Source organism: Streptomyces sp. enrichment culture (assembly GCF_964273255.1).
In the GTDB taxonomy this organism is placed as follows: Bacteria; Actinomycetota; Actinomycetes; order Streptomycetales; family Streptomycetaceae; genus Streptomyces.
Genome location: NZ_OZ186835.1, coordinates 6,026,288 through 6,120,000, shown reverse-complemented (window position 1 = coordinate 6,120,000; position 93,713 = coordinate 6,026,288). Strand labels below are relative to the sequence as shown.

The following is a 93,713-nucleotide window of genomic DNA, read 5'->3' as shown; positions in this document are numbered from 1 at the left end:
CGCTGTTGAGTTCTCAAGGAACGGACGCTTCCTTCGTACTCACCCTTTCGGGCTTTCCTCCGGGCGCTTCCCTTCGGTGTTTCCGACTCTATCAGTGTTCTTCCGACCCTTTGACCATCACCTGCAGGCATGCAGAAGACGATCCCAGGAGTAGGATCTGACGAGTTGGTTTGCCTGCTGGGCAGGACGCTCGTTCGCGTCACTCATTCCCAAGCAGGAGTCACGACTGTACACGGGGTCGCGGACCGCGTGCAAATCCATTAGGGTATGTGGTCTAGACCTCTGGTTCGGATCTTCCGCCCGAACCGGCACGTCCCATGACATACGCTGCTGGACAGTGCGCGGTCCGGAACAGGTTGTGACCGCCACCCCTACAGATCTCCACCTGGGAGGCTTCCCATGACCACCGTGACCGCCCCGCTCGAAGGACGGGCCATCGGACTGGCAGCCGTGCCCGATCCTGTCTTCTCCGGGGCCATGGTCGGCCCGGGTACCGCGATCGACCCCGTACGGGAGCCCTCCACGGCCGTCTCCCCCGTCGACGGCGTCATCGTCTCGCTGCACCCGCACGCCTTCGTCGTCGTCGACGGCAGCGGGCACGGCGTCCTGACCCACCTCGGCATCGACACGGTCCAGCTCAACGGCGAGGGCTTCGAACTCCTGGTCAACAAGGGCGACACGGTCACCCGGGGCCAGAGCATCGTGCGGTGGGACCCCGCCGCCGTCGAGGCGGCGGGCAAGTCCCCGGTGTGCCCGGTCGTGGCGCTGGAGGCCACCGCGGACGCGCTCTCCGAGCTGCGGGAGAGTGACGACGTCAAGGCCGGTGACACCCTCTTCCTCTGGAAGTGACCACCGTGCCGGTGCCGTCGCTCCTGGCGTGACCGGCGAGAAGGACAAGCAACGCAGCGGCGGGGCGCGCCGCACTATCGGAGACGGGTGAGATGGAGACAACGCTGCAGGGCGTGGGCGTGAGCCACGGGGTGGCGATCGGCGAGGTGCGGCACATGGGCACGGCCGTGCTCGAACCGCCGGCCAGGCAGATCGCCGCGGACGAGGCGGAGCGCGAGCAGGGAAGGGCCCGCAAGGCCGTGGAGGCCGTCGCCGCCGACCTGACGGCGCGCGGCAACCTGGCGGGCGGCGAGGCCCAGGCCGTGCTCGAGGCGCAGGCGATGATGGCGCAGGACCCCGAGCTGATGACGGACGTGGAGCGGCGCATCACGTCCGGGAGCACGGCGGAGCGGGCGGTGTACGACGCGTTCGCGGCGTACCGGGAGCTGCTGGCCGGCGCCGGTGAGTACATGGCGGGCCGGGTCGCCGACCTCGACGACGTGCGGAACCGCATCGTGGCGCGGCTGCTGGGCGTGCCGATGCCGGGCGTTCCCGACAGCGACGAGCCGTATGTCCTGGTGGCCCGTGACCTGGCGCCGGCGGACACCGCGCTGCTCGATCCCACGCTGGTGCTCGGCTTCGTCACCGAGGAGGGCGGGCCCACCAGCCACAGTGCCATCCTGGCCCGGGCGCTCGGTGTCCCCGCCGTGGTCGCGCTGCCCGGCGCCGGTGAGCTCGCCGAGGGCACGGTGATCGCCGTGGACGGCAGCTCCGGTGAGATCTTCGTGAATCCGGGCGAGGAGAGGAAGGCCCGGCTGGAGGCGGCGGCCGCCGAGCGCAGGGCGGCACTGGCCTCGGCGACGGGGCCCGGTGCGACCGCCGACGGGCACAAGGTGCCGTTGCTGGCCAACATCGGCGGTCCGGCCGACGTGGAGGCCGCCGTGGCGGCGGGCGCCGAGGGTGTCGGTCTGTTCCGTACCGAGTTCCTGTTCCTGGACGACAGCAAGAACGCTCCGTCGCAGGAGAAGCAGGTCGCGGCCTACCGTCAGGTGCTGGAAGCGTTCCCCGAGGGCCGGGTCGTCGTGCGTGTGCTGGACGCTGGTGCGGACAAGCCGCTGGACTTCCTGACCCCGGCCGACGAGCCGAACCCCGCTCTGGGTGTGCGGGGCCTGCGGTCGCTGCTCGACCACCCGGAGGTGCTGCGGACGCAGCTGTCCGCGCTGGCCGAGGCGGCCGAAGGGCTGTCGGTCTACCTGGAGGTCATGGCCCCGATGGTGGCCGACCGCGCCGACGCCCGGGCGTTCGCCGAGGCGTGCCGGGAGGCCGGGCTGCGGGCGAAGGTCGGGGCGATGGTCGAGATCCCGTCGGCGGCCCTGCGGGCGCGTTCGGTGCTGCAGGAGGTGGAGTTCCTGTCGCTGGGGACGAACGACCTCGCCCAGTACACGTTCGCCGCCGACCGTCAGGTGGGTGCGGTGTCCCGGCTGCAGGATCCGTGGCAGCCCGCGCTGCTCGACCTGGTGGCGCTGTCCGCGGAGGCGGCGCGGGCCGAGGGCAAGAGCTGCGGTGTCTGCGGCGAGGCGGCGTCCGACCCGCTGCTGGCCTGTGTGCTGACCGGTCTGGGGGTCACCTCTCTGTCCATGGGGGCGGCGTCCATTCCGTATGTGCGGGCGACGCTGGCGCAGTACACGCTGGCGCAGTGCGAGCGGGCCGCGTCCGCGGCGCGCGCCGCGGACAGCGCCGAGGAGGCGCGTGACGCGGCCCGGTCGGTGCTGTCGGGCGAGTAGTCGGGCCCGTACCCGGGAGACGGCGGGCCGCTCGTGCGGCCCGGTGCAGGGGCACCTCCGTGTGGGGGTGCCCCTGCACCGTCCGTGGGTGCGCTCGCTCCGGTGCCGGTGCTCAGTGCCCGTGGAGCGGTCCCGGATCCGGGTCCCCGAGGTCAGGGGGTGCGCAGTAGTCGACGTTGGACTCGGGCGGGATGGGTTCCCCGGAGGCCGCGTCGGTGCAGTAGGCGTCGAAGACCTCGCCAGCGGTGAGCGGGACGAGGCCGTAGCCGCGCAGCCGCCAGCCGTGGACGCGGTCGGGGGCGCCGGGGGCGGTGACGCGGACGACGAGTCCGCCGGGGCTGTGGGTGGCGAGGCCGACCGCCAGGACGGCGGTGAACTCCAGTGCCTCCGCCTCGTCCGGGCCCGGAGTGCCGCTGGTGGGGCCGGCGTGTTCGGCGGGGTCGGTGTGGAGGACGGCGACGAGTGTCTCGTCCGGTCCGGCGACGCTGCACACCAGGTGCCGGCGGCCGGGCGGGGAGGTGTCCAGGATGCGGGTGAGGAGTCGGGAGGCGCGGGCGAAGGCCGCACGCCCGAGGTCCTCGCCGCAGGTGGCGCAGGCGCCGAGGCGGGCGAGGAGGGAGGCCGCGTAGTCCCAGGTGGCCCGGCGGACGGCTTCGTCGACGAGGGCGGGCACGAGGTCGGTGAGGGGTTCGCCGTCGTAGGGGACGGTCGGTCCGGTGGCAGCGATGTCGGCGGTGAACCGGGTGCGGCTGGCGGGGCTGTCGGGATCGAGGCCGCCGCGGGAGCAGTAGTCGGCGTACTCCTCGGGGTCGAAGAGGGCCAGGGTGGTGAAGCCGCCCTGCAGGGCCCGGGACCTGAGGAGGGCTTCCACGTGGTGCAGGTAGGTGGCGTGGTCCTGGAAGGCGAAGGTGCGGTAGCGCCGCATGGTGCGGAAGTCGTGCTCGTCGGTGAGCAGGCCGATGGTGCCCGCGATCTCACGGCGCAGGACGCGTCGCAGGGTGCGGTGGTCGGTGGCGGTCATGGGTCCCCCTGTGCTGCAGGTCGATCAATGCTCACTCACCGTAATCGGCGGCACTGACAATGGGTCCCTCGAGGAGGCGGCGGCCCCGGACCTCGCCGGTGTGCCGGCGGGTCCCTGGCGGGCGGTCCGCCCGGGCGCTCAGGCGCGCTTGCGGGCCAGGTCCTCGTAGAAGGCGAGGAGGCCGAGGTCGTCGATGGAGCCCGGGTTGACGGCCTTCTCCAGCGGGGTGCCCTGGAGGAGTCGTTTGACCGGGACCTCGATGCGCTTGCCGGTGAGGGTGTGCGGGACGCCGGGCACCTCGATGACCTCGTCGGGGACGTGGCGCGGTGACAGTTCGCGGCGGATGGTGGCCCTGATGCGGTCCAGCAGGGCGTCGTCGAGCACGGCGCCAGGGGCGAGGTGGACGAACAGCGGCATCCAGTAGCCGCCGTCGGGCTGCTCGATGCCGACGACGAGGGATTCCCTGATCTCGGGGAGCCGTTCGACGGCTTCGTAGATGTCGGCGGAGCCCATGCGCACGCCCTGGCGGTTGAGCGTGGAGTCCGACCGGCCGTGGATGATCACCGAGCCGCGGGAGGTGACGGTGATCCAGTCGCCGTGCCGCCACACGCCGGGGTACACGTCGAAGTAGCTGTCGTGGTAGCGGCTGCCGTCCGGGTCGTTCCAGAAGTGGACCGGCATCGACGGCATGGGGTTGGTGACCACGAGTTCGCCGACCTCGTCGGTCAGCGGACGGCCGCTGGGGTCCCAGGACTGGAGGTCGGTGCCCAGGCAGGGGGCCTGCAGCTCACCGATGTGGACGGGCAGGGTCGGGACGGCTCCGGCGAAGCAGGAGCAGACGTCCGTGCCGCCGCTGACGGAGGCGATCCACAAGTCGTCGCGGACCTCGTCGTGCAGCCACCTGAAGCCGTCGGGCGGGAGCGGTGAGCCGGTGGTGGCCACGCACTGTACGGCGGACAGGTCGAAGTCGCGCGAGGGGTGCACGCCGGCCTTGCGGCAGGCCATCACGTAGGCGGCGGAGGTGCCGTACAGGGTGGCGCCGGTGCGTTCGGCGATCCGCCACTGGGCGGCGGTGTCCGGGAAGCCGGGGCTGCCGTCGTACAGGACGAGCGTCGTGCCGGTGAGGAGGCCGGAGACGAGGAAGTTCCACATCATCCAGCCGGTCGACGTGTACCAGAAGAACCGGTCGTCCGGGCCGAGGTCACAGTGCAGGCCCAGTTGCTTGAGGTGTTCCAGCAGGATGCCGCCCTGGGACTGGACGATCGCCTTGGGCAGGCCGGTGGTGCCGGAGGAGTAGAGCACCCACAACGGGTGGTCGAAGGGCACGGGGTCGAAGACGGGTGCGGTGTCCGCGGAGGTCAGGGCCGCCCACTCCAGCGCGCCGTCCGGGGCGTCGGTGCCGAGCAGCGGGATGTGCACGACGGCGCGCAGGGTGGGCAGTTCGCGGCGCAGTTCGGCGACGACGTCCCGGCGGTCGTGCTCCTTGCCGCCGTAGCGGTAGCCGTCGACGGTGAACAGGACGACCGGCTCGACCTGCTGGAAGCGGTCGAGGACGCTGCGGGCGCCGAAGTCGGGCGCGCAGGAGGTCCATACGCCGCCGAGGGCGGCCGTGGCGAGGAGGGCGACGACGGCCTGCGGGATGTTGGGCAGGTAGCCGCTGACGCGGTCGCCGGGGCGCACGCCCAGGGCGCGCAGTTCGGCGGCCAGGGAGCCGACCTGGCGGTTGAGTTCGGACCAGGTGACGGGGCGTGGCTCGTGCGTCTCGTCGACGTGCAGCAGGGCGGGGGCGTCGGGGCGGTCCGCGGCTGCGCGCAGGGCGTGCTCGGCGTAGTTGAGCGTGGCTCCGGGGAACCACTGGGCGCCCGGCATGGAGCGGTCGGCGAGGACGCGCGTGGGAGGCGTCGTGAAGCGGACGTCGAACCATTGGGCGACGGCCGTCCAGAACGTCTCGAGCTCGTCCACGGACCAGCGGTGCAGGGCCGCGTAGCCGCCCTCGGCGGGGGCATCGTGGTGCTGGGCGGCCCACGCCTGGAACCGGGTGATCCGCGCGCGGGCGATTCGTTCCGGATCGGGCTGCCAGAGGGGCTGGTCGTTCGCGGTCGGCATTGCGGCTCCCGGACTGTGCGCATGGTGTGCGTCCCGCGCGCACGGGCTGGGGTGTGCGCGTGACGCGGCTGACAGGGACGATGCCATGTGATCGACTTCCGCACCAGGGTGCCCCGCGTGATCCGTGGCGTGCGGGTGTGCTCCCTTCGTGGGTGAACGGCAGTTGAACGGCACGTCTGCGGGGAGCGGCGAGTGGCAGGGTGAACAGCATGGACGGTCGTGACCTGGTGCGTTCGGTGCGGTCGGTCGGCTCGTCGGGGGCGGCTCGGGGGGTGCGGACCGTGCGGGCGGCGTGGCGCCGGTGGCGCGCGGACGCCGCGGGGCTGCCCGCCCGCGGTCGTGAACGGGCGCGGACGCCGGGCGTGGTCCGGGAGGTGGTGCCGGGGCCGGGCGGGGGCGTGGTGCGGTTCACCCGTTCCGAGGTGCGCGTACTGGTCGCGGTGAACGGGGCGGTCTTCTGGGGCTGGGACGGGGCGGCTGCCGAACCGTCGTACGCGCTGGCCGGGGCGTGTCCGGAGCCGGATCCGCGGGCGGTGCTCGAACCGGACACGGACGGCGGCTGGCGGGTGGTGGCCGAGCGGGTGACCGTGGCCGTGTCCCGGGAGGGTGCGGTGGCGGTGCTCACCCCGGGTGGTGTGCTGCTGCGCCGGGAGTCTCCGCCCCGCTGGTGGGAGCCCGAGGGCGGGGGCCCGGCCCGTTGGATGCTGCGTGCGGAGGTGCCGGCCGACGCCCGTTTCTTCGGGCTGGGCGGGCAGGCATCGGGGCCCCGGCTGCGCTCGGGCCGGTACCGGCTGTGGAACGCCGGCCCCGGGGGTGCCGCGGGGACCGGTGAGGCGTCCGCGCACGTCACGATGCCGCTCCAGATGGTGGTGGCCGACGCGGGCACGCATCTGGTCTTCCACGACACCACGTGGGACGGCACGGTGACGCTGCGGGAGGGTGAGGAGGGCAACGGCTCGGGGCACGACCGGGCCGGGACGAGTGAGCTGCGGGTGGACGGGGGGCCGCTGCGCTGCTGGGTGCTGGTGGGGACGCCGGCGCGGGTGCTGCTGGCGTGGGCCTCGCTGAGCGGTGCGCCCGCGGTGCCGCCCGCGTGGGCGTTCGGCCACCATCACGTGGTGGCCGGGGCCGTCGACGAGGCGGAGGTCCGCGAGATCGTGGCCGCGCACCGCGAGCGGGGGCTGCCGCTGGACGCCGTGCACCTCGGTGCGTCCCACCTGGACCGGCACCGGGCGTTCACCGTGGACCGGCACCGGTTCCCCGGTCTGGCGGACCTGGCGGAGGCGTTGCGGCAGGACGGTGTGCGGCTGGTGTCGGCCGTCGCCCCGGCGGTGGGGGTGGGACGTGCCGACGAGGTCCACGCGGCGGGCGCGGCCGCGGACGTGTTCGTGCGGGACGCGTCGGGCGCGGTGGTGCGGGGCGTGGGCGAGGCGGGGGACGTCGTCTTCCCGGACTTCACCGATTCGCGGGTGCGGGGCTGGTGGGGCGGCCTGTACGGGGACGGCGTGGCGCAGGGGTTCGCGGGCTTCTGGCACGAGGCGGACGAGCCGGCGTCGTGCGCGGCCTTCGGCGGGGCGGGCCTGCCCCGGTCGGCGCGCCATGCCCTGGACGGCGCGGGCGGGGACCATCGCGAGGCCCACAACGTGTACGCGCTGTGCATGGCCCGGGCCGCGTACGAGGGGCTGCGGCGGTCGTCGCCCGACGAGCGGCCGTGGATCGTCTCGCGGTCGGGGTGGGCGGGGCAGCAGCGGTACGCGGGGGTGCGGCCGGGGGCGGTGCCGGCGGACTGGGCGGGGCTGCGGGCGTCGTTGGCGCTGGTGGTGGGGCTCGGTCTGTGCGGCGTCCCCTTCTCGGGTGCGGACGTCGGCGGGGCCGGTGCCGAGGTGTCCGGGGAACTGTACGTGCGGTGGCTGCAGTTGGGGGCGTATCTGCCGCTGCTGCGCACCCGTGGGGAGCCGCCGGCCGGGGGTGCGCACGGGGGCGGGCCGGGCGTCGGCGTGGCGTCCGCGGTCCGGGCGGCGCTGCTGGAGCGGCGGCGTCTGCTGCCGTACGTGACGACGCTGGCCCGGCTGGCCCGGCGCACGGGGGCGCCGGTGGTGCGGCCGGTGTGGTGGTCGGCGCCGGAGGACCGTGTGCTGCGCGACTGCGAGGACGCCTTCCTGCTGGGGGACGCCCTGCTGGTGGCGCCGGTGCTGGAGCCCGGTGCCACCGGCAGGGTCGTGCCGCTGCCGCGCGGGCGCTGGTACGACACGGCGACGGGGCGGGCGTACGAGGGTCCGGCCCGGGTGACGGCCGGGGCGCCGCCGGAGCGGATACCGGTGTTCGCCCGGGCCGGGGCGGTGCTGCCGGTGCGGGGTGCGCACGGCGGGCTGGAACTCGAGGTCTGGGCACCCGCCCGGGGCCGCACGGGCGGCGGCACGGTGGTGCCGGACGCCGGTGACGGGTGGAAGGAGCCGGAGCCGGAGCGGTACAGCGTGCGGTGGGCGGGGCACCGGCTCGTCGTCGAGCGCGAGGGCGGCCTGGGCGGGGCGGAGCCGCCCCACCCGGTGCGGCTGCGCGGTGACGGGCCGCGCTGACGTGGGCGGTCGCGGGGCGGGGCGGCAGGTGCGCCCGGGTCAGATGTAGCGGCCCTCGAACCAGGCGCGGGCGGCGAGGGTGTGCAGCGGGAAGGCCAGTTCCTCCGGGCGGCGGAGCAGGCGGCGGCCGTCGGTCTCGTCGGTGGCGGCGAAGGGCGGCAGGACGTCGGCGGAGCGTTCCGGGAGGAGCCCGAACAGGAGCAGGTGGCCGTCCGGGGAGCTCATGGCGTCCGCGAGCCGCACGTCGCGCGGGGCCGCGTCGATGCCGGTCTCCTCCAGGAGTTCGCGCACCACGGCCTGCCGCCAGTCCTCCCGGTCGTCGACGAAGCCGCCGGGCAGCGCCACCTGGCCGCGCGCGGGGGGCACGGTACGGGTGATGACGACCAGGCCGGTGCCCTGGGTGTCGTACACGGGCTGGAGGGCCACCGCGACGGGCAGCGGGTTGCGGTAGGCCGTGGTGCCGCAGGCCGGACAGGTGCGCGGCCAGCCGGAGACGCCCTCTCCGTAGGGCGTGCCGCAGCTCGAACAGTGGGAGCCCGGCGCGGGCCCGGGGGCGGGTGGGTGAGTTGTGGACACGCGCGGACTGTATCCGATCATCGGACCGTCGGTTCGGTGCCGGGCGCGTCGCGCCGCCGAGGGGGCGGCAACCGGTGCGGTCGGCGACCTTGACGCCCCCCGGGCGCCGGTGAACACTTCCCGTGTCGGTCGGCACCGCCGCTCGTCCCGGCGCTTCTCCAGCACGCCGCAGCGGGGCCCCACGGGCCGGGGCCCGCTCCCCACGGGCGGTGCCAGGACCACGGCACGCTCGTCACGGAGGCCGGGCGGGGCACGGGAGGTCCCCGTCCTCGGCCGACGCCGCCATGGGAAACGCATCCTGCACGTGAGGTCCGGGACGAGGCGCTCCCGGGCCGGGCCGAGGAGCCGCCATGAGCAATGGAGACGTATTCGTCGGGGAGATCATCGGTACCGCGATCCTCATCCTCTTCGGTGCGGGGGTCGTCGCGGCGGTCGTCCTCAATCATTCGAAGGCGAAGGACGCCGGCTGGGTCGTCATCGCCCTGGGCTGGGGTTTCGGTGTGATGGCGGGGGCCTACACCGCCGCGCCGCTGTCCGGCGGGCACCTCAACCCGGCGGTCACCCTGGGCATCGCCATCGACACCGGCACCTGGGACCAGGTCCACGTGTACGTGGCCGGGCAGTTGGTGGGCGCGATGCTCGGCGCGGTGCTGTGCTGGCTGGTCTACTACGCGCAGTTCCGGGCCAACGCGGACGAGGACCTGGCCCAGCCGACGCTCGGTGTCTTCGCCACGACGCCGGCGATCCGCCATCCCCTCGCCAACCTCGTCACCGAGATCATCGCGACCGTGGGTCTGGTGCTGCCGGTGCTGGCCTTCGGTCTGACCGAGGGGCTCGGCGAGTCCGGTACGTCGATCCTGATCGTGTCGTTCCTGGTGGTCGGCATCGGCCTCTCGCTCGGCGGTCCGACCGGGTACGCCATCAATCCCGCCCGCGACCTGGGGCCGCGCGTGGTGCACGCGCTGCTGCCGATCCCCAACAAGGGCACCTCGGACTGGGGTTACGCCTGGGTTCCCGTGGTGGGGCCCCTGATCGGGGCGGCCCTGTCCGGGGTCGTCTTCAACGCAGCCTTCTGAACGAACCGACGAAGGGGACGTCATGACGGACAAGTTCGTCGCCGCGATCGATCAGGGCACCACCTCCAGTCGTTGCATCGTCTTCGACCAGCACGGCGCGATCGTCGCCGTGGACCAGCGGGAGCACCGCCAGATCTTCCCGAAGCCCGGCTGGGTGGAGCACGACGCCACCGAGATCTGGTCCAAGGTGCAGGCGGTGGTGGCCGGGGCGCTCGCGAAGGCCGGTCTGCGGGCCGACGAGCTGAGCGCGCTGGGCATCACCAACCAGCGGGAGACCACGGTGCTGTGGGACCGCAGCACGGGCAAGCCGGTGCACAACGCGATCGTGTGGCAGGACACGCGGACGGCCGCGCTCTGTCACCGACTGGGCGGCACCGACGGGCAGGACCGTTTCCGCGAGGCGACGGGGCTGCCGCTGGCCAGCTACTTCTCCGGGCCCAAGGCGGCCTGGCTGCTGGACAACGTGCCGGGGCTGAGGGCCCGGGCGGTCAACGGCGAGATCGCGTTCGGCACCATCGACTCCTGGCTGATCTGGAACCTGACGGGCGGCACGGACGGCGGCCGGCACGTCACGGACGTGACCAACGCGGGCCGGACGATGCTGATGAACCTGCACACGCTCCAGTGGGACCCGGCGATCCTGGCGGCGATGGACGTGCCCGAGGCGGTCCTGCCGGAGATCCGCTCCTCGGCGGAGGTCTACGGCACCGCCGTGGGCCGACTCGCGGGCGTGCCGGTGGCGTCGGCGCTCGGGGACCAGCAGGCCGCGGTGTTCGGCCAGGCCTGCTACGAGGTGGGCACGGCGAAGAACACCTACGGCACCGGCAGCTTCCTGCTGCTGAACACGGGGGACCGGCCGGTGCCGTCCAAGAGCGGGCTGCTGACCACGATGGGCTACAAGATCGGTGACGAGGCGCCCGTCTACTGCCTGGAGGGGTCGATCGCCATCACGGGGGCGCTGGTCCAGTGGTTCCGCGACCAGCTCGGCATCATCCGCAGCGCGGACGAGATCGAGCCGCTGGCGGCGAGCGTGGAGGACAACGGTGGCTCGTACGTGGTCCCCGCGTTCTCCGGCCTGTTCGCGCCCTACTGGCGTTCGGACGCGCGGGGCGTGGTGACCGGGCTGACCCGCTACGTCACCAAGGCGCACCTCGCGCGGGCGGTGCTGGAGGCGACGAGCTGGCAGACCCGGGAGGTGGTGGACGCCATGTACCAGGACTCCGGGGTCCGGATCAGCACCCTGAAGGTCGACGGCGGCATGACGCGGAACAACCTGCTGATGCAGCATCAGGCCGACGTGCTCGGCGTGCCGGTGATCCGGCCCAGGGTGTCCGAGACGACCTGCCTGGGGGCCGCGTACGCCGCCGGGCTCGCCACGGGGGTGTGGAACGGGCTCGACGAGCTCACGTCCCACTGGCAGAGGGACGCCGAGTGGGAGCCGTCCATGGCGGCCGCGGTGCGCGAGCGCGAGTACCGCAACTGGCGCCGGGCCGTGGAGCGGAGCTTCGGCTGGATCGAGGAGGGCGACGACTGACCGGCGTCCCCGCGTGGGGCCGTCCCGCGTGGTCCTGCCGCCGCGGCGCGGCGGGACCACGGGCGGCGGCTCCGGTGACGGCCGCCGGGGCGCGTCAGGTGGTGACCGCGGGGCGGCTGCGCGCGGCCTGGGTCATGGCGTGCCGGACCACGCCGACCAGGACCTCCTTGACCGACTCGCGGGCCCGGGCGTCGCACATCAGCAGGGGGACGTGGTCGTCCAGGTCGAGCGCCTGCCGGACGTCCTCGGCGGGGTGACGGTCCGCTCCCTCGAAGCAGTTGACGCCGACGACGAAGGGGATGGCGCGGCGTTCGAAGTAGTCGACGGCGGCGAAGCAGTCCTCCAGCCGCCGGGTGTCGGCGAGGACGACGGCGCCGAGGGCGCCCTCGGACAGTTCGTCCCACATGAACCAGAACCGTTCCTGGCCGGGGGTGCCGAACAGGTACAGCACGAGGTCCTCGCGCAGGGTGATGCGGCCGAAGTCCATGGCCACGGTGGTGGTGTTCTTCGCCTCCACCCCGCGGACGTCGTCGACCGGGCGCCCGGCCTCGGTGAGCAGCTCCTCGGTGCGCAGCGGCCGGATCTCGCTGACCGCGCCGACGAGGGTGGTCTTGCCCACGCCGAAGCCGCCGGCCACGAGGATCTTGAGCGTGACGGGCTCGACCGGGGGCTTGCCGCGCTCGGAACGGCCGAAGATCATCGGTCTTCTCTCCTGCTCGACGGGGCGGCCGGCGGGCCGTAGCCGCCGCCGCCGGGGGTTTCGATGACGAGGACGTCCCCGGGCCGGACCTCGGCCGAGTCGCTCCCGGCGAGGGGGAGGACGCTGCCGTCCGCCCGTTCGATCCGGTTGGCTCCGGGCGCCCCGGGCTCGCCGCCGGCCATGCCGTAGGGCGGGACCCGGCGGTGCTGGGACAGGGTGGAGACGGTCATGGGCTCCAGGAAGCGGAGGCGGCGCACCGCGCCGTCCCCGCCGCGCCACCGTCCGGCGCCGCCACTGCCCCGGCGGACGGCGAACTCCTCGAGCCGGACCGGCAGCCGCCATTCGAGCACCTCGGGGTCGGTGAGCCGCGAGTTGGTCATGTGGGTCTGCACGACACTGGCACCGGGGAAGCCGTCGCCGGCACCGGATCCGGAGGCGAGGGTCTCGTAGTACTGGTGGCGGTCGTTGCCGAAGGTGACGTTGTTCATGGTGCCGGACCCCTCCGCCTGGACGCCGAGCGCGGCGTAGAGGGCGCCGGTGATGGCCTGCGAGGTCTCGACGTTGCCCGCGACGACGGCCGCCGGCGGCTCGGGCGCCAGCATGGACCCGGGCGGCACGACGATCGTCAGGGGGCGCAGACAGCCGTCGTTGAGGGGGATGTCGTCGGCGACGAGGGTGCGGAAGACGTACAGCACGGCCGCGTTGACGACGGCGAACGGGGCGTTGAAGTTGGTGGGCAGCTGCGCGGACGTCCCGGTGAAGTCGACGGTCGCCGAGCGCCGGGCGCGGTCCACGGCCACGCGCACGCGGATGACGGCGCCCGAGTCGGTCTCGTAGGTGTACGCGCCGTCGTCGAGGGTGTCGATGACGCGCCGGACCGCCTCCTCGGCGTTGTCCTGGACGTGCCGCATGTACGCCTGGACGACGTCGAGGCCGAAGACGTCGATCATGCGGCGGACCTCGTCGACGCCCTTCTGGTTGGCGGCGATCTGGGCCCGCAGGTCGGCGAGGTTGGTCGCCGGGTTGCGGGAGGGGTGGGGTGCCCCGGTCAGCAGGCGGAGGGTCTCCTCCTCCCGGAGGCGACCGTCCTCGGCGAGCAGCCAGGTGTCGAAGAGGACGCCCTCCTCCTCGATGGTGCGGCTGCCGGCGGGCATGGAGCCGGGGGCGATGCCGCCGATCTCGGCGTGGTGGCCGCGTGAGGCGACGTGGAACAGCACCTCGGGCGCCTCGTCCGTGCCGCCGTCCGCCGCGGTGGCGTCGGGGCGGGCGGGGCGGGTGCCGAAGACGGGGGTGATCACGGTGACGTCGGGCAGGTGGGTGCCGCCGTGGTACGGGTCGTTGACGGCGTAGGTGTCGCCGGGGCGCATGCGGGGGCCGCGCCGCCGGATGACCCCCTTGACGCTGGTGCCCATGGAGCCCAGGTGGACGGGGATGTGGGGCGCGTTGGCGACGAGGTTGCCGTCCGGGTCGAACAGGGCGCAGGAGAAGTCCAGGCGCTCCTTGATGTTGACGGACTGGGCGGTCGACTCCAGGCGGGCGCCCATCTGTTCGGCGATCGACATGAAGAGGTTGTTGAAGACCTCCAGGAGCACCGGGTCCGCCCGTGTGACGGCGTCGGAACTCTGTGTGACCGTCACGCGTTCCATGACCAGGTGCCCGTCGTCCGTGGCGGCGGCGCGCCAGCCGTCGTCGACGACGGTGGTCGAGCCGGCCTCGGTGATGATCGCGGGTCCGGTGACGGTCCCGCCGGGAGGGAGTTCCTCCCGGTGGTACAGGGGGACGTCGCGCCACGCGCCGCCGGTGTGGAGCCGGACGGTCCGCGGTGGCCCGGCGGCCCGGGTGCGAGGGGCGAGCGACGAGAGATCGGGGGGTTCGGTGCGGCCGGTGGCTTCGACGGAGAGGGCTTCGACCACGAGGGGGCGGTCGAGGGTGAAGGAGTACGTGGCGCGGTGACGGTCCTCGAAGGCGCGACGCATCGCCCCGGGAGGGACCAGTTCCACGGTCAGCGTGGTGTCGGTGCCGTCGTAGCGGAGCTGGGCGCGGCGGGTGACCTCGATCCGGTCGTCCGGGACGTCCTCGGCGCGCAGTTCGGCGCGGGCGGCGGCCTCCAGGTCGTCGGCGGTCCGCTCGACGCCCGGCATCGAGGCAGGTTCCAGCGGTGCCTCGACGGACTGCTCGCGCATGGCCGTGGTGTCGGCGAGCCCGATGCCGAGGGCGGAGAGGACGCCCGCGGCGGGCGGCACGAGGACGGTGCGGATGCCGAGCGATTCGGCCACCTTGCAGGCGTGCTGGCCGCCGGCGCCCCCGAAGGTCGTCAGGGCGTAGCGGGTGACGTCGTGGCCCTTCTGCACGGAGATCCGCTTGACCGCGGCCGCGATGTTGGCGACGGCGATCCGCAGATAGCCCTCGGCGACCTGTTCCGGGGTGCGGTCGTCCCCGGTCCGCTCACGGATCTCGCGGGCGAGGGCGGTGAAGCGGTCCCGCACGAGCGCGGTGTCGAGCGGCTGGTCGCGGTCCGGGCCGAAGACGGCCGGGAAGTGCGCCGCCTGGATGCGGCCGAGCATCACGTTGGCGTCGGTGACGGCGAGCGGCCCGCCGCCCCGGTAGCAGGCCGGCCCCGGGTCGGCGCCCGCCGAGTCGGGGCCGACCCGGTAGCGGGAGCCGTCGAAGTGCAGGACGGAACCGCCGCCGGCGGCGACGGTGTGGATGTCCAGCATGGGCGCGCGCAGCCGGACGCCGGCGATCAGGGTGGTGAAGACGCGTTCGTACTCGCCCGCGAAGTGCGAGACGTCGGTGGAGGTGCCGCCCATGTCGAAGCCGATGACGCGGTCGAATCCGGCGAGCTGCGACATGCGTGCCATCCCGACGATGCCGCCGGCCGGTCCGGAGAGGATGGCGTCCTTGCCGCGGAACTGCCCGGCCTCGGTGAGCCCTCCGTTGGACTGCATGAACATCAGGCGCGCCCCGCCGAGGGCGTCGGCGACGCGCCGGACGTGACGGCGCAGCCCGGGCGAGAGGTAGGCGTCGACGACGGCGGTGTCTCCCCGGGGCACCAGTTTCATCAGCGGGCTGACCTCGCTGGACAGGGAGATCTGCGGGAAGCCGATGCGGGCGGCGAGGTCCCCCACGGCCCGTTCGTGGGCGGGGTGGAGGTGGCTGTGCAGGCAGACCACGGCCACGGCCCGGATGCCGTCGTCGTACGCCTGCCGCAGCGGTCCGGCCAGGGCGTCGAGGTCGGGCGGCCGCAGCACGGTGCCGTCGGCGGCGATCCGTTCGTCGACCTCGACGACCCGTTCGTGCAGCATCTCGGGCAGGTCGATGCGGCGGGCGAAGATGTGCGGGCGGTTCTGGTAGGCGATGCGCAGGGCGTCGCCGAAGCCCCGGGTGATGACGAGCAGGGTGCGTTCGCCGGTGTGTTCCAGGAGCGCGTTGGTGGCGACGGTCGTCCCCATGCGGACGGCCTCGACCGGCTCCCCCGAGTCCCCGAGGAGCTGCCGGATGCCCGCGACCGCCGCGTCGGCGGGCGCCGCGGCACCCGGGGAGGCGGCGGCCGGGGTGTCGGAGAGCACCTTGCGGGTGAACAGCCGGCCGTCGGGCCGGCGCGCGACGATGTCGGTGAACGTGCCGCCCCGGTCGACCCAGAACTGCCAGCCGGTCATGTCAGTACCCCGCTTCCGCGCCGCTCACAGCGCCCGGAGGCCGTCGATCACGTCGCGCAGAATACTCTCGTCCGGCAGTTCGGCAGGCGGAATCGGACGGTTGACGTGGACGAACCCGGTGTCGACGAGATCGCCGACCAGCACGCGGACCACGCCGACCGGCAGGTCCAGCCCGGCGGCCAGTTCGGCGACCGTCTGGGGCGTGTCCCGGCACAGGCCGACGATGTCCACGTGTTCCGGGGCGAGCGTCGGGTCGGTTTCCGGGTCGTCGGCGTGGCGTTCGGTGACGACCACCGCGATCAGGTCGAGGCGGTGCTGGGCCGTGCTCGTGGTACGGCCGCGGGTCATGGCGTAGGGGCGGACCACCGGTCCGGCCTCGTCGTCGAACCAGTGGCTGCTTCCCTGCCCGTCGAAGCTCATGTCATCCCACTACCCGCCGGAGGGCAGATCGGTGCGCGGTGCGGCGGCCAGATGTGCGCCGACCCGCTTGACCAGGAGCGTCATCTCGTAGGCGACCTGGCCGACGTCGGAGTCGGCGTCGGCGAGGACGGCCAGGCAGCTGCCGTCGCCGGCCGCCGTGACGAACAGGAACGCCTCGTCGAGTTCCACCACGGTCTGGCGGACGCTGCCCGCCTCGAAGTGCCGGCCCACGCCCTTGGCGAGGCTGTGGAAGCCGGAGGCGACGGCGGCCAGGTGCTCGCTGTCCTCCCGGGTGAGGTCCCGGGACGCCCCGGTGGCCAGGCCGTCGCCGGAGAGGACGACGGCCTTGCGGATGCTGGCGACGCGGTCCACGAGGTCGTCGAGGAGCCAGTTCAGCTGCCCCTTGTCGGTCGCGTCGTGGCCGGTCGTGTGCGGTGCGGTCATCGACCGTCCCCCTCAGTCGTCGCGTCTGGTGCTGGTCCGCCGTGGTCCTGGTCGTCGGCGGCGTTCTCGGCGCGGCCGCGCTGCCAGCCCCGCTGGAGCGAGGCCATGCGGCTGCGTACTTCGTCCGCGTCCCGCTCGGCGGGTGGTGCGGTGTTCCCGGCGGGCCGTTCCGCGTCGCGTCGAAGCTGCGGGGCGAGACTGGCCTGCCGGACGCGGCGGGGCAGCGCTCCGCCGCGTCCTTCGGGTGCTCGGGGTGATGCGGTCCCGGGGGTGCCTGCGGGGCCCTCGGGTCCTCCGGATCCTCCGGGTGGGTCGGGTGCGTCGGGTCCGGTGGGGGCCGTGGGGGTCTCGCCGCCCGGCTGCGGGCGGGCCGCCGGCGTGCCGCCCTGCGCCTTCCCCGGCCGGGCGGTGGCGCCGCGGGCGCGCCGGGGAAGACCGGAGAGCGTCCGGGCGCCGTCGTCGCGGTCCGGCGGTGTGCGGGGCGGTTCGTCGTCCGTCCGGGCGCCCCGCTCCCGGCCCGACTCGCCGGCGGCGCGGCGGGAGCCGCCCCGGCGCCGGGCGGGCAGGGCCGGCAGCGGGGACCGCTCGGCGTCGCCCGGCCCGGTGTCGCCGCGTCCGGACTCCCTCGGTCCTTCCGCCGGTCCTTCCGCCCGCGTGCCGATGGCGGGACGCGGGGTGCGGCGCCGGCTGGGCAGCGGGGTGGCGGGCTCCGGGTACGGCCGGCCGGAGGCGGGCCCGGCCGCGTCGTCGTCGCGCCGCCGCTCCGCGAGAGAGGGGAGCCCGTCCCGCTCGGGGCGGGAGGCGGGGGCGGGGCCGCCGCGGCCCGCCCGTTCCCGGCGGGCGCGCTGGTCACCGACCGGCCGGCCGTGCGAACTCACCAGCTTGGGGCTGGTCCGGCGCATCAGCGGGACGGGGGCGCTCACCCGGTCGTCCTCGGTGTCCTCCGGGCCGGGGACCACCGAACGCTCCTGGCGCTCCTGGCGTTCCGGCTGCGGCTCGCGCCGGCCGTCGGCACGCTCGTCCCCGCTGCGGCCCGGGGACCGGCGCGGGCGGAACAGCCCGCCGTGCTCGCCGTCCTCGTCCAGTGCCCCGGGGAAGCCGTCGAGGGGGTCCAGCGTTCCGGCGGCCTCCAGGCCGACGGGCGCCTCCAGTTCGACCGGGCCGTCGAGCAGGCCCGCGGGCAGTCCGGGCAGGGCCACGGGCCTCTGCGACAGGGCGGCGCGACGGCTCCTCGCGTCCTCGTCGTCCCGGCCGTCCCGCGGGTCCTTGGCGCGCTGCGGGCGGTCGAGCCGGAAGCCGACGCCGTTGGTGTCGGGGACGTCGTCCGTGAGCAGCGCGTCCGGGATGAACACGACGGCGGTGGTGCCGCCGTACGGGGAGGGCTGCAGCGACACCCGGACGTTCTGCCGCTGGGCGAGGCGGCTGACCACGAACAGGCCGAGCCGGTCGGTGTCGGAGAGTTCGAACTCGGGGGTCTCGGCGAGCCGGAGGTTGGCGTCCAGCAGCGCCTCGGCCGCCATCCCGAGGCCGCGGTCGTGGATCTCCAGCGTGAAGCCGTTGGCGACGCGCTCGCCGAGGACCTGCACCGCGGTGTGCGGCGGCGAGAACACCGTGGCGTTCTCCATGAGTTCGGCCACGAGGTGGGTGAGGTCGGTGACGGCGGGGCCGGTGACGGCCACGCGCGGCAGCCGGCGCACCTCGATGCGTTCGTAGTCCTCCACCTCGGCGACGGCGGCCCGCACGATGTCCATGAGCTGGACCGGCTTGCGCCACTGCCTGGAGGGCGCCGCACCGGAGAGGATCACCAGTCCCTCGGCGTGGCGGCGCATCCGGGTGGTGAGGTGGTCCAGGCGGAACAGGTCGGCCAGTTCGTCGGTGTCCTCGGTCCTGCGCTCCATGGTGTCCAGCAGGGTGAGCTGCTTGTGCAGCAGGACCTGGCTGCGCCGGGCGAGGTTGACGAAGACCTCGGAGACACCGGCGCGCAGTTCGGCCTGCTTCACGGCGGCCTCGACGGCGGCCCGGTGGAGGGTGTTGAGCGCCTGGCCGACCTCGCCGATCTCGTTCCTGTCGTACTCCAGGCGCGGCACCTCGGTCTCGACGTCGACCTGTTCGCCGGCGGAGAGGCGGCGCATCACACCGGGCAGCCGCACCCCGGACGCCTCGTGGGCCTCCAGCCGGAGTTGCCGCAGGTCGCGGATGAGGCCGCGGCCGACGCGCACGGAGAGGAAGAGGGACAGCAACAGGGCCAGCAGACCCAGCACGCCGGCGACGACGGCCTGGGTGATGACCTCCATCGCGACGGGCCGGACGCGGTCCTGGTAGCGGTCGGTGGCCTGGTCGTTGAGGGAGCCGAGCTCCTCCAGCACGGTGCCCGCCGCGGTGTCCCAGCTCTTGGCGGTGATTCCGCGGGGCGGGCCGGTGCCGGAGGCGACGGCGGCCTCCTCCCCGACGCGCAGCGGGGCGGACGAGGCGTTCTTCCAGAAGCTCTCGTAGCGGTCGCGCTCGGCGGTCGGCAGCTGCGGCAGGCTCGCCTCGTACAGCAGCGTGCGCTGGGCGACGAGGTCGGAGACGTCGCGCACTTCGGCGCGGGAGAGCCGGCCCACGACGAGGGCGGACCCGAGCAGGGCGTCCTCCCGGGAGAGCAGTTCACGGGCCCGGGCCAGGTTCACCAGGGCCCGGTACTGCTTGTCCAGGTTCACGTCCTCGACCACGTGGAGGTTGGCGAGCAGGACGTAGCAGGGGTCGACGAGCCGGTTGTACAGGTCGAGCGCCTGGGCGCGGTCGACGGTACCGTCCTCCACGCTGCGCCGCAGCGACTCAAGGCCGTCGAAGGCGTCGAGGACCGCGCTGAGGTTCCCGCCGTCCTCCCCCATCGCCTCGCGCACCTCGTCCTTCGCCGCGTTGGCGCGCACGCTGCTGACGGCCCGGTCGGTGGCCGCCCGGCTCCTGCGCAGGGCGGCGAGTCCGTCGGAGGCGCGGGGGTCGGCGAGGTGGACGAGTGTCTGGCGGCGCTCCTGTTGCAGGACGCGAACGGTGTCCTCCACGGGGTAGCCGACTTCCTCCATCACCGAGGAGACGTCGAAGAGGCGGCTCGCCTCCCGCCCCGTGAGCACCGTGGCGAAGGCCCAGATGGTGGTCAGGGACAACAGCGGCACGAGGAGCAGCGCCACGATCTTCCGGCGGATGGACTTCCCGCGAAAGCGCATGGCCTCCCCCAGCTCGGCCCCCGTCCGGACCGGGGGCGCACAGGTGCGTCAACAAACGGCGCGAGCCTACTACCGAGGCGCGGCCAACTCGAAGACCCGTCCGGTGGCCGAACGTCCGAAGTGTCGCTGCGCGACGGGGAGGTGTCCGGGCATTGCGGGCGTTTGCCGCCCCGGACTCCCGGGTGGGTGCGGGCGGTGGCCGCCGGACGCTCCGGGGTGCGTACGGGCGGCGGCCGCCCGGCCGTTCCGGCGCGTGCGGGGGCGGTGGCCGCCCGGCCGTGCGGGTGTGCCGCCCCGCGGGCGCGCGCGGTCCTGGCCAGTGCCGCGGGTGGGTCATCCCGGCCCGATCGCCCAGGTGTTGGCTGAATTCCGCCTCGCCGGGAATCTTTGTGACGTTCCGTTCGTCCTCCTCAGTGGGACATGGGGGCGGAAGCGGCCACAGGAGCCGCGTCCCGCACCTGGGGGCGTAAAACAGCGCAAGCCGGGCAGTCACGGGAAGTACGGGTCCGCGGATCCGGCAGCGGACTGGCGGCGGTGGGGAGTGACGACGGTGATGGGCACGGCGGAGCGGCGCGAGGCGCCGGAGGAGGGCGGGGCGGTCCAGGTGATGACCCGTACGGAGGCGGACGCGCCCGAGGAGGGTGCGCACGGCCGCGAGCGGGTCCCGGCCGGCGGAAGCGGCCGTCCGGGGGCTGCCCGCGAGGAGCCGGTGCCGCCGGTGCGGACCGCACGGCCGGACCGGGTCCGCGAGCCGGACGGGGACGCGGCGGCGGAGCACGGCCCCGCACCGGCGGAGCCCGAACCGGCCAGGTTCTCCCGGCCCCTGTGGGTCGAGGAGCCCGCACGCCGGCGCCGGCTGCCCGATCCGGTCCGGACGGCGGCCGTTCGGGCGGTGCTGGTCATCGCGGTGACGCTGATCCAGGCCATGGTGGCCTTCCTGTGCACCCTGGCCGGCTCGTGGCTGGCGTTCCCGATGGTGATCAGCAGCGTGGTCAGCACGATCCTGGCCACCTGGGGGGTGCTCGACGTCTGGGTCACCCGACAGGTCTGGAACCAGCGTCACGGCGTGGTGTCCGTGCCCAGCAGCACCGCCCGGGCGCTGCGCCGGGAGCGCCGCCGGGCCCGGCGCGAGGCACGGTCCGCGCAGCGGGCCCAGGCGCGCATACGCCGCCGGGGCGGCACCGGGCAGCTGTCCCACCCCTGAGCGTCCGCATGGGGGCGGGCCCGCGGGGCCGGGTCTGCGGACCCGACCGCTCGCCCGCCCCTCTGCGCTACACCGGGGACATCCCGCCACTACTCCTCCGATAATCTGCTGGTTCGCATCGCGCGCCTTCCGTGCGCCGTGCGCAACGACAACCCGGTGGAATGGGGGCGGGACAGGGATTCCGCGCCGTGCGGCCGCCCTCGCCGGGCCGCCCGGCGGCAGGAGTTTTTCAGCCATGATCCCGACGCGTGAGCAGGTCCGTCGCGACGAGGCCCACAGGCACGGCACCGGTCCGATGGCGCAGACCCCGGACGCCGCGACCCTCTCCGGCGGTCCGACGGAGCCGACCGGTCCGACGGGTTCGACCGCCTCGGCCGGTGCGGCGGATACGGCGGATGAGGCGGATGCGGCCGCGTCGGCCCGGGCGGGCGGCTCGGCGAGTGCGGTGCAGTCGGTGGACCGCGCGGTGACCGTGCTGGAGATCCTCGCGCGGCACGGTGAGGCGGGCGTGACCGAGATCGCCGCCGAGGTCGGTGTGCACAAGTCGACGGCGTCCCGGCTGATCGGTGTCCTGGAGAACCGCGGCCTGGTGAGCCAGAGTCACGGCCGGGGCAAGTACCGCCTGGGGGCCGGCGTGCTGCGCCTCGCGGGCGCGGCGGCCGTCCGGATGGACATCTCGCAGGAGGGCGTCCCGGTGTGCCGGGAACTGGCCGACGAGCTGTGCGAGACCGTGAACCTGGCGGTGCTGGACGACGACGCCGCCGTCAACATCATGCAGGCCCGCGGCACGGCGGCCGTGACCGCGCAGAACTGGCTCGGCCGGCGCACCCCGCTGCACGCCACGTCCAGCGGCAAGGTACTGCTCGCCCACCTTCCGGCCACCCTGCGGGAGGGGCTGCTGGCCCGTCCGATGCAACGGTTCACCGAGCGCACGGTCACCGGGGCCGCCGCACTGCGGCGCGAGGTGGACGCGGTGGTGGAGGAGGGCTACGCGTCCACTCTCGAGGAGCTCGAACTCGGTCTCGCGGCCGTGGCCGCGCCGGTCCGGTCGCACGAGGGCAAGGTCATCGCCGCACTGAGCGTCTCCGGACCGGTCTACCGGCTGACCCCCGAGCGCCTGCCCACGCTGGGACGGCGGACGGCCGACGCGGCGGACGGCCTGTCCCGGCGGATGGGCTACGGCTTCTGACGTCGCGTCAGGTCTCATGTCGTCAGGCCTGCGGCGGGCACCGGGTGGGGCGCACCTCAGCGGCGAGGCGGGCGACGGGGGCGCGCTGGGTGCGCTGAGCCCCACCGCACCGCGGCCAGCCCGGCGGCCCCACGGTTCGGGCATGACGGCCCGCTGGCACGGCGGTCCGCACATGACGGCCCGCTGGTACGCGAGGCGCGGACGGCGCGGCCCGACGGTTCGGGCGTGGCCGGTCCGGCGTGACCGTGCCGACGGGGCCGGCCCGGCGGTCGGGCGCACGTGACCGTGCCGGGCTACCGGTGGGACGCGCAGCAGTGACGGTGCCGGCGCAACCGGTAAGGCTGTACGAGCGTGACGGTGCCGGTGTGACCGGCAGGGCCCACCGACCGTCCGCCCGGGCACGCCTGCCGACCGTCCGCCCGGGCGCCCGGCACCCGTTCGGTGTCACGCCCCGGCCTCCGCCGACGGGTCAGCCCTCGGTGCGGACCGCGGCCGCGGCAGGAGCCGGGCCCTGCCGCTGCTCCCGCACCACAGCGTTCCGGTCCGGCACCTCTCCCCCGCCGGCTGTCCCCCGGTCCTGTTCCTCTTCCTCCTCCTGCCCCCGCCCGGGCCCCTGGCCGTGGTCGTCGTCCCGGCCCGGTGCCGCCGTCGGGCGCTTGAACATGCGGGTCGCCGTGATCTCGCTGTGCACCGCCTCCTGCCCCGGGTCCTGCTGGGGGAGGCCGGGCCGCAGGTGCTCCTCGACGCTGATGTACTTCAGGCCGGCCCGCAGGTCGGCGTCGTTGCGCAGTCGGATGACCAGCGGGAACTCGGCGAGCGCCGTGGTGTCGAACAGGCCGGTGGTGTAGAGGAGCTGCACGCCCAGCGCGTCCGCGACGGCCCGCTGGAGTTCGAGCAGGTAGGTGGCGTTGGCCCGGCCGATGGGGTTGTCCAGGAACAGGGTGCCCGCGTGCCGGTGCCGGTCCCGGCCCCGGTCGTTGGAGCGCAGGGCGGCCATCGTGCAGTACAGGGCGATGGCCGCGGTGAGCAGCTGACCGCCGGAGAACACGTCGCCCATCTGTCCCACGGGGACACGCTCGGCGCGCAGCACGGCGTCCGGCTTGAGGATCTCGACGGAGACGCCCTTCGGCCGGAGCGCGGCCGCGACACCGCGCAGCAGCAGGGACATGCCGTCGCGCCGCAGGTCGGAGTTCTTGCGCACGGCGGCGCGGGTGGCCTCGTCGACGACCTCGCCCAGCCGTTCGGTGAGGGTGGCCTGGTCCGGCTCCTCGAAGCGGATGCGGAGGAACTCCTGTCCCGACCACTCACCGAGCCCCTCGGGCAGCCGGGAGAGCCGCTGCGCCGACCGCAGGGTGGCGAGGGCCGACTCGACCAGCCCGCGCAGCCGGTCCACGATCGAGTCGCGGTTGCGCTCCAGCTGTTCGAGCTCGTCGGTGAGCACGCGCAGCCGGGGGGCGAAGGCGTCCGCCCACTTCTGGGCGTGCTCGGGCAGCGCGGAGGCGGGCAGTTCGCGGATCTGCTGCCGTGCGGGGGTGCGAACCTGCTCGTAACGGGTGGAGTTGGCGTGCCGGACGAGGACGTCGCTCGCCTCACGCACGGCCGCCTCCGCGGCGGTCAGGTCGGCGGCGCAGCCGCGCAGGGAGCGGCGCGCCTCGGCGGCGGCCTGCCGCGCCTCCTCGGGGGTGCCCGGGTAGGGCTCGGGCTCGTCGGCTTCCTCGTCGGGGGTGTGCTCCCGCAGCAGGTCGCGGAGCAGGGCGGCGATCTCGTCGAAGCCGCCGGCCGCGTCCTCGGCGGCGCGGTGGGCGTCGAGGAGTTCGGCGTGGGCCTCCCGAGCCTGGTCCAACGCCTCGGTGCGCGAGGCGAGTTCGGCGGTGGCGGTGCGCAGCAGGGCCTGGGCGTGCTCGGCGTCGCCGGGGGTCAGGTCCTCGGGGAGCGCGGTGTGTTCCCCGCCGTCGTCGGGGGCGAGCCGCTCGGCCTCGCCGCGCAGACGGCCGAGCTGCTCGCTCGCCGCCGACATACGGGTCTCCAGCAGCTGCACGAGTTCCTCGGCACGGGCGGCGGCGGCCTGCCGGCTGGGGCCGTCGGAGCCGTCGGGCGACTGGAGCAGTTGCCCGGCCCGGTTGCGGACCTTGTTGCTGAGGCGGTCGAGTTCCGCTCGGGCAGCGCTCTCGTCGCTCTCCGCCCGTGCCTGTTCGGCGCGCAGGTCGGCGCCGACGCCGACCTTCTCGTACACCTGGGAGGCGGCCCGGTAGGCCTCGCGCAGCGCCGGCAGGGACGCCTGCGGCGGCGTGTCCCGGGGGCTCCGCGGGGCCCGGTCGTCCTGTGCGGGGTCGGCGGAGGGTCCGTCGGCGCCGTCCGCCGTCCCGTCGGGCAGCTCGTCGGACACGTCGTCGGATGCCCCGGCGATCTCGGCGCGTTCGGCGCGCAGGGCGCGCGCGGTGCGGCGGGCGTCGTCCGCGGCCCGCTGTGCCGCGCGCCGGTCCTCGTCGGCGGCCCGGGCGCGCTCCAGGCAGGTGTGGGCGCGGGCCTCGGCCTCGGCGGCGTCGTCGGCCAGTTCCCGGAGCTTCGCCTGCCAGCCGGCCCGTTCGCGCAGCCGGAAGGCGAGGCCGGCCAGGGCGTCGGCGGCGCGGCGGGCCTTCTGGGCGGCCTCCTGCCGTTCGTCACGCACCCGGGCGGCCTCGGTGGCGGCCTCCTCGGCCTCCGCGCGCACGGTACGGGCCTCGGTGAGCTCCGCCTCGGCCTCCGCGGCGAACGTCCGGGCCTCGTCGGCCGCCCGGGCGAGTTCGGCGAGCCGGCCGGCCGGGCAGCCGCTGCGCCAGGAGGCGAGGCGTGCCGCGAGCTCGCGGTCCTTGGCGAGCCGTGCGGCGAGGGCCCGGATCTCCTCGTCGCGTTCGGCGGCCCGGGCGCGCAGCGCCTGCCGTTCCTCGTCGGCGGCGTGCTCGTCGTGCATGGCCGGGTTGGGCGGCACGAGGAAGACGTCCCCGGTGTCCGTGCCGGGCGCCGGGGCCGGGGCGAGCAGGGCGGCCGCCGTGCCGACGGCGACGGCGGAGCGGGGCAGCAGGGCGGCGTCGCCGAGGACTTCGCGGGCGCGGGCGTGCGAGCCGGGGTCGGTGATGACGACGCCGTCCACCAGCTCGGGCCGGGCGGCCAGGACCCGCGCGTGGTCGGTGGGGTCGACGGCCTGGGCGAGGTAGCGCCAGCCGGGCAGGGCGGGGATGCCGTGTTCGCCGAGGAACTCCACGGTGGCCAGGACGTCCGGGCCGGGTGGCAGCAGGCCACCGTCGCCGAGGGCGCCGAGGATGCGGGCGTCGTCGGCGGCGGCGGTCCGCAGCTCGAACAGCTGCCGCTCGGCGGAGGAGACGGTGTCGTCGAGGAGAGCGCGCAGCTCGTCGGCGAAGCGGTCCAGCTCCTCGGCGGTGAGGGTGCCCTCGGCCGGGGCGGCGTGGGCGGTGGTGTCGGCGTCGGTGTCGTGCCGCGGGCGCGGGACCGGGGGCCGGGCGGTGCCGCCGGTGAGGCCCAGCAGTTCGGCGGCCCGTTCCTCGGCGGCCAGGGCGGCGGCGGTGCGGCGTTCGGCCTCGTGGGCCCGCTCGGCCGCGGTGGCGGCGTCGGCCGCACGGGCCGCGGTGAGTTCGGCGCGGGCCTCGGCGGCCGCGGCCTCGCGGGCGTGCTCGCCGGCCCGGCGGGCCGCCTCGCGGGCGGTGTCCCATGCCTCGACGGCGGTCTTCTCGGCGTCGCTGGCCGCGAGGGCGGCGCGGGCGGGGTCGGCGTCGGGTGCGCTGTCGTCGAGCCAGCCCGCCCGGACGGCCTCGGCGGTCTCCTGCTCGACCTCGGCCAGGCGCTGCTTGAGGTGCCCGAGTTCGCTGCGGGCGCGCTGTGCCTCGGTGGCGGCGGCGGTGGAGTCGCGGTGGGCGGTGTCGCCGGCCTCCTGGAGCGCGGCGGACCGCTCGTCGCCCTCGTTGGCGAGCTGCTCGGCGTCGCGCGCGGCCGCGTGCAGGGCGCGGACGAGGTCCACGGCGGCCCGGGTGCGGGCGGCGAGGGCCGGGGCCGCGTCCCGCTCGGCCTCCTGGATCGCGGCGGACACCCTGGCCACCCGGTCGGCGGCGGCGCGGTGCCTGAGCACCGCCTCGGCGGCCTGCCAGGCGGCGTGCAGGGTGCGGGCGTCGGCGAGTTCGCGCTTCTGCGCGGCGGCCGACTTCTCGGCGGCGGCGAGGGCCAGGGAGGCGTGCCGGTAGGCGAGTTCGGCGGCGATCAGCGCACTGTGCTCCCGGGCCGTTCCCGCTTCGGTGACGGTGTGGGCGGCGGCGGTGACCCGGTGGGCCAGGTCGGCGGCCCGCAGGCGTTCGCGGGCGCCGCGGGCGGAGAGGCGGCGGGCGAGGGTGCGGGTGCGGCGCTCGGCGGCGGTGTGGATCTCGCGGGCGCGGGCGCGGGCGTCGGCGGCCTCGACGATCCGGCCGAGCAGGTCGACGGACCCCGCCGTGAAGTCCCGTTCGGCGATGAGTTCGGCGCGCCGGCCGAGCTTGTTGCCGAATCCGCCGACGAGGTCGGCGAGTCCGTCGGTGTCCCGGGTGTCGGTGACGGCGCGCAGCAGCAGGTCGGTGAAGTCGGAGTCCTTCTTGACCGCGAAGAGTCCGGCGGCCTCGCCCTCGTCGGCGTTCATCTCCCGCTGGTAGCGGAAGAGTTCGGGGTCGAGACCGAGGTCGCCGAGGTGTTCGGTCCAGCGCTCGTGGATCTCCTCCCAGTGCACCTCCAGGTGCGGGTAGGTCTTTCCGGCCTCGGTGAGGGCGTCCCGGAAGCCCTTCATGGTGCGGCGCCGGCCGCGCGCGCCCGACTGCCCCTCCACGGGCGGCCGTACGGCGGTGGCTTCGGCGACGGGGAGGTTGTCGAGGCTCAGCCCGGGGCCGGGCCGGAAGGAGTACCAGGCTTCGGCGAACTTGCGCGGGTCGTTGGAGACCTGGCGGCCGCGCCATTCGCTGACCTTGCCGACGACGACGCATTCACCGGTCTGCACGTGCTGCCACTCCAGGGCCACGTGACCGCAGTCGTCGGCGAGCAGGAACTTGCGCAGCACGCCGGAGCTGGCGCCGCCGAGGGTGTTGCGGTGGCCGGGGAGCATCACCGAGAAGATCAGCTTGAGCAGGACGGACTTGCCGCCGCCGTTCTCCAGGAAGAGCACTCCGGCGGGCGCGGGCCGGCGGGGCGGGCCGACGGGCTCCTCCTCGAAGAACTCCGCCTGCGTGGGGGCGGGGCGGGGCACGGTGCCGCCGACGCCGCGCAGGTCAAGCACGGTGTCGGCGTAGCGCGCACCGGCGGGTCCGATGGAGTAGAGGCGGACCCGGGACAGCTCGTACATGGCGGACTCTCGTGAGGCGTCGTGAGTGGGGGGCGGTCGGTCAGGCGGTCGGGCGGTCAGGCGGTCAGGCGGAGTGGAACGGCAGGCCCGCGTCGGCCACGGGGTCCAGGTCGTCGCCGTCCTCGGCGGGCAGCAGGGTGGGGGTGCCGTCGGTGACCGGGACGACGCCCAGCTCCAGCAGTTCGGCGAGGGCGGCGCTGCCGGCCATGTCGCGCACCTGGAGCTGGTAGCGGGCCGTGGTGCGGTACGTGCCGCCGCCGTCGTCGCCGGTGCGCTGCAGGAAGCCGGAGTCGGTGAGGAAGGTGACGGCCTTGGCGACGATGCCGGTGGTGGAGCCGGCCAGCCGGCGGGCGTCCTTGGTGGCGCCGGTCGCGCTGCGCCGGGCCCACACCCGCCAGGCGGCCTCCAGGCCGGGCGCGTCGCTGGCGGGGTCGGTGATCTCGCCCTGCTCGGCGGCCCGTTCCTCGAGCCGGCGGCAGGCCTGGCGGACGAAGGCGTCCACGCCGTTGACCGTGACCCGCCCGATGTAGCCGTCGTCGGCGAGGTCCTCGGGGCGGGGGAAGGCGAGGGCCGCGACGGCGAGGTGGGCCAGTCCGTGCAGGAACCGGTCGCCGCCGTCGGCGGAGGTGCGTCGCGCGTAGTCGCCCATGCGGACGGCGAACACCGAGTCCTCGGCCGCGGTCACCGCCATGCCCGCGCGGGGCGACACCTCCAGCACGACCAGGCCGAGGCCGGTGGCCACGGCATCGGCGAGCCGCGCGAACGGCGGGTCCTCGCGGTAGCGGCGCAGCAGGTCCGCGTACTCCTGGTCGCGGGCGGGCTGCAGCTTGGGCTGGAGGCCGAAGGCGACGAGCCGCGCCGCGTCGGCGGCGTCGGCGGGCGTGACGGCGCCGCCGGCGGCCACCGCACCGGTCTCGGTGTCGCTCCACTCGGCATGCTCGGTCACGGTCGGGGCTCCTCGGTGTGGATGTGGGGGTCGCTGCGGTGGGGGGAGCCGGCGCGGCCGGGGCGCCCGACGGGGGCGCGGCCGGTCCGCGACGGCCCGCGGGACGACGGCAGGAGGCGGGGCGGCCTCGGGGACGGCGGCAGGAGGCGGGGCCGCCCGGAAGCCGGCAGCGGGTGGCGGTCCGGCCCCGCGGGCGGCGGCTGGGACCGGGTCCGCCCTGGAGGTGCCGGCCGGAGCCGGGCCGGCGGGGTGCGGTTCACGCGGCCTCCGTCCGGTCCGCCGCCATGCCCGCCGCGTCCAGCAGCGCGGTCCCGACGATGAGGTCGGCGCCGCCGAACTCGGGGTCGTCGAGTTCGGTGCCGTCGTCGACGGCGAACAGCAGGGTCCGCTCGCCCTGCCGGTAGGCGGTGCCGACCGGCGGGCTGGCGGCGTGGACGGCCAGCAGGGCGACCAGATAGGGCAGTTCGGGGTCCTGGCGGCGGGCGTCGGCGAGCAGTCCGGAGAGTCTGCGGGGTGCGTCGGCGGGCAGGTCCAGCAGCGCGGTCGCGGCGGCCAGCTGTTCCTCGCTGAAGCGGCTGTCGTCCGGGGTGGCGATCAGGTCGGGCTCCGGCATCTCGGCGCCCAGGTGTTCCCGCTCCACGGGCGGTGTCAGCAGGATGTCCACGAGGTCGACGAGGCGGACCGACACGGGAGTGCGCAGTCCGGTCCCGTGGGAGAAGAAGGCGTCGGTGACCCGGGCCGCCCGCTCCACGGGCAGCGGGAGCAGCGGGGACAGCAGGTGTCCGTACAGGTCGGTGCCCGAGGTGGCGGTGGGCGTGGCGAAGGCCTGCCGGTCCTGTTCGGCACGGAACAGGGGGCCGGCCTCCAGCAGCCGGGACTGCAGCTGCGTGTGGCGCCGGATGCAGTCCTTGACGATGTCGACCAGTTCGGCGGCGCGCCGCTTGTGCTCGGGGTCCTCCGACTCGTCGCGGGCCTTGCGGATGTTGGTGAGGATGGCGTTCTCGTGGCGGTACCGGTCCGCCACGTGGTCCAGGGCCTCCGCGATCATGTCCGGCACGGCGCTCAGCCAGTCGACCGCGCGGACGTTGCGCCGGGTGGCGTCCAGGGCCCTGCGCAGCGTCTCGCTGTACTGCACGGTCCGGTAACGGGCCTGCTCGGCGGCCAGTTGGGCGTCGGCGAGCCGGCCCCTGCTGATCAGTACCTCCAGTTTGACCTCGGCGGCGATCTGGGCGCTGGTGACGTCGGTGTCCAGGGCGCCGACGAGGACGTTCACCGCCTCGTCCGTGGTCCGCAGGTAGACGGTGCCGCCCGGGCCGGGGACCTCCTCGATCAGCTTGAAGTCGTAGTCCCGGCGGACGTAGGTGCCGTCCGCGCCGAACACCCCGTACACCGCGCGGAAGCCGCGGTCGACGCTGCCGACGTTGATCAGGTTCTCCAGGACCCAGCCCGCCACCCGCTCGTGTTCCGCGGCGGGCCGCTGCGGGGCCTGGGCGGCGATGCGCGGGATCAGCCGGGCCACTATCTGGTCGTGGTCGGCGCCCGTGTCGAAGTCCATGTTCAGGGTGACCAGGTCGATGGCGGCGAGGGCGATCTCCGCCATCCCGTACACCGAGTACTCGCCGGCCAGGTTGGCCTTGCGGGCGTCGAGGTCGTGCAGCGGGGCGGTGCACGCGAGCGCGCGCAGCCGCCGCGCCAGCCCTTCGTCGGCGGCCGGGCCCGGTGCGGGCCGCGGCCCCGCGCTGAGCTGGGGCGGAACGCTGTCCGTCGATGCTGGCGAAGTCACGGTGCACAGACTAGATCCTCGGTCTGACAAGGACCCAAACGAGGCAGATGCGCCCCGGCGTCACGGTTGTCGTGCCACCCGTGCCCCCACCCCGGTCTCCCCCTCCGGGCCGCACGCGGCGCGCCGCGCGGCACAGCCGTTCCGCGCCACCCCGGACGGCCGTCGCGCGTCCTCCGGGGTCCCGGCCCGCCGGCCCCGCGAGCCCGCAGTCCCGTCCGCGGCCCACAGTCCCGTCCGCCCGGCCACCCGTCCGCCCCGCCCCGCAGCGGGCCACCGGCCGACGCGGCCCGCTCCGCCCGCGGCCCCGCTCCACCCGGCTCGGCCGGCCAGGTCCGGTGACCCGGCTCGGCCGGCCGGGATCAGGCGGCCGGTTCAGTCCGCCCGGACGTCCTCCCCGACGCGCCGCCGGTAGACCTCCACCACGCGTTCGAGCGAGTCGTCGAGGTACCCGGCGAGCAACTCCTCGGCGCGTCGGGTCTCCCCCGCGCGCAACGCCTGCAGTATCGCGACATTGCGCGCGATGTACGGTTCGTGCAGTCGCCGCGGCTCGTCCACCACGTGGAAGGCCAGCCGGAGTTCGGCGAAGACGCTGCGCATCAGCTCGTCGGTGCGCTCGCTGCCGGCCAGGGCCACCAGTTCGCTGTGGAAGTGGATATTGGCCGTACCCACTGCTTTCCAGTCACCTTCGCGGGCCGCCGTACGCCCCTCCTGCACCGCCGCGGCGAGCGCGTCGAGCGGGTGGGGAGGGTCGCCGAGCCCGCGCACGACGGCGCACTCGACGAGCCGCCGGGTGCGGTAGATGTCCTCGACGTCCTCGACGGCCAGCACGCGCACGAACACGCCCCGGTTCAACTCGTGGACGAGCAGCCTCTCGTGCGTGAGCAGCCGGAACGCCTCGCGCAGTGTGTTGCGGGACACACCGAGCGCACCGCCGATGCTGTCCTCCGACAGCCGCGTCCCGGGCGGGAAGTAGCCGTCGGCGATCCGGCTCCGGAGGATGTCCGACACCCGCTCCGCGGTACTGGTGCGGCCCAGCAGGGCACGGTCGCCGGCCAGTCCGCTCAGCTGCTCTGCCATGCCCGGAATTCAATCGTATGAGGGAAGGCGAAACAACAGGGGTATTGAAGGATCGTTCAACGATCCTCTACGTTGCTCGGCACGGCGTCGCCCCACGCGTCGCCCCACGCGGCGTCCTGCACCAAGCGGGCGCGTACGACGTCGTCCTCACGGCGTCGTCCCGCACCGGGGCGGCGCGCACGGATGCCGCACGCTTCCGCCCGACCGGCTCATCACCGCCCTCCGCACGCCCTCCTCACCCTGCGAGGTGCTCATGAGCACGACCCCCAAGCCCCGCACCCTGACCGGAAAGCCGCACCCCCTTCCGGCCGAACGCACCCCCGACGACGGGCCGTTCGGCTGGCTGCGCGCCCTGGGACCGCGCGGCCGGCGCGCCTTCGGCGGCGCGTTCGGCGGCTACGCCCTCGACTCCTACGACTACTTCACGCTGCCGCTCACCATGGTCGCGCTGTCGGCCTACTTCGGCCTGAACAGCTCCGAGACCGGGCTGCTCACCACCGTGACCCTCGTGGTCTCCGCCGTGGGCGGCGCCCTCGCCGGCGTCCTGGCGGACCGGATCGGCCGGGTCAAGGCCCTCCTGCTGACGGTGATCACCTACGCGGTCTTCACCGTCGCCTGCGGATTCGCCCCCAACTACGAGACGCTGCTGGTCTTCCGCGCGCTCCAGGGCCTGGGCTTCGGCGGCGAGTGGGCGGTCGGCGCGATCCTGGTCGCCGAGTACGCGAGCGCGAGGCACCGGGGCCGCACGCTGGGCGCGATCCAGAGCTCCTGGGCCGTCGGCTGGGCCCTGGCCGTGGTGGTGTACACGGTCATCTTCTCGCTGCTCGACCCCGACCTGGCCTGGCGGGTCATGTTCTGGACCGGCGCCCTGCCCGCCCTGCTCGTGGTGTGGGTCCGGCGCAGCGTGCAGGACGCGCCCGAGGCGGCCGCCGCGCGGGAACGGAGCCCGCAAAAGGGCTCGTTCGCGGCGATCCTGCGTCCCGGCCGGCCGGGGGCACCGGGGCTGCTGCGCACCACCGTCTTCGCCGTGCTGCTCTCCACGGGCGTCCAGGGCGGGTACTACACCCTGGCCACCTGGGTGCCGACGTACCTGAAGACCGAGCGGGACCTGTCGGTCGTCGGTACCGGCGGCTACCTGACGTTCCTGATCTCGGGCGCGTTCCTCGGGTACCTCACCGGTGGTTACCTGACCGACCGGCTCGGACGGCGGCGCAACATATGGCTGTTCGCCCTGCTGTCGGCCGTCTGCATCCTGGCGTACGCCAACCTGCCGAGCGGCGCGGACACCCTCGTCCTGGTGCTCGGCTTCCCCCTCGGCTTCTGCATGTCGGCGATCTTCAGCGGTTTCGGCTCGTACCTCAGCGAGCTGTACCCCACGGCGGTGCGCGGCACCGGGCAGGGCTTCACCTACAACACCGGGCGCGCGGTGGGCGCGGTCTTCCCGACGACGGTCGGCTTCCTCGCCGACAGCTGGGGCGTGGGCGGCGCGCTGGTCTTCGGCGCCATCGGCTACGGCGTGGCCGCGCTGGCGCTGCTGGGCCTGCCGGAGACGCGCGGGAAGGAGCTGGTGTGAACCGCACCGAGAAGCGGCCGGGCGCGGCGGCCGTCACCCGTCCCGCCGGGCGGCCGGACGCCGGCAGCCCGGCGGGCCGCCGGGGGGACCGCCCGGCGAGCGCCGCGGACGACCGTCCGCTGGTCCTGGCCGACGAACACGCGCGTGACTGGAGCCCCGCGACGGCGCGCGCCCGGGTGCGGGCCGGGCTGTCGGGCCCGACCGCCGGGGTCGCCGCGGGTCACACACAGGCGAACCTGATCGCGGTGCCGGCGGACTGGGCGTACGACATGCTGCTGTTCTGCCAGCGCAACCCCAAGCCGTGTCCGGTGCTGGACGTGACCGACGCGGGGGCCGTCACCACCGTCCTCGCGGACGGCGCGGACCTGCGGACCGACCTGCCCCGGTACCGGGTGTGGGAGCACGGCGAACTCGTCGACGAGCCGGCCGACGTGCGCGCGCACTGGCGCGGCGACCTGGTCTCGTTCCTCATCGGGTGCAGCTTCACCTTCGAGTGGGCCCTCTCGGCGGCCGGTGTGCCCGTCCGGCACGTGGAGCAGGGGCGCAACGTGCCCATGTACGTGACCGACCGGCAGTGCCGTCCGGCCGGCCGGCTGCGCGGCCCGCTGGTGGTCTCCATGCGGCCGGTCCCGCCCCGGCACCTCGCGGCGGCCATCCGGGAGAGCAGCCTGCTGCCGGCGGCGCACGGCGGTCCCGTGCACTGCGGTGACCCCGCCGGTCTGGGCATCGGCGACCTGGCCCGTCCCGACTTCGGCGAGGCGGTGGACGCCGAGGCCGACGACATCCCGGTGTTCTGGGCCTGCGGGGTGACCCCGCAGGCCGCGCTGACGGCCTCGCGCCCGCCGTTCGCCATCACGCACGCGCCGGGCCGCATGTTCGTCACCGACGCCCGCGACGACCGGTACCGGGTGATATGACCCGCCGTCCGGCCGGCCTGCGCTCCCCGCCCCTCCATCCCGGCCCTCTCCCGTCCCCCGCGACCCGCGACCCGCGACCATCGCCCGTCATCCGTCACCCATCGCCCATCGCCCATCGCCCGACGCATCGCCCCGAAGGAGAACCGAAGGACCCATGACCGCGATCGATCTCAACGCCGACCTCGGCGAAGGCTTCGGCCGCTGGACCCTCACCGACGACGACCGGCTGCTGTCGGTGGTCACCAGCGCCAACGTCGCCTGCGGCTTCCACGCCGGGGACCCCGCCACCATGCGCCGGGTGTGCGACCTCGCCGCCGAGCGCGGGGTGCGGATCGGCGCCCAGGTCGCCTACCGCGACCTGGCCGGCTTCGGGCGGCGCGCGATGGACGTGCCGCCCGCCGAACTGGCGGCCGAAGTCGCCTACCAGATCGGCGCCCTGGAGGTCTTCGCCCGCGCGGCCGGCAGCCGGGTGTCCTACGTCAAGCCGCACGGCGCGCTCTACAACCGGGTCGTGCACGACGAGGACCAGGCCGGTGCCGTCGTCGACGGCGTCCTGCTGGCGGACGCCACGCTGCCCGTGCTCGGCCTGCCCGGCTCCCGGCTGCTGGAACTGGCGGCGAAGGCGGGCCTGCCCACGGTCCCGGAGGCGTTCGCCGACCGCGCGTACACCGACGAGGGCACACTGGTCCCGCGCGGGGTGAGCGGCGCCCTGGTCACCGATCCGGCGGCCGTGGTGGCCCGTTCCGTGGAACTCGCCCGCTCGGGGCGGGTGGAGGCGCTGTCGGGGCGGCGGATCGAGGTGCGGGCGCGCTCCCTGTGCCTGCACGGTGACACGGCCGGGGCGGTGGGCCTGGCGCGTCTGGTGCGGGAGCGGCTGGAGGCGGCCGGGGTGCGGCTGGAGGGGTTCGCGTGAACGTGCTGCCGGTCGGTACGGACGCCCTGCTCGTCGAGGTCTCCACGGGTGAGGAGGCCCAGGCGCTGCACGCCGAGCTGCTGCGCCGCCGGGCGGACGGCACGCTGACGGTCCGTGAGATCGTGCCGGCCGCCCGCACGGTCCTGCTGGACGGCCTGGCCGACCCCGCCCGGCTGGCCGCCGAACTGGCCGGCGCCCGGCCCTCCCCCGTGGCTCCCCCGGCGCGGCGGACGGTCGAGGTCCCGGTGCGCTACGACGGTCCCGATCTGGCCGAGGTCGCCGCCCACTGGGGAGTGCCGCCCCGGGAGGCGGCCCGGATCCACGCGGGCTGCACGTTCCGGGTCGCCTTCTGCGGCTTCGCGCCCGGCTTCGGCTATCTCACGGGGCTGCCGGAGCGCTACGGCACCCCGCGCCGGGCGACACCGCGCACGGCGGTCCCGGCGGGTGCGGTGGCGCTGGCCGGTCCGTACACGGGCGTGTATCCGAGGACGTCACCGGGCGGCTGGCAGCTGATCGGCACGACGGACCTGGTGCTGTGGGACCCGGAGCGTGAGCCCGCGGCGCTGCTGACGCCGGGCACGCGGGTGCGTTTCGTCCCGGTCGGCCCGGACGAGGCCCCCGTGCCGGAGCACCCGGCGGGGCACGGGGAGGCGCCGGGCGCGGCGGGCACGCCCACCGCCGCGCGTACGGCGGACCCGGCAGGTGCGGCATGACGGACCGTGCGCTCGCCGTGGTGCGGGCCGGGGCGCTCACCACGGTGCAGGACCGCGGCCGCCCCGGCCACGCCCACCTCGGCGTCCCGCGCTCCGGGGCTCTGGACGCGCCCGCCGCGGCGCTCGTCAACCGGCTGGTCGGCAACCGCGGGGACGCGGCCGTGCTGGAGACCACCGTCGACGGCTGCGCGCTGCGCCCCCGGTCGGCCGTGACCGTGGCGGTGGCCGGCGCGCCCTGCCCGGTCACCGTCGGCGGCCGTCCGGCCGCGTGGGGGGCGCCGGTCCGGGTGCGGGCCGGAGAGGTGCTGGAGGTGGGTTCCGCCCGTGCCGGTGTGCGCTCCTACGTGGGCGTCAGCGGCGGGATCGCCGTCGATCCGGTGCTCGGCAGCCGTTCGGCGGACCTGCTCTCCGGGCTCGGCCCGGCGCCCCTGTCGGACGGTGCGGTGCTGCCGCTGGGCTCCCCGGCGGCGCCCGCCGCACGCGTGGACGTCGCCCCGCTGCCCGCGCCCCCCGCCGAGCTGGTGCTGCGCGTGATGCCCGGCCCCCGGGACGACTGGTTCACCCCGGGGGCGGTACGGACCTTCACGTCCCGGACGTACCGCGTCTCCTCCGCGAGCAACCGGATCGGGCTGCGCACGACCGGGCCGGCGCTCGAGCGGGCCCGGACGGAGGAGCTGCCGAGCGAGGGCATGGTGCTGGGCGCGGTCCAGGTGCCGCCCGACGGGACGCCGGTGGTGTTCCTGGCCGATCATCCGACGACCGGGGGCTATCCGGTGATCGCGGTGGTGCACCCGGCCGACCTCCCGGCCGCCGCCCAGGCGGCACCCGGGACGCCGGTCCGGTTCGTGGCGGTGCGCCGCCGGCCCTGACCCCGCCGGGGCCGCGGGGACGGCCCCGTCACACGGCGGGCTCCTCCGGGCCGATGCGGCTGCGGACCGCGGTCTGCACCTCGGCCTCCTCGGCCGGGTCGGCCGCCAGCCGGCGCAGGCGCTCGACGACGCGGGTGTCACCGGTCCCGGCGTGGCGGGCGGCGATCTCGCGGGTGGACTCCTCGCAGTCCCAGAGGCACTCGACGGCGAGGCCCGCGGCGAAGGAGGGGTCGGTCGCGGCCAGGGCCCGGGCGGTCCGGCCGCGCAGGTGGGACGAGGCGGTCTCGCGGTAGACGTGGCGCAGGACGGGGGCCGCGCAGGTGATGCCGAGGCGTCCGGCGCCGTCGACGAGGGTGAGCAGGGAGGTGGCGTCGGGACCCTCGCCCCGGACGGCTTCGCGGAGCGCGGCCAGGACCTGTTCGCGGTCGTGGACGCCGCCCCGGCAGGCGAGGACGCGTCCGGCGGCGGCGCCGAGCCGGTCGGGCCGGCCGGCCCAGCGGCGGGCCCGGTCGACGGCCGCGAGGCTCCGCATGCGTTCGAAGGCGTCGACCGCCGCGTCGGCGACGGCTGCCGAGCCGGTGACGACGGCGCGCTCGATCAGGGTGAGGGCGTCGGGATCGTGGTGGTCGGCGAGGTACCTCAGGGCGGCGCACCGGGCCCCGTCGGCGCCGTCGTCGGCGGCCCGGAGGATCTCGGGCCGGTCGTCGGGGCCCGCGACGGCGGCCAGGCAGCGGGCGGCGGGTACGTGGAGGGCGGCACCGCGCTCCAGGCCCTGTTCGGCCCAGTCGAGCACCGCCCGGACGCTCCAGCCGGGGCGCGGCCCGGTGGGCCGCAGCTGCCGCTGCCAGCGGTCGAAGCACCCCGCCTCCTGGGCGGCGCGGACGCGGGCGGAGACGGCGGGGCGGGGATCGTCGGCCCACAGGCGCCAGGGCCGGGGTTCGAACGCGTCCCGGACGGTGGCGGCGAGTTCCGCCTCCCCGTCGGGGTCGGTGCCGAACCGGTCGAGCACGGGCTGGGCGAGGGCGCGCAGCCCCGCGTCGTCGTCGCGCAGCGCGAGTTCGTCCAGCGCCCAGGCCCAGTTGGAGCCGTGGGCCGCGTACCTGCGCAACAGGTGGAGGGCGTCCGGCCTGCCGTAGGAGGCGAGGTGGCCGAGGACGGCGAGGGCGAGCCCGGTGCGGGACTCGTCGGTGTCCAGGACGTCCTCGGGACCGAAGAGGTGGGCCTCGACGGCGTCCAGGTCGGCACGCAGATCGAGGCAGAGGCGGGCGTAGTAGAGGGAGCGGTTCTCGACCTGCCAGTCGTGGCGCGGGTCGTTGAGCACGCAGTGGTTGAGGGCCGCGAGCGCTTCCGGGCGCGGCGCGGTGAGCGCGTGGAGCGTGCCGTCGCCGCGACCTCGCTGGAGCAGGCCGAGCAGCGTACCGCTGGGCGCTATGTCCGGATCGAACATGGGAAACAGCCTCACATCAAGCGTCGACGCAACCGGGGACGTGCATTACCTGGCCGCGTGACAACACGTCGGGGCGCCCGCCGTTTCCTGCTTGCTGTAGACCATGTTCCTCTGCCTCTCGTCGGTGGCCCATACGGGCCGCGTCACGGCCCGCGCGGTGCGGCAACACCTGCCCGGCCATCGCGTCCGTGAATCACGTCGTCATGATGACCCGGCGGTCACTTCCGCCGCGACCGAAATACCGGCGGCCCCGTACCGCCTCCCCCGTCGTCCTCGTGCGTCCCGTCCGGCGCGCCCGTCTCAGCGCGCTTCGAACCGCTCCAGCAGTTCCGTCCGTTCGAACATCCGGGCCGTGTCCACGGCCGACGGCGTGCCGAGCGCGGGATCGGCGCCGGCCTGGAGGAGGGCGTCGATCACTTCGGTCTCCCCCTTGAAGACCGCTCCGGCGAGGGGCGTCTGGCCCCGGTCGTTGACGCGGTCGGGGTCGGCGCCGCGCTCCAGGAGCACGCGCACCGCCTCGGGGTGGCCGTGGTAGGCGGCGAGCATCACGAGCGAGTCGCCCCGGTCGTTGGTGAGGTTGGCCGGAACGCCGGCGTCCACGTAGGCCGCGAGTTCGTCGGCCCGGCCTCGCCGGGCGAGCTGGAAGATCTTGGTCGCCAGCTCCACGACCCCTGGGTCGAAGGCTTCGGTCATCGGCCGGACCGCCTCTCACTGCGGATCACGTCGTACGGGTGGGGACAGGTCGTACGGCTGCGAGCGGTGCGGTCGTACGGGTGAATCGCCAGGGTACTGGCTCGCGCGGCACATGAGCCGGGGTGCCCGAGGTAAAGATCACCCAGGTTCCGTCCGCGGACACCCGCCCGCGCGCGGGCGCCTCCCGGACACTCGGCCTGATGGGCGAAAACCCCCACAAATCACCCACTTGCACCTTTAATAGCATAGATACATTCTGTGAGCCTGGAAGTACTCATGGTGACTGTCCCCGCAAACCAGGAGAACTCACATGATCCTCTCGATCTCCGGCGTCGTCCTGCTCGGCATCGTCCTGTTCATCTTCTGCCGCAAGGACGGCCTGAAGCCGCTGCACGCCATCGTGGCGATGCTCTTCGGCTTCTACCTGGCCAGTACGGCCATCGCGCCGAGCATCAAGGCCGGCGGCGAGAGCCTGGCCAGCCTGCTCGGCGGCATCAAGTTCTGATCCGCCCCACCCCCGCCCCGCCCGTACGCACCCCCTGGAGACAGCAGTGGCCCGGCGCCCCCTCCCCCGCATCCTGAGCAACGGCAGCGCACAGCTCGCCCGGAGCCGGGAGCTGGCCCGGACGGCGGCCGACAGCGCCACCGACGTCCTCCACCCGCTGATCACGATCACGCGCGGTCTGCGCCGGCTGGCCTCCGCCGGACGGCGCAGATGGGCCGACACCCCCAAGGACAAGCGCGGCGCGCTGCTCTTCCTGGTGGCGTCGGTGATCCTGGTCGTGGCACTGGTGCCGTACGGCCCGCTCCTCGCGGGCATCACCCTGATGGCGGCGGCGGCCTGGCAGGGCCGGGACCGCACCCCGCGAACACCCGAGGGCCCCGACCCGTCGCAGGTCCAGCGGCTGAAGTCCCTCTACGAGGCCCTCGTGCCCTGCTTCTCGGCCGCCGACGACCCGGAACCGCTCTACCTCCACGGCGGGCCGTGGGAGAGCGCCTTCCCGGAGTACGAGTTCGACGGCACCGGCCGGATCTCCCACCTGGTGATCGCCTACCCCGCCTACTTCCCCGACGGCGAACCGCAGGCGCGGGCCCGCATCGAGCACCTGCTCGCCGCCAAGTCGGGGCGCTGCCGCGAGTACCACTTCGACTGGGACGAGGAGGGCAACCGCCTCACGGTGCGCGTCCTGGACCCGCTGCCCGCCGGTGTGACCGCCCAGCGTTTCGTCACGGCGCCGGGCGAGACGGTGCTGGGCCTGACCGACCCCAGCCGGGTCCGGCGGACGCTGCCGCTGGCCCACGGCACCGAGCAGCGCGACGTGCCCCCCGTCGTGTGGCGCACCGGCATCCGGTCCACCGAGCCGCACCTGCTGGCGGCCGGCCAGCCCGGCAGCGGCACCTCCACGCTGCTGCGCTCCATCGCCCTGCAGGCCCTCCGGCACGGCGACGTGATGATCATCGACGGCGGCGGCACCGGCGAGTACGCCTGCCTGACGGGCCGGGACGGCGTGCTGGCCGTCGAGTGCGCCCCCGCCGGCGCGCTCACCTCGCTGGAGTGGGCGACGCGGGAGACCGAGCGCCGGCTGATCGCCGCGAACCGGGCGCACCAGGCGGGCGACCCGCCGCCCGAGGACACCCGCCGGCCCCTGTGGCTGCTGCTCGACCGCCCCAGCACGTTCACGCACCTGGCCGCGGCCGACGGCGCGCCGGACCCGCAGTCCCTGCTCCAGGTCCCGCTGCGGCACGGCCGGCCGGCGAACGTCACCGTGGTGGTCGCCGAACAGCTCGACTGCCTGCACCACCTCAGCGACGCGGTACGGCAGCACACCCGCGCGCGCGTCGTCCTCGGCCCCGCGACGGCGGAGCAGCTGACGGCCGCGCTCGGCGCGCCCCCGCCCACCAGCACCGTCGACGAGGTCCCGCCGGGCCGCGGCTACGCCCGGCTGGGCACGGGCCCGGTGCTGCGGCTGCAGGTGCCGGCCACGCCCAACCCGTACGACGACGCGGCCGCCGAGTCCCACCGGCGGGCGGTCCTCGATCTGCTGCCGCCCCGTTCGGTGCCCGCCGACGCGGAGCCGCGGCCGCGGGAGGCGGGGGCGGCGGACCACGAACCGCCGGACCCGGCCCCGACCGCGGTGGGCGAGGAGCTGAAGATCTCCATGGAGAAGCCGTCCCCGCACGAGCCGCGCCCCCCTGCCGCCGCGGCCGGGCCGGCAGCGGAGCCGGCCGGACCGGACGACGCGTCCGCCCGGAAGGTGCCCGCGGACGCCGTGGCCGCGGAGGCGGGCCTCGCCGAGTCCTCCTGAACCGGAGACACCGGGGGCGCCGGGACTTCCCGGACCGCAGACACCGGGGGCGCCGTGCCCGTTCGCTACGCCACGAACGAGCGCGGCGCCTCCGCGCCGGTCGTACCGCCGCTCTCCACGAGCCGGGCCGCCGCGGCGAGCCGGGCCGCGGCCTCCTCCGCCACCGCGCCGCCCACCGTGAACGGCAGCCGCACATACCCCTCGAACGCGCCGTCGACCCCGAAGCGCGGCCCGGACGGCACCCGGACCCCGACCCGCTCCCCCGCCTCGGCGATCCGCGAGCCGGACAGCCCGGCGGTGCGCACCCACAGCGTGAGGCCACCGCCCGGCACCTCGAACTCCCAGTCGGGCAGCTCGCGCCGCACCGCCTCCACCAGGGCGTCGCGGTTGTCGCGGGCCTGGGCCCGGCGCAGCTCCACGGCCTGCTCCCAGCCGCCGGTGCCGAACAGCCAGTTCACCGCCAGCTGCTCCAGCACGGGCGTTCCCATGTCGGCGTAGGCCCGGGCCGCGACCAGGCTGCGGATCACGTCGGGGGCCGCCCGCACCCAGCCGATGCGCATGCCCGCCCAGAAGGCCTTGCTGGCGGAGCCGACCGTGACCACCGTGGACCCGGCCGGGTCGAAGGCGCAGACCGGGCGCGGCATGTCGACGTCGGCGTCCAGCCACAGCTCGCTCATGGTCTCGTCGGCGACCACCACCGTGCCCGCCGACCGGGCCGCGTCCACCAGACGGCGGCGCTGGTCCTCGTCGGCGAGCGCCCCGGTGGGGTTGTGGAAGTCGGCGACGACGTAGGCGATCCGGGGCGACGCCTCGCGCAGCACCTGGCGCCAGCGGTCCACGTCCCAGCCGTCCAGTCCCCGCGCCATGGCCACGGGCACGAGCCGGGCGCCGGCCTCCCGCATCAGCTGGAGGATGTTGGCGTAGGACGGGGACTCGACGGCGATGCGCTCGCCGCGGCCGCCGAAGAGGTGGCAGATGGCGTCGATGGCTCCCATGGCGCCGGTGGTCACCATGATCTGCTCGGGCATGGTGGGGATGCCCCGGGCGGTGTAGCGGTCGGCGATCATCGAGCGCAGCGCGGGCAGTCCGGCGGGGTAGTCGCCGTGGGTGTGCGCGTACGGCGGCAGTTCCTCCAGGGCGCCCTGGACGGCGCGGGTCAGCCAGGGTTCGGGGGCGGGCAGCGCGGCGCAGCCGAGGTCGATCATCGCGCCGAGGGCCTCGGGCGGCAGCGGTTCGAGACCGCGCGCCGGCACGGGGTTGCCCGCCGGGGCCGAGGTCCAGCTGCCGGCGCCGCGCCGGGACTCCAGGAAGCCCTCGCCGCGCAGCGCCTCGTACGCGGCGGCCACGGTCGTGCGGCTGACGGACAGAGACAGGGCCAGTTCGCGCTCGGCGGGCAGCCGCGCGGCCACCGGCACGCGGCCCTCCAGGACGAGCAGCCGGATGCCGTCGGCCAGCGCGCGGTAGGCCGGCGGACGCCGGGTGCCCGGGCCCGCCGGACGGTCCTGCTGGGACTTCAGCAGCCGGGACAGTTGCGCGGCTCCCACCGCCGAGGTCCACTGTGCCATCGAAATCAGTCCACCTTCCGCGGATTGGCCATGGATGAGGTGTCCATCCACGCCACAGGGTGTCATGCGTCGGTCCACTTCCACCACAGGGGGCATCCTTGTCCAGCCACCCGTCCCGCTCCGGACAGCTCGCACGGCGGCTGTTCCAGCTGTACGCGGGCCTCGCCCTGTACGGCGCCAGCTCCGCGCTGCTCGTCCGCTCCGGGCTGGGCATGGAACCGTGGAACGTGCTGCACCAGGGCCTCGCCGAGCGGACCGGGCTGTCGATCGGGGTAGTGCTGATCATCGTGGGCGCGATCGTGCTCCTGCTGTGGATCCCGCTGCGCCAGCGGCCGGGGCTGGGCACCGTCTCCAACGTGCTGGTGATCGGCATCGCGATGGACGCCACCCTGGCACTGGTGCCGGACGCGCACGCCCTGGTCGTGCGGGTGCCGCTGATGGTGGCGGGGGTCGTGCTGAACGGGGCGGCGACGGGGCTGTACATCGCCGCCCGTTTCGGTCCGGGCCCGCGGGACGGCCTGATGACCGGGCTGCACCAGCGCACCGGGGTGTCGGTCCGGGTGGTGCGCACGGCGCTGGAGATCACCGTGGTCGCCACCGGCTTCGTCCTCGGCGGCACCGTGGGCGTCGCCACCCTGCTGTACGCGCTGACCATCGGCCCGCTCGCGCAGCTGTTCCTCCGGCTGTTCGCCGTCCCCGTGTCACCGGCCGCAGGCCGGGCCGTTGCCGGCGGCCGGCCGGGGCGCGCGATACTGCGACGGTGACCCCGCCGATACGCCACCCCTACCTCGACCATCCCGGCCCGCTCGCGTTCGCCCACCGGGGCGGCGCGGCCGACGGCCTGGAGAACACCGTCCGGCAGTTCCGGGCCGCCGTCGGGGCGGGCTACCGGTACCTGGAGACCGACGTCCACGCCACCCGCGACGGACGGCTGGTCGCCTTCCACGACGCCACGCTGGACCGGGTGACGGACGGGGCGGGGCGGATCGCCGACCTGCCCTGGCGGGAGGTGGCGCAGGCGCGGGTGGGGGGCGCGGAGCCGGTGCCGCTGTTCGAGGAACTGCTCCAGACGTTCCCCGAGGCGCGGTGGAACGTCGACGTCAAGGCCGAGCCGGCGCTGGTGCCCTTCCTGGAACTGGTCGAGCGCGCGAACGCCTGGGACCGGGTCTGTCTCGGCTCGTTCTCCGAGGCACGGGTGGTGCGGGCGCAGCGGCTGGCCGGCCCGCGCCTGGCGACGTCGTACGGCACGCGGGGGGTGCTGGGCCTGCGGCTGCGCTCCTGGGGGCTGCCCGCCGCGGTCCGCCGGTCGGCGGTGGCGGCCCAGGTGCCCGAGGCGCAGTCGGGCGTCCCGGTCGTGGACCGCCGCTTCGTGCGGACCGCCCACGCGCTCGGGCTCCAGGTGCACGTCTGGACGGTCAACGAACCCGAGCGGATGCACCGGCTCCTGGACCTGGGGGTGGATGGCATCATGACCGATCACATCGACACACTGCGCAAGGTTCTGGAGGACCGCGGCCTCTGGGTCTGAGTCCCCTCCCCCGGCCCTGGCGCGATCACGGGGAAGCGAGGGGCGCGGGTGGGCACCGACACCGTGCGATCACCGGCACCGGACGACGCGGCCGGCCGACGGCGCGAGCAGCACGGCTGGTACGTCTACGACTGGGCCTGCTCGGTCTACTCCACCAGCGTGGTCACGGTGTTCCTGGGTCCGTACCTGACGTCGGTCGCCGAGGCCGCGGCGGACGCCGACGGGTTCGTGCACCCGCTGGGGATCCCGGTGCGCGCCGGTTCCTTCTTCGCGTACGCGGTGTCCCTGTCGGTGATCCTGGCGGTCGTGCTGATGCCGCTGGCGGGCGCCGCCGCCGACCGGACGGGCCGGAAGAAGCCGCTGCTGGCGGCCGCCGCGTACACCGGGGCGGCCGCCACCGCCGGGATGTTCTTCCTCGGCGGCGAGCGGTACCTGCTCGGCGGGCTGCTGCTCGTGGTCGCGAACGCGGCCCAGTCGGTGGCGATGATGCTCTACAACTCCTACCTGCCGCAGATCGCCACGCCCGAGGAACGCGACGCCGTGTCGTCGCGGGGCTGGGCGTTCGGCTACGCCGCCGGGGCCCTGGTGCTGGTGGCCAACCTGGTCCTCTACTCCGCGCACGACTCCTTCGGGCTGTCGGAGGGCATGGCCGTGCGCATCTGCCTGGCGTCGGCCGGGCTGTGGTGGGGCGCCTTCACTCTGGTGCCGCTGCGCCGGCTGCGCGACCGCCGGGCCCCGGCAGTGGCGGCGGGCGGCCCCCGGTCGGGGTTCCGGCAGCTCGCGGCAACGCTCCGCGACATGCGCCGCCACCCGCTGACGCTCGCGTTCCTGCTGGCCTACCTGGTCTACAACGACGGCATCCAGACGGTGATCACCCAGGCGTCCCTGTACGGCTCGAAGGAGCTCGGGCTCGGGCAGTCGACGCTCATCACGGCGGTCCTGCTGGTCCAGGTGCTGGCGGTGGCGGGCGCCCTCGCACTGGGCAGGCTGGCCCGGACCTACGGCGCCAAGCGCACCGTCCTCGGTTCCCTGGTCGCGTGGACGCTCACTCTGGCGGCCGGGTACTTCCTGCCCGCGAACGCGCCGGTGTGGTTCTTCGTGCTGGCCGCGGGCATCGGGCTGGTGCTGGGCGGCAGCCAGGCCCTGTCCCGCTCGCTGTTCTCCCACATGGTCCCGCCCGGCAAGGAGGCGGAGTACTTCGCCGCGTACGAGCTGAGCGACCGCGGGATGAGCTGGCTCGGCCCGCTGCTGTTCGGCCTCACCTACCAGCTGACCGGGAGCTACCGTGACGCGATCATCTCGCTGGTGGGCTTCTTCGTCCTCGGGTTCGTGCTGCTCGCGCGGGTCCCGGTGCGGCGGGCGATCGCCGACGCGGGCAACCCGGTTCCCGAGCGGATTTAGCGCCGCGCACGAAAGGGCGGTAGTGTACGCGTTTGGCCTGCCAGGCGTACCGTTACTGCGCGTCAAAGAAGCCGAAACGCTGGGTCACATCCAGCGCCAGAGGTGACAAACCGGACGTCGGGGGGTACTGCACTGGTTGACAAAGGCTGCGGCTACGACGGCGACGCATGACCCGGATCGGATCTCGGAACGGGGAATCTTTACCGCCGCCCGGACGTTGACCGGATGACGACGACAGCGACACCTGTCCTGTGGGCGACCAGCCCGGGAGGCACGATTCATGAGTGAGCGAGCTCTTCGCGGCACGCGCCTCGTGGTGACCAGCTACGAGACGGACCGCGGCATCGACCTGGCCCCGCGCCAGGCCGTGGAGTACGCATGCGAGAAGGGGCACCGCTTCGAGATGCCCTTCTCGGTCGAGGCGGAGATCCCGCCGGAGTGGGAGTGCAAGGTCTGCGGTGCCCAGGCACTCCTGGTGGACGGCGACGGCCCCGAGGAGAAGAAGGCCAAGCCCGCGCGTACGCACTGGGACATGCTGATGGAGCGGCGGACCCGAGAGGAACTCGAAGAGGTCCTCGAGGAGCGTCTGGCCGTTCTGCGTTCCGGTGCGATGAACATCGCGGTTCATCCGCGGGACAGCCGGAAGTCGGCCTGATCCCAGCGCGGCTCGGACGATCCGCACCCCGCACGTGAGTACGTGAGTACAGGACCGCGGGCGCCCCACCTGAAGGTGGAGCGCCCGCGGTCCTGTGTGCGTTCGCCCGGACATTCGTCCCGGCATCGGCACCCCGGCCGTTCCGCCGGCGCCCGCACCGGCCGGTGACCGGCGCCTCTCCGGCCCCTACCGGCGGGCACGGCTCCGGCCCCCGTGGGGGCACGGTGCGTCAGCGGGTGAGCGGAGGCCGCGGTTCCTGCGACGACCCGCCGGTGCCGGACCCGGGCTCGTCCCGGATCACCTCGCCCTGCACCACCTTGCCGTCGGGCCGGTGGATGCGCGCCTGCTGGAAGGCGCCGCCCAGGGAGCCCCGCGCGGCTTCGCGGAGCTTGCGTTCGACGGTGCGCTCGGCGGCCCGGCCGACGGCCTTCTGGACCGGGGGGACCAGCAGGAGCAGGCCCAGCGCGTCCGAAGCCAGGCCGGGCAGGATCAGCAGCAGGCCGCCCAGCATGAGCAGGCCGTTGCCCTCGCTGTTCGGCCGGGGCCCGGAGACGGCACCGCTCTGCTGCTGTTGCAGGGTCTCGGTGAGGTTCCTCAGGGCCCGTCGGCCCGCCCGCTTGACAACCATCGAGCCGAGGACCAGGCCGGCCACCAGCACCAGCAGCACCACCAGGCCGTTCGTCGCGCCGGCGAGCAGGGTCAGCAGCCAGATCTCCAGCACGAGCCAAGCGGCGACGGCCAACGGCAGCACGGTGCGGAGCCGGGAGCGCCGGGGCCGGGCGGGATGCGGGGTCGGAGCGCCTGTCGTCATGCTTCCAGTGTGCCTGGGCCCGTCTCAGTGCGGGATAAGGGGCTGATCAGGTGTCCTGCGGCGCCGCGTCCCGCCGGCCGCTCCCGCCGGCCCCGGTGCCGTCTTCGCCGGGCCGGGGGTCCGCGGTCGCGGGGGGCCGGTCCCCCGTGGGCGCCCCGGTGCCCGGCCCGCTCGCGGCGGCCTCGTCGGCGGCGGATCCGCTGCCGGCGGACCTGCCGTCCGCGGGCTTCCGGTCCCCGGGCTCCCCGGCATCCCCGACCCTCTGGTTCCCGGTCCTGCCGTCCGTGCGCCCGAGGACCTTGCCCACCCGCTCGCCCACGCCCCAGGCGGTGACCCGCCACAGCGCCTCGACGAGGATGTCGCGGCTCATCTTGGAGTCGCCCAGTTCGCGCTCGACGAAGGTGATGGGCACCTCGACCACGTGATAGCCCGCCTTCACCGCGCGGCGCGCCAGGTCGACCTGGAAGCAGTAGCCCTGGGAGGCGACCTCGTCGAGACCGAGACCCCGGAGGGTCTCGGTGCGGAAGGCCCGGAAGCCGCCGGTGATGTCCCGCAGGGGCAGGTCGAGCGCGACGCGGGAGTAGAGGCTCCCGCCGCGCGAGATGATCTCGCGGGACTTGGGCCAGTTGACCACCCGGCCGCCGGGCACCCAGCGCGAGCCGAGCACGAGGTCCGCGCCCTTCAGGGCGGTGAGGAGGCGCGGCAGTTCCTCGGGCTGGTGGGAGCCGTCGGCGTCCATCTCGATCAGGACGCCGTAGCCGTGCTCCATGCCCCAGCGGAACCCCGCGAGGTAGGCGGCGCCCAGCCCTTCCTTGCCGGTGCGGTGCAGGACCTTCACCAGGTCGTCGTCGGCCGCCAGTTCGTCGGCCAGCTTGCCGGTGCCGTCGGGGCTGTTGTCGTCGGCCACCAGGACGTGGGCCTCGGGAACGGCCGCGCGCACCCGCCGCACGATCGCCTTGATGTTCTCCGCCTCGTTGTAGGTCGGGATGATCACCAAGGCCGTGCCGAGCGGGCCGAAAGTCCTCGCCTGGGCTCCTGCCGCGAGGATCCCGTCGCCGTCGTTCACTGCTGCCCCTTCATCTCCTGTGCGCAGGGTCCCACCATAATGGCCGCGGCCTGCGCCGACGTGACAGGACGTGCGCAACGCGGTGTCACTTTCCGATGATCGGGTAGGAGAGCCCCTCGGCCCCCGGCCCTTCGGTCCCCGGCCCCCGGCGGCACCCCGCTCTCGCGGGGCGGGGTGCGGGCGGGGTGCGGGGCGTCCGAGGCGGTACCCGCCGGGGCGCGGAGCGGAGGCGGGGCACGGCGGACGCGGCGGGACGGCGGGATGCGGCGGGACGACGGGATGCGGCGGATGGGGGCCCGGCGCTCTTCGGGCCGGCCCGGGACCCGCCGGCTGCGGATCGACCTGAGCCGTTGTCTACTGAGCGCCCGGCCCCACCCGGGTCGCACCTCCCCGACCGCCGGAACGTTCCCCCCGGGCTGCGCGGGCGCTGTGCCTGGCTCCCAGCGACGGTGTTCCGGTGCAGCACACCGTCCCTGACCCAGCGGCGCCGCCACGAGTGGCCGGAAGTTCCCCGGTCGGGCGTCCGGTGGTGGACCCGGCCGAACCTACCGGTCGCCGACGGCTGCCTGTCAACAGCCCTCCGACCTGGGCCTCTCCCGCGAAACCCCTGGTCAGCGGGGAGGATGCGCAGGTCGGGCGACCCTGCCGCGGGACATGATCGTCACCGCTCCGGCCGTGCGGATCACTCGCCCGGCCGTACGTGGACGGTGCGCCCGCCGACCACGGTGCGCAGGCAGACCGGCAGGTCACGGCCCGGGGAGAGGTCGGGCAGGCCCGGGGTGCCGGAGCGCGGGTCGGTGGACCAGCGCGCCACCCGGTCGTCGGGGGCCTGGACGATCAGCTCGCCGGTGCGCCACACCGCGTAGTCCGCTGGCGCGCCGGGCACCAGGACGCCCGCGTCGTCCCGTCCGACCGCCCGCCAGCCGCCCCGGGTGTGGGCGGTGAACGCGGCGCGCACCGAGACGCGGTGCTCCGGGGTGCGGTGGAAGGCGGCGGCCCGGACGGTGCCCCACGGGTCGAGGGGCGTGACCGGACTGTCGGAGCCGAAGGCGAGGGGCACCCCGGCGCGCAGCAGGGCCGCGTACGGGTTCAGGGTGCGGGCCCGCTCCGCTCCCAGGCGCCGGGCGTACATGCCGTCCTCGCCGCCCCACAGGGCGTCGAAGGCCGGCTGGACGGACGCGGTGAGCCCGAGCTCGGCGAACGCGGCGACGGTGTCGGGCGTGAGCATCTCGGCGTGCTCGACGCGGTGCCGCGCGGCCCGGATCCGGGCGAGGCCCAGCTTGTCGGCGGCGGCCCGCATCCCGTCGGTCACGGCGCCGATCGCGGCGTCACCGATGGCGTGGAAGCCGGCCTGGAGCCCCGCCTCCGTGCAGTCGACGACGTGGGCGGCGACGGCCGCGGCGTCCAGGTGGGCGGTGCCGGTGTGGGCGGCGTCGGCGTACGGCTCGTGCAGGCAGGCGGTGTGCGAGCCGAGGGCGCCGTCGGCGAACAGGTCCCCGGCCGCGCCCAGGGCGCCCAGCTCGCGTGCCTTGGCGACGTCGCGCTCGGCCCAGTACCCGACCACGCGCGGCACGTCCTCCTCGGCGGCGAGGCGGAGCAGGCCGGTGAAGTCGTCCTCGTCGGAGATCTCCGGGCCGCCGCACTCGTGGACGGTGCCGATGCCCAGCGAGGCGGCGTGGGTGAGGGCGGCGCGCTGGGCCTCGGTGCGCTGTGCGGGGGTGACGGCGCCGAGGGCGGTGGCGCGCACCGCGTGGTGGTCGTCGCCGGTGAGCGGGGCGTCCTGCCGGGCGACCGGGCCGGGGACGAGGTCGAGCAGGGCGGTGGTGACGACCGCGGAGTGCACGTCGATGCGGCTCAGGTAGAGGGGGCGCCCGCCGGTGGCGGCGTCGAGTTCGGCCCGGGTCGGCGGCCGGCCGCCGGGCCAGCGGGCGGCGTCCCAGCCGTGGCCGAGCAGCACCCGGTCGTGGGGGCGGGCCGCGGCGAAGTCCCGCACGCGCGCCAGCGCGGCCTCCAGCGAGGGGGCGTCGGACAGGTCGAGGCCGGTGAGCGCGAGGCCGGTGGCGGTGGTGTGCACGTGCGCGTCGGTGAAGGCGGGGGTGACCAGGGCGCCGTCGAGGTCGACCACCTCGTCCACCCCGTCGGCGAAGGCGTCGGCGGCCCCCTCCGAGCCGACCCACGCCACCTGGCCGCGCTCGACGACCATCGCGGTGGCGAACGGGTCGGCGGGGCTGTGGACCTCTCCGCGGCGGAGCAGGACGGTACGGCTCGGGACGGTGCGTTCGCTCATGTCCACAGTCTCGCCCCTCGGACGGGCCGGCCCGCAGCCAGGTCCGGTCCGGCCCGCCGCCGGACGGCGGACCGGGTGCGGCGGTGCCGTCAGATGCGCGGCGGGCGGGCCTCGTAGGGGGTGGAGAGGACCACCGTGGTGCGGGTCGAGACGCCGGCCAGCGTGCGCACCCGGGCGAGCAGTTCCTCCAGTTCGTGCGGTGTGGCCACGCGCACCTTGAGGATGTAGTTCTCGTCGCCCGCGACGCTGTGGCAGGCCTCGATCTCGGGCACGTGGGAGAGGCGGTCCGCGATGTCGTCGGGGGCGCTGGGGTCGAAGGGTTTGACCGAGATGAAGGCGGTGATGGGCAGACCGACGGCCTCCGGGTCGACGACCGCGGCGTATCCGCGGAGCACGCCCCGCTGTTCCAGCCGGCGCACCCGCTGGTGCACGGCCGAGGTGGACAGGCCCGTGGCCCTGCCCAGGTCGGTGTAGCTCATCCGCCCGTCCTTGACGAGCAGCTGCACGATCTGTCGGTCCAGCTCCTCCATGGCGGAGAACCTACAGTGCGGGTGATCTCTCCGGATACCTGAGCGGCCCGGGTCATGGCCGGTGCGTTCCGCGCCGGGCGCAGGGCGCGGGCCGCACCGGGGGACAAAGACCCGCGCAGGGGGCACCTGCGACCGGCATGTGACGAACGCCACACCGTTCGAACGCTCTCCGTGATGTTCTCGTGATTACCCCCCAGGGGGGACGGGAAGTGCTTGCTGTGGTCGAGGCCGCAGTGCCGTCACGGCCCAGCCCGAGGGGGAGAACCCATGCAGAGTGTGAAGCGCCGTACCGCGTCCAAGCGGCAGCAGCCGGTCGTGGAGCTGTACCCGGAGGGCGTCGAACCGGACGCCCTGGACGACGAGTCGGACACCTACGACACCTTCGAGATGTACCGGGTGGTCTGCCCGGACTGCGCGCAGCCCATCGCGTTGCTGGCGGACGAGGAGGTGCTGCCGGAGCACGCGCTGTGCGCCTCGCCGTGGAACCCGTTCGGGCTCACGGTCTGCTCCGGGACCGGACGCCGGGCCACCGACGCGCTTCCCGCGGACGCCTCCGTGACGCCGCAGGAGCAGGACACCGCCCTGCTGCTCACGCTGCCGCAGGGGCTCGACTGGCGGACGCAGCCGTTCTCGCACGTCGGCGGGCCGGGCTCGCGCCCGATCAGGGTTCCCGCCATGCGCCGCAGCGCCGCCTGAGGGCGGTTCCGGCGGAGGGCGGCGGACCGGCGCCCCGCCCTCACCCGTAAGCGTGAACGTGCCGGACACCGCAGGACGGCACCGGGGCGCCGCGCGAGGCGTCCGCGCCCCGCGGGACTCCGCAACGGCGCCGCCGGGGACGGCACTTGGCCCCCGGCGCCCGGCTCACGGCCGGGCTCCGCACCGCGTGGCGGACAGGGGCGAACGCACGGCCTATTCCGTCCCCGGGTGACGTGCCCGGTCGCTCCCGCGTTGCCCGGGTATGACGACCCCCACGTACTCGACGACCGGGCGTCAGCGCCGTCTCTACGTCCCGCCGCCCGCCCCGGCACCTCCGCGGCTGCCCGATCCGCCGATCTACCGCGATCTGCTGCGCGCCTGGGCCGACCGCGGCCGGACCCTGCCGGGGCAGCACGACCCGGAGTGGGCCCGGCTGGCGGCGCCCTTCCGGGGGCTGGGTCAGTTCAGCGGGTCTCCGGACCCGCGAGATGACGTGCGATGACCATGCGCTGGATCTGGTTGGTGCCCTCGACGATCTGCAGCACCTTGGCCTCGCGCATGTAGCGCTCGGCCGGGAAGTCCGCGGTGTAGCCGTAGCCGCCGAGGATCTGCACGGCGTCGGTGGTGACCCGCATCGCCGTGTCGGTGCAGTGCAGCTTCGCCATGGCCGCCTGCTTGGCGAAGGGGCGTCCGGCGTCCCGCAGCCGGGCCGCCGCGAGGTACAGGGCGCGGCCGGCCTCGATCTGGGTCGCCATGTCGGCGAGCATGAACCGCAGCCCCTGGAAGTCCGCGATCGGCCGGCCGAACTGCCGCCGCTCCGCCGCGTACCGCAGGGCCTCGTCGAGCGCCGCCTGGGCCAGGCCGACGGCGCAGGCCGCGATGCCGAGCCGCCCGCCGTCCAGCGCGGACAGGGCGATGGCGAAGCCCTGGCCCTCCTCGCCGATGCGCCGGTCGTCGCCGACCCGGACGCCGTCGAGGTGGACCTGGGCGGTGGGCGAGCCCCGCATGCCCATCTTCTTCTCGGGCGCCGCCCCGCTCAGCCCCTCGGCGTCGCCGGGCACCAGGAAGGCGGAGATGCCGCGCGGGCCGTCCTCGCCGGTGCGCGCCATGACCGTGTAGAAGTCGGCGATGCCGCCGTGGGTGATCCACGCCTTGGTGCCGGTGATCACCCAGTCGTCGCCGTCGCGCACCGCCCGGGTCCGCAGGGAGGCGGCGTCGGAGCCCGAGGCGGGCTCGGAGAGGCAGTAGCCGCCCAGCAGGCCGCCGCCGAGCAGGGCGGGCAGGTGTTCGGCCTGCTGCTCCTTGGTCCCGTAGGCGGCCAGGGCGTAGGAGGCCAGGGTGTGCACGCTGACGCCGAGGCCGACGGTGAGGCGGGCGGCCGCGAGTTCCTCGAGGACCTGCAGGTAGACCTCGTACGGCTGGTCGCCGCCGCCGTACTCGGAGTCGTAGGGGAGGCCGAGGAGCCCGGACTCGGACAGGAGGGTGAACAGCTCGCGCGGGAAGCGGCCGGCGTCCTCCTCCTCGGCCGCCCGGGGCGCGATCTCGCGCTGTGCGATGTCCCGGACGAGGGCGAGCAGGTCCCGGGCCTCGTCCGTGGGCAGTTGCCGGTCCACCGGCTGCGGGGCGTGGTCGGGCATGGCGACGCTCTCCTCCCTGTCGGGCACATCGGCGGACGTGCGCCTTGGGTGGGGCGGCTCCGCCGGGTCATTGCGGTGCGTTGCCGATGCTCGCGCTCCCGGGTCTCGGAAGCTGCTGATCAGCGGCTTGCGCTGTGAGTATGCCCGATCGGCGGCGACGCGTCACCAGTTAACGACCGCTTACTCGGGGAAACCCGCGGTGGCCGCGAATGGTCCGCACCATTGACCGGAGTGGTCTAGTCCTCCTAGTGTTTCGCTTCCCACCGGGTCATCGCGTTCATGCCAAACGACCCGGGCTCCCCTCCCCCACGAGGAGACACCGGATGCCATCCCCCCACCGCCCCCGCACCCTGCGGGCGCTCCTGTCCACCGCCTGTGCCGCCGTCCTCGGCGCCGGACTGCTGGCCGGCGCGGGCACCCCGGCCGCGACCGCGGCGACCTCGGCTCAGGAGGCCGCCGCCGGATCGAAGGTCATCGGCTACTTCACCGAATGGGGCACCTACGACCGCGGCTATCTCGTCAAGAACATCGACACCTCGGGCTCCGCGGAGAAGCTCACCCACATCAACTACGCCTTCGGCAACGTGACCGGCGGCCGGTGCGCCATGGGCGACGCCTACGCGGCCACCGAACGCGCCTACACCGCCGAGCAGTCCGTCGACGGCGTCGCCGACACCTGGGACCAGCCGCTGCGCGGCACCTTCAACCAGCTGCGCGAACTCAAGGCGAAGCACCCGGGCCTCAAGGTCCTGTGGTCCTTCGGCGGCTGGACCTGGTCCGGCGGGTTCGGCGAGGCGGCGAAGGATCCGGAGGCGTTCGCCCGGTCCTGCCACGACCTGGTCGAGGACCCCCGCTGGGCCGACGTCTTCGACGGCATCGACATCGACTGGGAGTACCCGAACGCCTGCGGGGCCACCTGCGACACCAGCGGCCGGGAGGCGTTCGGCGACCTGATGGCGGCGCTGCGCGGCAGGTTCGGTCCCGACGGCCTGGTCACCGCCGCGATCCCGGCCGACGCCACACCGGGCGGCAAGATCGACGCGGCCGACTACGCGGGTGCCGCCCAGTACGTCGACTGGTACAACCCGATGACGTACGACTTCTTCGGCGCCTGGGACGCCACCGGCCCCACCGCCCCGCACTCACCGCTGACGTCGTACGACGGCATCCCGGAGGCGGACTTCCACAGCGCCGCCACCATCGCCAAGCTCAAGGGCCTCGGCATCCCGTCGTCCAAGCTGCTGCTCGGGATCGGCTTCTACGGGCGCGGCTGGACCGGCGTCACCGCGTCGGCGCCCGGCGGTACGGCCACCGGGCCGGCCCCCGGCACCTATGAGCCCGGCATCGACGACTACAAGGTGCTCAAGGAGAAGTGCCCGGCCACCGGCACCGTCGGCGGCACCGCCTACGCCAAGTGCGGCGAGCAGTGGTGGAGTTACGACACCCCGGCGACCATCGCGGACAAGATGGACTACAAGGACCGCGAGGGCCTGGCCGGGACGTTCTTCTGGGAGCTGAGCGGCGACACCGCCGACGGCGAACTGATCCGGGCGATCCGCTAGGGCCGCGCGCCCGGACCACGCCGGGCGCGCGGGACACCGGGGGCGGGGGTTTCCACGGGGGGACCTCCGCCCCGTCCGCGTCCCCGGACGGCCCGCGGCCGGTGCGCCGGGGCGTCGCGGCGGACCGGGGTCACGTGTCCCGGCGGGCGGGCTCCGGCGCCGGACGGGCGGGATCCAGTTCCTCGATGGCCCGCAGCGCGCCGCCGAGCGTCTTGACCAGCAGTTCGGCCATGACGTCGCGGGGCAGCTCGGGCCGGTCGATCCAGGCCAGGGTGGCTCCCTCGACGCTGCACACCCAGGACAGCAGTCCCATCCGGGCGACCGGGCCGATCGCGTCGACGGGGCCGTAGGCGCCCTCGGCGATCGTGGCCACGATCGCCTCGCGCACCCGGTCGCGGACGGCCTGCACCTCGGTGTCGAACCCGACACCGCCGCTGACGATCGTGCGGTAGGCGGCCTGGTTGTGCTCGGCGTAGCGCAGGTAGCCGTCGATGGTGCGGTGCACCCGGTCCACCGGCGGCCGGTCCGTCCCGCTCGCCGCGAAGGTCACCAGGTCGGCGACGGAGTCCTCGATGATCGCCAGGTAGTAGCCCCGCTTGGAGTGGAAGTAGTAGTAGATCAGCCCCTTCGCGACGTTCGCCTGACGGGCGATGTCGTCCATGGAGAGCGCGTCGTACGACGTGTCGGCGAACAGACGCCGCCCGATGGCGATGAGCTCTGCCCGGCGCGTCAGGGAGCGCTCGGTACCGCGCACGCGGGGCCGCGGGGCCGGTTGTCGGCTGACACTCAAGGTGACCCTGGTCTTCTGCGGGGGGGGGCGGGACCCCCGCAGTATGGCAGGTCGGTCCGCGACGGGGTCAGAGCAGTCCGAGCCGGGTGACGAGCATGGCCAGGACGACGACGAGCGTCCACCCCATGACGTGCTCGAGGATCTTCGGGCCGTCCTCCTGGGGACCCCCGGTGCGGACGCGGGTGGCGGTGACGGTGGCTGCGCTGGCGGTCATGGCATCTCACTGGTGTCGGTGGTGCGGTGGATCCCCCGTGCGGAGTTGTCCACTTTGCCACCGGAAACGGCGGGTGCGGCCGAGACGTTGGTCACACCGGCGACTGGTCCCCGTGTTCCGGGGTACCGCCCGCCCGGTCCGTCCGGCCCGCGCCCGCCGCTCCGCACGCCGGGTCAGCGCACGCCCACCGCCGCCAGCGCCCTGCGCTGGCGCGCCGATGGGCGGGCCGGGAAGTACAGGTAGCAGATCCCGCCCGTGCCGGAGACGACCTTGCCGGAGGCGTTGTACCGCTTGGTCCGCAGCCAGATGTTCTCCCACTCGCGCCGCCGGTAGACGCGCCGCACGGCCTCGTCGCTCGGCGAGGCCGGGTCGTTGGCGATCACGTCGCCGTCGGCGGTGAAGCCGATGACGGTCATCAGGTGGCCGGCGGTGCCGTACCCGGCGCCGGTGAGCTCCTCCTCCAGGAAGGACTGGGAGGTGATCGCCGGGATGCCCGCCGCGATCAGGGTCTCCAGGTCGGTCAGGGAGGAGAGCCGGGTGACCACGCCCCGGATGCCCTCGAAGGAGGCCGCGTAGGCCGCGTTGAAGGGCCAGTTGCCGCAGCCGGCGTAGGCGTGGTCGTAGGTGTGGCGGGCCGCGTGGCACACCTGCGGGTCGTCGTACGACGGGTCGACCCAGGCGAGGTCCTCCTCGGTGAGCCGCCCGCCCCAGTACTCGACGATCATCTGCGAGGAGGTGGGGCTGCACCACGCCTCGCCCCCGTTGTCGTACTCCGGGTACCGGCCCCGGTGGATCTCCTGGGAGTAGCGCGGGACGTCGAGCTCCCGGGCCACGCGGGGCGTGGAGGCGGGGACGGTGAAGCGGTCGGGGACGTCGGAGCCCATCACGCCGAGCCGCCACACGGTGGGGGTGAGCCGGGTGCCGGGGCGGCGGTACAGGGTGAGCCGCAGCCGGAGGGCGGTCAGGCGCTGCCCCGAGGCCGGGTCGTCGACGGCCAGGGTGTCGGTCCACACGGTGCTCCGGCCGTCGCCCTGGTCGTCCACCGAGGTCCGCCGGATGTCCTGGTCGCCGGACGCCCAGCGGCCCATGACGTACCAGGGGGTGCGGGTGCCGTCGTCGTAGGTGCCGCGCAGCTCGATGCCCAGCCAGGTGCCCTCGGGGGTGTGCGCGTTCCAGGAGGCGATCGCCTCGGTCGCGGGGACGGCGAGCCGGTGGTCCGGGGAGGTCCAGGTCGCGTACTCCCAGGACTCGGTGCGGCCGGTGTGGGGGTCGGTGTACGCGGTGGTCCCGGCGGGGCGGGCGAGCACCAGTCCGGGGCGGGTGCCGGCGACGGGCCGGGTGCCCCGCGCGGTTCCCCCGCGCCAGTCGGCGTAGGAGGTCCAGGCCCGGTTGTCGACGTGGCGCCCGGGGGCGCGGCCGTCGACGGCACCGGCGCCGGGCGGGCCCGCGGCGGCGGACGCCGAGGTCGCGCCGCCGGCGACGGTGACGGCGACGGCGGCCGTCAACAGGGTTCTGCGGGACGGCTGTTCGGCTCTGCTCATGGGTGGATGCCCCCAGGGGTCCGAGTCGGTTCAGGTCCGGTGCGCGGCCGGTCGGACCGCGTGCGTCCACCGGCGGGCGCGGCTGTGCGCCCACTATGGACGCAGCCGCGCCGGTCCGGCCAGCACCCGGGGCCGTGCCGCGCCGGGCAACAAGGGACTGGACCTCTGACGGACCCAGGCGCGCGGCACCGCACCGTCGCGCCCCGCTGGGGGTGGCACGGGGGCACGAACGGGCCGTCCGCCCCGCGGACCGCCTACAGTGCTGACGTCATGTCCACCGCACCCCCGCCCCGGGAACCCGACGTCCCGGACCTCGCCCCCCGCATCCGCCGGCTCCCGCCCTCCTGCGGCCCGGTCCGGCTCGTCGGCGTCGACGGGCACGCGGGCTCCGGGAAGTCCACGTTCGCCGACCGGCTGGCGGCGGCCCTCGGCGGCGCCCCGGTGCTGCGGCTCGACGACATCGCCAGCCACGAGGAGCTGTTCGGCTGGACCGGGCGGCTGTTCGCCCAGGTCGTCGAACCCCTCGGCCGCGGCGTCACGGCGCACTACCGCCCCTACGACTGGCGCGCCCGGCGCTTCGGGCCGCCCCGGCCCCTGCCCCCCGCGCCGGTGATCCTCGTGGAGGGCGTCGGAGCGGGGCGCCGGTCCCTGCGCCCGCACCTGGCGCTGCTGGCGTGGATGGACCTGCCCGCTCCGCGGTCCTGGGCGCGGGGCCGGGCCCGGGACGGCGCGGAGCAGCGCGCGTTCTGGGACGGGTGGGTGCCGGCGGAACGCCGGCATTTCGCCGAGGACCCGTCGCGGCCGTTCGCGCACGTTCTGGTGCGGCAGCGCGAGGAGGGGCACGAGGGGTACGAGGTGCGTCCGGGACCTGCCGTGACCGGTGGAACGGCCCCTCCGTTCACGCTCGGTGACGGACCGCCAGCAGTGTGGTGAACCTGTGAAAACGCCTCGTCGGACAAGTTGCCGCAGGACCCCAACTCGGCTTGACCCGCGGGCCGTACAGGTCTTACGTTCTCCGTGTGCGGCCCTTCGGAGCCGCTCGCGGACGCGAAGCCCCCGGTTGTTCCCCCGTGATCGGGGGCTTCGTTCTGCCCGCTCCGGCCTCTCCGGGCCGTCGAGCACTCCGGATGATCACCCTGCGTCACCGCACGACGGCCCCGCGTACCGCTCCCCCCGCACGTCCACGGCCCGGCGGCGCTCTGTGGAGGGGGCGCCGGCGCGGGTACGATGCACCTCGGTGCGATCCGGGGACGCTGCTTCGCGCACCTGCAACTCCGGTCCGCGGCACAGCGGTTCGACCTTCGGGGGCCGACGGACGAGGACCGGCCGGCACACGACGGGGGCACGGTTCGTGGGGGACGCGATGGACTTCGGCACGCAGGGCCCGCAGGCCCCGGCCGACCTGGCCTGGCTGCGGGGTGTCGACGCCTACACCATGGGCGCGTACCCGCAGGCGGAGGAGGAGTTCCGCAACGCGGTGCGCATCGACCCCGGGATGGCCGACGGCTGGCTCGGGCTGCACGCCCTGCGGGTCGACACGACGACCGCGCTGCTGCGCATGTTCCGGCACCGGGACCGGTTCGGCGAGCAGCGCACCCGGCACCGGCGCCCGCTCAACTCCTGGTACTGGCTGGGGTGGTGGGTGCAGCCGGTGTTGGAGAGCCCGCGGGACCTGCTGCTCGCGCACGCCTCGCACTGGCTCGACGGCCGGCACGTCCCCGAACTGGACCGGGCCCTCGCCGGCCTGCCGCCCGTGGACACCGAACCCCAGGTCCGCTTCCTGCACGCCTGCCGGGCCTACCTGGTCAAGGACTGGGAGCAGTTGGTCCGGCACACCGATCCGCTGCTCGGCGACCCGGTGCTCGGCATCGAGGCGGGCCTGTTCGGCGGCATGGCGCGGGTCCGGCTGGAGATGTACGGACAGGCCGAACCCCTGCTGTCCGCGGCCCTGATGCGCTGCCGCAGCGAGCAGCCGCAGCGCAAGGAGCTGCGCTACTGGCTGGCCCGGGCGCACGAGGGGACCGGCCGCAGCGCCGCCGCGCTCCCCCTGTACCGGGCGGTGCACCGGGTGGACCCGGCGTTCATGGACACCTCGGCACGGCTCGCGGCGATCTCCGAGGGGGACGGCTACGACGACGCGGGCCTGGCCGCCGTCACCCTCGCCGGCGCGGGTCAGGACGCGATGGACCTGCCCGACACCCTGGACCCGCTGTTCGGCGCGGAGGGCCGGGATCTGCGGCTGTCCGACCCGGAGCCGCCGCCCGCCCCGCTGCCCCCGCTGTCCGGCGCCCCCGTGCGGGAGCGGGCCGGGGCGCCGCCCGTGCCCCTGCCGACGGGGCCCACCGATCCGGCGTTACTGGAGGAAGCCCTCGCCGAACTGGAGCGCATGGTCGGCCTGGAGCCGGTGAAGCGCCAGGTCAAGGCGCTGTCGGCGCAGTTGAACATGGCGCGGCTGCGGGCCGGGCAGGGGTTGCCGGTGCAGCCGCCCAAACGGCACTTCGTCTTCTCCGGCCCGTCGGGCACCGGTAAGACCACGGTGGCCCGCATCCTGGGCCGGGTCTTCTACGCCCTGGGGCTGCTCGGCGGCGACCACCTCGTGGAGGCACAGCGCGCCGACCTGGTCGGCGAGTACCTCGGGCAGACGGCGGTGAAGGCCAACGAGCTGATCGACTCCGCGCTCGGCGGCGTCCTGTTCGTCGACGAGGCGTACGCGCTGTCCAACTCCGGGTACGGCAAGGGCGACGCGTACGGCGACGAGGCCCTCCAGGTGCTGCTCAAGCGCGCCGAGGACAACCGCGACCACCTGGTGGTGATCCTGGCCGGCTACCCGGAGGGCATGGACCGGCTGCTGACCGCCAACCCGGGGCTGTCCTCGCGCTTCACCACCCGGGTCGACTTCCCGTCGTACCGGCCGCTGGAGCTCACCGAGATCGGCAAGGTGCTCGCCGCCGACAACGGGGACGTGTGGGACGAGGAGGCACTGGAGGAGCTGCGCTCCATCGCCGGTCACGTGGTGGACCAGCAGTGGATCGACGAGCTGGGCAACGGGCGTTTCCTGCGCACCCTGTACGAGAAGAGCTGCGCGTACCGCGACCTGCGGCTGTCCACCGTGCCGGGCACGCTGACCCGCGACGACCTGGCGACGCTGCGGCTGCCGGACCTGATGCAGGCGTACGGGGAGGTCCTGTCGGGCCGGAGCCCGCAGGATCCCCCGGCCGGGTGACGTTCCCCGGCGACGGCACCTCCTCGGCCCGTCCCCGACGCCGGGGCGCGGCGGCGGGGGACGCCGGTGGTCCGGCCGGCCCCCGCGGCACGCCTCCTACGTCGCCAGGGCCTGTTCCGGTGCGCCGCCGGCGCGCGGCTCGGTCAGCCGCACCTCGGGAAGCCGCCGGTGGGCGGGGTCGTGGACCTCTCCGACCAGCACCTCCAGGACGTCCTCCAGCGCGACCAGGCCGAGGATCCGGCCGGAGGCGTCGGCGACCTGGGCCAGGTGGGTGGCGGCGCGGCGCATCACCGTGAGCGCGTCGTCCAGCGGCATGTCGGAGCGCAGGGTGGTCATGGGCCGCCACAGCCGGCGCGGCACCGGGCGCTCGTCGTCCTCCACGTCGAGGACGTCCTTGACGTGCAGGTAGCCCAGGAAGGCCCTGCCGTCGTCCGTGGTGACGGGGAAGCGGGAGTAGCCGGTGCGGGCGGTGAGTTCCACGACGCGGGCCGGGGTGGCCGCCGGGGGGACGGTCACCAGCGAGGCCGGCTCCAGCAGGACGTCCGTCACCGGGCGGGAGCCCAGCCGCAGGGCGTCCTCCAGGCGTTCGGCCGCCTCCGGGTCGAGCAGGCCGGCCCGGCCGGAGTGCTCCACCAGCCGGTTGAGCTGCTCGCTGGTGAAGACGGCCTCGACCTCGTCCTTCGGCTCGACCCGGAACAGCCGCAGGACGGCCGCCGAGCAGGTGCCGAGCGCGGCCGTGACCGGGCGGCACAGGCGGGCGAACCAGACCAGGCCCGGGCTGAGCCACAGCGCGGCCTTCTCGGGGGCCGCCAGGGCGAGGTTCTTCGGCAGCATCTCCCCGATGACGAGGTGGAAGAAGACCACCGCGGCGAGCGCGATGACGTAGCCGAGGGGGTGGACCAGGCCGGCCGGCAGCTGGATCCAGGTGAAGAAGGGCTCCAGCAGGCGGGCCACGGTGGGTTCGGCGACCGCGCCGAGGGTCAGGGAGCAGACGGTGATGCCGAACTGGGCCGCCGCCATCATCTGCGGCAGGTGTTCCAGCCCGTGCAGGACCTGGCGGGCGCGGGCGGTGCCGAGCGGTTCGATCTGGCTGCGGCGCACGGAGACGAGGGCGAACTCGGCGCCGACGAAGAAGCCGTTGGCGAGCACCAGCAGGGCGGCGAACGAGAGGTGGAGGACGCTCATCCCGCCGCCTCCACCAGGGGCAGGGGCGCGGTTCTGACCAGGCGGACGCAGTCGGCACGGTAGTGGCCGACCCGGCGCACCGACAGCCGCCAGCCGGGCAGGTCCACGTGGTCGCCGACGACGGGGATGCGGCCGAGCCGGTCGGCCACCAGCCCGGCGACGGTCTCGTAGGGGCCGTCGGGCGTCTCCAGGCCGATGCGCCGCAGCAGGTCGACGCGGACGCCGCCGTCGACGTCCCACGCGGGGTTGCCGTCCTGCGGCGGCGCCGCGGTGAGCTGGGGGGCGTCCGGGTCGTCGTGCTCGTCGCGGACCTCGCCGACGATCTCCTCGACGATGTCCTCCAGGGTGACGACCCCGGCGGTGCCGCCGTACTCGTCGACGACCACGGCGATGGGCTGCTCGCTGCGCAGCCGGGCCAGCAGGGCCGGCACGCGCAGGGTCTCGGGCACGAGCAGCGGGGGCCGGGCGATGGCCTCGACGGGCGTGCGGAGCCGCTCGCGGGCGGGCACGGCCAGCGCGTCCTTGAGGTGGACCAGGCCGGTCACCTCGTCGATCCGCTCCCGGTAGACGGGGAAGCGGGACAGGCCGGTGGCCCGCGTGAGGTTGACGACGTCCTGGGCGGTGGCCGAGGACTGCAGGGCGCTCACCTTCACGCGCGGCGTCATCACGTGCTGCGCGGCCAGCTCCGCCAGGGACAGGGTGCGCACGAAGAGGTCGGCCGTGTCCTGCTCCAGGGCTCCGGCCCGGGCGGAATGCCGGGCCAGGGAGACCAGTTCGCCCGGGGAGCGGGCGGAGGCGAGTTCCTGGGCGGGTTCGATGCCGAACAGGCGCACCAGGCGGTTGGCCACGGCGTTCAGTGCGGCGATGACCGGCCGGAACAGCCGGGCGAAGAGGTGCTGGGGGCCGGCGACGAAGCGGGCGACCTGCAGCGGGCGGGAGACGGCCCAGTTCTTGGGCACGAGTTCACCGATCACCATCTGCACGGCCGAGGCCAGCAGGACGCCGACGATCACGCAGATGCCGGAGACCGCGCCGCCGGGGACGCCGAGAGAGGTGACCGGGCCGTGCAGCAGCCGGGCGAGGGCCGGTTCGGCGAGCATGCCGACGACCAGGGAGGTGAGGGTGATGCCGAGCTGGGTGCCGGAGAGCTGGAAGGACAGCTCCTTCAGCGAGGCGACGACCCGGCGGGCGCGCCGGTCGCCGGTCGCGGCGGCCCGTTCGGCGTCGGGTCGCTCGACGGTGACGAGGCCGAACTCGGCGGCCACGAAGAAGCCGTTGGCGAGAATCAGCAGGAGGGCGGCTGCCAGGAGCAGCAGGGGGGTGGTCATGGTGCCACCGCCTCCCGTGGGACGCGGACCGGGCGGAGCCGGCCGGCGCTATGTCGGGAGGGGGCGGCGCAGGTACTGCAGGACGATCCGTCCATCGCCGGAGGGAGTCACTCCTCGGGTCGCAGGAAGCCCCTGGCGCGCCGGGCGGGCGGCAGGGGCGCGGGCGTGGTCGTCGCGCCCGCGCCCACCAGATTAATCGGGACCCGTGCCCCTGCGGCAGGGCGAGGGACCCGGACGGGTCCCGCCGCGCACCACGGCCCGTCCCCGCGGGGTGCCGGGACGGGCCGTGGTGTGCGGTGCGGTGGGCGGCGGGAGGGGCCCGCGCCGGCGTGGGTGCGGTGGCCGGCCCGGGTCAGCCGCGGGGCGTGTCGGGGCCGGCCGTGGAGCGGGCCGCGGCCAGGGCGCGCAGGGCGCGGGCGTCGGCGATGGCGTGCTGCTTGGCGATGCCCGGCTGGATGCCGAGCGCGGGCATGCTGGTGCCGTCGCTGAGGTCGAGGAAGACCCAGGGGTCGCCGGGCCGGAGGTGCACCTGGATGATCTCCGGCCACTCCAGGCGGCGGCTGGTGACGATGTTGACGACGGTGACGCCCGTCTCGTCGCACTCGACCCGGGGGCGGGCCAGGAGGTAGAGGACTCCGCCCAGCAGGGCGCCGGTGAACACGAAGCTGAGGCGTTCGCCCGGACCCAGCCGGGTGAGGAGGACGCCGATCAGGCTGACGACGAGGAAGATCGCGACGCCCATCGTGAGCAGCACCGCGCGGGTGCGGCTCGGGCGGAAGGTGACGGGCAGGGCGGGCAGCCCGGACGGGGTGGCATCCGACATGGTCTCGCTCCCGGCCCGGTCAGAGGCGGCAGGCGTGGATGGCGGTGGTGAGGATGGCCCGCGCCCCGATGTCGTAGAGGTCGTCCATGATGCGCTGGGCCTCCTTGGAGGGGACCATGGCGCGGACGGCGACCCAGCCCTCGTTGTGCAGCGGCGACACCGTCGGGGACTCCAGTCCCGGGGTCAGGGCGACGGCCTTCTCCAGCTGTTCGACCCGGCAGTCGTAGTCCATCATCACGTAGGTGCGGGCCACCAGGACGCCCTGGAGGCGCCGCAGGAACTGCTGCACCTTGGGCTCGACGGTGTCGTCCGGCTCGTCCGCCGCTCCGGAACGGCGGATGACGACCGCCTCGGACGTCATGATGGGCTCGCCGATGACCTGCAGGCCCGCGTTGCGCAGCGAGGTGCCGGTCTCGACGACGTCGGCGATGACCTCGGCGACGCCGAGTTCGATGGCGGTCTCCACTGCGCCGTCGAGGTGGACGACGGAGGCGTCGATGCCCTTCTCCTCCAGGTGCCGGGCGACGATGCCCTCGTAGGAGGTGGCGATGGTCATGCCGGTCAGGTCGGTGACGCCGTTCGCCGTGCCGGGGCGGGTGGCGAAGCGGAACGTGGAGCGGGCGAAGCCCAGCGGCAGGATCTCCTCGGCGCGGGCCCCGGAGTCGACGAGCAGGTCCCGTCCGGTGATGCCGATGTCGAGGCGGCCGGAGGAGACGTAGATGGCGATGTCGCGCGGGCGGAGGTAGAAGAACTCGACCTCGTTGGTCGGGTCGACGACCCGCAGTTCCTTGGACTCCCGGCGCTGCTGGTAGCCGGCCTCATGCAGCATCTCCGCCGCAGGGCCGGACAGTGAACCCTTGTTGGGGAGGGCGATGCGCAGCATGAGGTCGGCTTCCTTCGCGGTGTCGGGGTGGTGGGGGCGTGCGGAACGGTCAGAGGTGGGCGTAGACGTCGTCGAGGGAGATGCCGCGGGCGACCATCATCACCTGGACGTGGTACAGCAGCTGGGAGATCTCCTCGGCGGCCGCTTCCTTGCCCTCGTACTCGGCGGCCATCCAGACCTCGGCGGCCTCTTCGACGACCTTCTTGCCGATGGCATGGACGCCCTTGTCCACCAGTTCGGCCGTGCGGGAGGTGGCGGGGTCGCCGTGGGCGGCCTTGTGCTGGAGCTCGGTGAAGAGCTCCTCGAACGTCTTCTTGGACATGGTGGTCCTTACCCTACGCGCTGACGGGCCCTGCTCACCGCCAGGGTTCGGATACTGAACGCAGGCAGGCGGCGGTCGCCACGGCGGCGGTGACGGCCTCGTGCCCCTTGTCCTCGCTGGAACCGGGCAGTCCGGCACGGTCCAGGGCCTGCTCCTCGGTGTCGCAGGTGAGGACGCCGAAACCGACGGGCACACCGGTGTCGACCGAGACCTGGGTGAGGCCCTGGGTGACGCCCTGGCACACGTAGTCGAAGTGGGGGGTGCCGCCCCGGATGACGACGCCGAGGGCGACGACCGCGTCGTAGCCGCGTCCGGCGAGGACCTTGGCGACGACCGGGAGTTCCCAGCTGCCGGGGACCCGGAGCAGGGTCGGCTCGTCGATGCCGAGGTCGTGCAGGGCGCGCAGGGCGCCGTCGACCAGTCCGTCCATCACCTTCTCGTGCCACTGCGCGGCGATGACGGCGACCCGCAGGTCGCCCACGTCGCGTACGGACAGTTCCGGTGCACCCTTGCCGCTCACGTCTCTCCTCGGTTCGTCGCTTACTGGTTGCCGCAGGCCGGCACCGTCGGTGCGTCCAGCCAGGGCAGGTCGTGGCCCATCCGGTCCCGCTTGGTGCGCAGGTAGCGGAGGTTGTGCTCGCTCGCGGTGACGGGCATCGGCTCGCGGGCGGTGACGGCGATGCCGTGGCGGACGAGCGCGTCGGCCTTGTCGGGGTTGTTGGTCATCAGCCGCACCCCGCGCACGCCGAGGTCGGCGAGGATCTGCGCGCCGGCGCCGTAGTCGCGGGCGTCGGCGGGCAGGCCGAGTTCGAGGTTGGCGTCGAGGGTGTCCCGGCCGCGCTCCTGGAGTTCGTAGGCGCGCAGCTTGGACATCAGGCCGATGCCGCGCCCCTCGTGTCCGCGCAGGTAGACCACCACGCCGCGGCCCTCGGCCCGGATGCGGGCCAGGGAGGCGTCCAGCTGGGGGCCGCAGTCGCAGCGCTGGGAGCCGAAGACGTCGCCGGTGAGGCATTCGGAGTGGACGCGCACGAGGACGTCCTCGCCGTCGCCGACGTCGCCGTGGACCAGGGCGACGTGCTCGACGCCGTCGACGGTGGAGCGGTAGCCGTGCGCGGTGAAGGTGCCGTGCGCGGTGGGCAGGCGGACCTCGGCCTCCCGGCGCACGGTGGGCTCACTGCTGCGGCGGTAGGCGATGAGGTCCTCGATGGAGATGATCGTCAGGCCGTGCTTGCGGGCGAACGGGACGAGTTCGGGCAGCCGCAGCATGCTGCCGTCCTCGCCGGCGATCTCGACGATGGCGCCGGCCGGACGCAGTCCGGCGAGGCGGGCGAGGTCGACGGCGGCCTCGGTGTGGCCGTTGCGCACCAGGACGCCGCCGGGGCGGGCGCGCAGGGGGAAGACGTGTCCGGGGCGGACCAGGTCGGAGGGTTCGGCGGTGCCGCCCGCCAGGAGGCGGAGGGTGGTGGCGCGGTCGGCGGCGGAGATGCCGGTGGTGACGCCGTGGGCGGCGGAGGCGTCGACGGAGACGGTGAAGGCGGTCTTCATCGACTCGGTGTTGTCGTCGACCATCTGCGGCAGCCGCAGGCGGTCCAGTTCGTCGCCCTCCATGGGGGCGCAGATCAGGCCGCGGCACTCGCTCATCATGAAGGCGACGATCTCGGGGGTGGCCATCTCGGCGGCGATGACGAGGTCGCCCTCGTTCTCGCGGTCCTCGTCGTCGACGACGACGACCGGGCGGCCGGCCGCGATGTCGGCGACGGCCTGCTCGACCGGGTCGAGGGCGAGGTCCTCTGCGTCGTCGAGGCCGTGCGGGACCGGCGGCACGGCGGGGCGGGCGGCCGTCGGGGTCCGCTGCGGCGGGGCGGCCTCGCCGAGGGCGGTGACGGGGGACGGACTGGCGCTCATGCCGGCGCTCCTTCCAGGGCGGGCCGCACGTCCTCGCGGGAGCGCAGCCACCAGTCGCGCAGGCCCCACAGGACCAGTGCGCCGTAGATGACGTAGACGAAACCGGAGAAGGCGAAGCCGTTGGCGAAGTTCAGCGGGACGCCGACGAGGTCGACCAGCAGCCAGGCGAACCAGAACTCGACCATGCCGCGGGCCTGCGCGTACATGGCGACGATGGTGCCGACGAAGATGTAGGCGTCGGGCCAGGGGTCCCAGGACAGGGACGGGTAGAGCGTGAACAGTCCGCCGACGGCCAGGGTGCCGGCGGCCGCGGCGCCCGCCAGGAGGAGGCGTTCACGGCCGGTGGCGAAGCGGACGGCGATGGAGCCGTCCTGGGCCTGCTGCCGGCCGCGGTTCCACTGCGCGAACCCCCAGGCGGCGACGAGCATGACGACGATCTGCTTGCCGGCGCTGCCGGAGAGGTGGGCGGTGGCGAAGGCGGCGAAGAGGATCAGGCCGGAGAGGAACTGGGCGGGCCAGGTCCACAGGGAGCGCCGCCAGCCGAGGGCGAGGGCCAGCAGGCCGATCACGTTGCCGATCATGTCGGACCACTTGATGTGCTGGCCGAGGACGGTGAACGCCTCCGCGTTGAGCCAGTTCACCGCGCGTCCTCCCCGCCGAGGGCCCGGTCGCCGATCATGCGCTCGACGTACTTGGCGATGACGTCCACCTCGAGGTTGACCGGGTCGCCGGGCTGCTTGAGGCCGAGCGTGGTCAGGTCGAGGGTGGTGGGGATGAGGCTGACGGTGAAGAAGTCGGGTCCGGCGTCGACGACGGTGAGGCTGATGCCGTCGACGGTGATGGAGCCCTTCTCGACGACGTAGCGGGAGAGGCCGGCGGGCAGCGAGATCCGGACCAGTTCCCAGTGCTCGGAGGGCTTGCGGTCGAGGATCTCGCCGGTGCCGTCGACGTGGCCCTGGACGATGTGGCCGCCGAGGCGGGCGCCGAGGGCCATGGGGCGTTCGAGGTTGACGCGGGAGCCGACGCCGAGGGCGCCGAGGCTGGAGCGGTTCAGGGTCTCGGCCATCACGTCGGCGGTGAACTCGTCGCCCTCGTGCTCGACCACGGTGAGGCAGACGCCGTTGACGGCGATGGAGTCCCCGTGCTTCGCGTCCTGGGTGACGACGGGGCCGCGCAGCCGGAAGCGACAGGCGTCGTCGAGGGTCTCGACGGCGGTGACCTCGCCCAGCTCTTCGACGATTCCGGTGAACACTTCCCGGGTCCTCCTGCCTCTTCGGGCACGGACTCCGGGGCTGTCGATGACGACAGATCGTACGGGCGAGGACACCGGGGGCGACGCCGGACGGAGCCCGCCGCGAGGACGGACCGGTACGGCGGCGCGCATGGATGCCCGCCCGCCGCGCACTGCCTCCCATCCGGACTTTAACCGTCGGTCCAGGAATTTCACCTGGTCAACCGGTCGCTGGAGGCGACCGGGTCGCGGACTGTAACCGCCGGTTCGGACTTTCACCGACCCCGGAGTGCGCTGCTACTGGTACAGGGCCAGTCTGCCATGACCGTCCACGGTCCAGACAGGCGGCCGCTGTGGAGTGGCTCACAGGCCGAGGGGTCCCGGCGCACCGGACGGGACGGGACCCTCGCCGTGACCTGCGGACCGCACCCGTCGCGGAGCCCGCGGGAAGGTGAACTCCGCCCCGGGGCGTGCGCCCTGACGCTCCGTCGAATTGGTCCATACCTATTGACGCTGTGGTCTAGTCCTCTTAGATTCTGCGCCACCTTCAGTGGAGAGGAACCGACTGTGCCGTCCCCCTCACGCACCGGGGCGAGACCTGCCCTGCTCGCCTCCGCCGCCGCCGTCGCGGGGCTGCTGCTCACCGCCCTTCCCGCCACCGTCTCCCACGCCGCCGACCAGGAGTCCTGTCGCCCCGACGGGCTGTACCGGACACCGGGGGTCGAGGTCCCCTACTGCTCGGTCTACGACGCGGACGGGCGCGAGAAGATGGGCGCCGACCACCAGCGCCGGGTGATCGGCTACTTCACCGGCTGGCGCACCGGCAAGGACGGGAAGCCCGCCTACCTGGCCTCCGACATCCCGTGGGAGAAGATCACCCACATCAACTACGCGTTCGCCCACGTCGACAAGGGCAACAAGCTCTCCGTCGGCCCGGACGGCGCCACCAACCCGGCGACCGGGATGACCTGGCCGGGAGTGTCCGGCGCGGAGATGGACCCGGCGCTGCCCTACAAGGGCCACTTCAACCTGCTGACGAAGTTCAAGAAGCAGCACCCCGATGTCAAAACGCTGATCTCGGTGGGCGGTTGGGCCGAGACCGGCGGCTACTTCGACGCCGACGGCGACCGGGTGGACTCCGGCGGCTTCTACTCCATGGCCACCAACGCCGACGGTTCGGTCAACCACGCCGGCATCGACACCTTCGCCGACTCGGCGGTCGACTTCCTGCGCACGTACGGCTTCAACGGCCTCGACATCGACTACGAGTACCCGACCACCATGAAGGACGCGGGCAACCCGCTCGACTGGTCCTTCGCCAACGCCCGCCGGGCCGGCCTGGTCAAGGGATACGCGGAGCTGATGAAGACCCTGCGCGAGAAGCTGGACCGCGCGGGCGAGGAGGACGGCAGGCACTACCTGCTGACGGTGGCGGCCCCCTCCTCCGGCTACCTGCTGCGCGGCATGGAGACCTTCCAGGTCCAGAAGTACCTGGACTACGTCAACATCATGTCCTACGACCTGCACGGCGCCTGGAACGAGTACGTCGGCCCCAACGCCTCGCTCTTCGACGACGGCAAGGACGCCGAACTGGCCGCGTCGGGCGTCTACACGACGTCCCAGTACGGCGGGATCGGCTACCTCAACACCGACTGGGCCTACCACTACTTCCGGGGCTCGATGCCGGCCGGCCGCATCAACATCGGCCTGCCGTACTACACCCGCGGCTTCAAGAACGTCACCGGCGGCACCGACGGCCTGTGGGGCAAGGCCCCCTCGACGGACTGCCCCGCCGGATCCGGGCTCACCAAGTGCGGCGACGGCGCCACCGGCATCGACAACCTCTGGCACGACCTGGACGACAACGGCGAGGAGTCACCCGCCGGCTCCAACCCGATGTGGCACGCCAAGAACCTGGAGAAGGGCGTCGTCGGGGACTACCTCACCGACTACGGCTTCCCCGCCGACACGCAGCTGACCGGCACCTACACCCGCAAGTACGACTCCACCCTGGTCGCGCCCTGGCTGTGGAACGCGGAGAAGAAGGTCTTCCTGTCCACCGAGGACGAGCAGTCGGTGAAGGCCAAGGCCGACTACGTCGTCGACCGCGGCATCGGCGGCACGATGGTGTGGGAGCTGGCCGGCGACTACGACTGGAACGCGGCCACCGGCCAGTACGAGCCGGGCTCGACGCTGACCACCGCGATGTACGAGAAGTTCCGGTCCGCCGCCCCCTACGGGGCGACCCGGGCCACCACCGACATGCCGTCGCAGGCCCTGGACGTCGACGTCGAGTTCGGCCAGTTCCCGCTCGGCGACTCCAACTACCCGATCAGCCCCAAGCTGAAGATCACCAACAACACCTCCACGGCCCTGCCCGGCGGCACGGAGTTCCAGTTCGACTACGCCACCTCCGCGCCCGGCAACGCCAAGGACCAGTCCGGCTGGGGCACCACGGTGATCCGCTCGGACCACACCGGGGACAACGTGGGCGGCCTGAAGGGCGACCACCACCGGGTGTCGCTGAAGCTGCCGGCCTGGCAGTCGCTGGCTCCCGGGACCTCGGTGGAACTGGACTTCGTCTACTACCTGCCGGTGTCCACGCCGTCGAACTGGACGGTGACGTTCGGCGGGAAGACCTACGCCCTGGCGGGTGACCTGGCGCGCGGCACCACCGTCGTGGAACCGGGCGGCGGCACCCCCACCGACCCGCCCACCACACCGCCCGGTGAGCCCGGCGACTGCACGGACCCGGCGTGGAACGCCTCGACCGCGTACGGCGGGGGCAGTGTGGTCTCGCACGAGGGACACGTCTGGAAGTCCCAGTGGTGGACGCAGGGCGAGGAGCCCGGCAGCACCGGCGAATGGGGCGCCTGGCGGGACCAGGGAGCCTGCTGACGCCCACCGGACCGGCCCGGCGGCGGTGACGACGGCCCTTGCCCGCCGCCGGGCCTCACCACGGCGCGCCCGCCGCTCGGCGCCGCCGCACCCCGCCGCGCGGCGCACCCCATGGTGCCGCGCGGCGGCCGTGCCCCGGCCGGCCGCGCGTGCGGCGCAGCAGCCCTTCGGACAAGCTGGACGTGGTGCACCGTGCGCCGTCACCATCGATGGCGCCCGCTCGTCCTCCCCGGTGAGGGGTGCCCGCCCGGTGCCCCCGGTCTCCGAAGGGATTGCACATGACCACGACGTTGGTGACCGGAGGGACCGGCGCGCTCGGCCGGCCCGTGACCGAGCGGCTGCGCGCGCAGGGGCACGACGTGCGGGTGCTCAGCCGGCGCGCCGTGCCCTACTCCGTCGACCTGCGCCAGGGCGGCGGTGCCCTGGACGCGGCTGTCACGGGCGTGGACACGGTCGTCCACTGCGCCACCTCCCCGCGCGGCGGGGACGAGCAGGCCGCCCGGAACCTGATCACGGCGGCCCGGCGGGCCGGCGTGGGGCACCTCGTCTACATCTCGATCGTGGGCGTGGACCGGGTGCCGTTCGGCTACTACCGGTCCAAGCTGGCGGTGGAACGGCTCGTCGAGGACTCCGGTATCGGCTGGACGGTGCTGCGGGCCACCCAGTTCCACGACCTGCTGCTGACGGTGTTCCAGGGGATGTCGCGGCTGCCGGTCGTGCCGCTGCCGGCCCGGGTGAAGGACCAGCCGGTCGAGGTCACCGAGGTCGCGGACCGGCTGTGCGAGCTGGCCCGGGAGGCACCGGCGGGGCGGGTGGCCGACATGGGCGGGCCGGAGATCCGGACGATGGACTCGCTCCTGCGCTCCTACCTGCAGGCCACGGGCCGCCGCCGCGCGGTGGTGAAGGTGCCGCTCAGGGGAGCCGCCTACCGGGCGTTCCGCGCGGGCGGGCACCTGGCGCCGGACCACGCGGTGGGCACGCGCACCTTCGAGGAGTTCCTGGCCCGGCGGCGGGAGGCAGCGGCCGCGCGGGCGCACGGCTGAGGGGCGGGCCCTCACCCCCCGCGCGGGCGCACGGGTGAGCGGCGGACTCTCGGCCCCCGCGCGGAGCGGGCTGCTCGGCGGACCGCGGCTCCGGGTGCGCGCCGCCGCCCCGGAGCGCGCACGTCGGGACCGGCGGAGCCACCGCAGCACCGGAGCCGCCCGAGGCCGCCGGTGACGTCCGCGGTCCCCGGTCCGCGGTCCGCGGACCGCGCCCGGATCGGCCGCCGTCGACGTCCGCGGTCCGCCGTCCGCGGACCACGCCCGAATCCGCCGCCACCGACGTCCGCAGATCTGCTGCCGGGGCGGCGTCGGAACCGTCCAGCGGGCCCCGGCGGGCCCGGCCTCGCTCCCCCGCTGCCCGTCCCTATCCCCGCTGCGCGCCGAAGAGTTCGTCCTGGGCCTGGTCGCGCGCGGTGAGCAGGGCCCCCTGCAGCACGGCCCGGCCGCCCAGCGTGCCGGGGCGCACCTCCGTCGGCAGCGGTGACATCCGGGCCAGGCGGTCCCGCACCCGGGCGGCCAGCGGCTCGCCGCCCGCCTGCCCGATCTCGCCGCCCAGGACCACGCAGCCGGGGTCCAGCACCGCCACCGCGGACGCCACGCCCACCACGACACGGCCGGCCAGGGCGTCCAGGAAGTGGTGGGCCCCCGACGCGGCGGCCCGGGCGGGGTTTCCGGCGTCCTCCAGGGCCCGCACGGCCGCCCGTACGGCTCCGGCGGCGACGGGTTCGGCTCCCGGATCCGCGGCCACGCCGTGCTCCGCGGCGAGGGCCGCGACCGCCGGTGCCCCGGCCAGGGAGTGGAAGCCGCCCGCGCAGTCGGTCGCCGAGGGGAGGCCGTCGGTGCCCGGGACCGGCAGGAAGCCGATCTCACCGGTGCCGCCGGAGGCGCCCCGGCGCAGTACGCCGTCGAGGACCACGGCGGCGCCGGTGCCGTGCCCGAGCCACAGCAGGACGAAGGTGTCCCGGTCCCGGGCGGCGCCCTCGCGCTGTTCGGCCAGTGCGGCGAGGTTGGTCTCGTTGCCGACGCTGACCCGGGTCCCGGGGTGGCGCTCCTGGAGCGCGGCCACCAGCCGGCGGTGCCATGCGGGCAGGCCGGTGCTGTCCCGCAGTTCGCCCGTCGCCGGGTCGATGAGGCCGGGGGCGCCGATGCCGACGGTGTGCAGCCGGTCGGCGCCGGCCTCCTTCACGGTCCGCTCGACCAGCGTGACCGCCTGCTCCACGGCCGGTCCGGTCGCGGTGTCGCCGGTGATCGGGGCGGCGGACCGGGCCAGGACCCGGCCGACGAGGTCGGAGACGACCACGGCGACGCCCTCGGTGCGCACGTCGAGGGCGGCCAGGTGCGCCCGGTCGGCGACGATGCCGTAGAGCTTGGCCTTCGGTCCGCGCCGCTGTTCGCCGGCCTCCCCGGCGACCGTGATCAGTCCGGCGGCGGTGAGGCGCTCGACGAGGTCGGCGACGGTCGGGCGGGACAGCCCGGTGAGTTCCTTCAGCCGGCCCGCGGTCAGCGGGCCCTCGCGTTGGAGCAGGCGCAGGGCGAGCCGGTCGTTGATGGCGCGAGCGGTGCTCGGGGATGCGGCCATGCCGGGATCCTCCCAGATCGGCGGGGGCGGTCCGACCACGGGCGGGCAGCCGCTCCGGAAACCCACTTATCCATCAGGCAGGGTTCCTGATAATTTACCCCGGCGCAGACGGCGCAGGACGGCCGGAGGGGGCACGACATGGGTCCAGGGGTGCACGGACAGCGGGAGCGGCACGGACGGCACAGGGGGCAGGAGCTGAGGAGGGCCCGGTACGCCGTGGCCGCGGTGTTCGCGGTGCACGGGGCGGTCACGGGCTCGTTCGCCACCCGCGTGCCGTGGATCCAGGACCACGCCGGGGTGAGCGCCGGGCAGTTGGGACTGGCGCTGGCCTTCCCCGCCCTCGGCGCGTCGCTCGCGATGCCCCTCGCCGGGCGCGTCAGCCACCGCTTCGGCGCCCGTGCCGCGCTGCGCGGGCTGCTCGCCCTGTGGACCGCCTCGCTGGTGCTGCCCTCCCTCGCCCCGGGCATGCTCACGCTCTGCCTGGCGCTGTTCGCCTACGGCGCCACGGCCGGCATGTCCGACGTGGCGATGAACGCCCTCGGCGTGGAGGTGGAGAACCGGCTGGACCGCTCGATCATGTCGGGGCTGCACGGGATGTGGAGCGCCGGCGCTCTCACCGGCTCGGCGGCCGGCGCGCTCGCCGCCCACCTCGGCGCGGACGCACGGCTGCACCACCTGCTGGCCGCCGCCGTCCTGACGGCGCTGGGCGTCGCCGCCTGCCGCTGGGTGCTCGACCTGCAGCCGGCCGAGGACGAGGACCCGCCCCCGCGGTTCGCGCTGCCGCCCCGTTCCGCGCTGCTGATCGGCGCGATCGGCTTCTGCGCGGTGTTCGCGGAGGGGGCGAGCCTGGACTGGTCGGCGGTCTACCTGCGCGACCGGATGGACGCCTCGGCGGGCCTGGCCGCCGCCTGCACCACGGGGTTCACGCTCACCATGGCGATCGCGCGGATCGCCGGGGACCGGGTGGTGGACCGCTTCGGCGCGGTGCGCACGGTCCGGGCGAGCGGAGCCCTCGCGGTCCTCGGCGGCCTGATGATCGTCCTGGCGGACGGCCCCGCGACGGCCATGGCGGGCTTCGCGCTGACCGGTCTGGGCATCGCCGTCGTGGTCCCGCTGTGCTTCGCCGCCGCGGGCCGCAGCGGCAGCAACCCGAGCCTGGCCATCGCGGGCGTCGCGACCATCACCTACACCTCGGGCCTGGTCGCCCCGAGCGCGATCGGCCTGGTGGCCCAGGCGACCAGTCTGATGGTGTCGTTCGCGGTGGTCACGGTCCTGTCGTGCGGTGTCGCGGGGCTCGCCGGCGTGCTGCGGGCGGGCGACCGTACGAAGGTCACGCGTCCGGCGGCAGCAGCTCCCGGGCCGCGGCCCTGAAGTCCCCGGTCCAGGGCGTCGGGCGCAGCGTCGCCGCGTCCAGCCGGACCAGCACGCGGCTGCCCCGCGCGTAGGTGACCGTGCCGTCCGGCGAGCAGACCCGGAAGCCGTACGTGAGCCCGGTCCGGCCCAGCCGCTCCAGCCACAGGTGGACGGCGTAGGTGCCGGCCCGGGCCACCGGCGCCTCGTAGGTGATGCGCAGCTCCTTGACCGCGTTGCAGGCGTCGCCGGCCGCCGTCCAGTCCCCGGCGAAGCGGATGCCGTGCCGCTCCCAGTAGGCCGACCAGGCCCGCTCGACCAGCAGCGGGTAGCGGGAGTTGTGCATCAGGCCCAGCGCGTCGAGGTCGTCGAAGTGGACGGTGGCGGGCATCAGCAGCCCGTAGGGGACGGCGGTGGGGGCGGGCGGGGCTTCGACGGTCACAGTGGTGCTCCTGGGGCGTGCGGGATCAATGCCGCATACAGCGACGTGCGGCACGAGCCCATCCTAAGCAGATGCTCAGCCAGGGTGAGGGAACCCCGCCGCGCCGTCCTGAGCACTCCTTTTCAGCCCCGACAATGGTCCGGACACGCTGCACGTACGAACGAAAGCGACTCCCCATGGATCTCGGCGTCCGCTGGAGACTGCACGGTGACGGGCGCACCCCCGCACCCGGTGCGGTGGTCCGCCCCGACGAACGGCTCTCCTGGCCCCGCACCGCGGGACTCGGTGCCCAGCACGTCGTCGCGATGTTCGGTGCGTCGTTCGTCGCACCGGTCCTGATGGGGCTGGACCCGAACCTGGCCATCATGATGTCCGGGGTCGCGACGATGGTCTTCCTGCTGGCGACCCGCGGCCGGGTGCCCAGCTATCTGGGGTGCTCCCTGTCGTTCGTCGGCGTCGCCGCGGTGATCCGGGCGCAGGGCGGCTCCAGCGCCACCGTCACGGGCGCCGTCTTCGTCGTGGGTGCCGCGCTGTTCCTGGTCGGGCTCGCCGTGCAGCGCTTCGGGGCGCGGATCATCCACGCCACGATGCCGCCGGTCGTCACGGGCGCGGTGGTGATGCTGATCGGCTTCAACCTGGCGCCGGTCACCGCGTCCACCTACTGGCCGCAGGACCAGTGGACCGCCCTGTTCGTCATGCTGTTCACCGGGCTCGCGGTGGTGTGCCTGCGCGGCTTCTGGTCCCGGATCGCGATCTTCCTCGGCCTGGTCTTCGGCTACGTCCTGTCCTGGGCGCTGGACCGCGTCTTCGGGAAGATCCACTCCGCCGACGGGAGCGGCCAGGTCACCGACCACTGGCGGCTGGACCTGTCCGGGGTCGGTCAGGCCGACTGGATCGGGCTGCCCACGCTGCACGCCCCGTCCTTCGAGTGGTCCGCGATCCTGGTCGCGCTGCCGGTGGTGATCGCCCTGATCGCGGAGAACGCCGGGCACGTCAAGGCGGTCGGCGAGATGACCGGCGACGACCTCGACGACAAGCTGGGCACCGCCATCTCCGCCGACGGCGTCGGCTCGATGCTGTCCACCGCCGCCGGCGGCCCGCCGACCACCACCTACTCCGAGAACATCGGCGTCATGGCCGCGACGCGCGTCTACTCGACCGCCGCCTACTGGGCCGCCGCCCTCTTCGCCCTGCTGTTCGGGCTCTGCCCGAAGTTCGGCGCGGTCGTGGCGGCGATCCCCGGCGGGGTGCTGGGCGGCATCACCGTCATCCTGTACGGCATGATCGGCCTGCTCGGGGCGCAGATCTGGATCAACGCCAAGGTGGACCTGCGCAATCCGCTGAACCTCGTCCCGGCCGCGGCGGGCATCATCATCGGCGTCGGCAACGTGACGATGGAGTTCACCGACACCTTCTCGCTGAGCGGCATCGCCCTGGGCACGATCGTGGTCATCACCGGCTACCACGCCCTGCGCGCCTTCGCCCCGGCGCACCTGAAGACGCAGGAGCCGCTGCTCGACGAGGGCACCTCCTCCTACACGGAGACCGCCGACGGCGGGCCCGGGGACGACCCGGACGCCGGGGGCGCTCAGCGCGCCAGGTCGTAGGCGTACGACGCCGTGAACGTGCCCGGCGCCCCCTTGCACCCGTCGGACTCCCCCGGCAGCTTCACCCAGAGGTAGGCGTCGATCCCGGCCTCGCCGGTGTCGAGGGTGGGGGCCCGGCCGAGCTTGCGCCCGGCCGGGTCGCACCACTCGCCGCCGGCCGGGGCACCGGCGCCGTTGCGGCTGGTGTCGATGACCGCGCCGAGCCCCGAGCCGCCGAGGGCGTCCAGCACCCGGCGGTCGTACGCGATCTCGTCGGCGGTGCTGTGGAAGTTGGAGACGTTGCTGAAGATGCCGTCGGAGGAGGCGGCCGAGGCGGCACCGGCCTGCCGCAGCCAGGCGGCCTGCCGGGCGGGCGGGTTCCAGCCGGAGTGTCCCGCGTCGAAGTAGACCCGGGCGCGGGGGTTGGCCTGCTTCATCACGCGTCCCGCCCGCGCCAGCGAGGCGAAGCGGTCGGCCCGGTCCCCCGCCGACAGGCACGCGGCCTGCGCCACGGAGTCGGGCTCCAGCACGACGACGACCTCGCCGCCGCCCAGCCCGGCCGCGAACCGGTCGATCCACCGGTCGTAGGCGTCCAGGCCGGGCGCGCCGCCCTGCGAGTGCCCGCCGCAGTCCCGGTCCGGTATCGCGTACGGCACCAGCACGGGCACCCGTCCCCGGGCGGCGCCGCCCGAGGTGACCGCCCGCACCCGTGCGGTGACGGTGTCCGGGGAGTAGTCGGCGAACCACACCGCCGCCGGCTGCTCGGCGATCCGGGACTCGATGACCGCGCGCCGAGGGTCGCCCGGGTTGGCCCGCACCCAGTCCAGCACCCGCGACTCCGGGTGGCGGTACAGCCGGGCGGACACCGGCGCCGCCCGCCGCTTCCCGGCCGTGGGCGTGGGCGACGCCTTCGCCTCCGGCGTCCTGGACGGCGTGGCGGAGGGCGGGGCGGACGTGGGCGAGGGGGACGCCGACGGCACGGCGGGCAGCGGGTGCACCAGGACGGTGCCGGTCGCCTCCGGCCCCGCCTCGTCGGAGCCGGGGCCGTCGCCGGCCGCGGAGAGCAGGCCGGCCGCGGTGCCGACGGCGACGACGACGGACGCGGCCGCGACCATGGCGCCGCGCCGGACGGCACGCCGGCGCGCGGCCCGCCGGCCGGCCAGGCGCTGGGCACGTGAGCCTGACACCGTGGTGGTCCCCCTCCCCCGCGGCGGGCGCGTTCCCCCGTTCCGGGGAAGCGCCGGGCCCGCCGCCACTGGGCTCACCCTAAACGTGCGACTCTGCGCCCATGCCGCAGTGCGAACAAGTCCTGACGCCGGTGGACACGGTCATCGCCCGGATGCGCGCCGTCGACGCCGCCCTGCCCCCGGGGGACGGGGTGGGTGTCTTCAACCGTGTCTACCTCGCCGTCACCGAGTCGGTGGACCGGCACCTCGACGCGGGCCGGTTCGCCGACGCGCCGGCCGCGACGACCCTGGACGTGCGGTTCGCGGAGCGCTACCTGGCGGCGCTCGACGCGGTGTTCGAGGACCGCCGTCCGCCGGCCTGCTGGCGCCCGCTGTTCCAGTTCCGCCGTCATCCCGGGGTACGCCCGCTGCAGTTCGCGCTGGCGGGCATCAACGCGCACATCGGCCACGACCTGGCGCTCGCCGTGGTGGACACCTGCCGTACGCTCGAGTGCGAACCGGCGCGCCTGGAGGACGACTTCGACCGCGTGGGCGACCTCCTCGTCTCGCTGGAGGAGCAGATCCGCGAGGAGCTGATGCCGGGTCCCGACCTGCTGGAGCTCGCGGACCCGCTGACCCATCTGCTGGGCGCCTGGAGCCTGGAGCGGGCCCGTGACGCGGCGTGGACCGCGGCCCGCGCGCTGTGGGCGCTGCGCGGGCTGCCGGAGGTCGCCGCCGATCTCACCGCCCGGCTGGACACGGCGGTGGGCTTCGCGGGCCGCATGCTGCTCACGCCGCTGCCCGGCCGGCCGGAGGGGAAGGCCGTCCGGCCGGGCAGGGGGGTTCAGTCCTCCGGGAGTTCCACCGGCGCGATCTCGTCGTAGACGTCGCCGGGGCCGGGGTTGGTGGGGTCGGTCTCCCCGCCGAGGTGGTGCATGACGCCCCAGACGGCGTTCAGGGCGGTCTGCACGGCGCCCTCCGCCCAGCCGGCCGTCCAGGAGATGTCGTCGCCGGCGAGGAAGATGCCCCGCTTGTCCTCGGGCAGCCGGTCCTGCATGAAGTGGGTGAACAGCCGCCGCTGGTAGCGGTAGTGGCCGGGCAGGTTGGCCTTGAACGCGCCCATGAAGTAGGGCTCGTTCTCCCAGGAGACGGTGACCGGGTTGCCGATGATGTGCTTGCGGATGTCCACCTTCGGGTAGATCTCGCCGAGCGACTTCAGCATCACCTCCATCCGCTCGTTCGCGGACAGCGGCAGCCACTTCAGGCTGTCGTCGCACCAGGTGTAGGACAGGCAGATGACAGCGGGCCGGTCCGGGCCGTCGTCCAGCAGGTAGGTGCCGCGGGTCATCCGGTCGGTGAGCGTCATCGACATGACGTCCCGGCCCGTCTCCTCGTCCTTGTCCAGCCAGAAGGGCCGGTCGACGGGCACGAACAGCTTGGAGCTCTCCATGTAGTGGGTGCGCTCGATCGCGGTCCAGTGGTCGATCGGGAACAGCGCGTCGTCGCAGGCCACCTTGGACAGCAGCATCCAGGACTGGGCGGTGAAGATCGCGGCCCGGTAGGTGCGGATGTCGCCGTCCGCGTCGGTCACCGTGATGCGGTTGCCCGCGGTGCGGTGCAGCCGGGTGACCGCGGGGCGGGGCTCGCCGTCCACGTGCAGGGACTTCAGCGAGGTGCCGTACGGCCAGTGGACGATCTTCTCCGGCTCGCGCTCCCACAGCCGCAGCGGCAGCTGCTGGGAGCCGCCGACGATGCCGCGGTGGTGGTCGTCGGCCTCGGTGTAGACGACGCGCAGGATCTCCAGGATGGAGTTGGGGAAGTCGGTGTCCCAGCCGCCGGTGCCGAAGCCGACCTGGCCGAAGATCTCGCGGTGCCGGAAGGACCTGAAGGCCTCGGACTCGCAGAGGAAGCCGTAGAAGGTCTGGTGGTCGAGCTTCTCCACCAGCCGCGACCAGATCTCCCGGATGCGCGGGACGTCCCGCTCGCGCAGCGCGCGGTTCATGTCGGAGAAGTCGGCGCCCTCCTCCAGGCAGCGGGCCCAGGCGTCGGCCACGTCCCGGTAGACCTGCGGCAGGTCGTCGATCGTCTCGGCGTAGTGGGACTCGCCCTTGAGGTCGACGACGGTCGACGGCGTGGCCTCCGCGAGCGGGTTGGGGAACGGGCGGGTCTCCAGTCCCACGAGGTCGATGTAGTGCTGGAGCGCCGTGGAGGAGGGCGGGAAGCGCATCGCGCCCATCTCCGCGGTCAGGGAGGGGTCGCACCCGTCGAAGCCGACGGTGCGCAGCCGTCCGCCGATCCGGTCGGCCTCGTAGACGACCGGCTTGAGGCCCATCTTCATCAGCTCGTACGCGGCGACGATGCCCGACAGGCCGCCGCCGATGACGGCGACCTCGGTGCCGTGCTCGGTCGCGGGCACCTGCCCGAGACCGGCCGGGTGGGCGAGGAAGTCGTCGTAGGCGTACGGGAAGTCCGGGCCGAACATGGTGATCGGCGGCTGCTGCTCGTCGGCGTGCTCGACGGCGTTGGGCACCGTGGACGTCATGGGGTGCGGACTCCTTGCACGGGTGGGACCGGGGTACGGCGGGTGGGGGACGGCCGGGGTGCGGCCGGGAGGGGGGGGCTGCGGCGGCTCAGGCGGCCGGCGGCCCGTAGAGCTCCGGACGGCGGTCGCTCAGGTACGGGTTGGCCTCGCGGGAGGCGGCCAGGAACTCCGGGTCGGCGTCGGCGCAGACCAGTTCCTCGCCGCGGCCCGCCCGGGCGCGGGCGACTCCGTCGGGACCGGCGAGCACGGACAGGCCGGCGAACTCGAACTCGCCTTCCGTGCCGACCCGGTTGGCGTAGGCGATGTACATCTGGTTCTCGAAGGCGCGCACCGGCACGACCGACTCGGCGACGAACTGGTACGGGTGCATCACCGCGGTGGGCACCAGCAGCAGGTCGGTGCCGGCCAGGGCGTGGGCCCGCACGTACTCCGGGAACTCCACGTCGTAGCAGATCACCAGGCCGACGGTGAGGCCGTCGAGTTCGGCCTGCACGACGGGACGGTCGCCCGGGGTGAAGTGCTCCCGCTCGAAGCTGCCGTAGAGGTGCGTCTTGCGGTAGTTCGCCATCCGGGTTCCGTCGGCGCGGATGAGCTGCACGGAGTTGTGCACCACGTCGCCGGCGCGCTCGGGGTAGGAGTAGGCGATGGCCAGGCCGTGCCGCACGGCGGTCTCCGCGACGGCGTCGGCGGCGTCCCCGTCGGCGGGCTCGGCGAGCCGGGCGATGTCGTCGCCGATGGCGTAGCCGGTGAGGAACATCTCCGAGGTCACGAGCAGCCCGGCTCCCGCGGCGGCGGCACGGCCGGCGGCCTCGTCGAGGACCTTGAGGTTCCCGGCGACGGATCCGGGCCGTCCGGAGCTCTGGAGCAGGGCGGTGCGCATGCGTGTTCCTCACCGGTACGCGGGCTTCTGGGGGTCAGCTAGACCGTACGGTCGGCCCGCTCACCCGGACAAGACGGACCCGTTGCGCGCCGGTGAGCGGTTCGTTGCGTGTCGGGGCCGGTCCGCGGTGATTCGTTGCGCGGGCCCCGCCGCGGCGTCCGGAGGGACGGAAACGCAGGTCAGGGCGGGGATGGGGGGCGTGCCCGGCGAGGTTCCGCCCGCGCTCGGGCCAGCGGTCCGGGCGCGGGCGGGTCCGCTCAGCGGTCGGCGTCCCCCGGGGCCTTCACGGCCTCGGTCCCGTCGCCGGCGGCCGTCCCCGGCGATGCCTCCTCGCTGAGGCCGGGGCGGGCCCGGCGCGGCCGGGCGAGGACGAGGCACAGCGCCGTCGCCAGGTACGGCACCGCGAGGACCGCGAAGACGGTGCCGTGCGGGGCGTGGGAGGCGAGCAGGGCGTAGCCGCCGAAGACGGCGACCGTCGCCAGTTCGGTGCCCAGGCCCGCCACCGAGGTCAGGGTGGCCCGGCCCGCGCTGCCGATGCGGCGCTGGAGCCGGGCGTCGGCCAGGACGGTGGCCGCCTGGAAGCCGCCGAAGGCGACGGCCACCAGCAGCAGGGCGGCCGGGGTGCCGGCGGCGGAGCCGGCGGCCAGGGCGAGTCCGCCGCCCGCCAGCAGCAGGGCGAGGCCGGCGGTGCCGAACCGTTCGCCCTCCCCCGCCAGCAGGCTCCCGGCGGTGGCTCCGGCCCAGATCAGCAGCAGCAGGAGGGGCACGGTGCCGTCGGCCACGCCGGTGTCGCGGACCAACAGGGGGGTGTACTCGTCGAGGGCGCCCCAGACCGCGCCGACCGCCGGGACCAGGAACAGGGCGCCCCGCACCGACCGGTCCGCCCGCGCCTCGGCGAGCCCGGTGCGCAGGGTCGCGGCCCAGCCTGTGCGGCCGGCCGCCGGGGTGCGGTGCTCGGGGAACCGGGTGGCCGTGGCCGACGCCAGCAGGCACGCCAGGACGCTGGCGGCGCCGACGGCACCGTGGCCGCCCCAGGTGAGGACGGGGCCGGCCAGCAGCATCGCCGCCATCACGGCGGCCAGCCCGGCCGCGCGGGCCCGGCCCATGACGCGGGCGTAGCTCCCAGCGGCGCCGAGCCGGTCCAGTTCGTCGTGGACCAGCGCCTCCAGCGCGCCGGAGACGAGCGCCCCGCCGACGCCCCACAGCACGAAGCCGGCCGCGAAGGCCCCGTAGGAGGGCAGGAGGATCCACAGGGCGAACCCGGCGGCGGTGAACAGCGGGCCGGTCCACAGCAGCAGGCGGCGGGAGACGGTGTCGGCCCAGGCGCCGGACGGGATCTCCAGCAGGATGCCGGTGATCGACCAGAGGGCGAACAGGGACGAGATCTGGGGGACGGAGAGGCCGGTGTCGCTGAACAGCAGGGCGTACACCGGGTAGAGCAGGACGCATTCCTCGAGGAACGCGTAGCCGTACAGCGTGCGGGTCAGCCGGCGGACGGGGCCGCGGGGCGCACGCGTGGACGTGGAGGTCATGGGGCCTTCCCGTAGGGGCGGTGCGGACACCGGACGTGGAGGACGTACGGCGCCCGGGGCGGCCCTCGGGAGGCGTGGGCGGTGGATCAATGTCGCCAGGTCATGACACCGATGGTAGTCCGGCGGGCCCGGTCGTGTCCCGGCCTTTGCGGACGGCCGGGACCGGGTGGCGGCGGGACCGGGTGGCGGCGGGCCCCGGCGGTGCCGGGGACCGGGCGGTGCCGGGGACCGGCCCGCGGAGGGCCGGACCCTAGGTGGGCGACCCGGAGGAGAAGCGGCGCAGCAGCGGGGAGAGCACCAGCACGGACTTGGTCCGCTCGACGAAGGGCTCTCCGGCGATGCGTTCCAGCACCCGTTCGAAGTGGCGCATGTCGGAGGCGAAGACCTGCGCGACCGCGTCCGCCTCCCCGGTGACGGTGGAGGCGGACACCACCTCCTGGTAGCGCTCCAGCCCGCGCTGGATGGTCTCCGGGGAGGTGTTGCCGCGGCAGTAGATCTCGACGAACCCCTCGGTCTGCCAGCCGAGGGCCGCCGGGTCGACCCGGACGGTGAAGCCGGTGATGGCCCCGGTGGCGCGCAGCCGGTCCACCCGCCGCTTCACGGCGGGCGCGGACAGGCCGACGAGCTGGCCGATGTCCGCGTAGGACCGGCGGGCGTCCTCGGCGAGAGCGTGCACGATGCGTTCGTCGAGATCGTTCAGCACTGCGGGTCGTTCACTTTGCTTCCGAGGGGTCCGATGCGGCGAGCCGGGAGTGGCGGTGGCCGTACCCGAAGTAGAACACGAGACCGGCGGCCATCCAGACGCCGAAGACCGCCCAGGTGACGGCGGACAGGCTGCCCATCATCCACAGGCAGAAGCCGAGCCCGACGGCGGGCAGCACCGGCGACAGCGGCACCCGGAAGGTGCGCGGCATGTCGGGGCGGGTCCGGCGCAGCACCACGACGGCCACGTTGACCAGGGCGAACGCGAACAGGGTGCCGATGCTGGTGGCGTCGGCGAGCTGGCCGAGCGGGATGGCGGCGGCGAGCACTCCGCAGAACAGGGAGACGATCAGGGTGTTGCGGCGGGGCGTGCCGGTCTTCCGGCTGACCTTGCCGAACACCTTGGGCACGAGCCCGTCGCGGGACATCGCGAACAGGATGCGGGTCTGGCCGTAGAGCACGGTCAGCACGACGCTGGCGATGGCGATGACGGCGCAGAACGCCAGCAGGGTGCCCCAGAAGGCCTGGCCGGTGACCTCGCTCATGATCTGGGCGAGGTCGGCCTCCGACTCGGTGAAGTCCTGCCAGGGCTTGGCGCCCACGGCGACGGCGGCGACCAGCACGTACAGGGCGGTGATGATGGCGAGCGACAGCAGGATGGCGCGGGGCAGGTCGCGCTGGGCGTTCCTGGCCTCCTCGCCGGCGGTGGAGGCGGCGTCGAAGCCGATGTAGGAGAAGAACAGGGTCGCTCCGGCGGCGCTGACGCCGGCCATGCCGAGCGGCATGAAGTTGTCGTAGTTGCCGGACCGGAAGCCCTGGACGCCGATGGCGCAGAACAGGACGAGGGCGCCGACCTTCACCACGACCATGATCGTGTTGGCCCGGGCGGACTCGCGGGCGCCGCCCATCAGGAACGCCATGGCGAGCAGGACGACGATCAGCGCCGGCAGATTGAAGACGCCGCCGTCGCCGGGGGGCGCGGACAGCGCGGCGGGGATGGTGACGCCGATGGTGCCGTCGAGCAGTTCGTTGAGGTACTCGCCCCAGCCGACGGCGACGGCGGCGACCGAGACGCCGTACTCCAGCATCAGGCACCAGCCGCAGACCCAGGCGACGAGTTCGCCCATCGTTGCGTACGCGTACGAGTAGGAGGACCCGGAGACGGGGATGGTGCCCGCCAGTTCCGCGTAGGACAGGGCGGAGAACAGGGCGGTGAACCCCGCGATGACGAAGGACAGGGTGACGGCGGGGCCGGCCTTGGGAACGGCCTCGCCCAGCACCACGAAGATGCCGGTGCCCAGGGTGGCGCCGATGCTGATCATGGTGAGCTGCCACAGCCCCAGGGAGCGGCGCAGCGACCCGCCCTCCCCCTGACCGCCCTCCGCGACCAGGCGTTCCACCGGCTTGCGGCGCATCAGGCGCGCGCCGACGCCCCGGCCGGGCGGGGTCGGGGAAGGCGGGTTGAGCGGGGGTGCGCCTTGGTCGAGCACGCGCTGACTCCTTCGTCACTGCCGGTCTGCCGCGCCAGGGACCGACGGCTCCGGCGGCATGCCGGGGACCCGTCGAGCGGGTCCCTGCCGCACCACGTACAGCGCGTAACCCTACGAGTTCGCGCGTTGCCTTTGAAATGCAGCAACCTTGCGCACCTCCGCAAGATCATTGCGTTCACCGGGGCGGGACGGATGTTCGTTGCGCATCGCCACCCGCCGGCCGGTTCCGGGCGCGCGCGACGGGACTCCTGCGGCCGGTTCCGGGCGCGGGAAGGGGGCTCCTCCGGCCCGTGGGACGGGACGGAGGAGCCGAAGAGGGGGTGGGCCGGTCAGGTCCAGCTGGCGTGCAGCGGCTTGCCCTCGGCGTAGCCGGCGGCGCTCTGGACGCCGACGACGGCCCGCTCGGCGAACTCCTCCAGCGAGCCGGCGCCGGCGTAGGTGCAGGAGGAGCGGACGCCCGCGATGATCGAGTCGATGAGGTCCTCGACGCCGGGGCGGTCCGGGTCCAGGAACATCCGGGAGGTGGAGATGCCCTCCTCGAACAGCGCCTTGCGGGCGCGGTCGTAGGCGGACTCCTCCGAGGTGCGGTTGCGCACGGCGCGCGCGGAGGCCATGCCGAAGGACTCCTTGTAGGGGCGGCCGTTCGCGTCGTGCTGGAGGTCGCCGGGGGACTCGTAGGTCCCGGCGAACCAGGAGCCGACCATCACGTTGGACGCGCCGGCCGCGAGGGCCATCGCCACGTCGCGCGGGTGGCGGATGCCGCCGTCGGCCCAGACGTGCTTGCCGTGCCTCGCCGCCTCCGCGGCGCACTCCAGCACGGCGGAGAACTGCGGCCGCCCGACGCCGGTCATCATGCGGGTGGTGCACATGGCGCCGGGGCCGACCCCGACCTTGACGATGTCCGCGCCGGCCTCGATCAGGTCGCGCACGCCGTCCGCGGCGACGACGTTGCCCGCGGCGACGGGGACCTGCGGGTCGAGGTCGCGCACCAGCTTCAGCGCGTTGATCATCGACTCCTGGTGGCCGTGCGCGGTGTCGATGACGAGGGTGTCGACGCCCGCCTCCAGCAGCTGCCGGGCCCTGCCCGCGACGTCGCCGTTGATGCCGACGGCGGCGGCGATGCGCAGCCGTCCCCGGGCGTCGGTGGCCGGCGTGTACAGCGTGGCGCGCAGGGCTCCCTTGCGGGTCAGGATGCCCGCCAGGCGCCCGCCGGAGTCGACGGCCGGGGCGTAGCGGCGGTTGGCGCCGTCGAGGGTGTTGAAGGCCTCGCGGGGGTCCATGGCGGCGTCGATGAGCAGCAGGTCCCGGGACATGACCTCGGCGAGCTGGGTGAAGCGGTCGACGCCGGACAGGTCCTGGTCGGTGACGACGCCGACCGGGCGCCCCTCGTCGTCCACCACGACGCCGGCGTTGTGCGCCCGCTTGGGCAGCAGGGCCAGGGCGTCGGCCACGGTCTGGTGCGGGGCGAGCACGATCGGGGTGTCGAGGACCAGGTGGCGGCTCTTGACCCAGGCCACGACCTCGGTGACGACCTCGATCGGGATGTCCTGCGGGATGACCACCAGGCCGCCGCGGCGGGCCACGGTCTCGGCCATGCGGCGCCCGGCGATGGCGGTCATGTTGGCGACGACGAGCGGGATGGTGGTGCCCGTGCCGTCCGGGGAGCTGAGGTCCACGCCCTGCCGCGAGCCGACCGCGGAGCGGCTCGGCACCATGAAGACGTCGTCGTACGTCAGGTCGTACGGGGGCTGGATGTCGTTGAGGAAACGCACGTGCTGCACATCCCAGTCGATCAGAGGTGGCCCCCGGACAGGTCTGCCAGGGGGAAAGAGCACGTACTTCATTCTCTCACGCCGGGCGCCCGCTCCCACCTGGTCGCATCGTCCAGCCCGCCCGGCACCGCTTTGGAGGAACCGCCGACCGGGCACCGGGCCGCCCGCCCGCGGCGGGTCCGGCCCGGACCCGCCGCTCAGGGATGACGGGGTGTCAGATGCCGTCGGGGTCCGTCCGGTTGAGGGCCGGCTTCGGTGCCGGGCCGGCCGCCAGCAGGTGGTCGGCGGCCGAGGTGTCGGTCACCAGGCTGGTGACGAGGCCGGAGCGCAGCACCGCGTCGATCGCCGGGCCCTTGCGCTGCCCGCCCGCGATGGCGACCACCTCGGGGATGCGGCGGAGCTGGTCGGCCTTGACGGTGATGCACCGCTCCCCCAGGTCGCGCCCGACCCGGCGCCCCGCGGAGTCGAAGAGGTGGGCGGACATCTCGGCGGCGACCCCGAGGGAGGCGTAGTGGGCCCGCTCCTCGTCACTGAGCATGTCGTGCACCGTGGAGATCCCCGGCTCCCAGGAGCCGATGGACACGCACGCCACGGTGACCTTGTCGAAGTACTCGAAGGCCCGCGCGATGCCGGTCTGGTGCCGCAGCGCCTGGGCGGTGGCCGCGTCCGGGAGCAGCATCGGCGCGTAGATGGGGTGGGCGTCCCCGCCCGACACCTGGGCGGCCCGGCGCACGGCCTCCACCGAGCCGCGTTCGGCGGTCCCGGCGTCGTACACGCCCGTCAGCTGCACGACGGTGCACGGGGGCAGCCGGTCCAGGGCCGCGGCCATGTGGATGGTGGACCGGCCCCAGGCCAGGCCCAGCACGTCCCCCTCGTCGACCAGCTCGCCGAGCAGGTCGGCGGCCACCTCTCCCAGGTTCTCGGGGTCGGGCGTCTCCTCGGCGTCGGCCGGGGACTCGACCACCACGGCGTGCCGCAGGCCGTAGCGGGCCCTCAGCGCGTCCGAGCGGTCCGCGTCCAGTTCGGCCGGCACCCGGATCTCGATGCGCACCAGATCCCGTTCGAGGGCGGTCTCCAGGACCCGGGCCACCTTGAAGCGGCTGACGCCGAACTCCTCGGCGATCTGGATCTTGGACTTCCCCTCGAGGTAGAAGCGGCGGGCCATGGCCGCCGCCTGCACCAGCTCAGCGGGTCCCATCCGCATGGCTGACCGGCCCGCCGACATACCCGACACGGCGATCTCCTCACTGCTTGTTCACACTCTGGGTTCGCCGTTCATCCTTGCAGATGCGGCGCTGTCGATCAGCCCTGCCGGGCGCCGTTCACGTTCCGTACGCTCAGTGGTCGCACGCCCAGGACGCCTTGGCCGTGGCGGCCTCCGCCCGGCTGCGCAGGGCGCGGACCGCCTCGGCCGGGTCCTCGGCCCCGTACACGGCGGAGCCGGCCACGAAGACGTCGGCGCCCGCGTCCGCGCACTGCTCGATGGTGGACGCCGAGACCCCGCCGTCGACCTGCAGCCACAGCTCCAGACCGTGCTTGCGGATCAGCTCCCGCGTCCGGCGGATCTTCGGCAGCATGATGTCGAGGAACGCCTGCCCGCCGAAGCCCGGCTCAACCGTCATGATCAGCAGCATGTCGAGCTCGGGGAGCAGGTCCTCGTACGGCTCGACCGGCGTCGCCGGCTTGAGCGCCATCGAGGCCCGGGCGCCCTTGGCCCGGATCTCGCGGGCGAGTCGCACGGGGGCGGCTGCGGCCTCCACGTGGAAGGTGACGGATCCGGCGCCGGCCTCCACGTACTGGGGCGCCCACCGGTCGGGGGCCTCGATCATCAGGTGGCAGTCCAGCGGGGTGTCCGTGGCGCGGGCGAGCGACTCCACGACCGGCACGCCGAGCGTGAGGTTCGGGACGAAGTGGTTGTCCATGACGTCGACGTGGAGCCAGTCGGCTCCCTCGACCGCCCTCGCCTCGTCCGCGAGGCGGGCGAAATCGGCGGACAGGATGCTGGGGTTGATCTGCGCGGCCATGCACCAAGCCTGCCATGCCCGGCGCCGCCGCCCCGCGCCGGTCCAGACCACTGCCGCCGCTTCGTGACCTCCGGCCGCCCGCGGCGGGCCACCACGGGCGGAGCCGGGGGGTCAGCCGGTGCGGCGGATCAGCGCCAGGTACATGGCGTCCGTCCCGTGCAGGTGCGGCCAGAGCTGGACGTCGGGGCCCTCACCCAGGTGGGGCACGTCCGCCAGCAGCGGCCGGGCGTCGATCAGCTCGGTGTCCGGGAACTGCTTGAGCAGGTCGGCCACCACGGCCCGGGTCTCGGCGAGGTGCGGGGAGCAGGTGGCGTAGCCGACCACTCCGCCGACCCGTACGGATTCCAGGGCGCTGCGCAGCAGGCCGCGCTGGAGGGGCGCGAAGCCGTCCAGGTCGTCCGGGCGGCGCCGCCAGCGCGCCTCGGGGCGGCGGCGCAGGGCCCCGAGCCCGGTGCACGGCACGTCGACCAGCACCCGGTCGAAGCTGCCCGGCCGCCACGGCGGGCGGGTGCCGTCGGCGGCGATCACCTGGTACGGGCCGGGGTTCCCGGACAGCGCCCGGGCGACCAGCCCGGCCCGGTGCGGCTGCTTCTCGGAGGCGAGCAGCACGGCACCGCGTTCGGCGGCGAGCGCGCCGAGCAGTGCGGCCTTGCCGCCGGGGCCCGCGCAGCCGTCCAGCCAGAACCGGTCGGGGCCGTCCAGGGGAGCGGCGGCGAGCGCGAGGGCCACCAGCTGGCTGCCCTCGTCCTGCACGCCGGCCCGGCCCTCCGCGACGGCCGGCACGGCGCCGGGTTCGCCGCCCTCGGACAGGCGCACGGCGTACGGGGACCAGCGCCCCGGCACGGCGGCCTGCTCCTCGAGCAGCTCGGCGGGGGTGGCCCGGCCCGGCCGGGCCACCAGGGTCACCTCGGGACGCTCGTTGTCGGCGCGCAGCAGGTCCTCGATGCCGTCCCGGCCGCCGCCGAGGGAGTCCCACAGCGCCGAGACGACCCAGCGCGGGTGCGCGTGGACGACGGCGAGGTGGTCCTCGGGGTCCTCGTCGTAGGGCGGGGCGATCTGCTCCAGCCAGGTGTCGAGGTCCTGCCGGGCGACCTTGCGCAGCACGGCGTTGACGAACGTGGCCCGTCCGTCGCCGAGCACCACACGGGCCAGCTCGACGGAGGCGGACACGGCGGCATGCGCCGGGATCCGGGTGCCGAGCAGCTGGTGGACGCCGAGCGTCAGCACGTCCAGCACCGGCGGGTCGACCTCGCGCAGCGGCCGGTCGACGCAGGCCGCGACGACGGCGTCGTAGGTGCCCTGGCGGCGCAGCGTGCCGTACACCAGCTCGGTGGCGAGCGCCGCGTCCCGGGCGTCCAGTTCGCCCTTCTCGCGCGCCGCGCGCAGCAGCGGCGGCAGCACCAGGTTGGCGTAGGCGTCCCGCTCGTCCACGGCCCGCAGGGCCTCGAAGGCGAGGATGCGGACGGGGTCCTTCTGGGGCCGACGGTACGGCTTGCCGGGCCTGCGGGGCCGACGGGGCTGGTCGCTCACGAAAAGGTGCTCCGGGTGTGGGATGACGTGCGCGTTCCAGCCTACGTCGTCGTGGTCCGCGGCCGGTCCGTGCGGTCAGGCGCCGACGGTCTCCCCCGGCCCGATCCGCACGCCGCGCGCCCAGTCCGCCGCCCGCATCGGCTTCTTGCCCTGGGCCTGCACCCACAGCAGCTCCACGGCGTGCGAACCGGTGCCGACGTGCACGTCGTTCTTGCCCGCGGACAGCTCGCCGGGCGCCAGGCCGGTGCGGCCGGGCGCGGGGGCGACCTGGACCAGCTTCAGCCGCTCGCCCCGGAAGGTGGTCCAGGCGCCGGGGGCGGGCGTGCAGCCGCGCACCACCCGGTCGACGCGCAGCGCCGGGGCGCGCCAGTCGACGCGGGCGTCCTCGACGGTCACCTTGGGGGCGTGGGTGACGCCCTCGGCGGGCTGCGGCACGGCCTGCAGGGTGCCGTCCTCGATGCCGTCCATGGTGGCGGCGAGGAGCCCGGCGCCGGCGAACGCGAGCCGGGTGAGCAGGTCCCCGCTGGTGTCGGTGGGGCGGATCTCCTCGGTGACCGTGCCGTACACCGGCCCGGAGTCGAGGCCCTCCTCGATGAGGAAGGTGGACGCGCCGGTGATCTCGTCCCCCGCCATCAGGGCGTGCTGCACGGGCGCGGCGCCGCGCCAGGCGGGCAGCAGCGAGAAGTGCAGGTTGACCCAGCCCCGGGCGGGGATGTCGAGCGCGACGCGGGGCAGCAGGGCGCCGTAGGCGACGACGGGGCAGCAGTCCGGCGCGATCCGCGCGAGCCGCTCCAGGAACTCCGGGTCCTTCGGCCTGGCGGGCTTCAGCACCTCGATCCCCGCGTCGGCGGCCCGTTCGGCGACGGGTGAGGCGACGAGCCTGCGCCCGCGCCCCGCCGGGGCGTCGGGCCGGGTGACGACGGCGGCCACCTCGTGCCGTCCGGAGGCAAGGAGGGCGTCCAGGGCGGGAACGGCGACCTCGGGGGTGCCGGCGAAGACCAGCTTCATGGGGTGGTTCGGGCCTCTCGGGCGGGGACGGTGCGGGCAGCGCACCAGTCTATGGCGGGCGCGGTCCGCGCCCCTCACCGAGACGGGTGAACCGGACCGGGAGAAACCCCGGCAGACGGGTGCGCCCCACCGTCCCGGCGCCCGGTGGGCGGGACGCCGGCGCGGCGCGAGCGGCGAAAATTTCCTGGGCCGAAGGCCGGGCTCCCCGTGACCCGCGGACCGGACGGGCGTTGGTCAAGAAAGAGTTGACCACACCGGGCCCGAGGCGGGCCCCTCCCTTTCAACGCCGGTTCGAGAGGCTTGTTCATGGCCGACCACGCAACCCACGACGCCCAGGCTCGGGCCAGCCTGCACTTGCTGGTGCGGGACATCGAGCGGGTCCGCCGGCAGGTGGACGCACTGCGCACCCTCACCGCCCAGCTGGGCAACGTCTACCGCCCGCGCCGCCCCGGCCCCTCCACGGGCTTCGTCGTCTACGGACGCGCGCCCGCCCCCACGGTCCGGCTCGCCCAGGAACTGCGGGACAGCGTCGAGACGCTGGTGACGGCGGCCGTGGACTTCGACCGCTCCCTGGGCTTCTCGTGGGACGCGGTCGGCTCCGCCCTCGGCGTCACCAAGCAGGCGGTGCACCGCCGTTACGGCGCCCGCAGGCCCCCGGCACAACCCCCGGCCGCGGAACCCGCCGAGCGCGGCGCGGAGCCGTCCGGCACCCGCACGGTCAACGTGGGCGCCGCGGTCCCGTCCGTGCCCGCCGCGCGCTCCATGCCGACCCAGCCCACGGCAGGCAGCCCGTCACTGCGCGACGAGCCCCGCCCGACCGCCTTCCCCGGCCCCCGCAACGGCTGACGCCGCCTCCGGACACACCGCCCTCCCGCCCCAACGCCGGGAGGGCGGCGGCGTGTTCCGGGGTTCCCCGCCCGCCGGGGCGGAGGGCCACGGGCTTGGGCGCGCCTGCCTCACGTCCGACGCCGGGCGCGGGCCGTGGCGCGGGGTGCAGCGGGAGTGCAGCCTGCGTGCAGCGGTCCCGGAGCCCGGGATCACGCGCGCCGGCGTACGTGCCCCGCTCGCGCCCGCTCCCGGCTCCGGGTGACGCCCCGGGCTCCGGGCCCGGGCCGCCATGGCGGCTGCCGCGGTCACCCGTCGCCGCCTCGGCACCGCGGGCCGACGCGCCCGGCGTTCGGCGTTCGTCCGGTGTGCCGGAGCCGGCCTCGCGCCTTCGGTCGCGTCTTCGGTCGCGTCTTCGTTCTTCGTTCGCGCCGGCGTCCGCGTGCTCCCCTCGCACGGCTTCGGTTTCGTTCTCGTCCCCGTCGTCGTCCGGATCTCCCTCGCCGTCTTCGCCCGCGGATCCTCACGGCCGGTCGTGGCGCACCTGTGCAGGCCCACCCGGCGGGCCCGTGGTCCTGCCGACCGGGACGACGAAGCCGGAGAGCGACACAGCGAGAAGGCGACAAGGCGACCGCGACTTCACCGGGGCCGGAGGCACCGGCCGTGCACCGGCTCCCCCGGCTTCCCCCATGGCCAGGGCGCTTCCAGGGGCACCCCGGCTTGCGCCGGAACGCCCCGGACGCCCCGGACACCCCGGGAAACGCCCTCCGGGAACGGGCCCGCCAGTCGCCCCGCCGCTCGTCGGCCCGAGGCGGGCCGGTGGTCGGCCATTGGCCGGCCGTCCACCGCGGCCCTCAGCCGATGTCCGGCGGATCGATGCGGACCCAGACGGGGTCACCGCCCGCCCGGGCCGTGCGGGCGGCCTGGGCGGTCTTCAGGGCGCGGGCCAGGACGGCGCCGCGGCCCGGGGGGACGCGGATCAGGGCCCGTTCCCAGTGCTCGCCGGGCGGTGGGGCCCCGGGGCGGCGGGGGCGCCCGGGCGGGGTGACGGGGAGCGGGACCGGGCCGAGGACCTCGGCCTCGGCGGGGAGCTCGACGGCGGCCAGGAAGGCCGCCACCGCCTCGGGAGGACCCGCGACCGCCGCCATCCGGGAGACCGGCGGGAAGCCCAGCTCGGCGCGCTCGGCCAGTTCCCGCAGGGCGTGCCCCACCGGGTCCCAGCGCACCAGGGCCTGCACCGGCCGCAGCGTC

Annotated in this window: 72 protein-coding genes, 2 pseudogenes and 1 riboswitch (1 of these 75 cut by a window edge); of the genes and pseudogenes, 28 read left to right on the top strand and 46 right to left on the bottom strand. The window is 74.5% G+C overall.

Features of this window, described 5'->3' with window-relative positions; all coding sequences use genetic code 11:
- Window positions 1-399: 399 nt before the first annotated feature.
- Together ACSU53_RS26675 and ptsP are read left to right on the top strand one after the other, a co-directional pair.
- Window positions 400-849 (top strand): PTS sugar transporter subunit IIA, encoded by a 450-nt coding sequence (locus ACSU53_RS26675; RefSeq protein ID WP_362093528.1) that lies wholly within the window; start codon window positions 400-402, stop codon window positions 847-849.
- Between the two features lie 92 nt (window positions 850-941).
- A complete protein-coding gene (gene ptsP / locus ACSU53_RS26670) occupies window positions 942-2,612 on the top strand; it encodes a phosphoenolpyruvate--protein phosphotransferase (RefSeq protein WP_437031737.1) in 1,671 nt (556 codons plus the stop codon).
- A gap of 112 nt (window positions 2,613-2,724) precedes the next feature.
- Here ptsP and ACSU53_RS26665 read toward each other — a convergent pair whose 3' ends face one another.
- Both ACSU53_RS26665 and ACSU53_RS26660 read right to left on the bottom strand, forming a co-directional pair.
- The gene (locus ACSU53_RS26665) at window positions 2,725-3,633 is read right to left on the bottom strand and encodes a hypothetical protein (RefSeq protein ID WP_437031735.1); all 909 of its coding nucleotides are present in this window, start codon (window positions 3,631-3,633) and stop codon (window positions 2,725-2,727) included.
- 138 nt (window positions 3,634-3,771) lie between these two features.
- Window positions 3,772-5,739: an acetoacetate--CoA ligase gene (locus ACSU53_RS26660; RefSeq protein ID WP_437031733.1), complete on the bottom strand. Its 1,968-nt coding sequence runs from the start codon at window positions 5,737-5,739 to the stop codon at window positions 3,772-3,774.
- Between the two features lie 209 nt (window positions 5,740-5,948).
- On the opposite strand from ACSU53_RS26660, the gene ACSU53_RS26655 reads away from it, so the two are divergent.
- Window positions 5,949-8,315, top strand: coding sequence for a glycoside hydrolase family 31 protein (locus tag ACSU53_RS26655; protein WP_437031731.1), 2,367 nt, complete (start codon window positions 5,949-5,951; stop codon window positions 8,313-8,315).
- A 39-nt stretch (window positions 8,316-8,354) separates the two neighbouring features.
- Here the strand turns inward: ACSU53_RS26655 and ACSU53_RS26650 are convergent, their stop codons facing one another.
- The gene (locus ACSU53_RS26650; RefSeq protein ID WP_437031729.1) at window positions 8,355-8,912 is read right to left on the bottom strand and encodes an NUDIX domain-containing protein; all 558 of its coding nucleotides are present in this window, start codon (window positions 8,910-8,912) and stop codon (window positions 8,355-8,357) included.
- Window positions 8,913-9,241: 329 nt separating this feature from the next.
- Between ACSU53_RS26650 and ACSU53_RS26645 the strand changes: the two genes are divergently transcribed.
- Window positions 9,242-9,967, top strand: a complete 726-nt coding sequence (locus ACSU53_RS26645; RefSeq protein WP_437031727.1) for an MIP/aquaporin family protein — start codon at window positions 9,242-9,244, stop codon at window positions 9,965-9,967.
- Window positions 9,968-9,989: 22 nt separating this feature from the next.
- A complete protein-coding gene (gene glpK, locus ACSU53_RS26640) occupies window positions 9,990-11,501 on the top strand; it encodes a glycerol kinase GlpK (protein WP_437031725.1) in 1,512 nt (503 codons plus the stop codon).
- A gap of 94 nt (window positions 11,502-11,595) precedes the next feature.
- Here the strand turns inward: glpK and ACSU53_RS26635 are convergent, their stop codons facing one another.
- The 5 genes and pseudogenes from ACSU53_RS26635 to ACSU53_RS26615 all read right to left on the bottom strand — a co-directional run bounded on the left by ACSU53_RS26635 (window position 11,596) and on the right by ACSU53_RS26615 (window position 19,930).
- The gene (locus ACSU53_RS26635) at window positions 11,596-12,201 is read right to left on the bottom strand and encodes a GTP-binding protein (protein WP_437033427.1); all 606 of its coding nucleotides are present in this window, start codon (window positions 12,199-12,201) and stop codon (window positions 11,596-11,598) included.
- A pseudogene (locus tag ACSU53_RS26630) lies at window positions 12,185-15,860 on the bottom strand (hydantoinase B/oxoprolinase family protein); the annotation flags it as partial. The gene ACSU53_RS26635 and the pseudogene ACSU53_RS26630, both read right to left, overlap by 17 nt.
- 24 nt (window positions 15,861-15,884) lie before the next feature.
- Window positions 15,885-16,280, bottom strand: coding sequence for a DUF742 domain-containing protein (locus tag ACSU53_RS26625; protein ID WP_437031723.1), 396 nt, complete (start codon window positions 16,278-16,280; stop codon window positions 15,885-15,887).
- Between the two features lie 9 nt (window positions 16,281-16,289).
- On the bottom strand, window positions 16,290-16,724 hold the full coding sequence (locus ACSU53_RS26620) for a roadblock/LC7 domain-containing protein (protein WP_437031722.1): 435 nt from the start codon (window positions 16,722-16,724) through the stop codon (window positions 16,290-16,292).
- On the bottom strand, window positions 16,721-19,930 hold the full coding sequence (locus ACSU53_RS26615; protein WP_437031719.1) for a nitrate- and nitrite sensing domain-containing protein: 3,210 nt from the start codon (window positions 19,928-19,930) through the stop codon (window positions 16,721-16,723). The genes ACSU53_RS26620 and ACSU53_RS26615 overlap by 4 nt, the downstream gene beginning before the upstream one ends.
- 553 nt (window positions 19,931-20,483) lie before the next feature.
- Here ACSU53_RS26615 and ACSU53_RS26610 point away from each other — a divergent pair.
- Both ACSU53_RS26610 and ACSU53_RS26605 read left to right on the top strand, forming a co-directional pair.
- Window positions 20,484-21,134, top strand: a complete 651-nt coding sequence (locus ACSU53_RS26610; RefSeq protein WP_437033426.1) for a hypothetical protein — start codon at window positions 20,484-20,486, stop codon at window positions 21,132-21,134.
- Between the two features lie 445 nt (window positions 21,135-21,579).
- Window positions 21,580-22,323: an IclR family transcriptional regulator gene (locus tag ACSU53_RS26605; protein WP_437033424.1), complete on the top strand. Its 744-nt coding sequence runs from the start codon at window positions 21,580-21,582 to the stop codon at window positions 22,321-22,323.
- A 469-nt stretch (window positions 22,324-22,792) separates the two neighbouring features.
- Here ACSU53_RS26605 and ACSU53_RS26600 read toward each other — a convergent pair whose 3' ends face one another.
- The 4 genes from ACSU53_RS26600 to ACSU53_RS26585 form a co-directional block, all read right to left on the bottom strand.
- Complete coding sequence (locus ACSU53_RS26600) at window positions 22,793-27,673, bottom strand: hypothetical protein (protein ID WP_437031717.1); 4,881 nt, start codon at window positions 27,671-27,673, stop codon at window positions 22,793-22,795.
- Between the two features lie 64 nt (window positions 27,674-27,737).
- On the bottom strand, window positions 27,738-28,619 hold the full coding sequence (locus ACSU53_RS26595) for a hypothetical protein (RefSeq protein WP_437031715.1): 882 nt from the start codon (window positions 28,617-28,619) through the stop codon (window positions 27,738-27,740).
- A 256-nt stretch (window positions 28,620-28,875) separates the two neighbouring features.
- Window positions 28,876-30,402, bottom strand: coding sequence for a hypothetical protein (locus ACSU53_RS26590; protein ID WP_437031713.1), 1,527 nt, complete (start codon window positions 30,400-30,402; stop codon window positions 28,876-28,878).
- Window positions 30,403-30,774: 372 nt separating this feature from the next.
- Window positions 30,775-31,479, bottom strand: coding sequence for a GntR family transcriptional regulator (locus ACSU53_RS26585; protein WP_437031711.1), 705 nt, complete (start codon window positions 31,477-31,479; stop codon window positions 30,775-30,777).
- Window positions 31,480-31,732: 253 nt separating this feature from the next.
- Between ACSU53_RS26585 and ACSU53_RS26580 the strand changes: the two genes are divergently transcribed.
- From ACSU53_RS26580 to ACSU53_RS26560, 5 genes are all read left to right on the top strand, one after another.
- Window positions 31,733-33,052, top strand: coding sequence for an MFS transporter (locus tag ACSU53_RS26580; protein ID WP_437031709.1), 1,320 nt, complete (start codon window positions 31,733-31,735; stop codon window positions 33,050-33,052).
- A gap of 119 nt (window positions 33,053-33,171) precedes the next feature.
- Window positions 33,172-33,969 carry a putative hydro-lyase gene (locus ACSU53_RS26575; protein ID WP_437033422.1) on the top strand — a complete coding sequence of 266 codons (798 nt, stop codon included), beginning with the start codon at window positions 33,172-33,174 and terminating at the stop codon, window positions 33,967-33,969.
- A 154-nt stretch (window positions 33,970-34,123) separates the two neighbouring features.
- Window positions 34,124-34,882, top strand: a complete 759-nt coding sequence (locus ACSU53_RS26570) for a LamB/YcsF family protein (RefSeq protein WP_437031707.1) — start codon at window positions 34,124-34,126, stop codon at window positions 34,880-34,882.
- On the top strand, window positions 34,879-35,595 hold the full coding sequence (pxpB, locus tag ACSU53_RS26565; RefSeq protein ID WP_437031705.1) for a 5-oxoprolinase subunit PxpB: 717 nt from the start codon (window positions 34,879-34,881) through the stop codon (window positions 35,593-35,595). Before ACSU53_RS26570 ends, pxpB begins: the two co-directional genes overlap by 4 nt.
- Complete coding sequence (locus ACSU53_RS26560) at window positions 35,592-36,464, top strand: biotin-dependent carboxyltransferase family protein (protein WP_437031703.1); 873 nt, start codon at window positions 35,592-35,594, stop codon at window positions 36,462-36,464. The genes pxpB and ACSU53_RS26560 overlap by 4 nt, the downstream gene beginning before the upstream one ends.
- A gap of 28 nt (window positions 36,465-36,492) precedes the next feature.
- Here ACSU53_RS26560 and ACSU53_RS26555 read toward each other — a convergent pair whose 3' ends face one another.
- On the bottom strand, window positions 36,493-37,911 hold the full coding sequence (locus ACSU53_RS26555; protein ID WP_437031701.1) for a HEAT repeat domain-containing protein: 1,419 nt from the start codon (window positions 37,909-37,911) through the stop codon (window positions 36,493-36,495).
- A 300-nt stretch (window positions 37,912-38,211) separates the two neighbouring features.
- Window positions 38,212-38,604, bottom strand: a complete 393-nt coding sequence (locus tag ACSU53_RS26550) for an ankyrin repeat domain-containing protein (protein WP_437031699.1) — start codon at window positions 38,602-38,604, stop codon at window positions 38,212-38,214.
- A gap of 310 nt (window positions 38,605-38,914) precedes the next feature.
- Here ACSU53_RS26550 and ACSU53_RS26545 point away from each other — a divergent pair, with 310 nt between their 5' ends.
- Both ACSU53_RS26545 and ACSU53_RS26540 read left to right on the top strand, forming a co-directional pair.
- Window positions 38,915-39,109 carry a hypothetical protein gene (locus ACSU53_RS26545; protein WP_164332459.1) on the top strand — a complete coding sequence of 65 codons (195 nt, stop codon included), beginning with the start codon at window positions 38,915-38,917 and terminating at the stop codon, window positions 39,107-39,109.
- A 46-nt stretch (window positions 39,110-39,155) separates the two neighbouring features.
- Window positions 39,156-40,910: a hypothetical protein gene (locus ACSU53_RS26540; protein ID WP_437031696.1), complete on the top strand. Its 1,755-nt coding sequence runs from the start codon at window positions 39,156-39,158 to the stop codon at window positions 40,908-40,910.
- A 65-nt stretch (window positions 40,911-40,975) separates the two neighbouring features.
- Here the strand turns inward: ACSU53_RS26540 and ACSU53_RS26535 are convergent, their stop codons facing one another.
- Window positions 40,976-42,475 (bottom strand): PLP-dependent aminotransferase family protein, encoded by a 1,500-nt coding sequence (locus ACSU53_RS26535; RefSeq protein WP_437031694.1) that lies wholly within the window; start codon window positions 42,473-42,475, stop codon window positions 40,976-40,978.
- Between the two features lie 98 nt (window positions 42,476-42,573).
- Between ACSU53_RS26535 and ACSU53_RS26530 the strand changes: the two genes are divergently transcribed.
- The 4 genes from ACSU53_RS26530 to ACSU53_RS26515 all read left to right on the top strand — a co-directional run bounded on the left by ACSU53_RS26530 (window position 42,574) and on the right by ACSU53_RS26515 (window position 46,059).
- Window positions 42,574-43,239, top strand: a complete 666-nt coding sequence (locus ACSU53_RS26530; protein ID WP_437031692.1) for a YczE/YyaS/YitT family protein — start codon at window positions 42,574-42,576, stop codon at window positions 43,237-43,239.
- The gene (locus ACSU53_RS26525; protein ID WP_437031690.1) at window positions 43,236-44,003 is read left to right on the top strand and encodes a glycerophosphodiester phosphodiesterase; all 768 of its coding nucleotides are present in this window, start codon (window positions 43,236-43,238) and stop codon (window positions 44,001-44,003) included. The genes ACSU53_RS26530 and ACSU53_RS26525 overlap by 4 nt, the downstream gene beginning before the upstream one ends.
- Window positions 44,004-44,051: 48 nt before the next feature.
- Entirely contained in the window at window positions 44,052-45,404 is a 1,353-nt protein-coding gene (locus ACSU53_RS26520) for an MFS transporter (protein WP_437031687.1), read from the top strand.
- A 280-nt stretch (window positions 45,405-45,684) separates the two neighbouring features.
- Window positions 45,685-46,059: an RNA polymerase-binding protein RbpA gene (locus ACSU53_RS26515; RefSeq protein WP_003977404.1), complete on the top strand. Its 375-nt coding sequence runs from the start codon at window positions 45,685-45,687 to the stop codon at window positions 46,057-46,059.
- Window positions 46,060-46,288: 229 nt separating this feature from the next.
- On the opposite strand, the gene fxsA is transcribed toward ACSU53_RS26515, so the two are convergent.
- The 4 genes and pseudogenes from fxsA to ACSU53_RS26495 form a co-directional block, all read right to left on the bottom strand.
- Window positions 46,289-46,870, bottom strand: coding sequence for an FxsA family membrane protein (gene fxsA / locus ACSU53_RS26510; protein ID WP_437031685.1), 582 nt, complete (start codon window positions 46,868-46,870; stop codon window positions 46,289-46,291).
- A gap of 208 nt (window positions 46,871-47,078) precedes the next feature.
- Window positions 47,079-47,936: pseudogene (locus tag ACSU53_RS26505) on the bottom strand (polyprenol monophosphomannose synthase); the annotation flags it as partial.
- Between the two features lie 682 nt (window positions 47,937-48,618).
- Window positions 48,619-50,223: an amidohydrolase gene (locus tag ACSU53_RS26500; protein WP_437031683.1), complete on the bottom strand. Its 1,605-nt coding sequence runs from the start codon at window positions 50,221-50,223 to the stop codon at window positions 48,619-48,621.
- 89 nt (window positions 50,224-50,312) lie between these two features.
- Window positions 50,313-50,753, bottom strand: coding sequence for an Lrp/AsnC family transcriptional regulator (locus ACSU53_RS26495; RefSeq protein WP_437031681.1), 441 nt, complete (start codon window positions 50,751-50,753; stop codon window positions 50,313-50,315).
- A 267-nt stretch (window positions 50,754-51,020) separates the two neighbouring features.
- Here ACSU53_RS26495 and ACSU53_RS26490 point away from each other — a divergent pair, with 267 nt between their 5' ends.
- Entirely contained in the window at window positions 51,021-51,449 is a 429-nt protein-coding gene (locus tag ACSU53_RS26490) for a hypothetical protein (RefSeq protein ID WP_437031679.1), read from the top strand.
- 464 nt (window positions 51,450-51,913) lie between these two features.
- Here ACSU53_RS26490 and ACSU53_RS26485 read toward each other — a convergent pair whose 3' ends face one another.
- Window positions 51,914-53,086 carry an acyl-CoA dehydrogenase family protein gene (locus ACSU53_RS26485; RefSeq protein WP_437031677.1) on the bottom strand — a complete coding sequence of 391 codons (1,173 nt, stop codon included), beginning with the start codon at window positions 53,084-53,086 and terminating at the stop codon, window positions 51,914-51,916.
- A gap of 323 nt (window positions 53,087-53,409) precedes the next feature.
- Here ACSU53_RS26485 and ACSU53_RS26480 point away from each other — a divergent pair, with 323 nt between their 5' ends.
- The gene (locus ACSU53_RS26480) at window positions 53,410-54,648 is read left to right on the top strand and encodes a glycoside hydrolase family 18 protein (protein ID WP_437031675.1); all 1,239 of its coding nucleotides are present in this window, start codon (window positions 53,410-53,412) and stop codon (window positions 54,646-54,648) included.
- Between the two features lie 130 nt (window positions 54,649-54,778).
- Here ACSU53_RS26480 and ACSU53_RS26475 read toward each other — a convergent pair whose 3' ends face one another.
- The 3 genes from ACSU53_RS26475 to ACSU53_RS26465 all read right to left on the bottom strand — a co-directional run bounded on the left by ACSU53_RS26475 (window position 54,779) and on the right by ACSU53_RS26465 (window position 57,193).
- Window positions 54,779-55,438 carry a TetR/AcrR family transcriptional regulator gene (locus tag ACSU53_RS26475; protein WP_437031673.1) on the bottom strand — a complete coding sequence of 220 codons (660 nt, stop codon included), beginning with the start codon at window positions 55,436-55,438 and terminating at the stop codon, window positions 54,779-54,781.
- A gap of 67 nt (window positions 55,439-55,505) precedes the next feature.
- Complete coding sequence (locus ACSU53_RS26470; protein WP_362093438.1) at window positions 55,506-55,652, bottom strand: SCO1431 family membrane protein; 147 nt, start codon at window positions 55,650-55,652, stop codon at window positions 55,506-55,508.
- Between the two features lie 173 nt (window positions 55,653-55,825).
- Window positions 55,826-57,193 carry a peptidase C39 family protein gene (locus ACSU53_RS26465; RefSeq protein WP_437031671.1) on the bottom strand — a complete coding sequence of 456 codons (1,368 nt, stop codon included), beginning with the start codon at window positions 57,191-57,193 and terminating at the stop codon, window positions 55,826-55,828.
- A 270-nt stretch (window positions 57,194-57,463) separates the two neighbouring features.
- Here ACSU53_RS26465 and ACSU53_RS26460 point away from each other — a divergent pair, with 270 nt between their 5' ends.
- Both ACSU53_RS26460 and ACSU53_RS26455 read left to right on the top strand, forming a co-directional pair.
- A complete protein-coding gene (locus ACSU53_RS26460; RefSeq protein WP_437031669.1) occupies window positions 57,464-58,126 on the top strand; it encodes a uridine kinase family protein in 663 nt (220 codons plus the stop codon).
- A gap of 430 nt (window positions 58,127-58,556) precedes the next feature.
- Entirely contained in the window at window positions 58,557-60,416 is a 1,860-nt protein-coding gene (locus ACSU53_RS26455; RefSeq protein WP_437031667.1) for an AAA family ATPase, read from the top strand.
- A 96-nt stretch (window positions 60,417-60,512) separates the two neighbouring features.
- Here ACSU53_RS26455 and ACSU53_RS26450 read toward each other — a convergent pair whose 3' ends face one another.
- From ACSU53_RS26450 to ACSU53_RS26410, 9 genes are all read right to left on the bottom strand, one after another.
- A complete protein-coding gene (locus ACSU53_RS26450; protein ID WP_437031665.1) occupies window positions 60,513-61,601 on the bottom strand; it encodes a hemolysin family protein in 1,089 nt (362 codons plus the stop codon).
- Window positions 61,598-62,929: a hemolysin family protein gene (locus tag ACSU53_RS26445; RefSeq protein ID WP_437031663.1), complete on the bottom strand. Its 1,332-nt coding sequence runs from the start codon at window positions 62,927-62,929 to the stop codon at window positions 61,598-61,600. The genes ACSU53_RS26450 and ACSU53_RS26445 overlap by 4 nt, the downstream gene beginning before the upstream one ends.
- Window positions 62,930-63,281: 352 nt before the next feature.
- Window positions 63,282-63,752 (bottom strand): PH domain-containing protein, encoded by a 471-nt coding sequence (locus tag ACSU53_RS26440; RefSeq protein ID WP_437031660.1) that lies wholly within the window; start codon window positions 63,750-63,752, stop codon window positions 63,282-63,284.
- Window positions 63,753-63,771: 19 nt separating this feature from the next.
- Window positions 63,772-64,635 carry an ATP phosphoribosyltransferase gene (hisG, locus tag ACSU53_RS26435; RefSeq protein ID WP_437031658.1) on the bottom strand — a complete coding sequence of 288 codons (864 nt, stop codon included), beginning with the start codon at window positions 64,633-64,635 and terminating at the stop codon, window positions 63,772-63,774.
- 49 nt (window positions 64,636-64,684) lie between these two features.
- Window positions 64,685-64,957: a phosphoribosyl-ATP diphosphatase gene (locus ACSU53_RS26430; protein WP_004990764.1), complete on the bottom strand. Its 273-nt coding sequence runs from the start codon at window positions 64,955-64,957 to the stop codon at window positions 64,685-64,687.
- 34 nt (window positions 64,958-64,991) lie between these two features.
- Window positions 64,992-65,477 carry a 6,7-dimethyl-8-ribityllumazine synthase gene (gene ribH / locus ACSU53_RS26425; RefSeq protein WP_164346024.1) on the bottom strand — a complete coding sequence of 162 codons (486 nt, stop codon included), beginning with the start codon at window positions 65,475-65,477 and terminating at the stop codon, window positions 64,992-64,994.
- Window positions 65,478-65,497: 20 nt separating this feature from the next.
- Complete coding sequence (locus ACSU53_RS26420) at window positions 65,498-66,862, bottom strand: bifunctional 3,4-dihydroxy-2-butanone-4-phosphate synthase/GTP cyclohydrolase II (protein WP_437031656.1); 1,365 nt, start codon at window positions 66,860-66,862, stop codon at window positions 65,498-65,500.
- Window positions 66,859-67,503: a nicotinamide mononucleotide transporter family protein gene (locus ACSU53_RS26415; protein WP_437031654.1), complete on the bottom strand. Its 645-nt coding sequence runs from the start codon at window positions 67,501-67,503 to the stop codon at window positions 66,859-66,861. Before ACSU53_RS26415 ends, ACSU53_RS26420 begins: the two co-directional genes overlap by 4 nt.
- Window positions 67,500-68,114, bottom strand: coding sequence for a riboflavin synthase (locus ACSU53_RS26410; protein WP_437031652.1), 615 nt, complete (start codon window positions 68,112-68,114; stop codon window positions 67,500-67,502). Before ACSU53_RS26410 ends, ACSU53_RS26415 begins: the two co-directional genes overlap by 4 nt.
- A gap of 145 nt (window positions 68,115-68,259) precedes the next feature.
- A riboswitch (FMN riboswitch) is annotated at window positions 68,260-68,390 on the bottom strand.
- Between the two features lie 270 nt (window positions 68,391-68,660).
- On the opposite strand from ACSU53_RS26410, the gene ACSU53_RS26405 reads away from it, so the two are divergent.
- Both ACSU53_RS26405 and ACSU53_RS26400 read left to right on the top strand, forming a co-directional pair.
- Window positions 68,661-70,991, top strand: coding sequence for a chitinase C-terminal domain-containing protein (locus tag ACSU53_RS26405; RefSeq protein ID WP_437031650.1), 2,331 nt, complete (start codon window positions 68,661-68,663; stop codon window positions 70,989-70,991).
- A 278-nt stretch (window positions 70,992-71,269) separates the two neighbouring features.
- Complete coding sequence (locus ACSU53_RS26400; RefSeq protein ID WP_437031648.1) at window positions 71,270-72,034, top strand: SDR family oxidoreductase; 765 nt, start codon at window positions 71,270-71,272, stop codon at window positions 72,032-72,034.
- 364 nt (window positions 72,035-72,398) lie between these two features.
- Here ACSU53_RS26400 and ACSU53_RS26395 read toward each other — a convergent pair whose 3' ends face one another.
- Window positions 72,399-73,613: an ROK family transcriptional regulator gene (locus ACSU53_RS26395; RefSeq protein WP_437031646.1), complete on the bottom strand. Its 1,215-nt coding sequence runs from the start codon at window positions 73,611-73,613 to the stop codon at window positions 72,399-72,401.
- Between the two features lie 138 nt (window positions 73,614-73,751).
- On the opposite strand from ACSU53_RS26395, the gene ACSU53_RS26390 reads away from it, so the two are divergent.
- The gene (locus ACSU53_RS26390; protein WP_437031644.1) at window positions 73,752-74,984 is read left to right on the top strand and encodes an MFS transporter; all 1,233 of its coding nucleotides are present in this window, start codon (window positions 73,752-73,754) and stop codon (window positions 74,982-74,984) included.
- On the opposite strand, the gene ACSU53_RS26385 is transcribed toward ACSU53_RS26390, so the two are convergent.
- Window positions 74,944-75,405: an acyl-CoA thioesterase gene (locus tag ACSU53_RS26385; RefSeq protein WP_437031642.1), complete on the bottom strand. Its 462-nt coding sequence runs from the start codon at window positions 75,403-75,405 to the stop codon at window positions 74,944-74,946. The genes ACSU53_RS26390 and ACSU53_RS26385 overlap by 41 nt on opposite strands.
- Before the next feature lie 176 nt (window positions 75,406-75,581).
- Between ACSU53_RS26385 and ACSU53_RS26380 the strand changes: the two genes are divergently transcribed.
- Window positions 75,582-77,012: a uracil-xanthine permease family protein gene (locus tag ACSU53_RS26380; protein WP_437031640.1), complete on the top strand. Its 1,431-nt coding sequence runs from the start codon at window positions 75,582-75,584 to the stop codon at window positions 77,010-77,012.
- Here ACSU53_RS26380 and ACSU53_RS26375 read toward each other — a convergent pair.
- A complete protein-coding gene (locus tag ACSU53_RS26375) occupies window positions 76,994-78,106 on the bottom strand; it encodes a glycoside hydrolase family 6 protein (RefSeq protein WP_437033420.1) in 1,113 nt (370 codons plus the stop codon). The genes ACSU53_RS26380 and ACSU53_RS26375 overlap by 19 nt on opposite strands.
- A 173-nt stretch (window positions 78,107-78,279) precedes the next feature.
- On the opposite strand from ACSU53_RS26375, the gene ACSU53_RS26370 reads away from it, so the two are divergent.
- Window positions 78,280-79,041, top strand: a complete 762-nt coding sequence (locus ACSU53_RS26370) for a DUF5995 family protein (RefSeq protein WP_437031638.1) — start codon at window positions 78,280-78,282, stop codon at window positions 79,039-79,041.
- On the opposite strand, the gene ACSU53_RS26365 is transcribed toward ACSU53_RS26370, so the two are convergent.
- From ACSU53_RS26365 to fmt, 10 genes are all read right to left on the bottom strand, one after another.
- The gene (locus ACSU53_RS26365) at window positions 79,002-80,699 is read right to left on the bottom strand and encodes a flavin monoamine oxidase family protein (RefSeq protein ID WP_437031636.1); all 1,698 of its coding nucleotides are present in this window, start codon (window positions 80,697-80,699) and stop codon (window positions 79,002-79,004) included. The genes ACSU53_RS26370 and ACSU53_RS26365 overlap by 40 nt on opposite strands.
- An 88-nt stretch (window positions 80,700-80,787) precedes the next feature.
- On the bottom strand, window positions 80,788-81,579 hold the full coding sequence (locus ACSU53_RS26360) for a carbon-nitrogen hydrolase family protein (RefSeq protein ID WP_437031634.1): 792 nt from the start codon (window positions 81,577-81,579) through the stop codon (window positions 80,788-80,790).
- A gap of 257 nt (window positions 81,580-81,836) precedes the next feature.
- On the bottom strand, window positions 81,837-83,111 hold the full coding sequence (locus tag ACSU53_RS26355) for an MFS transporter (RefSeq protein WP_437031631.1): 1,275 nt from the start codon (window positions 83,109-83,111) through the stop codon (window positions 81,837-81,839).
- 250 nt (window positions 83,112-83,361) lie between these two features.
- On the bottom strand, window positions 83,362-83,814 hold the full coding sequence (locus tag ACSU53_RS26350; protein ID WP_437031629.1) for an Lrp/AsnC family transcriptional regulator: 453 nt from the start codon (window positions 83,812-83,814) through the stop codon (window positions 83,362-83,364).
- Between the two features lie 10 nt (window positions 83,815-83,824).
- Complete coding sequence (locus ACSU53_RS26345) at window positions 83,825-85,303, bottom strand: amino acid permease (RefSeq protein WP_437031627.1); 1,479 nt, start codon at window positions 85,301-85,303, stop codon at window positions 83,825-83,827.
- A 329-nt stretch (window positions 85,304-85,632) separates the two neighbouring features.
- The gene (locus ACSU53_RS26340; protein WP_437033418.1) at window positions 85,633-87,075 is read right to left on the bottom strand and encodes a GuaB1 family IMP dehydrogenase-related protein; all 1,443 of its coding nucleotides are present in this window, start codon (window positions 87,073-87,075) and stop codon (window positions 85,633-85,635) included.
- A gap of 214 nt (window positions 87,076-87,289) precedes the next feature.
- Window positions 87,290-88,279 carry a sugar-binding transcriptional regulator gene (locus ACSU53_RS26335; protein WP_437033416.1) on the bottom strand — a complete coding sequence of 330 codons (990 nt, stop codon included), beginning with the start codon at window positions 88,277-88,279 and terminating at the stop codon, window positions 87,290-87,292.
- 133 nt (window positions 88,280-88,412) lie between these two features.
- Complete coding sequence (gene rpe / locus ACSU53_RS26330) at window positions 88,413-89,099, bottom strand: ribulose-phosphate 3-epimerase (protein WP_437031624.1); 687 nt, start codon at window positions 89,097-89,099, stop codon at window positions 88,413-88,415.
- A gap of 111 nt (window positions 89,100-89,210) precedes the next feature.
- Window positions 89,211-90,629: an RsmB/NOP family class I SAM-dependent RNA methyltransferase gene (locus ACSU53_RS26325; RefSeq protein ID WP_437031622.1), complete on the bottom strand. Its 1,419-nt coding sequence runs from the start codon at window positions 90,627-90,629 to the stop codon at window positions 89,211-89,213.
- Between the two features lie 75 nt (window positions 90,630-90,704).
- Window positions 90,705-91,637, bottom strand: a complete 933-nt coding sequence (gene fmt / locus ACSU53_RS26320; RefSeq protein ID WP_437031620.1) for a methionyl-tRNA formyltransferase — start codon at window positions 91,635-91,637, stop codon at window positions 90,705-90,707.
- A gap of 306 nt (window positions 91,638-91,943) precedes the next feature.
- Between fmt and ACSU53_RS26315 the strand changes: the two genes are divergently transcribed.
- Window positions 91,944-92,483, top strand: a complete 540-nt coding sequence (locus ACSU53_RS26315) for a hypothetical protein (protein WP_437031618.1) — start codon at window positions 91,944-91,946, stop codon at window positions 92,481-92,483.
- A gap of 833 nt (window positions 92,484-93,316) precedes the next feature.
- On the opposite strand, the gene ACSU53_RS26310 is transcribed toward ACSU53_RS26315, so the two are convergent.
- Window positions 93,317-93,713: the end of a primosomal protein N' gene (locus ACSU53_RS26310; protein WP_437031616.1), read on the bottom strand. Its footprint extends 1,751 nt past the window's final position; the window shows 397 of its 2,148 coding nt (coding positions 1,752-2,148); its start codon lies beyond the right edge, outside the window; the stop codon is at window positions 93,317-93,319.

Excerpts from the sequence above, each read along its gene's own strand:
- fmt (WP_437031620.1), bottom strand. The coding sequence starts at position 91,637 with ATGAAGCTGGTCTTCGCCGGCACCCCCGAGGTCGCCGTTCCCGCCCTG.
- ACSU53_RS26390 (WP_437031644.1), top strand. The coding sequence starts at position 73,752 with ATGGGTCCAGGGGTGCACGGACAGCGGGAGCGGCACGGACGGCACAGG.
- hisG (WP_437031658.1), bottom strand. The coding sequence starts at position 64,635 with ATGCTGCGCATCGCCCTCCCCAACAAGGGTTCACTGTCCGGCCCTGCG.
- ACSU53_RS26580 (WP_437031709.1), top strand. The coding sequence starts at position 31,733 with ATGAGCACGACCCCCAAGCCCCGCACCCTGACCGGAAAGCCGCACCCC.
- ACSU53_RS26620 (WP_437031722.1), bottom strand. The coding sequence starts at position 16,724 with ATGACCGCACCGCACACGACCGGCCACGACGCGACCGACAAGGGGCAG.
- ACSU53_RS26675 (WP_362093528.1), top strand. The coding sequence starts at position 400 with ATGACCACCGTGACCGCCCCGCTCGAAGGACGGGCCATCGGACTGGCA.
- ACSU53_RS26665 (WP_437031735.1), bottom strand. The coding sequence starts at position 3,633 with ATGACCGCCACCGACCACCGCACCCTGCGACGCGTCCTGCGCCGTGAG.
- ACSU53_RS26610 (WP_437033426.1), top strand. The coding sequence starts at position 20,484 with ATGGGCACGGCGGAGCGGCGCGAGGCGCCGGAGGAGGGCGGGGCGGTC.
- ACSU53_RS26585 (WP_437031711.1), bottom strand. The coding sequence starts at position 31,479 with ATGGCAGAGCAGCTGAGCGGACTGGCCGGCGACCGTGCCCTGCTGGGC.
- ACSU53_RS26460 (WP_437031669.1), top strand. The coding sequence starts at position 57,464 with ATGTCCACCGCACCCCCGCCCCGGGAACCCGACGTCCCGGACCTCGCC.
- glpK (WP_437031725.1), top strand. The coding sequence starts at position 9,990 with ATGACGGACAAGTTCGTCGCCGCGATCGATCAGGGCACCACCTCCAGT.
- ACSU53_RS26450 (WP_437031665.1), bottom strand. The coding sequence starts at position 61,601 with ATGAGCGTCCTCCACCTCTCGTTCGCCGCCCTGCTGGTGCTCGCCAAC.
- ptsP (WP_437031737.1), top strand. The coding sequence starts at position 942 with ATGGAGACAACGCTGCAGGGCGTGGGCGTGAGCCACGGGGTGGCGATC.
- ACSU53_RS26635 (WP_437033427.1), bottom strand. The coding sequence starts at position 12,201 with ATGATCTTCGGCCGTTCCGAGCGCGGCAAGCCCCCGGTCGAGCCCGTC.
- ACSU53_RS26360 (WP_437031634.1), bottom strand. The coding sequence starts at position 81,579 with ATGCGCACCGCCCTGCTCCAGAGCTCCGGACGGCCCGGATCCGTCGCC.
- ACSU53_RS26455 (WP_437031667.1), top strand. The coding sequence starts at position 58,557 with ATGGACTTCGGCACGCAGGGCCCGCAGGCCCCGGCCGACCTGGCCTGG.
- ACSU53_RS26355 (WP_437031631.1), bottom strand. The coding sequence starts at position 83,111 with ATGACCTCCACGTCCACGCGTGCGCCCCGCGGCCCCGTCCGCCGGCTG.
- ACSU53_RS26550 (WP_437031699.1), bottom strand. The coding sequence starts at position 38,604 with ATGACCGAAGCCTTCGACCCAGGGGTCGTGGAGCTGGCGACCAAGATC.
- ACSU53_RS26570 (WP_437031707.1), top strand. The coding sequence starts at position 34,124 with ATGACCGCGATCGATCTCAACGCCGACCTCGGCGAAGGCTTCGGCCGC.
- ACSU53_RS26420 (WP_437031656.1), bottom strand. The coding sequence starts at position 66,862 with ATGAGCGCCAGTCCGTCCCCCGTCACCGCCCTCGGCGAGGCCGCCCCG.
- ACSU53_RS26655 (WP_437031731.1), top strand. The coding sequence starts at position 5,949 with ATGGACGGTCGTGACCTGGTGCGTTCGGTGCGGTCGGTCGGCTCGTCG.
- rpe (WP_437031624.1), bottom strand. The coding sequence starts at position 89,099 with ATGGCCGCGCAGATCAACCCCAGCATCCTGTCCGCCGATTTCGCCCGC.
- ACSU53_RS26445 (WP_437031663.1), bottom strand. The coding sequence starts at position 62,929 with ATGACCACCCCCCTGCTGCTCCTGGCAGCCGCCCTCCTGCTGATTCTC.
- ACSU53_RS26600 (WP_437031717.1), bottom strand. The coding sequence starts at position 27,673 with ATGTACGAGCTGTCCCGGGTCCGCCTCTACTCCATCGGACCCGCCGGT.
- ACSU53_RS26645 (WP_437031727.1), top strand. The coding sequence starts at position 9,242 with ATGAGCAATGGAGACGTATTCGTCGGGGAGATCATCGGTACCGCGATC.
- ACSU53_RS26485 (WP_437031677.1), bottom strand. The coding sequence starts at position 53,086 with ATGCCCGACCACGCCCCGCAGCCGGTGGACCGGCAACTGCCCACGGAC.
- ACSU53_RS26365 (WP_437031636.1), bottom strand. The coding sequence starts at position 80,699 with ATGACGTCCACGGTGCCCAACGCCGTCGAGCACGCCGACGAGCAGCAG.
- ACSU53_RS26535 (WP_437031694.1), bottom strand. The coding sequence starts at position 42,475 with ATGGCACAGTGGACCTCGGCGGTGGGAGCCGCGCAACTGTCCCGGCTG.
- ACSU53_RS26500 (WP_437031683.1), bottom strand. The coding sequence starts at position 50,223 with ATGAGCGAACGCACCGTCCCGAGCCGTACCGTCCTGCTCCGCCGCGGA.
- ACSU53_RS26495 (WP_437031681.1), bottom strand. The coding sequence starts at position 50,753 with ATGGAGGAGCTGGACCGACAGATCGTGCAGCTGCTCGTCAAGGACGGG.
- ACSU53_RS26400 (WP_437031648.1), top strand. The coding sequence starts at position 71,270 with ATGACCACGACGTTGGTGACCGGAGGGACCGGCGCGCTCGGCCGGCCC.
- ACSU53_RS26515 (WP_003977404.1), top strand. The coding sequence starts at position 45,685 with ATGAGTGAGCGAGCTCTTCGCGGCACGCGCCTCGTGGTGACCAGCTAC.
- ACSU53_RS26490 (WP_437031679.1), top strand. The coding sequence starts at position 51,021 with ATGCAGAGTGTGAAGCGCCGTACCGCGTCCAAGCGGCAGCAGCCGGTC.
- ACSU53_RS26375 (WP_437033420.1), bottom strand. The coding sequence starts at position 78,106 with ATGGTCGCGGCCGCGTCCGTCGTCGTCGCCGTCGGCACCGCGGCCGGC.
- ACSU53_RS26470 (WP_362093438.1), bottom strand. The coding sequence starts at position 55,652 with ATGACCGCCAGCGCAGCCACCGTCACCGCCACCCGCGTCCGCACCGGG.
- ACSU53_RS26545 (WP_164332459.1), top strand. The coding sequence starts at position 38,915 with ATGATCCTCTCGATCTCCGGCGTCGTCCTGCTCGGCATCGTCCTGTTC.
- ACSU53_RS26555 (WP_437031701.1), bottom strand. The coding sequence starts at position 37,911 with ATGTTCGATCCGGACATAGCGCCCAGCGGTACGCTGCTCGGCCTGCTC.
- ACSU53_RS26560 (WP_437031703.1), top strand. The coding sequence starts at position 35,592 with ATGACGGACCGTGCGCTCGCCGTGGTGCGGGCCGGGGCGCTCACCACG.
- ACSU53_RS26395 (WP_437031646.1), bottom strand. The coding sequence starts at position 73,613 with ATGGCCGCATCCCCGAGCACCGCTCGCGCCATCAACGACCGGCTCGCC.
- ACSU53_RS26335 (WP_437033416.1), bottom strand. The coding sequence starts at position 88,279 with ATGCGGATGGGACCCGCTGAGCTGGTGCAGGCGGCGGCCATGGCCCGC.
- ACSU53_RS26480 (WP_437031675.1), top strand. The coding sequence starts at position 53,410 with ATGCCATCCCCCCACCGCCCCCGCACCCTGCGGGCGCTCCTGTCCACC.
- ACSU53_RS26650 (WP_437031729.1), bottom strand. The coding sequence starts at position 8,912 with ATGATCGGATACAGTCCGCGCGTGTCCACAACTCACCCACCCGCCCCC.
- ACSU53_RS26440 (WP_437031660.1), bottom strand. The coding sequence starts at position 63,752 with ATGTCGGATGCCACCCCGTCCGGGCTGCCCGCCCTGCCCGTCACCTTC.
- ACSU53_RS26660 (WP_437031733.1), bottom strand. The coding sequence starts at position 5,739 with ATGCCGACCGCGAACGACCAGCCCCTCTGGCAGCCCGATCCGGAACGA.
- ACSU53_RS26625 (WP_437031723.1), bottom strand. The coding sequence starts at position 16,280 with ATGAGCTTCGACGGGCAGGGAAGCAGCCACTGGTTCGACGACGAGGCC.
- ACSU53_RS26465 (WP_437031671.1), bottom strand. The coding sequence starts at position 57,193 with ATGAGCAGAGCCGAACAGCCGTCCCGCAGAACCCTGTTGACGGCCGCC.
- fxsA (WP_437031685.1), bottom strand. The coding sequence starts at position 46,870 with ATGACGACAGGCGCTCCGACCCCGCATCCCGCCCGGCCCCGGCGCTCC.
- ACSU53_RS26380 (WP_437031640.1), top strand. The coding sequence starts at position 75,582 with ATGGATCTCGGCGTCCGCTGGAGACTGCACGGTGACGGGCGCACCCCC.
- ACSU53_RS26315 (WP_437031618.1), top strand. The coding sequence starts at position 91,944 with ATGGCCGACCACGCAACCCACGACGCCCAGGCTCGGGCCAGCCTGCAC.
- ACSU53_RS26430 (WP_004990764.1), bottom strand. The coding sequence starts at position 64,957 with ATGTCCAAGAAGACGTTCGAGGAGCTCTTCACCGAGCTCCAGCACAAG.
- ACSU53_RS26370 (WP_437031638.1), top strand. The coding sequence starts at position 78,280 with ATGCCGCAGTGCGAACAAGTCCTGACGCCGGTGGACACGGTCATCGCC.
- ACSU53_RS26615 (WP_437031719.1), bottom strand. The coding sequence starts at position 19,930 with ATGCGCTTTCGCGGGAAGTCCATCCGCCGGAAGATCGTGGCGCTGCTC.